This is a genomic window from Streptomyces sp. NPDC040432, from assembly GCF_055595445.1.
In genome coordinates this window covers 336,709-446,654 of sequence record NZ_JBVIVP010000006.1, presented here as the reverse complement: position 1 = coordinate 446,654, position 109,946 = coordinate 336,709, and the positions used below count along the sequence as shown (strand labels likewise).

The window sequence follows — 109,946 nt, the reverse complement described above, 5'->3', positions numbered from 1 at the left end:
CCGTGTTGTCGTCGAAGCGCCACAGCGCGGGCGGCGGCATCCCGGGCACCCGGGGGCTCGTGCCCGTCGCGGCGCCGGCCCCGGACGACGGCCCGGGCCGGCCGCCCTCCCCGGTGAGGGCGGACCAGGCGAGCGTGCCGGAGGCGCCGAGGGCCGCGCCGGCGATCAGGTGGGTCAGGAGTCGGCGGCGGGTGGGGGGCGGGAGCGGCGACGCGATGGGGGCGTGCCGGCTCTCGGCACCCTGCGGGTGCGGGTCGGTGCGCCGGTGCTGGTCCGGATCGTCCTCCGGGAGGCGGACCGGTTCGGCGTGCGGGCCGCCGACGGGTCCCGGTGGGCCGCCCCGTGGTGAGGCGTCGTCCGTGGAGGCCGTACCGGCCGCCCGGCGCCCGTCGTCCGGGTCCGGGGTGTCCGTGTACGGGGTGTCCGTCGGCGGGGCGTCGGCGTCCCGGGTCTCCGTGTCCAGGTCGGCGATCTCCTGCGCGCGCACGGCCAGGGCCGCCACGACCCGACCCGGCAACGGGGCCAGGGGCGACGGACCGTCCTGCCCCGCGGGCCGCCGCTGCCCGTCCGTCGAACGCCCGGCCGTCTCCAGTCCGTGGAGCGCCATCGCCCGGTGCAACTCGGCGGCCGTGGGCCGGTCGGTCGGGGCGGGGTCCAGTGCCGCTGCCACGGCCGGGCCCAGTTCGCCGGGCAGCGCGGGCAGTTCGGGCCGGTCGTGGACGGCCCGGTAGGCCAGGACGGGCGGCGGGCCGTCCCCGAAGGGCAGTGTCCCGGTGGCCGTGTGGATCAGCAGGACGGCGAGGGCGTACACGTCGGCGGCCGCTGAGGACGGCCGGCCGGCCGCCACCTCCGGGGCCATGAACGCGGCGGGAACCGTCGACACGCGGCTCCGCGGCTCGGCCGGCGCGGGCCCGGTGGCCCGGCGAGGCGCCCGACCGTCCCGGTCCCGTACACCGCGCGGCTCGGGCTGCGGAGCCGGCTCGGGCCCGGGTCCCCATTCGGACCCGGGCCCCGGTTCGGGCTCCGGTCCCGGTGGGTCGCCGGACCCGGTGAGCGTGCGGCAGGCGTGCAGGGCCATCAGCAGGGGGCGGCCCGTGGTGAGCCACACCCCCTCGGGCGCGACGGCGCCGTAGCCGATGTTCCTGGCGTGCAGGGCGGCCAGGGTCGCGGCGACCTCCGCGGCGATCCCCACCGACCGTTCCAGGGACAGGACCCCGGCCCCCGTACCGGGCCGTCCCGCCACGTCGGCCAGGGAGACGGCCGGGGTGTACGCGAGGGCCGCCCAGGAAGGGACGGTCCCCGTCCGCATGTCCAGCACGGCCGGCACTCCCGGCACGGGGGCACGGTGCAGCGTCCCGACGGCCGCGTACGCGGCCGGGGGCAGGAGGCAGACCACGGCGTGCCCGTGGTCCCCGTCGCGGCCCACGTACATGCCGTGCTCCGGCGGGGCCGACCTGGGGCCGGGCCAGCGGGCCAGCAGCCGGTACGGCCCGGTGTCCCTCGGGTCCTCGGGCAGCAACCCCACCTCCGGATGTCCGCGTCCCATCGCGTTTCCCCTCCCCTCGTGGCCCCGGGCCGGGACCGGTCACATGCCCGGCAGGGCGCGGACGGCGCTGCCGCGTTGCCAGACGACGCCGCCCCGTACGACCGCTCCCCGCCAGGGCGTCTCGGCGCGGACGCCCGCCGCGGGGGGCGGTGCGAAGGCGTACTGCTCCGCCGCCCGCCCGGCGTCCACCACGAGGATGCCGAGCCCGGGTTTGCGCAGCGGCACGAAGACGGCGGCTCCGGACACCAACGGCGCCTGGTCCTGGGCCAGTTCGTCGGCTGCCTGGACGGTCCAGGCGGGCGCCCCGGTGTTCACGTCGATGCTGCGGAGCTGGCGGCCGTCCGCAACGTACACGGTGTCGCCGACGAGGGCGGGCGGGCCGAAGCCGGCCGGGTCGTCGGCGGGAAGCGTCCACCGCTGTTCGCCGTCGGACCGGCCCAAGCAGTTCAGGGCCAGGTGGCCACCGCCGCCCACGACGACGACACGCGCGGAGATGGCCGTCCAGCGGCCGTCGCCGCCCGCGGGACGTCGCCACGCGAGGCGGCCGTCGGAGACCGACAGGGCCGCCATCCCGCCGGTCACGGACGCCAGGAGCAGCAGTCCCCGCCCGGTGGCCGCGACGACCGCAGGACCGGGTACCGGGGCGGGCACCCGCCAGCGTGCCCCCCGGTCCGCGGGCGCCAGCGCGGCGACCCGCCCGGCGTCGTCGAGGACATACGCCCGGTCCTCGTCGGCGGCGAGCAGCGCGCCCACCCCGCCGGGCACGCGGTGACGGACCGCGCCGGTGGCGGCGTCGAGGAAGAGGAGGGTGCCGTCCGGGGCCAGCGCGACCGGGCGGCGACCGCCGACGAGGGCCCGGGCGATCGGACCGCGGCCGCGGCGTTCACCGGACACCGGATCGTGCAGGGCCACCCCGCCGTCGCCGTCCGCGAACCACACGGCCCCGTCGGCGCCGACCGGCCCGAAGGCCGGTTCGGTCGCGGCGCCGTCGTACGTCCACAGCGGTTGCGGAACCGTGCCGGGCGGTCCGCTCCAGCGGGGTGCGGGCGGCCCTGCCGCGCCGCCGTCCTCCCCGCGGCGCAGCAGGGCCGTGGCGCCGCCGGCGGCGAGCAGCAGCACGGTCGCGCCGGCGCCGGCGAGGAGCCGGCGTCGGGCCGGCAGTCGGGGTCCGGCACCCAGTGCGGCGGCGGCCCGTCGGATCTCGGCGGCGTCGGCACGCACGGCGGGCGGGAGCCAGCGGGTGGCGCTGCGCAGCGCCATGTCCTGCGGGTCGAGTTCGCCGGTCACCTCCGCGGCGGTGGGCCGGTCGGCCGGGCGCTTCTCCAGGCAGCCCCGGACCATCGGGAGCAGGGCGGACGGCACTCCGGCGAGGTCGGGGGCCTCGTAGGCGATGCGGAAGTCCGCGCGGACCGGGTCGCCGTCGAAGAAGGCGTGCCGGCCGGTCAGCGCGAACACGAGCAGCGCGCCGAGGCAGAAGATGTCGCTCGGCGGTCCGAGGGGTCCCTTCACGACCTGTTCGGGGGACATGTAGCCGGGAGTTCCGGGACGCTGCCCGGTCGCGGTCAAGGTCGCGTCGCCGGTCACCCGGGCGATCCCGAAGTCGACCACGCGGGGCCGGTCGGCACCGAGTATGACGTTGGACGGCTTGAGGTCGCGGTGCACGACACCGGCGCCACCCAGGGCGGTCAGCGCCCTGGCGAGGGCGGCGGCCAGGACGCACACGGCGGGCTCCACCAGCGGGCCGTGCCGCAGCACGGCATCGGCGAGTGTGGCCCCGGGCACGAACTCGGCTGCCAGCCAAGGAATTTGACCGGACGCCGAGGAGCCGAGCACCGCCGCGACGAAGGGGCTGCGCACCGCCGCCGCGGCCGTGGCCTCGCGACCGAACCGTGCGCGCAGGTCGGCGTCCCGGAAGAGTTCGGGCCGGATGGTCTTGAGGGCGACGGGACGGCCGCGGCGCCGGGCCAGGTAGACCGTCCCCATGCCGCCGGACCCGAGCACACCCAGGATCCGGTGACCGCCGAGCTGCGCGGGCGCGCCTCCCGGCAGGGGGGCGATCACTGGTCTCATGCGCTTGATCGTAGGGGCGCCACCCCCAAAGGGCCCCGCAATCAGAAAAGTTGAGGGGTCGACCCCGCGCGGACCTCCGTGCCGCGTCCGGCGGGTCCGTCCAGGGTCCACGGCGAGACGGGTCGACACGGGTCGACACCCCTACGATGAGCCGGATGACCGACAATCCGCCTTCGGGCCCGGAACTCCACGACGTTCGCCGCGTTCGGCTGGCCGAGGGCGCGGCGCCCGCCCTGTCCCCCGCCCTCGAAGCGGCGCGGGACCGCGAGTGGGAGAGGGCCGTGCAGGCCAATCCGGCACTGTTCGACGGACCGGTGGTGGGATGTTCGGAACTCCGGCGGGTCGATCCCGACACCCTGTTCCTGCGCTGGGCCGCGGTGATGTACCGGCATCGGGTGTTGCGCCGGGTTCCCGGTGCGCGGCACTTGCCGTCGTTGTTCGTGAACGTGGTTCAACCCACCGACGAGGGAAGGGTTTTCGTGGCGCGGATGTCGGCCTCGACGGCCACCCCCGGGCGGTGGCAGTTGCCCGGCGGGGCCGTCGAGCCGCCGGAGGCCGGTGAGGTGCTGGACGAGGCCGCGCTGGGGGGTCAGGCGGCACGTGAGCTGGTCGAGGAGATCGGGGTCGAGGCGGAGCCGGCGGAACTGCGGCTGTGGGCGGTCACCCGCGGTGCGCACGGCAGCGTCGGGCTGACCCACCTCGCGCCACCCCGGCCGGAGGCGGAGTTGCGTGAGCGGTTCACCGCGCTGGTGGCGGCGGAGCGGGCGGAGGGCCGCGATCCGGAGCTCGACGGGATCGCGTTCGTGCGTTCCCCGGACGAGTTGGCGGGCCTGGCGGGACCACACGTGGACTACCTGGAGGGGGTCGTGCGGCGCTACACCGGGGCCCCGCCCCGGCCCGGGATCTGACAGGGGGACGTGGAGGGAGGTCACCGCGGGCCTAGGACCTGCCGTCGAACTCCCGTCTGCCTCGCGGTGTCCGGCACGCACTCCCGCCGCACCGGGCGAAAGCCCGAGTACGTCCAGTACGCGGGCTTCCGCCCGGCACGCCGGGAGCACGCACCGGACACCGCGAGGCCGCCCTCCGGGCGACGACGGGACTTCGACGACAGGCCCTAGCGGCGTTCGGACCTGCCGCACCGGGCGCGGGCCGGGCGGCAACGGCCGGGTCCGCGCCCTCCCGCCACCCTCACCCGCGTCCGCCGGGCACACCGCCCGGAGGGGGAGGCGGGTCCCGTCGCCACCGCCGCCCCACGCGGGCCGGGGCGGTCGGACTGCGTCCCCGACCCGTGACGCATACCCTCGGATGAAGGTCTGTCCGAGCCCTGGAGGTGGGTCATGTCCGAGGGGAACGAAGCGGTCGGGGCCGATCACGCGCTGAAGGCCCGCCACCGGGCCATGTGGGCCTGGGGCGACTATCCGTCCGTGGCTTCGCACGTCATCCCGGAGGTGGGTGCCGAGCTCGTCGGGGCGTGCGGGGTGCGGCAGGGTGACCGGGTCCTGGACGTCGCGGCCGGCGCGGGAAACGCCGCCATTCCCGCCGCCCTGGTGGGGGCGGACGTCGTGGCGAGCGACCTCACCCCCGAGCTGCTCGAAATCGGCCGGAACCTGGCCGGGGTACGCGGAGTCGATCTGGAGTGGCGCGAGGCGGACGCGGAGCACCTGCCCTTCGCCGACGCGGAGTTCGATGTCGTGATGTCCTCGTTCGGGGTCATGTTCGCCCCGCACCACCAGGTGGCCGCCGACGAGTTGGTGCGCGTCTGCCGCCCCGGGGGGACGGTGGGTCTGGCGAACTGGACGCCGCAGGGCTTCGTCGGCCGCATGTTCGCGACGATGAAACCGTACGCTCCGCCCCCACCGCCGGGAGCGCAGCCTCCGCCCCTCTGGGGCGAGGAGGAGCACGTGTACGAGCTCCTCGGCGACCGTGTCACCGACGTCGACGCCCGACGTCGGACCGTACGGATCGACGCCTTCCCGCAGCCGGGAGCCTTCCGCACGTTCTTCAAGGCCTGCTACGGGCCGACGATCGCGGTCTACCGTGCCCTCGGGGACGACGTGGACCGGGTGGCGGCGTTGGACCGCGCACTGGACGCGCTGGCCGAGGAGAACACCCGGGACGGGGTCATGGAGTGGGAGTACCTGCTCCTCACGGCCCACCGGACGGGTGAGCCCGCCTGACCGGACCACCGGACGGGCCCGACCGACCGGCCCGCTCCCGTTCGGGCCGGCGGTCGGCCCTGCCGGCCGCCGTGACCCGCCGGTGCCCCGCCCCGCCCGGCGCGCCCCCGTCATTGCGCCGACGTCGCCGCGGGGATGTCGACACGGGCGGCCCTGCGGGCCGGCCAGAGGGAAGCGAGGAGCGCGCCGGCGAGGGCGATGAGCACACCGAGGGCGAGGCGCCCCCACGGAATCACCAACGTGTAGCCGACGACGCTCTCCTGGAGGGTGCGCCCGAGGGCCCAGCCCAGGAAGACGCCCAGGGCGGTACCGAGGCCGGCGCCGAGTCCGCCGAGGAGCAGGGCCTCCAGTCGGATCATGCGGGTCACTCCGGAGCGATCCATTCCGAGGGCCCGCAGGGTCCCGATCTCCTTGCGGCGTTCCAGGACGGACATGGCGAGGGTGTTGGCGATGCCGAGCGCGGCGATCACCAGGGCCATGCCCAGCAGGGCGTAGAAGACGTTGAGCTGCTCCCCGATGGATCCGCTCTCCTGCTCCCGGATGCCGGACTCGTCCAGGACGGCGAGGGCCGGGTTGTCGCCGAGGGCGCGGGTGACGTTCCCGAGGGCGGTCGGGCCGGGACCCCCGTCCGTGGCCAGCAGGATCGCGGCGGTGCTCGGGTTGGGGTCGTAGCGGGCGACGAGGGCGTCGGGAGCGGTGATGCTGGGCAGCAGGTTGCTCTGCTCGTCGGCCCGGTAGACGGCGCCGATGGTGACGTCGCCCTGCCCGCCGTCCTCACGCCGCAGGGGAAGGGTCTGGCCGACGTGCCAGCCCGCCTTCTCGGCCTTGAAGTCGGCCACGGCGATCCGCCCCTGGGCGAGGGAGTCGAGGGAGCCCTCGATCACGTCGTAGCGGAGCAGCCGGCCGATGGTGGCGGGATCGACGCCGGTCAGTACGGACGGGACGCCCGCCAGTTGGTACGCGGTGGATTGGTTGAGCGGGCTGAACGCGGCACCGGGCAGCTTCTTCAGGGGTTCCGCGGTCCTCGGGGTCATCCGCATGCCGCCTTCGGCGGGCTTGATCAGGTAGTCGGCGGTGAAGTCGTGCGTGGTCGCCCGGTCGAGGTACTGGGCGGCGGAGGCCCCGAGGACGGAGAGCCCCGCGGCAAGGGTCAGCGCGATGGCGAGCGCCGCGGCGGTGGCGCCGGTACGGCGCGGGTCGCGGACGGTGTTGCGGGCGGCGAGGTCTCCGTGCACCGGGGACAGGCGGGTCAGCAGCGGCCGGAGCAGGGCGACGAACGGCCTGGACAGCAGCGGGATGAAGCCGATCGCCCCGCTCAGCGTGAGGGCCGCCCCCAGGCCGATGACCGTGCGGGCGTCCTCGCCCGCGCCGATCGCCCCGTACAGCGAGGCGGCGGCGCCGGTCAGGAGCAGGGCGCCGCTGATGCCGGTGCGCAGCGAACCGGTGCGGGCGGGCGCCGCGGGCTCGGCCGCGGCGAGCGCGGCGACGGGCGGGATGGCCATGGCCCGGCGGATCGGAAGCCATGCGGCGATCGTGGGGAGCGCGGTTCCGACGAGCAGCGACGTGATCACGGTGGCCGGGGTGAGCACCAGGGGGCCGGACGGCGTGTCGGAGGACGCGAACAGCGTCCGGAGCAGGGCTGCGACCCCGGTGCCGGCGGCGAGGCCGGCCGCGGAGGCGAGGGCACCGACGAGGACGGACTCGGCCAGCAGGATGCGTCGTACCTGTCGGCGGGAGGCTCCGACGGCCCGCATGAGGGCCAGTTCCCTGGTCCGCCGGGTGACGAGCATGGTGAAGGTGTTGGAGATGAGGAACGTGGCGACGAAGAGGGCGACCGCCGCGAATCCCAGCAGGATCTGGCTCATCGTGTCGCTGTCGTTGGTGGCGAGGTTCTCCTGGATCCGGGCGAGCTGGGCGCCGGTGGCGGCGCCGGTGTTCGGGGGGAGCACGGATTCGACGCGGGCCAGGAGCCGCACGGTGTCGGTGCCGGGCGCGGCCGTCACCTCGATGGTCGCGTAGTGGCCGGGCCGGAGGAAGAGCCGCTGCGCGGTGGCCTCGTGGAACAGGGTCAGGCTGCCGCCGGAGGGCAGTTTGGTCCCGTCGGTGCGGAAGATTCCGCTGAGGGTGTAGGAGGCGGCGCCCTGGTCGGTGCCGACGCGCACGCTGTCGCCGACCCGGTGGCCGCCCTTCCTGGCGGTGGCCTCGTCGAGGGCGATGGTGTGGTCACCCGTCGGGCCGGAGCCCCGGACGAACCGGTAGGCGGGGTCGGTGCCGTTCGCTCCCGGGGCGAAGTTGGCGCCCCGGTGGGCCGTGTCGTTCGCGATCGGGCGGCCGTCGCGGCCGGCGACGGCGGCGAACCCGTCGACCCGGCCGGCGGCGCGGGCGACGCCCGGGAGCTCGGCGAGGGTGGCGACGGTGCCGGCGTCGACGCCGGCCGGTCCCGCGCCGGCGGGGGAACCTTCGGGGGAACTCTCGGGGGATCCTTCGGGGAAGACACTGACGGCGAGGCGCTCGTAGCCGTCGGTCGCCCGGGCGGCGTTGGCCCGGCTCAGGCTGTCGCCGAAGACGAGGCTCCCGGAGACGAAGGTGACGCCGAGCATGACGGCGAAGGCGGTCATCAGCAGGCGGGCCTTGTGCGCGAACACGTTGCGCAGGGCGGTACGGAACATGGGGTGCGGATCCTGGGATGTGGGCTCGGCGGCTGCGAGCGGGTGGCTGTCGGGCGGGTGGCTCTCGGGCGGGATCCGGAGGACGGTGCGGCAGGCGACGGCGACCCGTCGGCGGCTGCCGTGCGGCGTCGATCGGCCGGTGCCGGACGGTGTCAGTTGGTGCGGGAGCGGGCGTCGAACGCCTTCATCCGGTCGAGCACCCGGTCCGCGGTCGGCTGCGTCATCTCGTCGACCAGCCGACCGTCGGAGAGGAACACCACGCGGTCCGCGTATCCGGCGGCGACCGGGTCGTGGGTGACCATGACGACGGTCTGGCCGAGCTCGCGCACCGAGTCGCGCAGGAAGCCGAGCACCTCGGCCCCGGAACGGGAGTCGAGGTTTCCGGTCGGCTCGTCACCGAAGACGATCGCGGGACGGGACACCAGGGCCCGGGCCACCGCGACCCGCTGCTGCTGCCCGCCCGACAGTTGTCCGGGCCGGTGCCCGAGCCGCTGCGAGAGGCCGACCATGGACACCACGCGGTCCAGCCACTGCCGGTCGGGGCGTCGCCCGGCGATGGTCAGGGGCAGGGTGATGTTCTCCAGCGCGGTCAGGGTCGGCAGCAGGTTGAACGCCTGGAAGATGAACCCGATCCGGTCGCGGCGCAGTTGGGTCAGCTGCCGGTCGTCGAGCGTGCCGAGTTCGGTCGTACCGATCCGGACGGATCCCGACGTGAACGAGTCGAGCCCGGCTGCGCAGTGCATCAGGGTGGACTTGCCGCAGCCGGAGGGCCCCATGATCGCGGTGAACGCACCTTCCTGGAAGGACACGCTGACGCGGTCCAGGGCGACGACGCGGGTGTCGCCGCTGCCGTGGACCTTCGTCAGGTCGGTGGTGCCGGCGGCCGCGGTGCCGGTCGCCGTCGCGTGCGGGAGGAACGGTGCGTGCGGAGGGAACGGTGTGTGCGGGGCCGAGGGGTCGACGGTCACGGGGACTCCACTTCGATGTTTCAGGTGCGGACGACGCGCGCGGCGCACGAGGGTGCGCGGGGTGCGGCACGTGCACTTCGAAGGGTGTCCGGGGAACGTATCGGGTGTCCGGGTCGTCGTGTATCGGCTGCCGCTCGGCCCCGTAGCGGTCGCGACGTCCCTCAGGCGGGAAGCCGAAGGGTGGCGACGGCTCCGCCCTCCGGTGCGTTGTCCAGTTCCAGGTCGGCACCGAGGACGCGGGCCTGTCCCAGGGCGATGGTCAGCCCCAGGCCGTGACCCGAGCCGCGCTCAGTGGCTCCCGTGTGGAAGCGGCGGGGGCCGTGGCGCAGCAGGTCGGCGGGAAAGCCGGGGCCGTGGTCGCGCACGACGACGGTCCGCCCCTCGACGGTGACGCGCACCGGGGTTCCTCCGTGCCGGTGCGCGTTGAGGACGAGGTTGCCGACGATGCGTTCGAGACGGCGCGGGTCGGTCTGCACCGCCGGTGCCGTCCCGGGGGCGGTGACGGTGACCTCCGTCTCCAGTCCGGTCCGTGCCACGGCTTCCGTGACGACGGCGCCGAGCGGAACCCGGACGCGGACCGGCTGCTCGGTTCCGCCGTCCAGCCGGGAGATCTCCAGCAGGTCCTCCACCAGGCCGCGCAGGTCGCGCACCCGTGCCCGGAGCAGGTCCTCGGTCTCACCGGCGGGCAACAGGTCGACGGTGGCGAGCAGCCCGCCGACGGGGGTGCGCAGTTCGTGGGCCACGTCCGCGGTGAAGCGGCGTTCGTCGCGCAGGCGTCGGCTGAGGCTGTCGGCCATCAGGTCGACGGTGGCGGCGATGTCGGACACCTCGTCGCGGCCCCCGGTGGGTCCGGTCCGGGCGTCCAGGTCCCCCGCGGAGATCCGGCCCGCTGTTTCGGAGACCTGGCGCAGTCGCCGGGCCAGCAGCCCCGCTCCGTAGACGGCCAGGGGGGTGGCGGCCGCGAGGGCCAGCAGCGAGGCCACCGCCATGGTCATGTCTAGGCGTCGCAGTTCGTGCAGGTCCGGGCCCATGTTGACGCGGTAGGCCAGCACCGCGCCGCCCGGGCCGCCGACCCGTTGGGCGGCCCAGACGCTCGGGCCGAGGTTCCCGTCGACGTGGTCGTCGTCGGCCGTGTGGCGGTCGCCGTCCGCCGGGTGCCGCAGGGACGCGGGCAGTTCGGGCGGGTCGAGTTCGGCGCCCTCCGTCAGGGCTCCGGTGCGCCGATGGACGTCCATGGCCGCGTACAGCGTGTTGAGGGCCTGTGCCTGGGCCCGCTGGTGGATGTCCTGCGCGGTCCACAGGTGGACCAGTACGGCCACGGCGGCCACGACCAGGCATGCCGTGGCTGCGGCGAGCGCGGCGATCTTCCAGCGCAGCGGAACACGGCGCCGGCCGGCGGGGACGGACGGGGGCACGGCGTCAGCGCCTGAGCTTGTAGCCGAAGCCGCGGACCGTCTCGATCCGGTCGCGGCCCAGTTTGCCGCGCAACCGTTGCACGCACAGGTCCACGACCCGGCTGTCGCCGTCCCAGCCGTACTCCCACACGTCGCGCAGCAGTGTGTGCCGTTCCAGCACGATCCCCGGGCGAGCCGCGAACTCCAGCAGCAGCTTCAGCTCGGTCGGGGTCAGCGCCACCGGGCTGCCGGCGACGCGCACCTCCAGCCCGCCGGTGTCGATGGTCAGGTCACCGAAGACCAGCAGCGCACCCGCGGCCGGTGGCGGTTCCTGCGCGGCCGACGGTCCGGGGGCGGGGATCGGGGCGTATGTCGCCCGCCGCAACAGCGAGCGGAGCCGTGCGACGAGCACGAAGGTGTCGACGGGTTTGACGACGTAGTCGTCCGCACCGGCCTCCAGACCCGCGACGACGTCGAGGCCGTCGCCCCGTGCGGACATCATCAGGACGGGCACCAGGCTGGTCTCGCGGACCCTGCGGCACAGGCCGATGCCGTCGAGGCCGGGCAGCATCACGTCGAGGACCAGCAGGTCGAACTCCTCGTCACGGAAGAGTTCCAGCCCGGTGAGCCCGTCGGCGGCGGTCCGCATCCGGTAGCCGTACCGCTCCAGGGCGACGGTGAAGGACCGGCGCATCAGGTCGTCGTCCTCCACCAGCAGCACGCGCACGGGTTGCGGGGAGGCCGGGGGGTGGGCGGGCGAGGACACGTGCGGACGGCTCCTGGTGGGACGGCGGGACGGACGGCGGATCCGGTGGGGGTGGGCACGGTGGTGGGTGGGGCCGGTGGGCGGTGATCTGTCAGGAACGATAGGTCAGACGTCCGTGGGGTGAGCGCGACCCCCGGGCTGACACGCCCCGCGCCGCCGGATCGATGCACGACCAAGCGCTCGCCGATACCGGACCGATGCACGACCGGGCGCCTCGCGGCCCTTCCGTCGACCCGTGCCGTCGGTTCACCGGCGAGTCACCGGTGAGGACCTGGGCATGGTCGCCGAACCCGACCGTCCGGACCGGCGTCCCGCCCACGTCCCGCCGCCGTTCCACACCCGCGGGTCCCGGTCGGAGGGGTGAACGCTCGTCCAGGTGTACCCGTGGGAGCGGGTGTGCGCGCCGACCTATAGTTGCCCGCGCCGCCCGCCGGGGCGCGGGCGGCGTTCACGGTTCGGTTCGGCGTCGAGGGAGGCCGCTCGTGGCCAGTGCGTTTCAGGAGCGCAAGCTCAGGGGGATGTTCGCCGCGTTCGATGCGGACGGTGACGGCTATCTGCGCGAGGAGGACTTCACCGCGCTGGTCGACCGCTGGAGCCGGCTGCCCGCGGTGGGGCCGGGAACGGACCTGCGCAGGCGGGTGGAGGCCCTGTTGATGGGCTGGTGGGCGGCGCTGCTGGACGCGGGGGACGCCAACGGGGACGGCGCGGTCGACATGGGCGAACTGCTGTCCCTCGTCGATCAGCTCCCCGCGATGGTGTCGGACGTCACCGCGACGGCCGACACCGTCTTCGACGCCGTGGACGCCAACGGCGACGGCCGCATCTCCCCGGAGGAGCACCGTGGTCTCGTCGAGACGTGGAACGGGCAGCCCACCGACCTCACGGGCGTCTTCGAGCTCCTCGACCCGAACGGCGACGGCCATCTCGGTCGGGAGGAGTTCGCGCGGCTCTGGGTCCAGTTCTGGACCAGCGACGACCCCTCGGAACCGGGCAACTGGCTCTGCGGCCGCTTCTCCGACTGAGGGAGTGGGCCCGGGCCGGGTTCAGCGGCCGAGCGGGTACGACGCTCGTTCCCGCCATCGTGATCCGTCGTACACCATGAGTTCGACCGCCGACACGTGTGACGTGAACGGGAGGGTGCCGGCGAGGTCGGCCTCGATCACGTCCAGGACGGCGTCCTCCTGGCCCTGGGCGACGGTCAGGTGTGGCACCGTCTCGGTGAACCGGCCGCCGTAGGGCGGGGCTTCCGGCCAGCGCTCGACGATCGACCGGGTGAGTCGGTGCAGGGGGGCGTCGGGTTCGGGCACGAGGTACAGCACGTCCGGAAAACGCCCACTGGTCGCGAACCGCAGGTCGAACGCGGGGTGGCGGCCCACGAGGTCGGCGAGGGCGGAGTCCACCCGTGCGTCCAGTCGGCTCGCTTCGAGGAACGGGAAGAGTACGGTGACATGCGCCGGTACCCCGGCCTCGGCCGATGGATCGAGCCGGTCGCGCCACCCCCGCAGGGTCGGCTCCGCCTCGGGGATCGGGATGATGAGTCCCGTCTGGCCCACCTCGAAGGCGGCGCCGCTGTCAGCTGCCATGGCACGGATGGTGTCACCCCCACGGCGCCCGGCGCAGGGTGTTGGCCCGGAGACGGCTCGCGAGCGACCCTCGACCGGGCTTCGAGCGGGTCCCGACCGGGTCGGGTACCGGCCCCGCCGGAACCGGACCGTACGTCGGGCCGTGGATCCGGGACCGCCCCGGAGCCGTGGGCTCCGGGGCGGTGACCACCTGTGACGTGAATCAGGCGGCGGTGATGTTCTCCGCCTGCGGGCCCTTCTGGCCCTGCGTGATCTCGAAGGTCACGGCCTGGCCTTCCTGGAGCTCGCGGTAGCCGGTGGAGTTGATGTTCGAGTAGTGCGCGAAGACGTCGGGACCGCCGCCGTCCTGCGCGATGAAGCCGAAGCCCTTTTCGGAGTTGAACCACTTCACGGTTCCGCTGGCCATGGTCATGCCTCTCAGTCGATGTCGGATCCGCACCGCGCGGACCCGGAGGTGATCGCCCTGGTCCGGCACTGCACAGCAAAACGCCCACGCCAGGGCGCGGGCAGGGACTGCGAACCACGACAGCTGAGCTGAAGCTACACGGCGGAACCGCCCATCACCAGAGAGCAACGAGCACGGAATTTCGGACGGGGATCATGGACGGCGCCCGCGGGCGGGTACTACGGCCGTTTTGTCGGCACCGACCGGATTGCGGGCCACCGGACGAGGGCGTGTCGCCGCATGGCGCCCGCCAAGCCGCCCACACCGGCGAGAGCGGGCCGTCGGGCCACCGTCCCGGCGACCACGCCCAGCCGGTGGACGAGCCGTTGGCGTGCCGTCGCAGTGCCCCATTTCCAGTCCCGGCGTGGTATCCGCGCCAGGTGGTCGGCGCCTTCGCGACGGGCCCGCTCGACGAGCGCGTCACCGCGCAGCAGCCACCCGACGCAGGCGTCGGCGATACCGTCGCGCAACTCGGCGGCCCCGATCTCCGAGCCGGTCGAGCGGCGCCGTTGCGCGAGGTAGGCACTCTCCGCGCGTTCCAGGAGCGCCGTCGGCGTCGCCGTGACGCACCAACAGGTGGGGAATCCGATGCGGAGGTAGGCGAGCTCCATCAAGCCACTGCCCAGTGATGCCTGTTCGAAGTCGACGAACCGGACTCCGGTGGGGGTGTGCAGGTCGTTGCCGGGGCAGGGATCGCCGTGCAGCAGGCCGTGGCCGGGAGCCCGACCGAGCCGGTCCACGAGTGCGTCGAGCTCCCCCCGCACGCCGGGGGCGACCGGGACACCGAGGGTCTCGGCCAGTGCGAGGAAGGAGTCGATGTCGGCGCTGTCGGGGCCGCGCCACCGGGGCAGCGCCCCCGCGTCCGCCGGGCCGGCGGTGGCGTGCAGGCGGGCCAGTGCCACCGCGTACGCGACGGCCCAGTCCTCGGACGGCGGCCGGTGCTCCAGGTGTTCGAGCACGAGGACGCGTGCGGCGGGATCGGTGGCCAGGAGCGCGGGCGCCACCGGCTCCTCCGCGCGGGCGGCGAGCCGCAGGGCGGTGACCTCGCGGGCATACCGGTCGTCGGCCTGCGGCCCGTCGACGAGTTGCTTCACCACCGCCGTCGCCCCGGCCAACTCGACGCGCCACACGCGCGAGCGGGGGCTGCTGCCCAGTCTGCGGGGGTTCCTCGGCGTGCCCAACTCGGCCCGCAATCCGTCCCCGAACACCCTTCGTGACCACATGAGTTCATTGTGAGCCCGGCCGGGCCGACATGTGCCACAACGTGTGCCGCGACGTCGCTTGCAGGGCTTCCACCGGAGCCTCCCCGCGCGCCGCCCCTCCTCTCGTCGACCACCCTGACGGGCTGCCCACCGCTGAAGCGGTTCGCGGCCGCTACCGGTGGGCCACTGCTCCTGCTCGCACTCCTGCCCGCGCTCTGCCCGCCCGACCCGCGTCCGACGCTGCGCCTGCGCCCGGCGGCCATGGTCGCCGGAGCGCCGGCCGCCACCGCGGTGCTGATCGTCGCCTCGGCACGATGGCAGCTGCCCTACCCGCTCGACGGACTGCGCTCGGCCGTACCTTTGGTGGCCGGGCTGCTGCTGGCCGGGCGGCCGGCGTTCGCCCGACTGCGCGCGGCGCCTGCTGTCCTCGTCGCGGGCCTGCCCCTCGTCGCGCCGGTCTCCTTCAGCGGTGCGCCGGCGGCCCTGACCCTGCTGCTCGCCCTGTCGGCAGCGGCCGCCGCCGGAGCGGTTCGCGCACGTCGGTGTGAGACCCCGGGAGCGGGGTGGTCGGGGCCGGGTCGCCGGGGCGGACGGCGACTCGCACATCACCGTGCCGGGCATTTCAGGCGATCTTTCGTCACTGTGGGCACGGCTGGCAGCACTCCCCCGACAGAAAGGTCCACGATGGCCACGACCGCCTACCCCGTCGCCCCCCTCGCCGGAACCGGCAACACCACCACCCCGTTCGACGTCGGCCTGCCCGTCCTGCGCCTCGTCCTCGGCGCGATCATGTTCGTCCACGGAACCCAGAAGCTGTTCCGGTGGTTCGACGGCCCCGGCGTCAAGGGCACGGGCATGTTCTTCAGCAAGGCCGGGTACCCGGCCGGCGAAACCATGGCCGCGATCGCGGGCCTCACCGAGACGCTGGGCGGGGTGGGCCTGATCCTCGGTCTCCTGACCCCCCTGTCGGCCGCCGCCGTCGTCGGCATCATGATCAATGCCATCACCACCAAGTGGGCGGGCGACGTGGTCGGCATGGAGGGGGTCGAGTTCGAGGCCCTGATCACCGCCGCCGCCGTCACGCTCGCCCTCACCGGGCCGGGCCGCTTCGCCGTGGACCGGTTCCTGCCGGTGCTCCGTCACCACCGGGTGTCCTACGGCATCCTCGCGCTCGCGCTGGCCGTCGTGCTGGCCGCCCTGGTGCTGCTCCTGCGGGACTGATCCAACAGCCCGCCGATCCGTCCGGAGCTGCGGGGACACAGCCGGCGCGGGCCTCGTCAGGACCGGTGCGGGCCATTGGAGTGAAGTGCCGTTTCCCGTGACCTTTCCGTGACGTTGAACCGGCCGACGCGCACCATTCCTGGCGCGTCATCCAAAGATCCTCTTGGGAGACATCATGCGTATGCGCTCTGCCCTCACCGCCTCCGTCCTGGCCGCGGGCATCCTGCTGGGTGGCGCCGGCGCTGCCCTGGCGAACGACGGCGTCGAGAGCGAGTACTTCTCCGGCGGTCACAAGAGCTTCGCGTCGACCTGTTCGTCGGCCGCCGCCGTGCCGGCCGCGTTCGGTCCGGCCTACACCTCGACCTGCGCGAGCGAGGGCGAGAAGGAGTGGGCCGAGTTCGGGCACTTCGGCACCAACTGAAGCCGCGCCGGCAGCGCAAGGCCGGCGGACACGGAGCAGTAGAACCGCAGCAGTCGTAGTGCGGGAGCAGTAGGGCAGGGGCGGTCGACACCACGTCGACCGCCCCTGTCGGCGTTCCGGAGGCACCGTGGTCGCCCGGAGCGGCCGGGTCAACGGGCGGGCCCCGTCCGCCCGCTCCTCCCCCGGTCGGTGTCCGGGCCCGCGGGGTCCGGTGGGGTGTCGAGGACGAGGTCCGCATGGCGGTGCGGGGAGTGGGCGGCCAGGTAGCGGTCCTCGGCCGGCATCCACTCGTCGACCCACAGCGAGCGGGCTTCCTCCCCGTCCCGTTCGAGTCCCCTGCTCAGTCGCAGTGCCCGGGGTGCGTCGCAGAACAGCCGGTAGGTGTAGACGTGGCGCAGGTCCGCGTGGAGGGCGTGGACGCCCTCCACGACGAGCGGGGTGCCGGGCGGGAGGGACGTCCACCCGGTGAGGCGGTCCCGGTCCCAGTCGTAGTGCTGGTAGCGCACGGCGGCTCCCGCGACGGCGGGGCGCAGCACCTGCTCGTGGAGCCGCCGCAGGTCGAAGTGGGCGGCGACGGCCAGGGGGTCGGCGCGGTGGCGTGCGGCCGAGGGCAGGTGGAAGTCGTCGATGTGGACGACGACGGCCGGGCCGAGCCGGTCCGCGAGCCGCGCGGCGAGGGTGCTCTTGCCGGAGGCGCCGGGGCCGTCGATGCCGAGCAGGACGGCTCGCCCCCGCCGGGCGGCGGCGGCGAGGACGGTCGCGGCCAGTGCCTCGATGTCGAGAGGTGCTTCGGTCATGGTGTGCGGTTCACCCGGATTTCGCAGAGGTGGGCGTGCGGGGTCGCGCGTCCCGCACCACGGGGCCGATGGAACCAACATGGTGCGCCACCGCGCCCGCGCGGAGCCATCCGCCGGCCGCACGTTCTCCGCACGGCCGCACGATGCATGGCGCTGCGGCTCCGGGCACCATCGGGCCGTCCGCCGCGAAGCGGGTGCCTCGCGCCCGGTTCCGGGGTCCCCGGCGTCATGGGCTACGGCCGGAGGAGACGCGTCTCGGAGGCGGGGAGCTTCGACCACCAGTGGTGGTAGCGGCGGTAGACGGCCGTGTCCCGGCCGGCGAGGAGGGCCGTCAGGGAGCGGGCCTCCTCGGCGAGTCCGTCCCAGTCGGCGGACGACAGGGGGTGGAAGGCCGTGGCCTCGACGTGGCCGTCCACGGGACGCCACACTCCGGCGACGTGGCCGTCCACCAACAGGGTCGGCAGGACATCGCCGTTGCGCCGGATCACCAGCGGCCGGTAGGCGGGGGGTATCACCCGGCCACGGTCCGCGTAGGCCAGCAGGGTGCTGTCCCACATGGCCATGAGGCGGGGTGGCGCAGGAATGTCGGCGGGTGGCCTGGAGGCGCCCGGGAGGTCGAACAGCGTCTCGCCGGTGGGCCCCGGGAGCGGCTCCACCAGGCCGTCGAGGGCCCGGATCGCCGCCTGTACGTGTGTCCGCCGCACCAGGGCGAACTGCGCCACGTCCGCGACCGACGCGGGCCCGAACCCGGCCAGGTAGCGCAGGATCAGGGCGCGCAGCGCTCCGGGATCCACCTCTCGGCTCGCCGGCACGGGCACGGGGTTGGGGCCGGTCGCGGGGTCCGAGGCGGCTCCGGCCGCGACGAACGACGGGCGGGTGCCGAAGGACCAGGTGGCTCCGGTCGGGGCGTGGTGCAGCGGCGCGTACCCCTTCAGCCCCCACCACGCCCCGTCCCGTCTCTCCGCGCCGAGCCGTTCCTCCGTCCAGGCCTGCATCTCCGCGGAGGTGCGCGGCCGGCGTGCGAACTCCATCAGTTCGGGGAGGAGTTCGTCCGCGTCGGCCGGGGTCAGGCCCGCCTCGGCGAAGCGGGAGCCGAGCCGGGACGCGTACAGGGTGGGTTGCATCGCCGCGCGGAACGTCGGGTAGTCCTCGGCGTGCACGGCGTGCAAGGTGATCCGCATCAGGGTCGCCTTGACCACCGACCGGTCGCTGAACGCGCCGTCGAGCTCGGCCGGTGTGAAGTCGGCGAGCCGGTTCCACAGGGCCAGGTACGGCGAGGCCGGTTCCTGCGCTTGGAGCGCGACCACTCGTCGCACCCCCTCGGCAACGGTCAACGGTTCGCGTCGGAGCAGTAGTTGGCGGCTCAAGGTCGCCCGGTTCAGTTCGCGCGCGGTGATGATCACACGGTGGATTCTGCCCCGGCCGCCCGGCCGACGGGTACGCCCCCGCCCCCCGCTTCACGCCGGACGGGTCGGGAAGCGGCCGACGACACCGGCCGGGCGTCGTGCTCCGTTGCATCCGCCGGACGCGTCGGGGCTCACGTTGGGGGTCCCGCCCGGCGTGTCCCCGCGCACGCGGCCGGGGCGACCGGGCCCGCTCCCTACCGTGGCCCCATGAACGCACGCACAGCGCTGCTGTCCACCGGGTACGGCATCCGGTGCGCCGGTCGGGGCGAGGCGGGCGCGGTCGCCACGCTGCTCGCCCGCGCCTTCGCCGACGACCCCGTCATGGAGTGGATGCTCCCCGGCCCGTCCGACCGGGAACCCCGGGTCGCCCGCTACTTCCGGCTGGCCCAACGGCAGCTCCGGCCTCGTACGGGCGCGGTCCGGGTGGCCGCGACCGGCGGCGGGCGGTTGCTGGGAGCCGCTCTGTGGTCGGCGCCGGGACACTGGAGCACCCACCCGGTCCGGGAACTCGCCGCCATGCCGTCGTACCTGCGCGTCTTCGGGCCGGGCGGGCTGCGGCGTGCCGCGGAGGTCCAGAACGCGGTGCACGAGGCCCACCCCGACGCCCCGCACTGGTACCTGCCGACGCTGGGCACCGACCCGGCCTGCCAGGGCGCGGGCATCGGTTCGGCCCTGGTCCGCCAGCAGCTCGCCGACTGCGACCGCCTGGGGCAGGCCGCCTATCTGGAGTCGAGCAAGGCGTCCAACGTTCCCTTCTACGAGGGGCTCGGATTCCGCGTCACGGGAGAGATCCGGCTGCCGGACGACGGTCCGACCCTGTGGTCCATGTGGCGCGACCCGGACCCGGGCGTCCGTCCCGCGACCGACGGCTGAGGCCACGCCCGCCCCGTCACCCGCCTCCTCGCCGGCGCGGCGGCCGGTCGGGCGTTCACCCGGTTGCGTCGCCGGGTCGACCGGGGCGCGGGCGCGGAGGGACGTTGGATGGGCGACAAGGAGAGTGTCGTGGAGAGGCTGGTGGTCGTGGTGAGGCGTGGTCTGGTGGCGGGTGCGGTGATCGTGATGGCGGTCTGCGGTGCGGCGGGATGCTCCGACGGGACGGGCTCGGCGTCGGATGCCGCGTCGAAGGCGGCGTCGGCCGTGCAATCGGCCGGGGCCAAGGTGTCCTCCGCGGCGTCCGCCGCCGCGGACGCCGCGTCGTCGGCTGCGGCCGTGGCCCAGGACAAGTTCGGCGAGATCAAGAACGGTGTGGACGCCAAGGACGAGGTGACGCTGGGCACCGTGACGACCGATGGCGAGGGGTACACGGTCGTCCCCGTCTCGGTGAAGAACACCGATGCCTCGAAGAAGTCGTTCGCGGTGCAGGTCGACTACAAGGACGAGAGCGGCAACCGGCTCGACACGGTCGTGCTGACCGTGTCGGACGTGGCGGGCAACGGCACGGGGCAGGGTGTCGCCCGCAGCACCCACAAGCTCGCGGGAACGGCGAAGGCCGAAACCGCCAGGGCGCTGCGCTACTGAACCCGTCGCGGCCCGCGCCGCCCGCGGCCTCCCGTCCCGCTCAGTCGATGACGGGCAGCTCGCCGGCGGCCGAGCCGCCCCGTCCCCGGGTGAGGCCCCGGCGCACGGCCCGCGCCAGGAGGCCGAGCAGGAATGCCTGGAAGAGGTACGAGGCCACGAGGGCGATCCAGATCGCCGCGTCTCCCTGCGCCCCGGGGCCGGCCGAGTTGACGGCTCCGATGAGGACGGCTCCGGTCGGCGCCGTCAGCAGGAGGGCGAGGAGGCCCGCCGCCTGGTTCCCGTCGTCGCCGGCGCCGACGAGCAGGAGGAGGAAGGCGAGCCCGAGGTAGGGGCCGGAGAGCCAGTTGCAGAAGGTCAGACGTATGAACGTGCGCGGGAAACGCATGGTTCTCCTCGGGAGTTCGCGGCGCGGGTGCCGATGACGCCGCCGTGCGTGGTGATCACCATCGTGGTCGGACGGCGCGCGCCACGCCTGAGTACCCGTACTCAACGCCCCTGGGGACGTCGGGTGCGCAGGGGCGTCGGGACGCCGGGGCCTCGGGCGCCCCAAGGGCTGTCCCGTGATCCCCGGTGGATCGGCGCACGGCGTCGGATGCGGTGCCTCGCAAGGCGGAGGAGCGTCCTCGTATCGGTCGTATTCGGGCGTTCCGACAACGCGGCGAGGGTGCAGTGGCCGGCGTCGTGCGCCCGCCGGGGATCACGGGACAGCCCTTAGGCTGGTGTGGCAGGCACATCCCCCGGGAGGTCGTCGTGGTGGACCGTCACCGTTTCCACCTGGACCAGGACGGACACTCGATCACCGTCGTCCGGGACCTCCGGCACCGTCACGCCGAGGTCCTCGTCGACGGGAAGACCGTGGTCGCGGGGCGGACGAGCCGCTCGGCGGCGACCGTTCTGCGGGGTGAGGTCCCGGGCTCCCGCCCGCAGGGGTTCCTGGTCCGTCTGGAACGCCCCGACATCCCTGGCGGCGAGCCCCTGTGCGTGTTGGAGAAGGACGGCATGCGCTACCTGATGCCGAGCGTGCCGCTCACGCCCGAGGAGGAGTGGCCGGCCGAGCGCAACCCCTCACCCCGGACTCCCGCCGAACTCATCGCCCGGTGGAGGGGCCGCCACTGACCGGGACGCCCCGGCCCGCAGGCGCTCCCCCTCCGGTCCGCACGCGGACGTCCGGCAGGATGATCGCGTGATCTTCACGTCCGCGCGCCCCGACCGCCCCGCCACCGACCCGACGCGGATCCGTGTGGCTGCCGCCCTGGCCGCTCTGGTCACCGTCGGCACGGGCCTCGGGCTCAGGTCCGTGGCCGGCGGGGACGTCGCGAAGTACGGCGGGGACGCGCTGTACACCGTCCTCCTGCTCGCGCTCGTCGTCATGGCCGCTCCGCGGGCGACGCCCCTGCGGGCGGCGGCGGTGGCGTTGGCCGCGAGCTGGGCGGTGGAGTTCCTGCAGCTCGGCCCGCTGCCCGCGGAGTTGTCCCGGCGCAGTGTCGTCGCCCGTCTCGTCCTCGGTTCCACCTTCAACGCGCCCGACCTGTTCTGGTACGCGATCGGCGCGGCGGCGGGTTGCCTCGTGCACACCGCGCTACGTCGGCGTCCCCGGTCCTGAGGTCCCGGAACCGGGTCCGCGGGGCCGCGGGGAAGCGCACTGTCGGTGGCATGGGTCACAGTGGGAAGAACGATCGGCGCTTGCGGCGTCGACGCTCCCGCGGGGAAATCAGGTGGTCCCATGAGGCACGCGATCCGGGCCGAAGGCCTGGCCAAACAGTTCGAGGAGACGCGCGCACTCACCGGCATCGACCTTCAGGTTCCGGCCGGCACGGTGTGCGGCCTGCTGGGTCCCAACGGCGCGGGCAAGACGACCGCGGTCCGCGTCTTCGCCACGCTCCTCCTGCCGGACTCGGGGCGCGCCGAGGTCGGCGGGTTCGACGTGGTGCGGGAGGCCGGCCGGGTCCGGTCCCTGATCGGGCTCACCGGCCAGTACGCCGCCGTGGACGAGAACCTGACCGGTACGGAGAACCTCCTCATGATCGGCCGGCTGCTCGGCATGCCGCGCGGGGACGCCCGGGCCCGGGCCGCCGAACTGCTCGACCGGTTCCACCTGACCGACGCCGCGGGACGGGCCGCCAAGACCTATTCGGGAGGGATGCGACGGCGCCTCGACCTCGCGGCCAGCCTTGTCGGCAGACCACAGGTCCTGTTCCTCGACGAGCCCACCACCGGGCTCGACCCGCACAGCCGCGGCGAGGTATGGGACATGTTGCGGATCCTGGTCGCCGAGGGCATGACGACCCTGTTGACCACCCAGTACCTGGACGAGGCCGACCGGCTCGCCGATCACATCGTGGTGATCGACAAGGGAACGGTGATCGCGGACGGCACCCCTGACGACCTCAAGTCGCAGGTCGGCGGTCAGGTGCTGGAACTACGTCCGGTCCGGGCGGCCGATCTGGGCGCGGCGCACGCGCTGATCAGCGAGCGGGCCGGGCCACAGACCAAGATCGAGGGCGACGGGATCACGGTGCCCGTCACGGACCCGGGGCTGATGCCGGCGGTCGTGCGCGGGCTGGATCGGGAGGGGATCGAGATCGGCGAGCTCACCCTTCGACGCTCCTCGCTCGACGAGGTGTTCATGGTCCTCACCGGCCATCGCGCGGTGCCCGGCGGTCCCCCGCCCGACCTCGCCCCCCGCGCCGGGGGCGGCGGCACGGACGAAGCCGACACGGACGACGCGGGTGCTCGGGGCTCCGGCGCGGACCCCGACGGGACGCCCATGCGTACGGGACGCCCGTCATGACCGGCGTGACGGTCGCCCGGGAGAGGGGCGGGGGCGGTCGGGTGCACCCGGCCGCCGCCGTGCGACAGACCGCCACCATGGCGTGGCGCAGCCTGGTCTCGGTGAAGCACAACCCCTTGGAACTCGTCGACTACAGCATCACGCCGATCATGTTCGTGTTCCTGTTCACCTACGTCTTCGGTGGTCAGATGGCGGGTTCACCGCGTGACTACCTCCAGTACGCGCTCGCGGGCATCATCGTCCAGAACACCCTCTTCATGAGCACCTACACGGCCATGTCCCTCAACACGGACCTGACGAAGGGCGTCTTCGACCGGCTGCGCAGTCTGCCCATCGCGCGGTCGGCGCCTCTTTTCGGGCGGATAGCGGCCGACCTGGTCAAGCAGTTGTGGGCCATGGTCCTGATGATCGTCCTGGGTATGGTGCTGGGCTTCCGGGTCACGGGGGGCCTCGCCGGGTTCCTCGCCGCGGCCCTGTTGCTGTTGGTGTTCGCCGCGGCCGTCTCGTGGACGGCGGTGCTCATCGGAATGGTGGCGGGCGACCCGGAGAAGGTCCAGGTCTACGCGTTCACCTTCATCTTCCCGATCACGTTCACCAGCAGCGCCTTCGCCCGCGTGGACACGATGCCCGGGTGGCTTCAGGCGTGGGTGGAGGTCAACCCGGTCACCCAACTGTCGGACGCCGTCCGCGGGCTGCTCCTCGGGACCCCGGCGGGTCGGCCCATCATGTGGTCGCTGGTGTGGGCCGTGGGCATCGCCGCGGTGTTCATGCCCCTTGCGATGCGCGCGTACCGCTCACAGCGCTGACCCGGCGCGGCCGTCCGCGACGCGGCCGTCCGCGGCTCGGACTCCCGGGGCCCGTCACCACTCGGGGTGGACGTCGTGGCTGTCGTGGCGGGTGCCGTGCGCGTCGATCCAGGGGCGGAACCGGCCGGGGCCGCCGTCCGCGGGTGCGTAGCGGACGGGCTCGCCGGACTCGTCGGCGACGATCACGGCGCCCGCCCGCTGTGCCGCGCGCAGGGAGTGCGTCCAGTGCGGTCCGTGCCTGCCGGTCACGTAGTCGGGAACCTTGCTCCGGGACATGTGCGCGACCCCCTGACCGCCGGCCGTTCCGAATCCGTTCGAAGGACGACTACCCGCCGATCAGCGGCCTGACTCACCCGCCTCCCCGATGGGGCCGGAGGCGGGCCCGGCCCCGCCCCGTCCCGGTTCCCGTTCCACCGGGAGCCACAGCTCGGCGTCGGCCTCGGAGGTCTCCGGGTGGAAGTGCGTGCGCAGGATCTCGGGGCCGGGGCGGCTCCGGTACGGGTTGGAGGGGAACCACTGGGTGAACACGTCCCGCCACAGGTACTGGATGGCCTCGGGCGCCGGTCCCGAGGTGGTGAACACGGCCCAGATCCCGGCCGGTACGGGCAGGGAGGTGGTTCCCTCCGGGGGCGGTGCCGTGGTGATCACGCCCTGGTAGTAGTCCAGTTCGGTGCCCTCCGCGCGGCTCGGATCGAGATCGTCGCAGACCGCCACGACGCCCTGCGGCTCCTGGTCGGAGAGGGCTGCGACCGGCCCCATGCGTTGCGGGTCGATGCCGCGGACGAACTCGATGATCGCCTGGTTCGGGCCAGTGTGCACCAGGGGCACCCGTGCCTTGAATCCGACGACGGTGAAGGCCGCCCTGTCCACTACGCGGTACCGCATGCTGTTGCTCCCTTCGACGGTGAGACGGAAGGTGAGCCGGGCCTGGGAGACCAGCGGGGTGCCGGTGCGGCGGGCCTCGCCCGGGCCGACGCCGTGCACGGTGCGGAACGCCCGCGCGAACGCCTCCCCGGAGCCGTATCCGTACCGGACCGCGATGTCCAGCAGTGGTTCGCGGCCGGCGAGCACCTCGGCGCCCGCGACGGTCAGGCGCCGCCGCCGGACGTACTCCGACAGCGGCATGCCCGCCAGGGCGGAGAACATCCGGCGCAGGTGGTACTCCGAGGTCGCCGCACCGCGCGCCAGCTCGGCGACGTCGACGGGTCGGTCGAGGTGGTCCTCGATGTGCTCCATGACCTGGTTGAGTCGGTCCAACACGCCCGGTCACCTTCCTTTCTTGCGATCACCACGCTAGGCAACGGGCCCCTGGCCGCACCCGACATCCTGTGCCCGATCATGTCGGGTGGGTGCTGTCCGGCCGCCCTCCGGGCGACGACGGGACTTTGACGACAGGCCCTGGCGACGGTCCGGACGGGCGAAGGCCTCCCGTGGTTCCGGGAGGCCGATCACCTCCATGCCGGTGTCGAGCCCGCCGAGGACGGCGGCCGGGCCGGACCGGACCACGACCAGGAGCCGAGGACGAGCCGGCTCCGGCCGGGGCCCATCGGCTCGACGAGCCCGTCCCGGACGTGTCGGGAGACCACGGACACGGGCAGGTCGAGAATCACCTCGCCACGACAGGGCCACTCCCCCGAGGCGCCCCCGCCCCGTGAGCGACCCGCGACGAAGGTCGTCGCGTTGGCGCCGGCAGCGAGTTCACGCGGCCTGCTCGTCGTCGAACAGCAGCGGCCGCAGTTCGGCGCCGGCGTCGAGCCGTCAACCGCCGTCGGGCCCCTTGAACGCGACCACGGGACAGCCGAGTTCGCGCAGCCGGTCGATGTCGCGGCGCACGGTGCGGGGGCCGATGTCGAGCCGTTGCGCCAGGAGCGCGCCCCGGCCGGTCCCGGCGCGCCCGGAGGAGGAAGAGCAGCGGGAGCAATCGCGCCGAGGACGGTCTGCATGCCGTCCACGCTGCCCCGGGAAGCGGTCGGTTCCAGCCCTCTCCTCCCGTGGGGATGCCTCGATCGCGCAGTACCGATGTAAATGCGGTGCGACGGTGCACACAGCCGGTGCATTATTGGTGCAGTAATGGTTCGAATGGAAGGCAAGGCCATGGACGCACTCCCCTCCCATCCCGACAGCGAGCGCTTTTCGGTGACGCTCTGCCCGCCGGCGGTCACCACCGTCGCGGAACTCACGGCCGAGAGCGGCGTCAGCAAGTCCGACGTCATCAACCGGGCCGTCCTGCTCCTCGGGTTCATCGAGCGCGAGCGGGCCAAGGGCAACGACTTGATGATCCGCGACACGGACGGCGCCCTGGAGCGCATCCACATCATCTGAGGGTGCCCGGCAGGGCGGCATCGAGGTGCGGCCGGATGGTGACCCGCACGGCCGCGGCACCCGTCGACCGCACCACCCGACCCTGCGCGGGGCCGCGCGGCGGCCGATTGGAGCAAGCCGGGCTGCGGATCGGCCGGGATCCTGGTCGCATCAGCGGAATGAAAGACCCCTTCGGCTGTGACGACCCCGCCCTGCTCGCCCCGTTCGGAAAGGGCGACCGCGCGGCGGCGCGCAGGGCCGTCGCCGCCCACGCCACCGACCGCGCCGACCTGCACACGCTCCTCGACATCCTGGGGCTCCTGCCCGAGCACGACCCGCCGCCGCGACAGCATCCCCCCACCTGAGCGGAGCCCTTTCCACGGGGGCTCCCCGGCCCCCGCCCGCCGACGGCGGGCCGCACCCGGTGCCGGGGTGCGACCCGGCACCGGGAAGTCGGTTGCCCCGCTCCACGGACGGGCCGCGGTGGTGGCGGAAGCCGGGTTCCGCACCAGGGCGGGATGAGGCGGAGGGCGGGGCCATGGCATCCGGAGCTCGGGCGGGTGGCTGTCGTTCGGCGGCGCCTCGAAGGCGTGCGGGCGAGCTCCCCCGGCGAGGGCCGCCCCCAGGGGTGTGCCGCGAGGTGGACGGGCGCTCGCCGACCGACATGCCCCAGGGGGTCGCACGTCGACGCCGGTGCTGCATACGGGTGAACCCGGGGCCACCCCCGTCACGGACGACCGGAAGGATTGTCCTACGGGTATGACGACTTCGCACACGCTGTCCCGACCGTCGACCCGCTCGACCGGCCACCGTCTCCTCCTCCCCGAGCCCGCAGAACGCCGCAGGCTCCGCGAGGCGTGGGAGCTGACGCCCCAACAGGTGGCCCTCGCATTCGGCGTGCGGCCGGCCACCGTCCGCTCCTGGGAGTCGGGACGCACCACACCGACGGGGAAGCGCCGCGAGGCCTACCGGCGCTTCCTCCAGGGACTCGCCCAACACGCCGACGGCCGGCCCCGCCCGGCCGCCCCACCCGCCCGGGGCTCATCCGGATGCGCCGGACCGGCCCACGGCATCGCTGCGACTCCCCGCCCGACGGCCGCCGAGTTCGGGGAAGCGGCGTCCACCGAACGGGTCGATTCGGAAGGGGGCCGGTCCCGGCGGACGGCCCCGCCCCTGTCCGGCGCGCGGGTGCCGACCCCGAGGAGAGCCGACGGGGCGACCGAGGACGGCGACCGAATGTTGCCGCGCGTGGGGGCGGCCGCGGTGACGCTCGCCGCCTGGGTGCTGGTACTCGCCCTCCTCGGCGCCTACCTGCCCGCCTGGGACGGCTGAACGGGGCCCGCTCTCCTCCTTCCCACGATGCCGGTGACGGTCACCCGCACCGGCATCGGACGGAACCCCTCCCGCCGTGCCGACACCCCGCAGGCACGCGGCTCAGGGGAAAACACCCTTCCCGGTTCGCGCACCGCGGACCGGGACACGGCCCCGCGGTCCGGAGACCGGCGAACTCAGGCGCGGGTCCCGACGGGCCTCGACGGTCAGGACTTGGTCGAGGTGAGGACGCCGATCTTGTCGAGGCGGTGTTCGGGATTGTTCTGGGCGTCGCGCCAGAAGTTGCCCGCCGCGTCGTCCTCGGGGGTGAGGCAGGTGGTGACGGTGATCATCGCCCGGAGGGGCACGGCACCGGGCGAGCCGGGGACCGCGGCGCGCTGTGCCGCCATGGAGGCCGGTTGCCGGAAGGAAGTGGTCCGGGTCGTGGTGATCGTGTACTGGTACGTGACCCCGTCAGCGGTGATGAACACCGAGGAGCCGGTGGGCAACGACGGCAGGTCCCGCAGCGGCCCGCCCGCGGCGACCCGGTGGCCGGTGACGATGTAGTTGCCGATCTCGCCGGGGCCGGCCCCGCCCTCTGGTCCGTGCGGGCTGGCGGCGAGGCCGCGGTCCTGGATCCGGGTGCCCGGGGCGTCGTCCGGGCTGCCCTGGTACGGGACGACGGGGAGGCCGGAGAGGCCGATCGCGGGGATGGACATCACGGCCGTCCCGGTGTCGCGGGACTCGGCCCTTTCGGCGGCGGCCACCGGACCCGCGGCGGGTGCGAGCAGTGCCGTGCAGGCGGCTCCGGCGACGAGGAGCAGTCTCGGTGACATGGCGGCCTCACCGGTCCCGGTGGGTCACGACGGCGGGGCCGCCGGGCCGACGCCCGGGTGCGGGTCCGTGGCGGCGGGGTGCGGGCATGGACGGCGTACGGGTCGGGGACGGTGCGCGGGTCATGGCAGGGCTCCGATCGCGGAGGGGCCGCCCCGGCCGTCGTCGCGGGTGCTGTGGGACCCGCGTCCCGTCCGGAGCGGGGAGGTCAGCGGTCTCCGAAGGGGCGCCTACCCGCGACCACCCGCGGAAACCACCACCCGGCACGGCCCGGCGGGTACGGGTTGGCCGGGCCGGTCCGGGGTGACCGGGTCTGCCGCTCCGACCGCTCGGCCGGGCAGGACGTCGGCGGCCGTGAGGCGGGAGCCGCCCAGCACAGCCGGTACACGTCCACGGGGCCCAGGAGGTTGCCCTTCGACGGGGAGATCGCGCTCACCGCATCTTCCGGGCCGGGCCCTCACCGCGTCCGGACGCCCGGGCGGACGGGGCGCGGGCCGCCTCCGCCCGATCCTGACCCGGCCGCGGCGTCGCGAAGGCGGACCTCGCGTACGGGGCCGGGCTCACCGGTCCGTGAGGCGCCGCCGGACGCCATCCGCGTACGGCGGGAGGTGTGGCGGCCACGGCCACGTCGTGAGCGCCGGGCGAACGGCCTTGCCCGGTGGTTGTCCGGCGGTCCGGGGGGCCTCAGCAGAGGCCCGGTTCTCCGCCGGCCGCTCCGCACTCGGCGGCCCCGCCGCGGGTGACCTCCGCCCACAGGGTCGTCTCCACCTTGCCGAGCAGGCGGGCCAGTTCGTCCCGTTCCGTCTCGTCGAGGCCGTCCAGGGTTTGGCGTTCCAGCTCACCCCATGCCCGGCGGACCTCGACGAGCAGACCGCAGCTGCTGTCCGTGGCCTCCACCAGCGAGGCGCGTCGGTCCGAGGGGTCGGGGCGGCGGCTCACATGACCGGCGTGTTCCAGGCGTTGGAGCATCTTGGTCACGGTGGAGGGGTCCAGGCCGACCGTCTTGATCAGCTCGGACTGGCGGACGGCCCCGTTGTCCCACAGGTGCATCATCAGGAACTCCTGCCCCGGGTGCAGGCCCAGGTCGCGCAGGGCCCGGCCCGCGGCGATCCGGTGCAGGCGCGCCACCCGGCTGATCGCGTGGCTCACCGGCCCCTCCAGCACTGCGCCGGGCACCGAACACTCGGGGGTGGCACGCGGTTCCTGGGCGGCTTCCGCGGTCATGGCGGCGCTCCTCCTCGGTCGGGACCGGCACGTCCGGTCCATGGCCCTGTGGTCTACGGACCGTCCGGCCCACCGCCCGCCGGCCTTCCGGCCCGGCTTCCGGCCTCCGGTCTTCGTCCTGAACCTTACCCGGCCCCGAAATTTTACCTTGGCCGGCCAAGTAATGGGGTACGCTGCTTCCACAGCCAATCATTGGCCGACCAATCATCTTGTGAGGCAGACATGACCAGCGCTTTCGACTCGGTACGCATCGCGGGCACCACCCTTCCCAACCGGATCGCCCTGGCGCCCATGACCCGCAGCCGGGCGGCGGACGGCGGGCTCGCGACCGACCTCGTCGCCGACTACTACACCCAGCGGGCCTCGGCCGGACTGCTCATCTCGGAGGGGATCCAGCCCTCCGTCGTCGGACAGGGCTACCCCTTCACCCCGGGCCTGCACACCGCGGAGCAGATCACCGCGTGGCGCCCCGCGACCGACGCCGTGCACGCGGCCGGCGGCCGGATCTTCGCCCAGCTGATGCACTCGGGGCGGATCGGCCACCCGTCCCTGCTGCCCGACGGCCTGGTGCCGGTCGCCCCCTCGGCGGTCGCACCCCGGGGCCAGGTCTTCACCGGTGACGGCCTCCAGGACTACGTCACGCCGCGCGAGCTGACCGGAGCCGAGGTGCGGGCGACGATCGCCGACTACGCCGCCGCCGCCCGCAACGCGGTGGAGGCCGGATTCGACGGCGTCGAGCTGCACGGGGCGAACGGCTACCTCATCCACCAGTTCCTGGCCCCGGGCACGAACCTGCGGACGGACGAGTGGGGCGGCACGACCGAGAACCGCATCCGCTTCGCCGTCGAGGTGGTCAAGGCCGTCGCAGCGGCGATCGGCGCCGAACGCACCGCGCTGCGGGTCTCGCCCGGGAACCCGTACAACGACATCTCCGAGCCCGACGCGCAGCCCGTCTACGAGGCCCTGGTGAAGGAGATCGACGGGCTGGGGTTGGCCTACCTGCACGTGATGGAGTACGGCCCCGACGCCCGCGAGGTCACCCTCGCGCTGCGCGAGCAGTTCGGCGGACCGCTCGTCCTCAACCCGGCGACCGAGGGACCCACCGACCACCGCGCCCTCGGTCTGATCGAGGACGGCACGGCGGACCTGCTGGCCTTCGGCGCCCTCTTCCTCGCCAACCCGGACCTGCCCGACCGCCTGCGCACCGAGGGTCCCTACAACACCCCGGACCCGGCCACCTTCTTCGGCGGCGACGCCCGCGGCTACACGGACTACCCGACCCGCTCGTAGCCCGCGCCCGCACCGGGGCCGCCCATCCCGCCACGGAGCCGGTGCGGCCCCGGGGATCGGGGGGCGGGCCGGGGTGCGACCCCGTCGCAGCCTGGGTGGCCGAGCCGCACCCCGTACGCCACCCCTACCCATCGGTCGCGTTCCGTAACGCCGTGGCCCACGATGGGCCCGCGGGGTTTCGCCCGGCCCCGGCCGGGCAGCCGCCCGTCAGACAGGCCCGTGGACCGGGGGGGCACCGGAGGAGGCAGCCATGGAGGAACAGGGCGGCGCCGGAGGCGTCCCACCGCACGACGGCCACCACGCCCCGCGCGCGACGCGCCGTGGGCGCCCCGAGGACGGGCACACGCCCGCCGCCGACACCGACGAGGCGAGCCGTCTCGACCGTCCGCGCCCCTCGCGGGACGCGGACGCCGGACGCGAACACCGGGCGGGCCCGACCGACGACAAGGACGACGGATCCGCGACGCAGGGGAAGTGAGGCGACCGCCATGGCCACGGAGGACATCTGGGGATACCACCGGGACGCGGGCCACGAGCAGGGCCTCGACCTGATCGGCTACAAGGTCGAGGCCACCGACGGCTCGATCGGGAAGATCGACAAGCACTCCGAGGACGTCGGGGCCTCGTACCTGGTCGTCGACACCGGGGGCTGGATCTTCGGCAAGCACGTACTGCTCCCGGCGGGCACGATCCGACGGATCGACACGGCCGAGGAGGTGGTGTACGTCGAGCGGACCAAGGAAGAGATCAAGGACGCACCGGAGTACGACCACGCGAAGCACGAGGGCGACCCCAACCGGTTCGAGCAGTACGCCCGCTACTACGGCCAGCCCCACATGTGACACCGGACCCAGCCGGGCGGCGGGCGCGCGAGCCGAGCTCGGCGGAGCAGAGCGCACGAACCGAGCACGGCGGAGCAGGGCGCGCGCACGGCGGACGCCTCACCAATCGCGGGTGGCGATCAGCTCCTCCATGTCCGCCCCATCGAACCCGTAGGCGTGCGCGACACGCCAAAAGTCCTCGGCGATCTCCTCCCGCGCCACCGTCTCGATGTCACTGCCGGCGGCTTCGAACTCCTCTTGCAGGAGGTTGAACTCCTCCGTGGCGGCGTGGGTGAGCGCGTAGAGGGCCGTCAGATCGGACGGCCGCTCGGCCTCGATCCGCTCGCACAGGCGCAGCAGGATCTCCTTGCCCCGGTCGACGACATGGTCCGGGTAGTAGGAGTCCGCGTAGAGCTGCCGCAGGAAGCCGTGCCGGGCCATCCGCTCGTTCGTGATCGTCATGACGCCACCGTCCGCTTGAGGAATCGACGCGCCGATCATGCGCGACGCCACTGACAGCCGGTTCCCGCGCGCGGGACACCCGTCGGCACGCGGCCTGCCGCTGGGCGCCGTTGCGGGGCTACCCTGCGGGAATGGAACGTGCTGAAGTCCTCAAGCGAGTGATCGGCATCCTGACCGAGGCCCAGGACATCCGTCGGGCGGTCGAGGACGGGGAGGAGGACGACGGCCCCGGGGCGACGGCCGGGGTCGCCACGCAGCTCCTGAACGAGATGCTCCCGTCGATCAAGGTGCCCGCCGACGCCTCCCCACAGGAGGTGGCCCGGGTGGTGGCGGTGGCCCTCGGCCCGGCCCTGCACACGATGGTCTCCGGGTTCAGCCTGGCCTTCACCAGCCTCGCCATCGCACACGACTCGGGCCGCACCGACGTCTCCTCGATCGAGGTGCTTCAAGAGCTCGCGCTCGAAGTCCAGGCCGGCACCTACGACCAGGGGCCTTGACCCGCTCCCCCGGTCCGCGTGCGAATGCCGTCGCAGGACGCCGGGTAGGCGCCGTCGGCAGGAAGTGGACGCATCGAGCCGAGGAGTTGCCATGCCGCGCGGTTCCAGCCCCAAGCGTGAGCGCCAGTACGAGCACATCAAGGAGAGCGCCGAGGAACGGGGCGAGAGTCCCGGGCGCGCCAAGGAGATCGCCGCCCGCACGGTCAACAAGGAACGGGCCCGGGCGGGCGAGTCGAAGACCGCGAGCCGGTCCTCGCTCCAGGACATGTCCTCCTCCCGACGCGGTGGGCTGCACTCCCACAGCGGGGCACAGGGACCCACCAAGGAGCAGCTCTACAACGAGGCCAGGCAGCGGAACATCAAGGGCCGCTCGTCCATGGACAAGGCCGAGCTGAAGCGTGCGCTCGGCAGATGAGGCCGGGCCCTGCGCGGGTCCGCGTGCCCGGGCGGAGCCGAATGTGGTGTTCCGTGCCGGCCCCCATCCCCCGAGGGCCGGCACGGAACGCGCCGAACCGTGCCGCCTGCGGACTCGACCACCCCCGTGAGCAAAGTTAGCTGGCAGCTATCGGCGAGGTCCACGGTGACGGACTCCGGGCAGATTGTCAACTGACCGCTAATCTGCAAAACTGACGGATAGCTGAGAGCAATGCCGAGGAGGTGGAGGGAAGGGAGATGCGCAGTGTCCGAAACTGACGAACGACCGGTACTGGCAGTGCGTCTGGACAACCTCTTCAAGACGGTGCGCCCCAAGGGCAAGCACTGGACCAACGCGGAGGTCGCCGACGAGCTGAAGCGGGTCAACCCCGACCTCAAGGCCGGCGGTGTGTACCTGTCCCAGCTCCGCACCGGCAAGCGCGCCAACCCCTCCCCCGACCTGCTGGCCGCCCTCGCCAAGTTCTTCGGGGTGTCCGTCGCCTACTTCTTCGACGACGACGTCGCCGAGTCGGTGCTCAGCGAGGTCGCCGCCATCGAGGCGCTGCGCCAGGCCGGAGTCCGCTCCGTGGCGATGCGCGCGGCCGGGATGAAGAAGGAGAACCTCCAGGCCATCACGGCCATCATGGACCAGTACCGGCAGATGCAGGGCCTGCCGCCCGTCACCGATCCCTCGGAGCCCGCGGACCCCGCGGCATCGGGGTGAGGGTCCCCGGAAAGGGCCGCACGGCCGACCAGGACCGCCGCAGCCGCATCAAGAAGCTCCGGAAGAACGGCGCGCGGCGCATAGCCGAGCTCGGCCTGCCCGACGGGGCCGACGTGACCGAGCTCTGTCGCTACCTCGGCGATGCCCGGGAGCGGCCGATCACGCTCATACCGATGAAGATGCCGGCGTCCCAACCGTGCGGAATGTGGGTCGCCGCGCGCGACGAGGACCTGATCTTCTACGACGCCAACACGACGGGCGCGCATCAGGAGCACATCGTCCTGCACGAGTTGGGTCACATCATCTGCCGCCACCGCGGCGCCGGCTGGCTGGACGAGGCGGGCTCCCGCTTCCTCTTCCCCAACCTCGATCCCGACCTCGTCCGCGACATGCTGCTACGCGCGACCTACGACGACGTCCAGGAGCAGGAGGCCGAGGTCATCGCCTACCTCCTCTCCCAGCGCGTGGGGCGCACCGTGGAGGAGCCCTCCCCGGTCGCGGGGGACGAGCGGTCGGGCAGGGCGGAAATGCTCAACCGGATCAAACGCACACTGTTCTGACCGCTCCGACCGCCCCATCCGTCGGGCCGCTCAGGCTCCTGCGACCGTTCCGGCGCGCCCGCCCACGGGAGGCCCCGATGGTCACGGCCGACGTGCGGCGCCGGCAAGCCTTTCCCGCCACCAACCGACCGTCGCCTCGACCTGCCGGTCGAAGGGTGTGGCCCGCACTGCGAACGACGCCTCGTAGGCGCTCGCGTCGACGACGAACGGGTGCGTGAACTGGTGGCGGATCTCCTTCAGTTCGCGTAGGAGCGGCGAGAAGAGCCCACCCACGGTCAGTACCGGCGCCGGGAGTCCGCGCACCGGGACGGGCCCGGTGCCCGCCTCCGCGGCCAGGCTGTCGACCATCTGCCGCACCGACAGGGCGGGTTCGGTGGGTACGTGCCAGGCCCGCCCCCAGGCCCGTTCCGTGCCGGCGACCTCGGCCAGGGCCCGGGCCACGTCGGGCAGGTACGTCCAGCTGTGCGGAACGTCCGGGTCGCCGAGCGTGGAGACGGGACGGCCGCGCAGCACCGCCGGCATGACGCGCGCGGCAAGGTGGCCGCCGTCGGTCACCCCGGGGCCGAAGAAGTCGCAGGCCCGTACCTCGACCGCCCTGATACGGCCCTGTTCGTGCAGGGTGCGGGCCTGCTCCCAGGCGGCGGCACGGACCCGCCCCTTGCGGCCGGTCGCCGAAAGCGGCAGGTCCTCGGTCATCGGGCCGTCCACCGGCCCGTATCCGTAGAGGTTGCCGAGCATGACGAGGACCGCGCCGGTCGCCTCCGCGGCCACGCACGCAGCGGCGGCCAGCGGTGGCAGGTCGCTCGCCCAACGGTCGTACGGCGGCGCGGCGCACTGGATGATCGCGTCCGCGCCCTCCGCCGCCCCGGTCAGCCCGACCGCGTCCGCCGCGTCCAGCGCGACGTGCTCGATCCCGGGCTCGGCCGCGCGGCCCGACCTGGTCACGACCCGCACCGCATGTCCCTGCTCCACCAGCAGGCGGGCGGTGGCCGCCCCGGCGGCCCCGAATCCCATCACCACGTAACAACTCACCGACATACCCTACGGGTTGCCCATGGACGGGACGGCCGGGAGGACGGACGGACCGACCAAGCGATCCTGCCGAGACCCGCACCCTCGTCCCGCTCACCCCTCCCCCGGCCCCGCCCCGCTCACCCCTGCCCGCCCTACCGGCGCGGCTCCGGGCCGCGGTCGGCCGTCAGCTCCCACAGGGGCGCAGTCCTCGGCGCGGGTGATCCGGCGCGCAGGTCGTCGAGCAACACGCGGCTCTCGGCGGGGGTGAGTCCGAGCTCCTCGGTGATCCTTCGGGTGGTGACGTAGCCGATGCCCCCGGCCAGTGTGTCGCGTTCCCAGGCCGCGAAGCGGGCCCGGAGCGTCGCGACGCTCCGCGGAGCGGTCCGCGTGGCGTGCCGTGTCGGCGCCGCTCCCGCGCCGTCGGACTCCGCGGCGCGCCGGCGTTCGCGTTCGATCTCCGAGAACCCGCATACCGCGCGGGAGGCCTCCTCGGCGGCGTCGAGGGTCGCGGAACCCTCCAGAGCGCGCGCGAGGGGGCTGAGTTCGAGTGTGCGTCGCAGGCAGAGGCGGTGGACCCCGCGGGAGGCCTCGTCCAGGACGACGGGAGCGGGCGCGTCACGGGTTCCGCAGACGCCGCGCACCCCGCGGGCAGCGGCGACGAGCATCGCGCTCGCCTCCGAAGGGTGCCCGTCGAACACCCCGAGCACGCCTTCGGTGTGCTCGGCGGTGAGCGCGAAGGCCGGTTCGCCGAGCCGGGGCACGAGCGCGGGCAGGGGCACCTCGTTGTCGAGGCCGGGCCCCGCGACGTACACGGTCGTGGGGATACCGGTGGCCGCGCAGGCGGCGACGGCGAGGGCGTCGCCGAGGGGGCTGCGCAGGGTGGGTTCGTCGCCGTGGGCCACGATGTCGCCGCCGACGTCGACGAGGTCGACGCGGTCCGCCCCGCACCAGCGGGCGGCGGCGGTGATCTGCCGGGCGAGGCCGACGGCACCCTCGTACGGGTCCAGCAGCCCGAGTCGGGGCCGCAGGGCGGCGGCGAGGAACGGCAGGAGGGAACCGGCCGGCGGGACGGGCCTGGTCGCGGGGGTGACCAGGGCGAGATGGGGCCCGGCGGGCTCCGTACCCGTGAAGTCCGCGGCGCGGCGCGGTCCGGGGACCGGGTCGACGACGAGGCGCTCCCAGGCATAGGTCAGGACGAGGGCGGGGGCGGTGGCCCCGTGGAGGGCGGCGTGGACCATCGCCGCCGTGATGGCGTCGCCGCCACCGCCCGCCGCGATGAGAAGTCGCTTGGTGGTCATGGCGGACACGAATATCCCGGAGAGCGGCGTACCGCCACCCGTCCGGACCGCTCACGGGATGACATTCCCGGAGGAAGGCGGCCTACTTCCGGAAAGAACATATGAACCTCCATACGGCGAAAGCCATCTCATGGGAATTCCACTACAGAGATCGACGCGGAGGGCGACCTAAAGTGACGCCCTGTCACGAACAGTGAGTCCACTCGATCTGAAAGCAGGTCAATTCCCGTGGTGCAGAAGACCGTTGCGCTTCCGATGCCGGCCCTGCGGGGTTCCCTCCCGCTCACCGAGCCCGGTACCCCGTACGAGCAGTACGTGTACGCCTACCCGCACCAGAAGGCGTACCGGCTGCTGGACGACGGCCCGTTGCTGAGCGAGCTGTGGAGCAAGGAAGGACTCGACACGCTGTCGCTGTACGCACACATACCCTTCTGCGAGATGCGGTGCGGCTTCTGCAACCTGTTCACCCGCACCGGGGCCCCCGAGGAGGTCACGGGCGCCTTCCTGGAGACCTTGGAACGGCAGGCCCGGGTGACGCGTGAGGCCCTGGAGGCCCAGGGGGCGCCGATCCGGTTCACACTGGCGGCGTTCGGCGGCGGGACGCCCACGTACCTCACCGCGGACGAGCTGACACGGCTCTGCGACATCAGCGAGAACATCATGGGCGCCGACCTGCGGGCCGCCTCCTGGTCGGTGGAGACCTCGCCGGCGACGGCGACCGCCGACCGGATCGCCGTCCTGTCCGAGCGGGGCGCGACCCGGTTGAGCATCGGCGTGCAGTCCTTCATCGACGAGGAGGCGCGCGCCGCCGTACGCCCGCAGAAGCGCGAGGAGGTCGAGAGCGCCCTCGCCCTGCTCAAGGAGGCCGGGTTCCCGATCCTCAACATCGACCTCATCTACGGCATCGACGGCCAGACCGAGCGCACCTTCAAGGTGTCGCTGGACGCCGCGCTCGCCTGGGAGCCGGAGGAGGTCTACCTCTACCCGCTGTACGTGAGGCCGCTGACCGGACTCAGCAGCCGGCACGCCAAGACCTTGCAGGACTGGAACGACCAGCGGCTGCGGCTCTACCGCTTCGGCCGCGACCACCTCCTGTCGGCGGGGTACGAGCAGACGTCGATGCGGGTCTTCCGGCGGCTCGGCACCGCGGCCGTGGAGGACACCGACGGCAGCAGCATCAGTGAGTACAACCAACAGGCCGGCATGGTCGGACTCGGCGTCGGGGCCCGTTCGTTCACCACCGACCTGCACTACACGACCGACTACGCGGTGGCCGTGCCCGAGGTGCGGCGCATCATCGACGACTACATCGCGACCCCCACCGAGCAGTTCCGGCGCGCGCAGTGGGCGTTCCGGATGGACGAGGGCGAACGGCGCCGCATGTACGTCCTCCAGCAACTGCTGGAGTCGACGGGTCTGCGCGCCGCCGGCTACGAGCAGCAGTTCGGCACCCGCTTCGAGGACGACTTCGCGCCGCAGCTCGGCGCCCTGTCGGAGAAGAGGTGGGTGCGGGAGACGGACGGGACGTTCGGGCTGACCCTGGAGGGGATGGCCTGGGCCGACGCGGTCGGACCCATGTTCTTCTCCTCCCGGGTGCGTGACAACATGACGTCCTATCAGGACCGTTAGGGAGCAGCGGAGCTGCCCGACGGCACCTCCCGGGCGTCCACCGGGTCCGCAGCGGCCCCGGCCCGCCGGTATTCCGGCAGGGCGGCGAGGACCAGCCCGGCCAGCAGCAGGACGCCACCGGCCGCGGCGAGCGGTCCGGGCCGCTCGCCGAGGAACACCACTCCGAGGACGGTGGCGACCAACGGCTCGGTCAGGCTCAACGTTCCCGTCGTGGCCGCGCCGAGGCGCCCCACGCCCCGGGTGAACAGCAGGTAGCCGAGGGCGGTCGTACCCAGGCCCAACCAGCCGATCAGTGCGACCGCCCGCGGGGCGGCCAGTCCCTCCGGGGCGACCAGCAGGTACGGGGAGACCAGCAGCCCCGCGCACAGCACGCTCACCGGCGCCGCGGCCCCGAGGTCGACGCCGCGGGAGCCCAGCTCCTTCGTCGCGGCGATGTACACGCCGAAGCTCGCGCCGGCCACCATGCCGCAGACCACGCCCACCGCGTCCGCGCGGGCCCCGCTGCCGGGCAGCAGCAACAGGCCGATCCCGGCCACGGCGCAGCCCGTCCCCCACAGCCACCGCCGGGTCGGACGCTCACCGGAGAGCAGGCGCGCGCACAGGCCGCCGACCACCGGCACGGTCCCGAAGGCCACGGCGGTCGCGAGAGCGGCGCCCGTACGTTCCACCGCCTGGAGGAAGCAGACCTGGAAGGCGGCCGTCACCAGCACGCTCAGCACCAGCCACCGGCCCGCTCCGGGCCGGCGCAGGGTCCGCAGTCCGGCGGGACGTACGGTCAGCAGGCTGAGCACCAATCCACCGAGCAGCATCCGGGCCGCTCCCAGGGACACCGGGTGGACACCCGTGTCGGCCCAGATCTGAGCCGGCCCCACGGTGCCCCAGAGCACCGCCGCCACCAGGACCGACATCATCGCGCCCGCCACTCCGCCACCACCGAGATCACGCATCGCACGAACGTATCGGGGTCGGACGGACCGGCCCCATTGGGGAATTCCACGAGATTCCGGACCCGTCCCCGGCCCCGTCGGTGGATTCGCACGACTCCGCCCGCCCCGGGGCCCCCGGCCGGGCCGCGCCGGGCGGGGCGGTCTGTCGGGGCGTGCCTCGCGCGGGCCACACTGGCCTTCCGGGGACCGCGGGGTCCCCCGAGTCCGCGGAGGTGACGGGGCGTTGGCAGGTGAATCCCGGCAGCAGTCCGATCCGGTCGTACGGCCCCCGGTGTGGGAGACGTACGGACCGGCCGACCTCAGTGCCGTGCCCGTGTTCTCCGGCGGGTTCATCAACTTCGGCTACTGGGAGGGCGTCGACCTCGAAGTGCCCTTGACGGAGGCCGACCGGATCCGCAGCGAGCAGGACCTCTACCGGCACGTCCTGGACGCCGCCGGCCCGCAGGACGGCCAGGTCATGGAGGTCGGCTGCGGCCTCGGCGTCGGCTGCGCGCTCGCCCTGGAGGAGTACCGGCCGGCCCGGATCACCGGGGTCGACATCCACCCCCAGCAGCTCCGCCGGGCCCGGGACGTCAACGCCCCGCTGCTGGAGGCCCGGCCGGACCGGCTGCGGTTCGCCCTGGGCGCCGCCGAGAGCCTGCCGTTCGGCGACGGGGAGTTCGACTGCCTCTACAGCGTCGAGGCCGCCCAGCACTTCCCGGACCTGTTCGCGTTCGCCGCGGAAGCGGCCCGGGTCCTGCGCCCCGGCGGCCGGATCGCGGTCGCGAGCTTCTTCACAGTCGACGGCACCGGTGCCCAGGCCGACCGGCTCGCCGGCCTGCTCGACTCGTACGCCAACGGCCTGGACATCGCCCGGCCCGTGTCCCAACTCGCCGACGCCCTGAACGGCTCCGGGCTCGTCGACGTCCGGACCCGCTCGATCGGGCCGCAGGTGTGGCCCGGATGGGACCGCTGGCTCTCGCGGCTCTGGGACCCGGGCACCTGGCCCAGGAACTTCCTGACCGCCTGGGAGGAACGGGTCCTGGACTACTACGTGGTCACCGCCACCCGGCCGTAGCGGCGGAGCGGGGCAACGAAAAGCCCCGGTCTCCGCGAGGAGACCGGGGCCGATCCGAGCGCTGGGCAGGCCTTGCACCTACATTTCCCCACGGGAAGTGGGGCGTCTTTCCTTGGACCACCAACGCAGATCCCGCCGGCGCCGATCTCGGCCGCGGGAACAAGATCACTGTACCCCGGGCGGCGGCTCCCGCACAACTGCCCGCCGACCACCCTCGGCCCCTCCCACCTGCACACCTGTCACGGGCGCAGCCGTCCGCGGACTTCCGCCGCGTGCCGGTCGGCCGGTGCGGGGTGATCCTGGGGGCATGGGTGGCGTCCGCAGGACACGACTGCCCGCCGCCTACGCGGCGGCGGCCCGGCGGTCGGTCCGGGTGACCCTGGCCGGCAGCGCCGGCTTCTACCTGCTCCTCTACGGGTTCGGCTCGGCCACCGGCGCGACGTACGCCCTGTTCGCGGCGGTCGCGCTGGCGGGACTGTCCCACATCCCCGGAACGGGCCGACAGCGCGCCGCGGTGCTGATGCCGGTCCTGCCCGTCTGCTGGGTGCTGATCACCATCGGCACCTACCTGTCCGTGCGGACCTGGAGCGCGGTGCTGGGCATGCTGGTCGTCGGATTCGCCCTGGCGTTCACCGCCGTGGGCGGCCCACGGCCGGCGGGCGCCGCACCGGGACTGCAGCTGATGTACATCCTGCCGTCGTTCCCGCCCTACGCTCCGGGCTCCCTCGACGAGCGCCTGATCGGCGCAACGGTGGGCATCGCCCTGCTGGTGCTCGCCGAGAAGTTCTTGTTCCCCGATCCGCCGACGGTGGCGTACCGGGAACTGGCCGCGCGGGCCGCCGACACCGTGCGCCGTTGCGCCGACGAATTGTCCGTGGCCCCGTACACCCTGGACGCCGGGTTGGCGCGGACGGCCGAGGAGGCGGGGACCGGGCTGCGTTCCTCACAGGTGCCGGAGGCCGAGCGGCCTGCCGGGCCGGGCGTACGCGACCGGGGCCTCGCCCACACCGGCCTGGCCACCCGCACCCTGCTGGGCCGACTGACGCTGCTGCCGCCGGTGGCCGGCCCGGAGCCGGGCCGGGCCGACCTGGAGGTGCTGCGGGCGGTGCGCGACGCCGCCGCGGAGACGACCGACCGGCTTCGGGGCCGGACGACCTCCGTGGCCGCGCACACGGAGCTGCTGCGCGCCCGTACGGCCCTGGCCGCGGGCCCGACGACCGATCCCTCCCCGGCGTTGCTGCGCCGTCACGCGGCGGTCCTGGAGGCCGCCGACGCCGCGCTGGCGATGTCGACGGCGGCCGGGATCGCGGTGGCGGGTCGGGCGGGCGCGGCGCAGGCGGCGCCGGGCCGGTTCTGGTACGCGCGGATGCACGCCCCGCAGCTGTGGTGGTTCCGGCTGTCGGGGCACGCCGCGCGACGGTCGGTGCTCTTCCAGAACGCGGTACGGCTCAGCATGGCGCTCGCGGCGGCCCGGTTGATCGCCGGGGAGGACACGCTGCCCCACGGATTCTGGGTGCTGCTGGCGACGCTGACGTTGACGCGTACGACGGTGGAGGAGACCCGCTCGACGGTACGGGTGGCCCTGATCGGGACGCTCGCGGGCGCCCTCGTGGCGGCCACGCTGCTGGCACTGGTGGGGACCGACATCGCGGTGTACGCGGCGGCGCTGCCCCCGCTGATGCTGGTCGCGTTCACGCTGGGGCCGGTCAAGGGCGTCGGTTGGGCGCAGGCCATGTTCACCATCGTGATCGCCCTGGTCTTCGCGCAACTGGCTCCCGCGACCTGGCAACTCGCCGAGTTCCGTTTGTTGGACGTGCTGACGGGCAGTGCCGTCGGCGCCGTGTTCGGCCTGTTGGCCTGGCCGCGGGGCGCGCAGGCCGAGCTGCGGCGATCGGCGGCGGTGTTGCTGCGGGGTGCGGCGGAGATCGTGGTGGCGACCACCGCGCAGATCTCCGCGGGCGGGGTGCGGGTGCCGGTGCTCAGCGCGCCGGGACACCGCTCGCTGCGCACCGCGCTGATCCTTGCGGAGTCCGCGTACGCGCAGTACCAGAGCGAGCCGAAGGGGCGGGCGTCGTCGGGCGGACAGGACTGGCAGGCGACCCTGATGGCCGGGCACCACACGCTGTGGGGGGCCGACAGGCTGCTCGTACCGCCCGAGCGGATCGTCGCCCCGCCCATGGGGCAGGAGCCGGCGACGGCGGTCACCGGCCTCGGGGACCGGGTCGCGGGACGGATGTTGCTGGTATCGGCCCGCCTCGACCCGGGCGGCGACACCCCGTACGCCCCGATCCCGCTGCGCGACCCGACCTTCACCGGGTTCACCGCGGAGCCCCCGGGCGCACCCCGCCTCTACTACGCGGCGGCTTCGTGGTTGGACTCCTTGATGACGGACCTGGAGCGGATCGCCGCGGGCGCGGACGGAGCGCGCCCGACCCAGGAGCCCGCCCCGAAGGCCCCGAACGGCCCGCACACGGCGTGAGGCCGCCCGGATCCCGCGCTCCCCGGCCCCTGTCCGGGTCCGGGTCCGGGTCCGGGTCCGGGTCCGGGTCCGTCAGACGGTGATGACGACCTTCCCGACGAGTGCGCGGGACTCGATCGCCTCGTGCGCCGCCGCCGCGCGCTCCAGGGGGAAGGTGGCGCCGATGACGGGCCGCAGCGTGCCCCCGGCCGCGGCGCGGAGGGCCCGTTCCACCAGATCGGTGTGTTCCGCCGCCTGCATCCGGACGTCCCCGATGCCGAACAGGCGCACCCCCCGGTCGGCGGCCGCGTCCGGGTCCACGGGGGCGAAGTCGCCCGTGGGCGCCCCGTGGGCGGAGAACCGGCCCCCGTCGGCGACCAGTTCGAAGGCGGTCAGGCCCATGTCGCCGCCCACCCCGTCGAGGACGACGTCGGCGCCCGCGCCGCCGAGCGCGGCACGGGCCGCCTCGACCCAGCCCGGACGGGCCGCGTCGATGACGACGTCGGCCCCCAACTCCTTCACGAGGGAGGTCTTCCGGTCCCCGCGCGCCACCCCGACGACCCGTGCGCCCGCCGCCTTCGCCAATTGGACGAGGACGGTACCCATCCCGCCCGACGCACCCACGATCAGCACCTGTTCGCCGGGCCGCAGGGCCGTGACGTCCAGCAGCTTGACCGCCGTCACCCCGTCGTGGACCAGGGCCGCCGCGTCGGTGAGGGACACCGACTCCGGCACGGCCACCAGCGCGTCGGCGGTCGCAACTGCCAACTCCGCGTACCCCCCGGTGTAACCGATCGACACCGCGACCCCGCGCCCGATCCACTCCGGATCCACGCCCTCACCGATCGCGCGCACGGTGCCGGTGATTCCGCCGCCGGGGACGTATGGGAGGGAGAGCGGGAAGTACTCCCGGCCCCAGCCGCGGCGCACCTGCGTCTCCACGAAGATCGTGTCCACGGCGGCCACGGCGACCAGCACCTGGCCCGGTCCCGCCACCGGCTCGGGCCGCTCCCCCGCGACCAGGACCTCCGGACCACCGAACTCCCTGACCTCTGTCACTCGCATGGCGCTTCCCCCTCGTCCCGGGCTCCGGACTTTCCGGCGCCGCCGTTGGAGCAACCATCCGACCTCAACCGGGCTTGAGGTCAAGTCCTCGTCGTGGGAGCCCGCTCGGCCGGGCCCGACCCGGGGGGACCGGCCGCTTCCCCCGCAGGTCAGCCGGTGATCGAGAAGAAGATCGAGCCGTCCTCGGCCCACCACCAGGCACCCTCGGCCCCGTCCCACTCCGAGGCCCAGCCGTCGAGGGCCTCGATGAGCTCCCCGAGGTCGTACCGGAGTTCCTCGTCGACCCGGTCCAGCACCGCGCGGTAGGCCGCGACCGCGGGGACCGCCTTCGCGAGCGGCCAGCAGCCGATCTCCGGTGAGCCCTCCGGAGGATGGGGGATGTGGAACCCGATCTCCGAGGGCGGGCCGCTGAAGACGTACTGGTAGGGCAGCAGGTCGGCCGGGACTCCCACCGAGCTGAGGGCTTCGTCCAGGGCGGAGAAGTAGGTGACGGGGCTCCGGTAACTCGCCAGGGTCGCGCTGTCGCTCGCGTTGTGGTCGATGACGATCTGGAGGGCCGCGTAGTAGGCGCAGCCGGCGTAATCGGCGGAGGAGTCGGCTCGGCCGGAGATCAACTCCTCCAGGGCGTCCGGGACCGACAGCCCCCAGTCCACGCCCTGGTGGTCGAGGTCGGCCTGACGCTCCTTCGCCCTGGCTCGCATGGTGTCCAGGCGTCGTGCTTCATCGGCGCTCAGGTCCAGGGCGGGCACGAACCGCACGATCCCGCCGCGGTTCGCCATGCTGTAGTTCACGATCTTGCTCATGGGTTCATCCTGCCAAGGAGCACCGACAGCCCGGCGTCCGGGACCGGTTCGCGGGTGCCGGAGCCGCCCGGCCGGCCCCGTACGGAGCACACGGCGGTCTCCCGCACCCCGGAGCGGGGTTCAAACCTCCTCCGTCCCGGTTTCCCCCGGGCGGCCGAGCCGAGTGGCCCTTGCGGCGGAACCGAGCTCTCATGGACGACGGGCGACCTCTCGCCCGCCCAGCGAGCGCGAAGGGCATCCTCATGTACGAAATGCGCGCGGACTCACCCGACGGCCGTGGCGAACTCCTGTGGCACGTCCTCTCCAAGGAGTCCCCTTCCGGAACCCTCTGCGGCCGGCACGCACCCCCCTCGGCAACCTCCCCGAGCACGGCCGGGGAGACGGCCGCCGAACGCTACTGCACGCCCTGCATGGAGGCCTTCCGTACGGCCGTACAGGGCCACCCCGACCGGTCCGTCTCGGCCGACATCACCTGAACGCGGGTCCGCACGACCCCGCCCCCGCCCCCCACCCGGTGCACTCGACGCGCCCGCCACCCGGACCACACCCCGGAGGCGGGCGCCCGGCCGTTCGACGCCGGCCCGGAACGGAACGGCCTCAGCGGGCGGTGGAAGCGGCCAGGGTGTCGACGGCGGTGCGCCAGGCCTCCGTGACGGCCCGGTGCGCGTGGGCGCTCGCCTCGGGCACCTGACCGGGCAGCCGCAGGGCCGCTCCGACGTGGACGTGGAGTCGTGGGCGGCGGACGGGCGCCGTGAGCGCACCGGCCAGCTGCTTGACGGCCCCTCCGGAACACAGCCGGCGCGCACCCGCCTGCCCCACCGGCACGAGGGGCACACCGGCGGCCAGGGCGAGGCGGGCCGCGCCGCTGCGGAAGGGACCCGGCGCGGCCTCACCCGGGTCCCGACGGGTCGGCAGGCGGCCCTCGCCGTAGAGCAGGACGGAGCGTCCGTCGGCCAGGACCCGGGCCGCCCGGTCGAGGGCCTCGGCGGCGCGGACCGTACCGCGGTGGACGGGGATGTGCCCGTCGCGGGTCAGGGCGGCACCGAGGACGGGGATCCGCCAGAGCCCGGCGGTGGCCATGATCACCGGATCGGTGCCGAGCCTGCGCAGGGCGGCCGCGACGACGACGGGGTCGCAGAGGGAGGTGTGGTTGGCGACGAGGACGCAGGCGCCGCGCGGCGGCAGTCCGTCGGGGTCCGCGGTCACGGAGAGCGTCCCGAAGGCGGGGAAGAGGGTGTCGGCGATGCGGGTGAGCACGGGACCTCGCTGGTGCGGTGGCGCGGACGGGACGGTCGCCGCCCATCATCGGGACGGGCCGGGCCGGTTGTCGTGAGTACGCCTACTCACGACGCGTGTGGGCACCACCCGGGCACCGTCCGGGCACCGTCCGCGCGGCGAAGCTCTGGAGTTCCTCAAGTCCGATGTAGCGATCGGCCGGGCCGGGGATACCGCTCATACAATCCGGATGGAACAAGTACGGGGGGTGGTCGTGGTGGAGATCTTGATGATCTTCGTGGTCGGATTCTTCGTGGTCCTCTTCGCGGTGACGCGCGGGGGCCGCCGGGGTGGAGGGACGTCGCGCAAGCGGCGTTCCCGCTCCTGGGGGGACGGCGGCGGGGGCGGCTGCGGCTCCTCCTGCGGCGGTGGTGGCGGCTGTGGAGGTGGGGGCGGAGGCGACTGAGTCGCCGCGCACGGGCTCCCACCGGCGAGCGCGGGTTCCCACCGGCGAGCACCACCGCCGGATCCCACGCTCGCCGGGCCCGCCGCCCCTCCGGCGTCCGGCCCGCGTTGGTTCGCCCGCCCCGTCGTGGGGGGAGGTTCAACCGCCCGGACGGGGTGGATCCGATTGGGTTCAGCAGTCCTGACGGGTCGGGTTCAGCAGTCCTGACCGGGTGGGTCCAGCAGTCCCGATGGGTCGGGTTCAGCAGTCCCCGGGCAGCCGGGCGTCCGGACGGGCGATGGCCGGTCGGGACGCGGCAGCGCCGACGGGGCCCCTCGCGGGCCGTCCGTCCGAGGCGGCCGACGGCCCGCGAGGGGCCCCGCGGTGGCGGACGGCCACCAGGTGGCGGGCGAGCGCGACCCCGGCGAGGGCCGCGACCAACCCGCACACCCCGCCCCAGCCGGCCAGGCCGTAGGCCTTCACGCCGAGCCAGGAGCCCGCGCTGCCGCCCAGGTAGGCGCAGGTCATGTACGCGGTGTTGAGCCGGGCGCGGGCGTCGGGGCGCAGCGCGAACACACGTGCCTGGTTGGCGATCATGCCGGACTGCATGGCGACGTCGAGCAGCAGGGTGCCGACGACCAGCGCGGCCAGGCCCGCCGCTCCGCCGCCCGAACCCGCCGCGAGGAGTCCGGCCGAGGCCAGGACCGCCAACAGACAGACGAGGTTGACCGCGTCGGCCCCCCTGCGGTCGACCTGCCGTCCGGCGTACGGCGTGCAGAGCACCGTCACCGCGTTGACCAGGGCCAGCAGTCCCACGGCCCGGACGTCGAGGCCGTGGGCGGGGCCGGTCAGCAGGAGCGCCACGCAGGTCCAGACGGCCGAGAACCCGGCGAATACGGTGGCCTGGTAGAGGCAGGAGCGGCGCAGTTCGGGTTCGGCGCGGAGCAGCCGGAGGGGTTCGGCCAGGAGCGCCGGGTAGGGGCGGCGCTCGGTCGGGGTGGTGGCCGGCAGGGTACGGGCGAGGACGGCGGCCAGGAGGAGCACCACGACGGCGGCGACCAGGTAGGGGGCCCGCCAGCCCAGCCTTTCGCCGAGCGTCCCGCTGAAGGTGCGGGCGAGCAGCATCCCGGCCAGTGAGCCGCTGAGCAGCGTGCCCAACACCGCCCCGCGGCGCTCCTCGCCCACCAGGCCGGCGGCCAACGGGGCGACGAGTTGGGCGGCCACGGTGGTCACGCCGACGAGCGCGCTCGCGGCGACGAGCGGCGGCAGGGCCGGCGCGCAGCCGGCGGCGAGGAGGCCCGCGCCGGTGAGGCCGAACAGGGTGACGAGGAGCGGCCGGTACGGAATCCGGTCGCCCAGCGGCACCAGGAGGAAGATCCCGACGGTGTAGCCGATCTGGGTGGCCGTCACGATCAGGGCGGCGGAATCGGGTGACGCCCCCAGTCCGGCGGCGACGAGGGGGCCGATCGCCTGGGGGAAGTACACGTTGCCCACGCCGACGGCACAGGTGAGGGAGAGCAGCAGGAGCGTCCGACGGTCCATGTCAGGCCGCCGCCCCGGGGTCGGCGGCACGGGGCCGTGCCGCGGTGGAGGGGCACCGCACGGGTGCTGTGGGTGTCATGCCGAAGAGTTCACGGCACCCGGGCACGACCGACAACGAATGTAGCCTGGAGCTTAATGATCACCTTTGAGCTCGGTGTGGAGGACCTCGCGGACACCCGTTTCGCGCTCTCCCCGCTGCACGAGACCGTGTTGAGCCTGCGGATCCTGCGGGAGCCGGGGCTGTCGGCGCTGCACCTGCCGTGGCGCAGGTCCGTCCTCGGCGGACCCGACGGTATCGGCGGTATCGGCGGTATCGGCGGCGGATCCGGCGGGTTGGACGCAACCGACGTCGAAACACTGATGTCGCTGATGCCCGTGCGGCGCACCCTGCCCGATTTCCTCACGCCGCGGCCCGCGCGCTTCGACGCCTCGTTCGAGGAGGAACTGGCCGTCGTGCGCCGTACCTCCCCGGCCGTGGTGCGTCGTGACCTGCTCGCCGCACACGCGCCGGATCCGCTGCCCGGAGCACTGCGCGACGCCCTCGCGACCGGGGACGCCCCCGTGGTACGGCTCCGCGACGCGCTCTGCGCACTCCTGCTCCGGTACTGGAAGGCCGCCGTCGAACCGGTGTGGCCGCGGATGCGGTTGGTCCTGGAGGCCGACATGACCTACCGGGCGCGGCAACTGGCCCTGGGCGGAGCCCGGTTGCTGTTCGCCGACATGCATCCGAACCTGCGCTGGCAGGACGGCGTCCTGCACGTGGACAAGATGATCAGCCGGCATCACGTCAAGGCCTCGGGCCGCGGACTGCTGCTCGTACCGTCCGTGTTCGCCCACAAGCCGGCCCCGCCGGTCGGTGAGGGCGAGGCGCCGACGCTGGCGTACCCCAGCCGTGGGGTGGCGACGCTGTGGGGAGCCGCGCCGGTCGTCACCGCGCCTGCTCTGGCCGCCCTGTTGGGCGCGCCCCGCGCACGGTTGCTCGGCCTCCTCGAAGAGCCGCTGCCGACCGTCGAGATCGCCCGGCGCCTCAAGGTCACCCCGAGCGCGGTGTCCCAGCACCTGCGCGTACTGCACGCGACCGGGCTCGTCACCCGGGCGCGCGACGGACGCCACGTCCTGTACCGCCGCAGCCCGCTCGGTGACCGGCTGACGGGGCACGCCGAGCGGGACGGCCGCCCGGCCCTGCGGGGGTGACTCCCCCGCAGGGCCGACGGCGGCGTGCGCGGCCGGGGCGGCCGTGCCACGCTGGTCTGATCCCGGGGGCCGGTCGGCCCGGCGGTGCGGCCGGAGTCCGTCGAGACGAACGGGGCGTGCCGTGGTGCGAGGAACACACTCCCGACCCCGGGGTACGGGTCCCCGGTCCCTGCGGTGGCGGGTGGGCGCCGGCGGCGCGGCCCTGCTGCTCGCCGCCCTGACCTCGGGCGCGGCTTCAGGACCGCCCCCACCGACCGCTACCTCACCGACCCCGACCTCACCGGCCCCGCCCCCTTCGCCGTCGGCGACCGGCGGCCAGGACCCGCTGGACCCGCGCATCACGGCGATCATGCGCAAGCCCGAGTACCGCAACGCCCAGTGGGGGCTCCTCCAGGTCGAGCCGGACAGCGGCCGGGTGGTCCGCAGCATGTTCCCGGATCAGGTCTTCATCCCGGGCTCCACGGCCAAGCTGTTCAGCGTGTCCGGACCGTGGAAGACACTCGGGGCCGAGCACCGTTTCGAGACGCCCGTCCACGCGGTGGGTGTGCGCGAGGGCTCCACTCTGGACGGGAACCTGGCCCTGGTCGCCCAGGGCGACCTGACCATGGGCGGCAGGACCCGTCCCGACGGCACGGTGGCGTTCACCGACCTCGACCACACCTACGCCGACGACGTGCCCGGCGCGACGCTCACCCCGGAGGACCCCCTCGCCGGGATCGACCGGCTGGCCCGGCAGGTGAGGGATTCGGGCATCACCCGGGTGGAGGGGGACGTCGTCGTCGACAGTCGGCTCTTCGCCCCCGATCCGACCCTCGACCCGACACCGACCCCGATGATCGTCAACGACAACCTGATCGACCTCCTGACCACTCCCGGGGACCGCCCGGACGCGCCCGCCCGGCTGGACTGGCGGCCGAAGGTCACCCCGTACCGGGTGACGTCGACGGTCAGGACGGTGGCGGCGGGCGAAACGGGTTCCATCGACGTGACGGCCTCCGAGAACGGCACCCGGATCCGGTTGTCGGGCACGATCGCCGTGGGCGCCGCTCCGGTGCTGCGGGTCTCGCCCGTCGCCGATCCGGCGGCGTTCGGGCGCAGCGCGCTGATCGAGGCGCTCGGCCGGGCGGGGGTGCGGGTCACCGCGGATCCGGCCGGACCCAACCCGGTGGCCGAGCTGCCCAGGACGTACGAGGGGAGCCCGCGGGTGGCCGTGTACACCTCGCCGCCGTACGCGGACTACGCCGAGCTCATCCTGAAGGTGAGCCACAACCTCGGCGCCAACCTCGGGATCTGCCTGATGGCCGTCGAGGCGGGAAGCCACTCCTGCATGGACGGCTTCCCGGTACTGGCCCGGTTCCTGGACGGGGCGGGCGTGGACCGCGAACAGGTGCAACTCCTCGACGGCCGGGGCGGCAACCCCGTGGACCGGGCGACGCCGCGCGCGGAGATCCAGATGTTGACGTACTGGATGGGTACGCCGGACGCGCGGCGGTTCCGGGAGGCGCTGCCCATCCTGGGTGTCGACGGGCTGCTCGCGACCAACTGCCGGGACTGCCCGGCACGCGGCAAGGTGTTCGCCAAGACCGGGGCGGCGGTCGGGTACGACGCCCTCAACGACCGGCTGGGCGTGGGTGCGATGACCATCGCCGGTTACCTCGACCGGGGCGACGGCCGCTTCGACGTGTTCTACGCGGGAGTCACCGGGGCGGCGACTCCGACGCCCGATCCGAGCGGGATCCTGAGCGTCGCCAACGACATCGCGATGGTCGCCGCCCACCTCCAGGAGGGGTGACGAGGCCCGCACGGCCGCGGAACCCTTCCCGGTTCGCCCCGACCGCCCGCTGCACCGCGCCGCGCTGCCCGGGCCCGGGCCGGCCCGCCGCGGCCGGGTCCCGGCGCTCGTCGGCGGGCCGTCACGCGGGGATCCGGTGATACTGGGAGCGCGGGTGCCGCCAGCGGTTCCCGCGAGTGCGGCGCCCCCGTCCACCACGCCCGCCGCACGGCCCGCGCGACCCGGGAGGCGGTGATCCGTCCGTGTCCACGCACTCCGACCGGACCGGTGACGGAACGACGGGCGGCCCCGGCGCACCCGGCCGCTACGGTACCGAGGTGTTTCCGCCGGGGCGGGCCGGCGAGGACGAACGCATCGACCTCGGCGCCCTCGCCTACGACGACGTCACCCTCGCCCGGCTCCGGCAGCTGGGGGCCGGACCCGGCTGGAACTGCCTCGAACTGGGCGCGGGCACGGGAACCGTGGCCAGGCGGCTGCTGCGGGAGGCCGGTGTCACGCACGTGCTCGCCGTCGACCGTGACGTCCGCTTCCTGGCCGCCCGCCCCGAACCCGGACTCGACCTCCTGGAAGCGGACGTCCTCGCCCCGGGGTTCGATCCCGGTCGGTTCCGACTGGTCCACGCCCGCTTCGTCCTCATGCACCTCGCCGAGCGGGAGCGCCTGATCGAGCGCCTCGGGCAACTGCTCGTCCCGGGCGGGGTCCTGGTCCTCGGGGACGCCGTCGACCTGACGGGCGCGGACGCTCCCGCGACCCCGTACACCCGGGCCATGCGGGCCATGTGGCAGGGCCTGCGCGAGACCATCGGCACCGACGTGTCCTGGACCCCGCGCTATCCGGAGTTGCTGCGCGCCGCCGGGCTGACCGGGGTGGCCGCGGAGGTCCACGTCCCGCCGCTGCTGCCCGGCAGCCCCATCAGCCGGTTCTGGGCGGACACCTGGAAACGGGCCGGGGCGGCGATGACCGCGACCGGGCTGGTGGACGACGCGGCGATCGAGGAGGCGGTCCGGTACCTGGACTCCCCCGACTGCGCGGACCTCTCCCCCGGGCTGATCACGGCCTGGGGCCACCGCCCGGGCTGACCGCGGGCCGACCGGTCAGGGGGTGCACCCGTCGACCGCGGACCCGCCGCCGGCTCGTGGGCCCGGGCTCGCCGCGGCGGGGAGGCGGGACAACGCCCGGGAGGTCAGGACGAGGTCCCGGCAACCTCCCGGATCGTCCTGGAGGGCCCGGGTGTGGGCGATGACGCAGCGCTGGGGATCGGCCCGCAGGGCCCGTACCGCGGCGGTGACCATGGTCGCGTCGGCGACCGCCGCCGCCTCCTCGGGGGCGGCTCCCCCGGCGAGGGCCGCGTCGAGGGCGCCGGCCCGCAGGGCGAGGTCGAAGTAGGGGTTCAGGGTGAGCAGTCCGTCGTGGATGCTCGATTCGCGCTGGAGGCGGCGCACTCCGAGGCAGGAGAACAGCGGCATCCTGACCCTGGTGGTGGCGGGCGTCAACCCCGCGAGCAGTCGGGCGAGCGGACCGAGCCGGCGGTACCCGGACCAGTCCCGCCAGGGCGCCGCGAGGCGCTGCACGAGGTGCGGCAGCACGAACCCGCAGATGACGAGGGAGGAGCCGGCCCGGAGCAGCGGCCGAGCCACCTGGGTGCTCAGGAAGTCCCAGTCCGTTCCCGCCCACCGTGCGCCCACCGCGACGAACGTGCACACGGCGTGGCCGACGGTGAGCCACTGGCCGGTCACCATGAGGGCCAGGCCCACGCGGAGTTCCCCTGTGACCTCGCGCAGCCAGCGCCGGCACAGGGAGTACATGACCAGTGCGGCGGCGGTGAGGGCCGTGAGGTGGAGCAGGGTCATCTCGCGGATGTACGGGGTGGTGGCGTAGTGGGTTTCGAGGTCCCGCAACCGCTCGTCGGGGGCGTCCCCCAGCAGGAAGAGGCCGAACTGGGCCAGGCCCAGCGCGCCGTAGAAGCAGAGGGCCCGGTGCGTCGCCCGCCGGATCGACGCGTGCGGCCCACCGCTCCAGTTGATGATCAGCACGATGCCGGCGCCGGAGGACGCCATCAGCATGGCGTGGACGAGGGGAGTCGCCAGGTTGGGGACGCCCGTGATCGCGTTGACCTCCGCGAGCATCGGTACCGCCCCGAGGAAGAGGGCTCCGCTGGTCGTCAGGAGGAACGCCACGACGGCCCGGAGCAGGGGGTCGTGCGGGTTGCGCAGCAGGCCGGGGAGCCTGCCCAGGGCCGCGAGGACTCCGATGACCGCGGGCAGTTGGAAGCCCAGGTCGGACACGTCAGCCCCGTTTGACGTGGTGGCCCAGGGCCGCCTCGATCCTGCCGGAGGTGGTGCCCCGATCGAGGCGGTGGGACAGGGGTTCGCGCAGCAGGTGCCGCACGGCGTGGGCCAGTTCGAGCCCGTACCGCTCCGCGGCCTGCTCCTCCTGCTCGTGCCTCCTCGCCGCCGTGCCGTCCTGTCCGAGGAGGGCGGGGCTCTGGCGGCCGGCGATGGCCAGGACGGACGAGACGATGCCTTGGAGCTCGGCGTCGTGGTGCAGCAGGCGGGCGGCCACGGCGCCCTCGGTGACGTGCTGGTGGCAGTGGCCCAGTTCGAGGTGTCGGAGTTCGTGTCCGGTGATGATGAGCTGGTGCTCGGGTACGGTCCGCTCCTCGACGACGATGAGGTCCTTCGACCCGAGGTCGAGGGCGAGTCCGCTCGCCGTTCCGGGTGGGAAGGACGTCGTCCGGAATTCGATCTCGCGGCCGCGACGGTCACCCATGGCCTCGCAGAGCGCCCGGCAGATCGCCTCGCCCTCCACGGGGGCTTCCAAGTGGCCGATCGCCTCGACCATGGCGCCGACCGACTGCCGCATCTCCCGCTGCTTGAACACCCGTTCCCCCTGTGACGCTGTTCCACGAACCTGTGACGCTCTCCGACCGGCACGGACAGCACACTCCGCGCGCCCCTCGACGTGGGGCGGGTTACGGCCATCCGTGCCGGTCTCCCCGGCTGTCGTGGAGGGGCCTTCGGCCACCGGTCCTCCGCCCGGCGGCGGTCGGCCGAAGGCACCCCGGCGTGATGGGACGTCGGGGCACGGCTCGTACCCTGCGGCTTCCCGAGAGTGCCACAGACGGGGCGGTAGATCCACGAGGGCCCGGCCGACCCGGCCGCACGATGGCAGAAAATCGCCTGTCCTTCCGGTGGCCGCGCCGGGCGGCCCTCAGGCGCGTCCGGCCGCCGCGTCGAGTTCGGCGTCGAGGGCGAGGGCGGCGGTGATGAGGGCGAGGTGGGTGAAGGCCTGCGGGAAGTTGCCGAGTTGTTCGCCCGTCGGGCCGATCTCCTCGGCGAAGAGACCGACGTGGTTGGCGTAGGTGAGCATCTTGTCGAAGGCGTAGCGTGCCTGTTCCAGGCGACCGGAGCGGGCGAGGGCGTACACGTACAGGAAACTGCACAGGGAGAAGGTGCCCTCGGTGCCGCGAAGGCCGTCGGGGGAGGCGGCCGGGTCGTAACGGTAGACGAGGCTGTCGGCGACGAGTTCGGCGTCCATGGCCTCCAGGGTGGCGAGCCAGCGGGGGTCCTCCGGGGCGATGAAGCCGACGAGGGGCATCAGCAGCAGGGACGCGTCCAGGACGGTCGTGTCGTAGTGCTGGACGAACGCACCGCGTTCCTCGCTCCAGCCGCGGGTCATGATCTGTTCCAGGATGGCGTCGCGCGCGGCGGTCCAGCGGGGCAGGTCGGCCGGGCGGGCGTTGACCATGGCCTGGCGGATGCCGCGGTCGAAGGCGACCCAGCACATGAGGCGGCTGTAGGTGAAGTGCTGCCGGCCGCCGCGGGTCTCCCAGATGCCCTCGTCGGCCCGGTCCCAGTTGTCGCACAGCCAGTCCAGCAGGCCCGCGAAGCGCGTCCAACCCTCGTAGCCGATCACATGCGTGGCGCTGTCGACCTGGGCGATGGCGTAGACCGCCTCGCCGTAGATGTCCAGTTGCAGTTGGGTGGCGGCGCCGTTGCCCACGCGCACCGGCGCCGAACCGCGCCAGCCCTCCAGGTGGCCGAGAACCTCCTCCGTGAGGTGGGGGTCACCGTCGACGCGGTACATGATCTGGAGCGGTTCTCCGTTGGGTGCCCCTCCGTCGTAGAGCCGCTGTCCGAGCCAGTTCCGGAACGCGTCCGCCTCCTCCGTGAAGCCGAGGTCGCGCATGGCCCGCACGGACAGGGAGGCGTCGCGGACCCAGGTGTAGCGGTAGTCCCAGTTGCGCTCGCCCCCCTCCTGTTCGGGCAGGCCCATGGTGGCGGCCGCGATGGGCGCTCCGGTGGGGGCGTAGGTGAGGAGTTTGAGGGTGATGGCGGAGCGGTTGACGATCTGCTGCCAGCGGCCTCGGTAGGTGCACCGGCCGATCCAGTCGTGCCAGAAGGCGTGCACGGCCGCGAACGACTCGGTCGTGGCCTCCACGGTCGGGGGCTCGGGGGCGCCGGCTCCGGCGGCACCGACCGTCAGGACGACGGCGGCGCGTTCACCCGCGGCCAGGGTGACGTACGCGCGCACGTCGCTCCCCTCGGCCTCCAACGGCACCGGGCCGACGGCCTGGAGGTACGCGGTGACGTCCGGACCCTGGAACCGGGCACCGGCGTCGTCCAGGGTCAGGGCGTGCGGGGCGCGGCCGTAGTCGAAGCGGGGGCGGCACTCCAGCGAGAAGCGCACGGCGCCGCGCACCACCCTCATGACGCGGACCACCTGGTGGTGGTCGGTGACGGTGCGGCCCCCGGTGACGGGCATGAAGTCGATGACCTCACCGACGCCGTCGGCGGTGAGGAACCGGGTGATGAGGACCGCGGTGTCGGCGAGGTAGAGCTGTCGGGTCGTGACGTCCGCGGCGTCGGCGGTGATCGCGAAGTAGCCGCCCCGGTCGTGGTCGAGGAGGCCCGCGAAGATGCTGGGCGAGTCGAAGCGCGGCGAGCAGAACCAGTCCAGCACGCCGTCGGAGGACACGAGCGCGCAGGTCTGGAGGTCTCCGATCAGACCGTGTTCGGCGATCGGCGGGTAGCGGCGCATCGGCAGTCTCCTCGGCTGTGGAAGCCGCCCGGCCCGGCAGGGGCGGGAGGTACCCCACCTCCACCCTGGTGCGTGCCCTCCGGCCGGTCCATCAGGGTGGGCCCTCCGGGTGAGGAACGGTGCCGGGATCGCGCGGGAAGGGCGCGGGGGCCGCACGCCTCTTTTCCGATGCGATCGCATCGGTTGACGGGATAGAGTTCCGATGCAATCGCATCGGAACGAGTACGGGAAGACGGGTACGGGTCATGGGTGACGCCCTGTGGAAGATGTCGGCCGGCAGGCAGGCGGCGGCCGTGCGGAGCGGCGAGGCCTCGGCCGCGGAGATCGTCGAGAGCCACCTGGAGCGCATCGCCGCCGTCAACCCCGTGGTGAACGCCGTCACCCGGCTCATCGCCGACGGGGCCCGCGCCGCCGCGGCGCGCACCGACCGCGCGCGGGCCGCCGGCGATGCCCTCGGGCCGCTCGCGGGGGTGCCCTTCACGGTCAAGGAGAGCACCCCGGTCAAGGGGATCCCCACCACCTTCGGCGTGCCCCGCTTCCGCGGTCTGGTGGCCGCCGCCGACGCCCCGCCCGTGGCCCGGCTGCGGGCCGCCGGGGCCATCCCGATCGGGCACTCCAACGTGCCCACCCTGATCCTGGCGGGGATGCACACCCGCAGCGAGCTGTTCGGCGACACCGTCAACCCGTGGGACCCCTCCGTGACCCCGGGCGGCAGCAGCGGGGGCGACGCCGTCGCCGTCGCCACGGGCATGGCCGCCCTCGGCCTCGGCAACGACTCCGGCGGCTCGATCCGCGTTCCGGCGCAGTTCTGCGGTGTGGCCGGGTTGAAGCCGACCGGCGGACGGTTCCCGGCCGACCATCGCGTACTGGGCACCGACGACCCGGGACCGGCCTCGCAGATGCTGGTCACCGACGGCCCGCTGGCCCGGAGGGTCGCCGACCTGAGGCTGGCGTTCGACGTGCTGGCCGGCACCGATCCGCGCGACCCCCGGGCCGTACCGGTACCGCTCCGCGGCCCGTCCCTGCCGGGCCCGGTGACGGTGGCCGTGGTGACGGATCCGGGCGGGCTCGGCGTGCACCCGGCGGTCCGGTCCGCCGTGGAGACCGCCGCCGACGCGCTCCGGGACGCCGGGTACGCGGTGCGGGAGGTCGCGGACGTTCCGCGACTGGAGGAGACCCTCGACGCCTACGGCCGGATCACCATGACGGAGTTCGCCCCGTCCTGGCCGGCGGTGCGCACGCTGCTCGGTGAGGGCGGCGACCGGTACATCGCGAGGGCGATGGAGCGGACCCCGCCGGCGAGCGCCGAGGAACTCGTGCGCCTCATGGGCACCTGGATGAACATCCGGCGCTCCTGGGCGGAGTTCCTCGACGCCCACCCCTTGGTGCTGGGGCCCTCCTTCACCGAGCCGCCCGTCGAGCCGGGCCTGGAGTCCCGCGACGCGGCGGGCCGGGACCGGGTCGCGGCGGGCATGCGGCTGTGCACCGCGACCAGCTTCGTGGGGGTCCCCGCCGTGGCCGTACCGACCGGTGTGACGGACGGGCTGCCGTGCGGCGTGCAGATCGTGGGCCGGGCCTTCCGGGAGGACCTGTGCCTGGAGGCCGCGCAGGCCGTCGAGGACCGCCTCGGTGTCCTCGCGCCGATCGACCCGCGCGGCGTCGGCCGGAGCCGCCGGAGCACCGGCAGGGCCCCGTCCGGTGGCGGTCACGCGTAGGAGATGGAGACCTTCTCGAAGCCGAGCGAGCGCAGCAGGCCCTCCAGGATCGTCGTGGTGTTCCGTTCGGCCCTCTGGGTGAGGCCGCCGGCGCGGGCCGCCTCGTCGATCCGCTGGACCGCGACCTTCTGGACGGCCTGTTCGCCGGACGGGTTGTCCGAGAAGAGGTCGCCGAGCCGGTCCAGCAGGCCCCGCTGCTTGGACACCGCGTACGAGCGGTTCGGGTCCAGCGCCGGCGTCCCGAGGGCGGCGTGGGGCAGTTTCAGCGTCACGGCCGTGCGGTCCGCGTCGACGGCGACGGCCCCTTCGTCGAGTCCGCCCAGTTCCACGAAGGCGGAGACGGAGCCGGCGCCGACGTACAGGGTGCGGGTCCCCCGGACGGCGTCCGGGAGGAAGGGGGCGTCGCGCTCCAGGTCGACCACGACCTGGTAGTCGCCCGCCGCGCCCTCCAACCGGCTCATGTCGCGCAGGGAGGTGAGAACGGCCGGCCCGGTCCGGTCATGGGTCCTGGTGCCGAAGAGGTCGCCGAGGCCGGGCAGTTGGAGGAGCCTGCCGGCGACCAGGAGCAGGACGGCGACGGCCGTCAGGGCTACGGCTGCCTGTACCGCCCGGCGGCGGCGTCCACGCCGCGCGTCCGGTCCGGCGGACGGCGCGGGGTCGTTCGCTTTGGTCTCCATGCGGACCGGGTGCCCCATCAATTCATGGTCATCCGTGCCATGTTGACGCCGCTCGCCACGGGCACGCGTGGACGCCCCGCCGCGGGGTACACGGCTCGCCAGCAACCGTTCGGTTTCCGAGGGAGTGACCATGCACGAGCCGAAGAACGCCGCCGAGCCCCGCCGCAGAATCCGCCGGCGCAGGCAGCCTTCCGTACCCCCGGAGCCGCGGCAGCCGCCCACCCACCCGGCGCTGCGGGTGCTCGCGATGCTGGGCGCCTTCGTGGGGACGGTCCTCTTCAGCATCGCCCTGGCCCGCGTCACCCTGGAGCCTTCGGCGGCCTCCGCCGCCCTCGTGCACAGCAACGTCCACCCGGGCGCGTCGATCGAGGCCTACCTGGAGGGGGCGTCCGTCAAGGACGCCGCCAAGCAACTCGGCGGCAACATCCTGCTGGGCGTGCCGTTCGGCGTGCTGCTGCCCGTCCTCCTGCCGCAGGCCCGCGGGCTGCTGCGGGTGGCGGTCACCACCGCCGTGGTGATGACGCTCGTCGAGCTGATCCAGGGGGCGCTCGTCACGGGGCGGGCCTTCGACGTGGACGACGTCATCCTCAACACCTCGGGAGCCCTGCTGGGCTACCTCTTCCTCGGCCGCCGCATGGGCCGCGCCGTACACCCGCGCCGCCACCACTGGTGGCACCGCACGCCGCGCCCGATCGCGGAGCAGCAGCCGACCCCGGACCAGCCGGCACCGGCCGTCGACGTCGACACCAGGAAGCTCCCCCGTACGGAGGCCCGCTCGGCGTCGGACGACACCCGCACCGGCGCGCGGAGTCTGGTCGACCGATGGATCAAGCGGGATCCGCGCGCGCGAACCGCACGTCCGTGAGCCCTTCCGACCGCTCCCACCGGGCGGCGGCCGACCCCGCGGTCGGCCGCCGCGGCGCGTTGCGCACCCGTGGCGGCCGGCCGCGCCGTCAGGCCCGGTGAACCGGCCGCCCGCCACGTCCGGGAGGGCGCGAGGCGGCCGGGCCGCTCCGATCCGACGCCTCGTGGCGCAGGCTGCCCCTACCGGCATCCGGTGCCAGGACGCGCCCCGGTGCCGTTCGAGGCATGCGGTTACGATGGGCCGGTGACCACCCACCCCGGCCTCTCCATGGCCCAGCGCAAGCGCCGGCTCGTCTCCGACGAGCTGGCCGAAGCGGCCCTCCGGCTGCTCGCGCTGAAGGGGTTCGACGTGGTCACCATCGACGAGATCGCGACCACGGCCGGTGTCTCGAAGCGGACTTTCTTCCGCTACTTCGCGTCCAAGGAGGACGTGGTCGTCCAGTTCCTGGCCGACATGGGAGCCGGCGTTTCCGCGGAACTCGCGGCCCGCCCGCCCCACGAGCAACCCTCGGTGGCCCTGCTGCACGCGGTCTCGGTCCCGTTGGGCGCCTGCCGCGACCACCCCGACCGGGCACTGCCGGTGGTACGGCTCATCCTGCGCACCCCGGCACTGCTCGCCCGCTTCCTGGAACGGCAGGCCGAGTGGCGCGACGACCTGGCCGCGGAGCTGGCCCGCCGCCTGGGCCTCGACGTCGAGACGGACCTGTACCCGCGGCTGGCCGCCGGCATGGCGCTGACCGCCTTCGACACGGCGCTGCGCCGCTGGAGCTCGGGCGAGGGACGGGCCGGGGGCCGGGCCGCCGGCAACGGCGGCGAGGACCCGGCCGCAGTGGCCGCGCGGGCCTTCGCGATGATGGCCCCGGCACTGGACGTCCGGACGAACTGAACCGTGCCGACGGGCACCGCGCCCGCCGTCACACCCGCGCGCCCCGGCGCGCGACCTTGGAGGAGTCGGAAATGAAGCAACACGCAGACGGCACGGACGGCACCAGCCGCACCGCACTGGTCGAGGACCTGATGGGCCGTTTCCCCCACGTGCCCCGGGAAGCCGTGATCAAGGAAGACCTGTTGCGCGGCGGCATGGCCTTCGACGAGTCCGCGCTGAGCGGCACCGCCGACGGGGGCAGCGGTGACGTCAAGCCGAAGTCGTACTTCATCTTCTCCTTCGACCACCGCACCCTGCCGGAGCTAGGTGCCGCCGCGCTCAACCGGCCGCCCGAGGAGGTCGTCCTCACCGGCGGGCCCTACGACCTGCGCCGCACCGTCGTCTCCGTCCGGGTGAACCCGGACTCCCCCTACGTGGTGCGCGGCGGTGACGACGGCACGCTCGGCCTGTACCTGGACGGCGCGCGGATCGCGGACGTCGGCCTGCCCCCGATGCCGGAGTACTACCGGCACAAGCTGTCGAACGGCAAGTCGGTGATGGAGGTCGCGCCGACCATCCAGTGGGGCTACCTCATCTACCTGACCGTGTTCCGGGTGTGCCAGTACTTCGGTGCCAAGGAGGAGTGCCAGTTCTGCGACATCAACCACAACTGGCGCCAGCACAAGGCGGCCGGGCGCCCCTACACCGGTGTGAAGCCCGTCGAGGAGGTGCTGGAGGCCCTGGAGATCATCGACCGGTACGACACGGCCGGCGCCTCCAAGGCGTACACGCTCACCGGTGGCTCGATCACCTCCAAGGTCGCCGGCCGTGACGAGGCCGATTTCTACGGCCACTACGCGAAGGCCATCGAGGAGCGCTTCCCCGGCCGCTGGACCGGCAAGGTCGTCGCCCAGGCCCTGCCCCGCGACGACGTGCAGCGCTTCCACGACTACGGCATCCGCATCTACCACCCCAACTTCGAGGTGTGGGACAAGCGACTGTTCGAACTGCACTGCCCGGGCAAGGAGCGCTACGTCGGCCGCGACGAGTGGCACCGCCGGATCCTGGAGTCCACGGAGGTGTTCGGGCCGCGCAACGTGATCCCCAACTTCGTCGCGGGCATCGAGATGGCCGAGCCGTTCGGCTTCACCAAGGTCAGCGAGGCGATCGAGTCGACCCGCGAGGGGCTGCGGTACTTCATGTCGCACGGGGTCGTGCCCCGCTTCACCACCTGGTGCCCGGAGCCGACGACGCCGCTCGGCAAGGCCAACCCGCTGGGCGCACCGCTCGAATACCACATCCGGCTGTTGGAGACCTACCGGGCGACGCTGGAGGAGTTCGGCCTGAGCTCCCCTCCCGGCTACGGTCCGGCCGGTCCCGGTCGTGCGGTGTTCTCCGTCAGCTCGTTCATGGACAGCCTGGAGGGGCTGGAGGGCGACCAGGCCTGACCGGCCGATCCGGCCCCGTCGCCAACCGCGCGACGGGGCCGGATCCGGGTCCGCGGCCGGACCCCGCCCGCTACGGCTTCATCTCGTAGGCACCGGACAGCGCCTCGACCCGTGCCCAGACGCGGGCCGACCGGTCGGTGTCGACGACGGGACGGCGGACCGCGTCGAGCGCCCAGGCCTGCTGCTCCGGGGTGGCGGAGTCCTTCCCGTGCAGTTCGACGGCGTGCGCCGAGAAGTCCCGCACGAGCACCGCGAACAGCTCGTCGAGCACGTCCTCGTCCAGGCCCGTCAGGCGGGCCTGCTCCAGGATCAGCTGGCCGTGGACGACGAGGGCGAAGAGCTGGCCGACGGCCAGGAGGAGGTCGAGGTCCCGGCTCTGCGCCTCGTCGGGCGCGGCGGTCGTGACGAACGCGCACAGCGCGTCGGCCTGCTCGCGGAAACGGCCGACGTTCGGCAGGGCCGCGTACGCGTCGAAGGCGGGGCGCCAGTCGTGGAAGCGTACGGAGCCGAGGCCGCGGGCCGGGCCCTGGCGGAAGAGGAACTCGTCGTCGGCCGCGTCGAGGCGGGTCGGGACGGGCGCGTACTCGACCGGATCCAGCAGGTGGTTGCGCATGAACTTCAGGATCAGGGCGAGGTTGACGTGGACCGTGCCCTCCAGCTTCGGCAGGCCTCGGATCTCGACGGCGGCCTGCGCGAAGTAGGTGTCCTTCTCGAAGCCCTTCGCCGCGATGACGTCCCACATCAGGTCGATGACCTTCTCGCCCTCCGTGGTCACCTTCATCTTCGTCATCGGGTTGAAGAGGAGGTAGCGGCGGTCCTCGGGGCCGGCGGAGCGGAAGTAGTCGACGGCCCGGTCGCTGAACAGCTTCATGCCGACGAGGCGGACGTAGGCGTCGGCCAGCTCCCTGCGCACGTGCGGGAAGGCGGTAACGGGGCGGCCGTAGAGAACGCGGTTCTGCGCGTGGGTGACGGCCTCGTACATCGCGTGCTCGCAGATGCCGATCGAAGCCGTGCAGAGGTTGAACTTGCCGACGTTGACGGTGTTCAGGGCCGCGTCGAAGGCGGCGCGGCCGGTGTGCAGGACGTCGGCGGCGGTGACCGGGTAGTCCTCCAGGCGGAACTCGCTGACGTACTTCGAGGAGTCGACGACGTTCTTCACGAGCCGGTACGCCGGGTGGCGGCTGTCGGCGGCGAAGAACACGTAGCCGTCGGGGCCCTCCACGTCGGTGCGGCGGCCGAACACGGAGACGAGACCGGCGGCGTTGCCGTTGCCGATGTAGTACTTGGACCCGGTGGCCCGGAAGCCTCCGTCGCCCTCAGGCGTCAGCAGCATGTCCGTGGAGTAGATGTCGGCGCCGTGGGTCTTCTCCGACAGGCCGAAGGCGAACACCTCGCCCTCGGAGAGGAGTTCGGCGGCACGCGCGTGGGCGGCGACGTTCTCGCTCTGCCAGACCGGGCCGAGACCGAGGATGGTCACCTGCCACGCGTACCAGTAGTCCAGGCCGTAGAAGCCGAAGATCTCGTTGAGGGCGGCGATGCGCGCGGTGTCCCAGCGTTTGTCGGACACCTGCGGGCCCGCGGCGGAAGCCGGCGTCAGGAAGGTCGCGAAAAGGCCCTCCTTCGCGGAGAAGGCGAGGAAGTCGCCCAGCCAGGCACGGGTGCGGTAGTCCTCGATCAGCCGGCGCTTGCCGCGGTCCTCGAACCAGTCGACGGTGGCGCGCAGCAGTCGACGGGTCTCGGGGTCGAAGTGCGCGGGGTCGTAGGTGCGCGGGTTGAACAGCAGCGGGTCGGTCATCGGTGTGCGCCTTTCGGGTCGGTGATGGTGTCGGGGCCGGGCCACCGGCCGCTCCCGCCCGGCCCCGGGGCCGGGCGGATTCAGCGCTCGGCGAGCCGGTGGAGCGTGGCCAGTACGTCCTCCAGCCAGGCCAGCTGCATCCGCTCGTAGGCGATGCCGCCGCGGAGCACCACGTGCTGGAGCTCGCGGCCCGCGTCGGATCCGGCGGGGGCGTCCGGGCCGGTGAAGTCGCGCCGTTCACCGGCGAGGTAGTGCGTGAGCCGGTCGGCGTGCGCGAGGTGGTGCCGTTCGACCTCGCGGATCAGCGCGGCGGGGTCGTCGTCGAAGGCCGCCCCGCGGATCTTCACGGCGAGTTCGTGCCGGACGCTGTCGGGCTGGATCGGTTCGCACAGCCAGGCGGAGAGGGCGGCCCGGCCGGCCTCGGCGACGGAGTGCTCCTTCTTGTCCGGACGGCCCTGTTGGGGCACCTCGCGGACGTCGATCCAGCCGTCGGCCTCCATGCGCTTGAGCACGCGGTAGATCTGCTGGTGCGTCGCGGTCCAGAAGTAGCCGATGGACCGGTCGAAGCGGCGGGCCAGCTCGTAACCGGAGCCCGGCTGCTCCAGCAGGGAGACGAGGATCGCGTGCTCAAGGGCCATGCCCCGAATCCTTCTATGCAACTCGTTGCACATACAAGCGCCGGAGCCCGGGTGAGACACGGCTCACGACGACGAGGCCCCCGCCGATGGGTCGGCGGGGGCCTCGAAGGGGGAGTTCGGGGGGAATCCGGGCGGTGGGCGCATGACGCCGGGCGGTGGGCGTTCGACGCCGGGAGCCGGTGCTCAGTAGGACCGGTGCTCAGTAGGAGTTGCGGGACACCTTGAGGATCTTGCACTCGATCTTGTCGCCCGCCTTGGCGGACTGGGCGATCTCGTAGCCGAGCGCGCCGGCCTTGTCGTCGGTGAACTTCTGGCCGGGTGCCAGGTTCTGGCCGAGCGAGGTCAGGTCGGCCTTCTTCTGGCCGTTGACGAGGATCTCGCCCTCGACCAGGTAGGTGAACCGGCGGTCACCGCTGTTGACGTAGTCGACGGCGACGACGAGTTCCTTCAGGTCGAAGTCGCCCTTCTCCACCTTGCAGGCGGTGACCTTCACGTCCTGGGTGATGTCCGGGTCCTTGCCGGGCTTCGAGCTGTCGCCGGACTTCGCGTCGGGGGCGACCGAGGCGCTGTCGTAGTTCTTCTCCAGTTCCTTGCCCACCTCGTTCGCCGCCTCGCCGACGAGTACGGCGCAGCCGCCGAGGAGGAGAAGTCCCAGCGCGGTGGGGATGCCGCAGCCGAGGGCGATCTTCTTGCCGGTGCTCATGCCCGGCTTCGGCGGGGGCGGGAACTGCTGACCGTAGGGCTGCTGCCCGTACGGCTGCTGCCCGTGAGGCTGCTGGGGTGCGCCGTAACCGGGCTGCGGGGGCGTGGACATGGGTGGACTCCTGGGGACGTGACGACGAGCGGCGCTCAGCTTAGACAAAATGCCAATGCGTGCCATCCCGTACTCAGAGAGTGAGACGGGGCCCCGGCGGCGGCGACGACCCATCACCCGAACGGACGCGTCCGGGTGTCAGGGCCACGGCGCTCCTTGGAGGCTGGACCTGCGTCCCCTTCGGGCGCGCAGCCCCATGAAGGAGCCTCTCGTGGCACAGCAATCGCCTTCCACCTCCCCCACCGGCGCCCACCGGGACCGGGACGTGTTCGACAGTCGGAGCGCGTGGGCAGCGAGCGGAACCATGTTCGCCGGCGTCCTCCTCCTGATCGAGGGTGTCCTCGGCGTGATCAAGGGCATCACCGGTATCGCCCGCAACGACGTCTACACACAGGTGGGTGACTACGTCTTCAAGTTCGACGTGGCCGCCTGGGGTTGGATCCACCTGGTCCTCGGCATCGTCCTCGGCGTCGTCGGCGCGGGACTCCTCAAGGGCGCGCTGTGGGCCAGGGCGACGGGCGTGGTGCTCGCGGCCGTCAGCATCGTCCTCAACTTCATGTGGCTGCCCTACACGCCGATCTGGGCCGTCATCTCCATCGCCATCAGCGGCTTCATCATCTGGGCCCTGTGCAACGACGGCGGTCGCGCCCGGTCCGCCGGCGCCTGACCCCTCCGGGCTCCTTACGGGGAGCCCGGGACGACCAGGCCCGTCTCGTACGCCACGACCACGGCCTGGGCTCGACTGTCCAGGTCGAGTTTGGTCATGGTCCGGTTGAGGTGCGTCTTGACGGTTGCCTCGCCGATGTGGAGCCGCCCGGCGATCTCGGTGTTGGACAGCCCCTTGGCGGCCAGGCACAGCACCTCGCGCTCGCGGGCCGTGAGGACGTCCAGGTCGGCCGGGGTGTCCGGCACCGCGTCGGCGCGGTTCACGTAGGACTCGATCAGGCGGCGGGTGACGCTGGGGGCGAAGAGCATGTCGCCCCGGGCCACGGCGGAGACCGCCTCGATCAGCCGTTCCGGCCCCGTGTCCTTGAGGAGGAAGCCGGAGGCGCCGGCCCGCAGGGCGGCGTACACGTACTCGTCGAGGTCGAAGGTGGTCAGGACCAGCACCCGGGGAAGGGGGTCCACGGCCCGGGCGAGGATGCGTTCGGTCGCGGCGGTGCCGTCCAGGCCGGGCATGCGGATGTCCATCAGGATGACGTCCGGTCGGGTGCGGGCGGCGGCCTCGACCGCGCCCTCGCCGTCCTCGGCCTCGCCGACCACCTCGATGCCGGGCGCCGCCTGGAGCAGGGCCACGAGGCCCGCGCGGATCAGGATCTGGTCGTCGACGACGAGGGTCCGGATCATGCCGGTGGCCGGTTCCGTGGCCCGGGGAAGGGCCCCGCCGGGACCGGGAGGGTGAGGCGCACGCGAAATCCCCCCTCGGTTCGTGGACCGGCTTCGACCGTTCCGCCGTAGAGCTTGGCCCGTTCGCGCATGCCGATCAAGCCGTGCCCGGGCCCGGGCGCAACGTTGGCCGGATCCGGACGGTCTTCGGGACCGCCCGCGCCGTCGTCGGTGATCGTCACCAGCAGTTCGTGGGGCCGGTGGGAGACGAGGACGACGACGGCCGCGTGCCGCGCGTGCTTGATCACATTGGTCAGTGCCTCCTGCACCACCCGGTACGCGCACAGTTCCACGCCGGGCGGCAGCGGCCCGGGCGCCCCGTCGATCCGCAGGTCGACGGCGACGCCCGCGGCCCGCACCCGCTCCGCCACCTCCCGCAGACCGGCCAGCCCGGGGATCGGGGCGTACGGGGCGCGGCTCTCCTCGCCGTCCTCGACGTCCGCGGCGGAACGCAACAGGGTCAGGATGCGGCGCAGTTCGCGCAGGGCCTCCTGGCTGGTCTCGGATATCGTTCCCAGGGCCGCGCGGGCCTTCTCCGGCGCGGACGGGAAGACGTAACCGGCCATTCCCGCCTGGACGTTGATCACGGCCATGTGGTGCGCGACGACGTCGTGCAGCTCACGGGCGATGCGCCGCTGCTCCTCGGAGACCGCCTGGCGCTCTCGCCACTCCTGTTCCCGGCGCAAGCGGGCGGTGAGCGCCGCCAGTTGGCGGTTGCGCTCGTCGAGGACGCGGGCGCCGTTGCCGAACATCCACACCACGGCCGGCACGCCCAGGGCCTGTACCACCGTGATGGTGAGGCCGATTTCGGGAGCGGCCAGCCCGCTGCAGAACACGACGGCCGCGCACAGTGCGGCGCCGCCCGCGGCCGTGCGGGGCGGTCGCCGGGCGGCGACCCCGTACAGGGCGGCGGCGGGGGCCCAGAAGTTCAGGGAGGGTTGGTAGCCGGCCGCGAGGTAGCAGGCGTAGCCGAGGCAGGAGGCGACCAGCGCGAACACCGGCGCGGACCTGCGGGCGGCCAGCGGCAGCGCGACCCAGGCGGTCAACACGTAGGCGGTGGTGTCGAAGGGCGGCCATCCCGCCGGGTGGTACTGCCGCCCGGCGAGGGCCGCGGCGGCGGTCACGCCCAGGGCCAACGCGGCGTCGGCCAACCGCGGGTCGACGGAGCGGAGCCGGTCCGCCGGCCGGAGCCTGAAGCGCATCGGCGCACTTTACGCGGCGGTGTCGGACGCGGTCGTCATACCAGGGGTGGACCACGCGGGCGCGCGGTACTGACGCAGGGGTTTACCGCGGGAGTCAACTTCGGGGTTGACGCCCGGAAGCGGCATCCGGGAGACCGTACAGGGGTCCGAACGCACGCCGCCCGGCGTGCGGATCATCACCCGGTCGATCACAGGGGGATCACATGCGGATCAAGCAGAGGGTGGGCGTCGTGACGGCGGGCGTCGCCATGGTGGCGGGCCTCGGGCTCACGGGGACGGCGGCCCAGGCGGCGCCCGGTTCGGCGACGGGCGGGGCCTCGGCGATGGCCTGCTCGACGTCGAACGCGGTCACGAAGAGGACGGGCAGCGTCGACTCCATCCGGATCGAGCTGCGCTACAGCACCTCCAGCCGCTGCGCCTGGGGCCGGATCCACAACGCCGATCCGGGCGACAAGGTGTGGGTGGACCGCTCCTCGAACGGAGGCGGCACCTGGACCGGCCCCATGGGCATGACCACGGTCAACTCCGGTACCGACACGCATACCCCCGCCTACGACGACGCGGGCTGGGTGATGCGGGCCTGCGCCTGGAACGACACCACCGGCACCACGCGCTGTACGGGCTGGTACTGACGCTCCGGCCGCGCGGTCGCCCGTTCACGGGGGGCGAGCGACCGCGCGGCCGGTACCGGGAGCGGCGCGGCGGCGCCGCGTCGCGGACGTCCGTGCGCGGAGACCACCGGAAGGGACGAGTCCGGCGTACCGTCGAGCGACCGGCCGGGCCCCGACGGCGGGGCCGGTCCTCCTCGACGTCCTGACTCGGAGCCCGCCGATGCGCCTCTACGCACAGACCCCAGCCCGCCGGAGCCGCCAAGTGGTCGCGGACGTCATCGCCGTGGCCCTGGTGGCCGCCGCGGTGTGGTTCGCCCTGGCCGTCCACGACGCCATCATGAAGCTGGCCGAGCCGGGCCGGAGGGTCGAGAGCTCGGGTACCGGCCTCGCCACCGAACTCGGCAAGGCCGGCGACGCCGCCTCGAACGTGCCGCTCGTCGGCGGGCTGCTGCGCAAGCCGCTCCGGTCCGCGGCAGACGCCGGTGCCGGGCTCGCCGACGCCGGACAGTCGATGCAGGACGCCGTCGGCCAGGTGGCCACCCTGACCACCGCCGCCCTGATCGTCGTGCCCGTGGCCGTCGTCCTGTTGCTGTGGCTCCCCGCCCGCCTGCGCTGGATCCTGCGCGGCAACGCCGTGCAACGGCTCTTCGACGCGCCCGGGGGCGCCGACCTGCTCGCCCTGCGCGCCCTGACCGGTCCGCCCCGCGCCCTCACCGCGCTCCGCGCTCCCGAGGGCGGTCTCGCCGACGCCTGGCGGCGCGGTGACCAACAGGTCATCGGAGAGTTGGCCGAGGTGGCACTGAGGCGGGCCGGACTGCGGCCCTGAGGAGGGGGAGTCAGGCGGCGCGGAGGCGCCGGTGTTCGAGGGCGGCGGCGAGGACGTAGGCGCCGCCTCCCCCGACGGCGAGCACCCAGTAGAGGCCGGGGGTCGCGAGCGGGAGCGCCGCGGTGGAGATCAGCGCGAGCCAGAGGCCGAGGCCGTAGTGCAACACGTTGCGGCGCACGGCGCCTTCGGCCAGGTAGAGCAGACCGACGACGAGCCCGGAGCCGGCGGGCCACAGGAGGGATTGCAGCTGCGGTTCGTCGACGAGCGACGTGAGGCCGGTGATGGCGAGGAACAGGACGGTGAAGGCGGCGATCCAGGCCGCCCCGAGCAGCCTGCCGGAGAGGACGTCCGCGGCGGGAGCCCCCTGTTGGGCCCGCGCGGCGGCGCTCGTGGCCAGGACGATACCGGCCACGAGCCCGCTCCCGAGGAGCGTCAACGGCAGCCAGCCGGGCAGCTCCAGCAGGGGTGCGGAGCCCTCGGAGAGCGCGGCGGCCCCGTGCCCGAGCACGTAGGCGAGTCCGAAGCCGAGGTAGGCGGCACGGTTGTCGACCTCGCGCGGAGCCCGCGCGGGCTCGGCCTCGCTCCGGGCGGCGGGCCGGTCGCCCGGCGGGGACGGGGTACGGACATGGGCGACGGGCGGCGGGGCGGTTGCGGGACCGGACATGGTGGGACCTCCATCGGGAACGGCGGGGTGGTGGGGCGCCGCACGTGACGGCCGGCGCCGGACCCGTGGTCCGGCGCCGTCGTACGGGCGGGCCTGCCGGGGACGCGGTCCACGCCGCGCCCCCGGGGCGGTGCGTCAGGCGCCCGCCCGGTCGAGGTCGGCGTCGGGGATCCAGGAGCCGTGGATACCGGCCGTGACGCGGCGCGGCAGGTGGACGGTGGCGACCCGGTCGAGGCCGGAGGCGTCCAGCACCAGCAACTGGGAGGCGTCCTGCTTGAGGTCGGACACCACGGTGAGAAGGTAGCCGTCGTCCTCACAGGTCGCACCGGCGGCGGGGACGAAGACGGCCTCGCTGGGCAGCCTGGCGTCGCCGATCCGGTGGATGCGGCGGGCTCCCGTGGTGCGGTCGTACTTGACGACCCCGTAGCCGCCGTAGCCCTCGTGGTCGGGGAACGACACGGCGTACTGGTAGCGGTGCTCGGCGCCCAGGTAGTTCTCGTTGAGCGTCGGGAACTCCACCGCGAGGTCGTCGATGATCTGCTCGTCGACGCTGCCGGCCTTCAGGTCGATCACCCAGCGGCGCGTGTAGGAACGGGTGTTGGGCTCGGTGCCGCGACCGGGCGCGCCGACCCACCAGTTCCAGGAGAGCCGGAAGCCCTCGCGGTCGACGGTGGGGCCTTCCAGGACGATGTTGCCCTGGCCGTCCTCGTAGGCGTTGCCGACGTGCAGCATGTTGCCGGGTTCGATGGAGAACCAGCGGATGTGGCGGGCACCGTCCTCGCCGCGGGGCATGACGCCGATGCGGGCGGGCTGGTCGTCGCTCCAGCCGTAGGGGATGCCGGAGTGTTCCGCGGGGTCGAACGTGACGTTGCCCTCGACGAAGACGACGTGATGGCGGGTGATCGCGAAGTCGTGCTTGAGGGAGGCGGTCGCTCCCGGTATCTCCGCGGTCCGGATGATCTCGCCCTTGGCGTCGGCGACGTGGTGGGTGAGGAAGGGCGGGAACGGTGAGGAACCGAAGAAGTGGAGCTCGCCGGTGCGCGGGTCCTCCTTGGGGTGGGCGGTCATCGCGGTGCGCAGGGTGCCGTTGAAGTCGTAGGCGCCGACGGTGTCGAGGTCGGGGGTCAGCTCGAACGGGAGGTTGGCCTCGCAGAGGGCGAGAAGGCGTCCGGCGTGTTCGATGACGTGGGTGCCGGCGGTGCTGGCGGTGAGGTCGGGGCCCGTGGCGGTCATGTAGGGGGCGCCGTCGAGGGCGGGGGTGTGGACCCACCGGTTGCGGTACCACTCGGCGCGACCGTCGCGCAGGCGGATCCCGTGGACCATGCCACTGCCCTTGAACCAGTGGCTGGGGGTCACGCCGGGCTTGGGGTTGTGGCTGTTGCGGATCAACCGGCCGGTCAGCTCAGGGGGCAGGGTGCCTTCGACGGTGAGTCCGGTGGCGGACACCTCGTCGGCGACGGGGGTGTAGTGGCCGGTCAGGTAGGGCGGGGTGGTCATGTGGGGTCCTCGTGTCTCATGGGCGCCGATGGCGGCGGTGGCTGTGGTGGTGTGGTTGTGGTGTCGTGGTGGTGTGGTTGTGGTCGTCGCCGGGGTGGTCGTCGTCGCCGTGCGCGCGGCCGTGCTCATGGGCATGACCGCGGCCGGGGCGGTGGCCGGGGGCCGGGCTGGGGCCGTCCGGGGATCAGGCGGGCTGCTCGGCCCGGGCCTTGAGACAGTCGAGCCAGTCCTGCAAGGAGGTCCTCAGGGCGGTCGCGAGTTCGTCGACCGCGGCGTCGACGGGCTCGCCGCTCCAGGACTCCTCGGTGCGGACGACGACCCCGGCCCCGGACGGCTCGAACGTCCATACGTGGATGCCGACGATGCCCTGGACGGTGCCGCCCCAGACGATCCGTCGTCCCGGTACGAGTTCGTGGATCGTGGAGGTGATGTCCAGCCCGTGGGTGAGCCAGGCGAAGCCGGTTCCGACGGCCAACGGGCCGTCGAGTCGGGCCCGGTCGATGCCGGTGTTCCAGAGGGGCCAGTTGTCGACGTCGGTGTGCAGGTCCCAGACGGTGGCGGGAGCGGCGTCGATCGACGTCGAGAGGCTGACGACGACGGGGGCGGTGGTGTCGACGGTGGTGTGCATGCTTGTCCTTGTCCTTGTCGGTGCTCGGTACGGATCGGGTGCTACGGATCGGGTCGTAGGGCTTCGGGTTGCGCGGTTCGGTCGTGCGGTTCGGTCGTGCGGTCGCGGGTCGTGCAGTTCGGCCCCCCGCCCGGTCAGGCGGTTTCGGATCGGGCCGCGGCCTTCCGGTCTCCGGCCCGCCCCTCCGGGGAGGGCGGCTCGGCCGGCGCCCCGGACGTGGGCACGAACGCCGGGACGGAGCCTCCGGGGCGACGAGCGGGGCGGGTGAGCGGGAGGGCGAGGAGGGCGGTGGCGGCCAGGATCGCGGCGGAGACCGCGAAGGCCGCCCGGTAGCCGGAGGTGAGGGCCTCCAACGGGGACTCGTGGGCGCCGGCGTGGGCGGTGACGGATCCCGCCAGGGTGGCGAGAGCGGCCAGTCCGATCACACCGCCGATCTGACGGGTGGTGTTCACCAGCCCACCGGCCAGGCCCGCGTCCTGCCGGGGCACGCCGTCCACGGCGAGCGCGGTGAGCTGGACGAAGCCGATGCTCAGGCCGAGTCCGACCAGGACGCTCGGACCGAGGACGTCGAGGAGGTAACTCCCGTCCGCACTCATCCGGGACAGCCACCACAGGCCCGCCGCCTCGACGATCAGTCCACCGGTCAGGGTCGCCGTGGCACCGATCCGGCCGGAGAGCCGTGGCGCAAGGACCGCCCCGAGCATGTTGGCCGCCGCGAGCGGGAGTTGTCCCGCCCCGGTGGCCAGCGGGCTCATGCCGAGGACCTGTTGCTGGTACAGCGGCAGGAAGAAGAACAGGGCGATCCATACGGATCCCAGGAGCGCCATCAACGCGTTGCCGGCGGCTATGCGGCCGGTGGTGAACATCCGGGGCGGGATCAGTGCGTCCGGCCGGCGGCGCTCGACGATGACGAAGGCCACGAGCAGCACGACGGCGCCCAGCAGGGCCGCCAGTACCCCCGGGTCCGTCCAGCCCGAGGCCCGCGCGCCGGTCAGTCCCCAGACGAGACAGGTCAGGGCGAGCGTGACGGTCGCCGTCCCCAACAGGTCGAACCGTCCGGCCGCACGCTCCGCCGACCGGGGCACGAGCGCCACCACGGCGACGAGGACCAGCAGCGTGCCGAGCGCCACGGCGTGGAAGACCCAGGGCCAGCCCCACGCCTGGGTGAGCACCCCGCCCAACAGGACTCCACTCGCTCCCCCGGCGCCGGACACCGCGCCCCACACTCCCAGCGCCCTGCCCCTCCCGGGGCCGGGCGGGAACAGGTCCATCGTCAGGGCCAGCGCGGCCGGGGCGATGGCGGCGGCGCCTGCGCCCTGCACGACTCTGGCGACGATGAGCAGGCCGGGAGAGTCGGCGAGCCCGGCCGCGAGCGAGGCTCCGGCGAACACCGCGAGGCCGGCGATCAGCAGCCGGCGGCGACCGAGCAGGTCCCCCGCCCGGCCCCCGGCCAGGAGCAGCGCGCCGAACGCCAGGCTGTAGGCGTTGACCACCCATGTGGTGCCGCCGTCCGAAAGCCCCACCCCCGACCGGATCTGCGGCAGCGCCACGTTCACGATCGAGGTCGCCAGCATCACGGTGAACTGCGCGGCGGCCAGCGCCGCGAGCGCGGCTCCCCGACGGGGTGGGGCGGCGGGCTCGCCGTTCGTGCGTCCAAGGTTCATGACGCACAGCCTCGTGTCGGGCGGTGTCCACTTTCCATGCCCGCCGCCGACGACGACTGTCCAGTGCTGTCCGCACCTGTCCACGGAGCACCTGGTCACGCACGCGGATCACTTCGCCCCCGCGACGTCGGGGGGCGGGATGCCCGCCCGGCGCCCGTCCGACGATCCGGCGGCGGTCCCGGACGCGGCGGCCCCGCCCGGGACCGGGGTGTCCGGCCGGTCCGCGATCGGACCGCGGCGGGCGTCCTCCGATCGGCTGCGGGCGGTGACCACCGGAACCTTCGACCGCCGGGGCCTCGACCGCCGGGATCAGGCCGGGTCGGTCGGGTGGTCGTCCCAGGCCATCGAGCTCATCCTCCAGCCGGCGGGCGTCCGGACGAACTGGGTCGTCTTGTGCCCCGCGCCCTCGAACCGCCGGCCTTCGAGGAGGCCGGACTTGCGGTACTCGCTGAACCGGTGCGCGACCGACCCGAAGATCTCCGTGCGCTCGGCGACCTCCCATTCGTGGAACTCCGTGAGGGTGCCGTCGGTCAGGATCCGCTCCCGGGGGGCGATGAACCCGTCGAGGTCGTGGACGACGGGGTCGCCCCCCACGTTCTTGATGATCATCCCCTGTGGGATGAACACCTCCCTGACCGCCTCCAACCTCGGCCGTCGGCCCCCGACGTTGGTGAACGCACCGAGGAACGTCCGCATCAGCAGGTCGAGTTCACGCTTCACGTCGGACACCGGCCCATCCTCGCGCACCGCTCCGCACCGGGCAACGATCCCACCACGGTGGTAGCTCCACGCGTTTGATCCATTACTTTCAGTGAGAAACGGAGGATGGATTCCACTCGCCGTGGGCAGAACTGGTGCATGGACACGGACACACCCGGATGGCTGCGGCGCCTCACGCGCCGTCTCGCTCCCAAGGGGGGCGGCGGCGCAGCGGCGGTCATCGCGCCGCGTCGCGCCCCCGCCTTCACCGCCGACTTCGCCTCCCCCACCCAATGGATCGCCGGACGCTCGTGGGCGTATCCCGGCGGCGGCCCGGTCAACCCGCGCGACAACAAACTCGATCACCTGACGGCCGACCCCACCTACAGCCGCGCCGGCGTCTTCCGGGCGACCCTGCGCCCCGACGGGAACTGGGACAGCGGTCTGCTCACCACCGAGGGCAGCGACGAGGGCTTCATGGTGCGCACGGGCGACGTGTTGGAAGCCCGCGTGAAACTGCCCGTCGAGCGCGGGGCGTGGCCCGCGATCTGGACCTGGCGCGACGGCGGCCAGGAAATCGACGTCTTCGAGTACCACCCCGACAACCCCGATCTGCTGGAGCTGTCCAACCACGTCCGGGAGGGCCACCGCTACCACCGTGACCCGTCCGTGCGGCCCGGCGGCTGGGTGGACCTGAAGGTCGAGTTCGGCCGCAACTCGGTGATCTGGTGGGTCAACGGCGCCCGCGTCTTCAGCGACGGCAGGGGGGTGGGGCGCACCTGGCGCGCGTACCTGATCGTCAACCTGTCGGTGTGCGCCGGCAGGTACCACCCGGCCCCGGACCCCTCGGCCACCGAGATGTCGTACGAGGTCTCCACGCTGAAGGTGTACCGGCGCTAACCGGTCTCCCCCACCAGTCGGGCCACGCCGTCCACGAACCGCTCGACGCCGCCCGGGGACACCGTCAGGAAGAGGTTGGGCTCGATGAGTTCCAGCTCCATCACCACCGGCGTCCCGTCGGCGCCCCGCACGAGGTCGACCCGGGCGTAGACGCCCATCGGGCCGACCACCTTCGCCGCGGCGGCGAGAGCCGCCGCGGCGAGGTCCCGTTCGGCCCCGTCGGGTACGTGTGCGGTCAGGTCGGGGTGCGGGGCGCGCTCGTTGTCGATGCGGCCCGTGTCGGTCAGCACCGGCCCCTTGCGCAGGGCGTGGCTGAACCGACCTCCCAGGAACACCAGGGCCCGTTCGCCGTCGGCGATCCGGTCCATGTACGGCTGAACCATCGCCGTCTCGCCGGCCGCCTGGAGAAGGCGTACATGCGCCTCGGCGGCGGCGCGCTGGGTCGGGGTGTAGCGGGCACTGTTGCGGGAGCCCGCGGACACCGAGGGTTTGACGACGATGTCCCCGTGCTCCGGCAGTGCGATGTCCTCGCCGGGGGCGACGAAGCGGGTCGGGACGGTCGGCACCGAGAGGGCTGCCAGTTCCGCGAGGTACCTCTTGTCGCTGTTCCACCGCACCACTCGGGCGGAACTGTGCAGCGCGGTCACCGCGTCGACCCGATCCGCCCAGGCCAGGAACTCGGGCAACCGGCCCGTGTACTCCCAGGTGGATCGGATGACCACGACGTCCTGGGCGGCCCAGTCGAAGCCCGCGTCGTCCCACCGCGCGGCCGTCGCGTCGATGCCCCGCGCGCGCAGGGCGGCGACCAGAACCGGAAGTTCGCCGTCGTGCGCGATGCCCGAGGCGTCGGTGGCGAGAGCCACCCTCGGCACGTCCCGAGCGGCACCCTCGGCGAACGGGCGGGCCGGTGCGGCGGCTGCGTCGTCGTGCGCGGTTGCCGCGTCGGCGTGTGCGGTTCGGGCGTCGTCGTGCGCGGTATGGGCCTGGTCCTGCACGGTTTCGGCGTTGCTGTCCACGGTGTCGGCCGTCCCGTTCCTTCGTCGTCCGAGGGGATCCTGTCCATGATCGCATCCACGGGCGCGCAGGGCTCAACCGATGTCGAGGACCAGGTCGGCCCGGTCGCGCCCGCGGGCGACGAGCCGGGCGTTGGCCTCGTCCGAGCGGAGGACCCAGGCCCTGGCCCGGGCGGGATCCTTGCCGTGGCGCACGTGGCGGTCGATCAGGCGGGCCACGCGCAGGACGTCATCGGGCGCCAGGTACCACACCTCGTCGAGGAGGGGCCGGACCCGCGCCCAGTCCCCCGCGTCGTGCAACAGGTAGTTTCCCTCCGTGATGACCAGCGGCACGGTCGGGTCGACGGGGATGCTCCCGGCGACGGGTTCCTCGATCGTGCGGTCGAAAGCCGGGGCGTAGACCGTGCCGCCGTCCTCCTCGCGCAGGCGGCGCAGCAGCGCGGCGTATCCGGCGGCGTCGAAGGTGTCCGGCGCCCCCTTGCGATCGGCCCGCCCCAGCCGGGCCAGTTCCGCACCGGCGAGGTGGAAGCCGTCCATCGGCACGACCACCGCGCGGGAGAACCCGAGGTCGGCGGCCAACCGCTCCGCCAAGGTCGACTTGCCGGCGCCCGGGGGCCCGGCGATGCCGAGGATCCGCCGACCGCCCCGGGCGGCCAGCGCCCGGGCCCGTTCCGTCAGCTCGGTCCGATCCGTCGGTTCGCGCGACTCCGTCGTGTCCACACGCCGTATCCTGCCGGACCCGGTCCGGCAGGCGGACCGGAACGGGTGACTCGCGTCGTGGGTTCACCGCGGAACGAGGTCGTTCGGGTGGTCGGTGCGTTCAGTCGACGTCCAGGTGGTAGGCGCCGGCCCGCGCGTCGGCGAAGAGGGTGAACTGCACCAGCGGTACCCCCTCCGCGCCGTCGGTGTCCATCTCCACCGGCTCGGCGTCCACCAGGACGTACTCGCCGTATCCTTCGAAGTCTCCCGGCCCGTCCGCGACCCCGATGTGGATCGGGGTGTCGTCGGGCAGGTTCGCGAGGGCGTCACGCAGGCGCACTGCGGTCCATACCTGCGGGGTGTGGTCGAACGTCTCAGCCATGCGCCGAGGTTAGAACCACCGCGACCCGAGTCGCCGGTACGCCGCGCCGTGGCATGCGGCCCGGTCACCACCCGGCGCACACCCCGCCGTAAACCGGTTGCGGTGACCCCGTGACCTCCACCCTGCCGGATCGTTTCTCTTCATGTCGCGCCAGGTGTATGCCCCGCAAACCCCCCGCGGCGTGCGCGACTGACGAAGGCCATGGGAGCACCATCTCTCCCATGGCCTTCGTCCGTGTTCCGGTCGGTGCGGAAGGAGCGTTTCAGCGCCGCTCGTTGCCGGGATGTCGCTTTCCTGCACCCCGATCGGTGCGGATCTCGCCGGGAGCCAACTACAGCAGCCCGGAGGTGAGTACCATCCGGCAGCAACACACCAGGTCTCACAGGAGAGCGAGCCGACATGGCAGACGAGCTGGACACCACGCCCATCCACAGCCTGTACGCGGAGCGGTTCGCCGCGGATCTGGAGACCAACCGCAAGGAGCAGGAGGACCTTTCCTCGCGGATCACGGAGCTCGACGCCCGACTGAAGCAACTGAAGGCGGACGAGGACTGGCTCTGCGGCGTCCAGGGCGCGGTCCCTCCGGCGGGGGTCCTCGTGGGCGGTTCTCCCGGCGCACTCGCGCCGGCACCGCTCCCCGCCGCCGAGGAGGCACCGTCCCCGTCGTCCCGGGCCGTTCCCAAGCCCCGGCAGGCGAAGAAGGCGTCGGGCACCGCACCCCGCGCACGTAAGGCGGCCACGGCCAAGAAGTCCCCCGGCGGCGCCACCGCGACCAGGACCCGCACCGCTACGGCGACCAGGGCGAAGACAACGGAGGCGAAGGCCGCACCGGTTGCGGCGGCACCTACGAAGGCGACCGCCGACGCGACGGCCGCCACGAAGGCCACCCAGGCCAAGGCCGCACCGGAGGCGCCCGCGAAGGCCGCCCCGACCAAGGCCGAGAAGGCCGTCAAGGCCGTGAAGACGGCCGCCGGCGCCAAGACGGAGAAGGCCACCCCCGTCAAGGCGGAGAAGGCCACCCCCGTCAAGGCCGAGAAGGCCACCCCGGCCGAGAAGAAGGCATCCGTCCCGACACCCGCCAAGGTCGCCGAGCCGCCCCTGCGCGAGCTCGTCCTGGCCCTGCTGACCGGCGCGGCCGAGCCCCGCATGGTCAGTGAGGTGTCCACCGAGCTGACGGCCGCGCACCCGAGCCGGTCCACGTCCACCCAGGTGGTGCGCAACACCCTGGAGGGCCTCGCCAAGAAGGGGCTCATCGAGAAGGACAACAAGCAGGGTTCGGTGATGTACACCGCTCCCCGGCCCGCGGTGGACGGTCCGGCGCCGCAGGCGCCGACCGAGGAGAAGCCCGCGGCCGCGACCCCGGTGGTGGCGTCCGAGGCCTGATCGCCCGCCGATCGACCCACCGCACGACCCGCACCACACCCCACCGCCCGCACCGTGCCCGCCGCTCCGACGGCCGCACGGGCGGGCGGTCGGTCGTTCGGGGGCCGGCGGTGTGCCCGGCGGTATGCCCGGGGTTTCCCTCAGCGGTCGGACCCGCGCGTGTCGTCGGCACGGGCCGGGGCCGGCCGGGCCGCGGGACGGCCGGGGTCGTCGTCCGCGTCCGGGCCGTCGAGGCCTTGCAGACCCTGCAGCCCGGGGAAACGGTACGGATCGAGCGCCCACTTCGGCGTTCGGGACGAGAGTGCGTACGTCGGTGCGGTGGTCATCGAACCTCCCGAGGGTCGTCACTGAACGTCATGACTCATCACTCTCCGCGCGCGGTTGCGCAAGGGGTGCGCTTCCACCCGAACGCCCCCAATGACATCTCGTCACATCGCGATCCGGCCGCCGTTCGGAGGGGCCTGACGGGCCGTCGAAGGGGCACAGGGGTGAAGACGTTTCCATCATGACAGGTCAGACGGCATTTTCGTAGGACGAACGGCACAGCCGATTGCCCTTGTTTGGGCACCTGTGCGGCTTTCAGAATCACCGTCATGGATCACACGGTGCAGATCAATCACGACGCAGTCCTCCGGGCCCGGGTGGCCCTCCTCGGATCGGGGACCCTGCCGGTACGCCAACGGGTCGCCGCCTATCGCGTGCTCGTCCGGGTGAGCCCGCTCGCCTACCTGCCCGCACTGGTGGGGGCGTTGTACGAGTACAGCAGTCAGGAGTTCTGGGACCGTCCCGCGATATCCCTCGCCCTCCGCACGGAGGCCTTGGTCGCCGCACGCCGGATGTGCGCTCTGGAAGGGGGATGGGAGGAGCTCCTCGCCGAGGCGCTGGCCGGGTACCGCGAGCAGCTGGCCCTGATGGGTCGGGACGGAGAACTCGAAGCCGTGGACGCCGAGATGCGCGCGCTCGGCTTCGGCCTTCAGGAAGCGCTGACGAGATTGAGGCGTCCGCGGGGCACCGCGTAGGAAGCGCGGGTGGTCCCGGCGCCGCTCGCCGGGACCACCCGCGTCGACCGGAACCTCGACCGGACCGTCCGCCACCGCTCGCGCCCGAACGCACGGGGTGCCGGTTTGACTGGGTGGGCGTCCGTTCTGAAGAGTCACCGCATGAACGAGAACCTCCTGTCCCTCCCCGTCGCCGAACAGCTCTCCCCGTCCGTCAGCCTGCGCCGGATCGGCGAGCTCCCCCTGGTCGTCGTCGACCATCCCGGGGTGCGCGCCGCCGTGACCCTCCAGGGTGCGCAGGTCGTCGGCTGGCAGCCCACGGGGGCGGAGCCGGGCCTGTGGCTCAGCGAGAGGACGGAGTGGACCGCAGGGCGGGCCGTCCGGGGCGGGGTTCCGCTCTGCTGGCCGTGGTTCGGACCGGCCGGCAGCCCCTCGCACGGGTTCGCGCGGATCACCACGTGGGAACTCGACGCACATGAGGAGTCCGCCGAGGGCGTGCGGCTGACCCTCACCCTCCGGGACACCGAGGAGACCCGCGTCCTGTGGCCGCACCCGTTCACACTCGTCGCCCGCATCGCGCTCGGCGAGACCTGTGACATCGAGTTGGAGGCGCACGGCGACTACGAGACCACCGCCGCCCTGCACACCTACCTCCGGATCGGGGACATCGACGCGGTGGGCCTCACCCGGTTGGGCGGGCGGTACACCGACAACCTCCTCGGTACCCAGGACACGGCGGAGGAGGAACTGCGGCCCGTCGGCCGCGTCGAGCGGGTCTACACCGAGCCGGTCGACCGCTCCCTGGTCCACGACGAGGGGCTCGCCCGCACGATCGTGGTGCACCACCGGCACCAGAGCGACGTCGTGGTCTGGAACCCGGGCCCCGAGCTCTCGCACACCATGGCGGACCTCACCGACGACGGCTACCGCCGGTTCGTGTGCGTGGAGACGGCCCGACTGGCCCGCCCCCTGGTCAGCACCCCCGGGAACCCGGCCCGGCTGGCGGTCACCCTGCGGGCCCTCCGGGGTCAGGCCGGGTCGGCGGGGTCCGGGCGTCCGGTGTGACGTGCGAGGGCCGTGCGCCGTTGTTCGGGGCATGGACGAATTGCTGGACGTGCTGCTCGACGGTGTGACCGAGCCGCGCCTGAAACTGATCAGCGGGGACGAGGCCCGGGCCCTGATGGTGCTCCTCTGCGCACTGGAGGACGACGGGCAGACCGAGGAGGTCCGCAGAGCGGCGGGAGAGATGCGCTCCCGCCTGGTGTCCCGGCTGGCCTGAGGCCGGACGGACGACGGAGGGGCCGGTCCCCGCGGGGACCGGCCCCTCCGTCGTTCCTGCTGTCCGCTCCGCCCACCCGGGACCGGCGGGCGGACGCTACGGGTTGAGGCGCGTGTTCACCAGGTACCGGGCCTGCTCGGAAAGCTCCTTCCGCCGTGCGCCCTCCTCCAACAGCCTCAGTTCCCCCTGAAGCGCCAGTTCGGTACGCAGCACCGTGCTCCGGGGCACCGGAACGCGTTGCCCGGGCTTCTCGGTGAACGGTTGCAGTTCGGCAGCCAGCGCCTGGGCATCGTCCGAGGTACCGCGGCGCAGCGAGAGGAACACCCGGGAAAGCCAGTCGGCCGGGATCTTCACCATGAAATCGTCCATGGGGAGACAACGGCTCACGATCCCGGCCCGTCACGGCATTCCACCCTTTCCGGATGGGCCGGTCAGCCGAACCTCTCACCTGACCGGTCCAGCGCATCGGCCGCGCCACCACCGACGACGGTGTGCGGAACGGTCCGATGAGCGGCGCGTGGGGCGGGGACCCGGTACCGGGCACGTCGTCACGCACCCGTCCCTCGCACACCCGCGACGGCTCACGGCCGCCGCGGGGAAGGAAGTCATGAACCTGAACCATCAGAACGCGACGGCGCGGCGGCCCCGCGTGCGCTCCCGGGTCCTGCTCGCCTCGCTGGCCGCGGTGGCGGCGCTCACCGGCCAGCTCGTCGCGTACGCCCCGGCGGCCTCGGCCGACGGCCCCGGTCCGTCGGGCCAGAACACGGCGCCGTCCGCACCGGGCAGGCAGGACCCGCCCTCCGGCAAGGAGAAGGACCAGGGCAAGGACAAGAAGTCGACCAAGGTCCTGCACGGACTGCGGCAGTTCACCTCCGACAACACCTTCACCCCGCCCGCCGGCGTCACCTCGGTGTTCGTGCAGGCGTGGGGTGCCGGGGGTGGCGGCGGCGGGGGCGGCGGTGGCGGCACCACGCCGCGCAACGCCAACCCCGGTGGGACCGGTGGCGGCGGTGGCGGCGGCGGCTTCACCTGGTGCGTCGTCCAGGTCAAGCCGCTGGCCGACTACGGAGTGGACGTCGGCGAGGGCGGCGTCCTCGGTGCGGGCGGCCCCGGCGGAACCATGGGCGGCCCCGGCACCGCCGGTACGGCCGGCGGCACCGGCTCGGCCTCGATGCTGACCCGCTCCTCCGACAACACGGTCCTGCTCAACGCGACGGGCGGCGGCGGGGGCGGCGGCGGCGGCGGCGGCGCGGCCGTCGCAGGCGCCCCCGGCACGCCGGGCGCGGGCGGCAGCGGCTCGTGCTCCACGGGCGGCGTGAACCGGCTCGGTGAACCCGGCAACGCCGACGGGACCGGTGGCGGGACCGGTGGCGGCATCGTCGAACTCCCTCCGGGTGCCGCGGTGGGCGGCAACGGTGGACCCGGCGGGGCGGTCGCGCCCCTCGGAGTCGCCGGTACGCCGGGCCAACCCGGCGGCGACGGCTACGTGGTCATCTACTGGTAGCTCCCGACCCGTTCGGACGGCACCGTCCGCGCGTACCCGCTCCCCGGCAGCTCTTCCCGGCCGGGGAGCGGGCGCGCCCACGACTGGCATGCGGATGCTCGACGGGGCGGCACGGCAGGGGTGGGAACAGAACCTGAGCACGTGCGCGGGCGGCGGACACCAAGGTCCCCCGCAGGCAGGGGCAGCCCGCCCGGGTCTCGTCCCGGACCCTTGATGCGCAGGCTCCAGCTGTGGCCGACCCTCCTCGGCGCCGCCGCGTGGCTCGCGCTGACCTTCACCTGGGGTTCATCACCTTCGAGGTGCCGAAGGCTTCGCGCGTCAGCAAGATCCAGTCTTCGATGAACAGCGGCTTCTCGCCGAACACCGGTCGGTGGAGGGTGCCCTGAACCCGGCCGTCGCACGGTCGGGCGGGCGTCCCGCCGGCCGGCCGCACTCACTTCGGAGCCCGCCGGAGGCGGTTTCGTTCCGCCGCCGGGAGGACGCACCCCTACACTTGTGCCGCCCGGCCGAAGGCGCCGGCTTCAGGGGAGCGAAGTCCGAAGTGAGCAGCATCAGCAGCGACGCGCCGATCTACGACCAGCTCATACGGGAGCGGGGCGATGTACCGGGCCAGGTCCGGCGGGAGGCCGAGGAGATCCACCGGGCCCTCGCCCAGGTGATGGCACGGCGTCCTCCGGCGGGCATGCCGACCTGGCGGACGTCCTAGGTCAGGTCCCCGGGCGTCGGCCCCGGGCGGGCGTTCAGGACGTCCGGACCCGTGGCCACGGCGAGGCCGGCGACCGGTTCGGCTCCGGGCAGCCGTAGGAAGAACCGTCCCGGGACGATGAGCTTGCCGCGGCGGCTGCCGCTGCCGACGAGTACGTACGGGAGTTCGGCGACGGCCGGATCCACCAGGAGCGGCCAGTCGGCGGGCAGGCCCAGTGGGGTGATCCCGCCGTATTCCATGCCGGTCCGCTCCACGGCGGTCGCCATGGGGGCGAAGGACACCTTGCGGGCCCCCAGGTGCCGGCGGACGGCGCCGTTGACGTCGACGCGACTGCCGGAGAGCACCAGGCAGGCGGCCAGGGTCGTGCCGCCTCCCCGTTTGGCCGCGACGACGACGCAGTTCGCCGACGTGTCCAGCAGTTCCTGCCCGTAGTGGGCGACGAAGGCCGCGGTGTCGGCGATCGCCGGGTCGGTGTCGACGTAGACGATCTCTTCGACGGGCAGGTCCCCGGCGCGGCCGCGAACGGCTTCGGCGACGGGGGACGTCAGCTCGTCGAGGCAGTCGGGGGCGGGACGGGCCTGGTCGAAGGGGCCGATCGGAGCGCGCATGCCCGTACGTTAACAGCGGGCCGGTGGGCGTCCTGATCCCGATCCGCTCCCGAACCCGACCTCGGTGGACTCACGGCAGGGGCATGCGTACGTCCGGCCGACTCGCCCCCTGACGCGGTGCCCCTTTCCCTGTCACGGGGCGGGGACGCCCGAGGGGCGGCCGGTGGTCGGTGCCGGACGTCAAGGCCGCGCGGGGCCCGGTCACCCCCGCCCGAGCCTCCCCCGAACGGGCCTCCCCCGGCAGGGGCGTTCAGAGGGGTGTGGAGGAGGTCAGCAGGTCGGTGATCAGGATGCTGGTCCTGCGGCCGGAGTGCTGCTTGATCAGGCCCTCCTTCGCCGCGCCGCGAACGGCCGCCGTGGTGGTGCCGGAATCGGCGGGGGTCAGGGTCACCGTGACCACGACCGGGTTCATTCCCGCGTACCCGCCGCCGACGAGCGCCCGGACCACGGACCCTGCGGGGTCGCCCGGGCCGGGGGTCTCCAGGAGACGGCCCACGCGCGCCAGAGTCTCGGCGACGTGCCTCACCGCGCGGTCCAGGGGCAGCTCCAGGGTCAGGGACGTTTCGTGGACGTCCTTGCGCAGGTACCGTGCCGCGAGCCTGGCCCCGAACCGCCCGCCGGATCCGCCGCCGACGGCTCCGGCAGCGCCCAGCGCGTCCGCGAGTATCCGGTCCTCGTCGTTCACCATCGCGTCAGGGTACCGGTCGGCGCGGGGCTGTCGGCGATCGGTGCGCCACGGGCCATTGGACGATCCAGGTCGCGTCCTCGGGGTCGGCGTCCTCCCGGTCGGCGAGGCTGCGATCGAGGAGTTCGGTGCGCCGCTCGTCCAGCGCGGCGAGCTCGGGGTGCGGCGGCGACGAAGGGCAGTACGCGCGGAACCTGTCGGTCCGGTCGGGCCGCGGCCGAATCGCGCTCCAGGCACCGGGCAGCGCCACCAGCAGGATCACGGTGGCGGCGGCGAGCAGGCGTGCCGCCCATTCGGCCGGGCTGCGCGGAACGGAATCCAGCACCGCGGCCGTCAGGAAACCGCCGGCGAACAGCGCGAAGATCACGTACAGGGCGGCCGAACACGATGCCGGCCGCTCCCCTTCATGCCGCGGCACCCCGGGGGGAAGCGTTTCCTCGTACCTCCGGTGGAAGGCGGAGCCCACCGGAGGTTGCTGGGTCTCCCGCAGGACGTGGCCGAGGGTGGCGGGGGCCCCGTGCCGCCGGACGACCTCCAGCAGGTCCTCCGCGACGGGGTGGCCGGGGGGCCGGTCGAGGTCGCAGGCCTGGAGGGTCAGTCGCACCACCGCGTCGTCGTCGATCAGGATCAGCTCCCCGTTCAGGAGCGCGGCTCCCGCGGCTCTTCCGGAGGATCCGGGATCGGCCTTCATCCCGACCCAGTACGGATCGAGGTCGGCGGCGGCGAACCGGGCGTACGCCCTGCGGTTGGCCGACCGGCGCCCCACCCACAGCAGCCCGAGCGCCGCGCAGGGGATCAGGAGGACGAGCAAGGAGATCTTGACGAGGGCGAGTTGGTGCACCGCAGGAGGCTGGGCCGCGGCCGGCGCCGGCGTCGAACCATTTGCCCGGGCATCGACGACACGGCCCCGGGGACCGGGCGTGAGAGGCGGGTGTGAGCCGAACGAGGGCTCCTCGGCCGGGTGGCCGACCGGGTTGGGGCGACGGAGGGTCCCGCCGCTGCAAGCTGGGAGCCACCCACGAAAGGACCTGTCCCATGGCGAACGTGCGGCGCATCGTCGACACCGAGACGCGTGAGATCGAAGTCTTCGAACTGGTCATGGACGAGGCGGGGCCGGCGGAGATGCGCGCCGACCCCGAGGGGTACGTGCGGAAGGTGCTCGCCGACCACATCGACCACATCAACGGGGTGTCCTTCGACGTGCACGTGCTCGCGGAGTTGCGGAAGGCCACCGCCGTCTCCGGCGGCCCTTACGTGGTGCACCACACCGTCAGCGGGAAGTGGGAGTCCTGGGTGGAGGTCACGAACCCCAAGTAGGCCGGGCCCCGCAGGACTCGGCGCGGTCCGTCCTCCCGGGGCCGCCGTTCCACCTCGCCGGTGATCTTTCGTAAGCTCGTGATCGGCCCGTCCGCCGACCGAGCCTTCCGGCATGTGGTCCGGCGGCCCCGGGACCTCCCACGGATATCGACCGAGTCGAGGAACAACAACGTGCACCTGCCCATGAATCGACGTCTCGCCGCCGGCGCCGCCCTGCTCGCCGTCGTGGCCGGCGTCGCCCCGGCCACCGCCGCCCAGGCCGCCCCGGCCCAGGTCCCGGCCACCGCCGCCGAGGCCGCGCGGATCTCCAAGTCCGGGCTCCCCGCGCCCGATCTGGAAGGCCTGCTCCAGGCGCTGCAGAACACGACCGCCCAGGGCGCGCCGGGTGCGCTGGCCCGCATCGGTGGGGTCGACGGCGTGCAGAGCAAGACGGTCGGCGTGCGCGACACGACCACGGGCGCGGCCATGGACACCCGGGCCCGGTTCCGGATCGGCAGCGTCACCAAGACCTTCTCCAGCGTCGTGCTGCTCCAGCTGGTCGACGAGAAGAAGATCGACCTGGACACGTCGGTCAACCACTACCTGCCGGGGCTGCTGCCGGACGACCGGATCACGGTGCGTCACCTGCTGACGCACCGCAGCGGGCTGGCGGACTACACGAACGCCATGTTCGAGCAGACCGTTCCCGGCTTCGAGGCCGTCCGGAACAAGCAGTTCAGCTACCAGGACCTGGTGACGCTCTCGCTCAGCGAGCCGCGCACCACCGAGCCGGGCGTGTCGTACAAGTACTCGAACGCCAACTTCGTGGTCGTCGGCATGCTGATCGAGAAGGCCACGGGGCGTCCGGTCGCGAAGGAGTACGAGCGCCGGATCATCAAGCCGCTGAAGCTCAAGGACACCTCGTACGTGCACCCGCGCACGGAGATCAAGGGTCTGCACACCCGCGGTTACCTCACCCCGGACGAGGCCGGTCTGCCGCTGGTGGACTCGACCGAGCAGACCGCCTCCTGGGCGCAGTCGGCCGGCGCGATGATCTCGAACCCCGCCGACCTCGGCACCTTCATGTCCGCGCTGATGGCCGGCAAGCTCCTGTCGCCGGGGTCGCTGGACGCGATGCTCACCGTGACTCCCACCGACACGACCAACACCCGTTTCTACGGGCTGGGTCTGCGGCGCTACGACCTCTCCTGCGGCACCTCCGTGTACGGACACACCGGTACCGTGCAGGGCTTCTACACGTACGCCTTCGCCACGCGTGACGGCAAGCGCAGCCTCGCCGCGATGGCCAACACCTCCAACCGCGGCGTCGCGAACACGGCGCTCGGCGGAACGCTCGAAGCGGCGTTCTGCGGCAAGAAGCCGGTGAAGGCCACCGCACGCGGCTTCTCCTCCGCGCAGAACGACGCGTCCGGGCCGTCCCGCTCGGCCGTGACGTCCGCGCCGGCCGAGGTGGACCTGCCGGAGCGCAACGCCCGCTGATCCTGGGGGTCGCCGTGACCGTGCCCGACACGGTCACGGCGGCCCCGCCCGCCTCGGGAACGCCGGGCGAGGTCGGCCGAGGCCCGCCAGGTCAGGCCGTGTCGGTCTCCTGCGCGGAGGCGGCGCAGGCCTCGTGGCCCCAGCGCTTGCCGTGCTTGGCGATCATCTCCCCCGCCGCGTAGGTCCGTCCGCACGGGCAGGTGCCCGGGAACTTGGCCTTGAGGGGTCGCGACGTGCCGTTCTTCGTCCTGGCCCCGGCGGAGGGCGAGGTCGCCTTCGCGGTCCGGTTGCGGGCCGGGGCGCCGCCGGCCGGGGCCGGCACGGGAAAGTCCGTCGCACCCAGGGCGGTGCCGGAGGCCTGCTGGTTGACGGCCGCGTCACTGGCGGCCTGGTCGGCGATCGCGTTCAGGTGGTCGCCGTCCTCGCGGTGGGCGGGAACGTAGAGGAACGTCACGTCGCGTTCGGTCAGCAGCAGGTCGATCTCCTCGACCAGTTCGCGGTTGGCCACGGCCTTGCCCCCGGAGGTCTTCCACCCGTTGCGCTTCCAGCCGGGCAGCCACTGGGTCACGGCCTTCATCGCGTACTGGGAGTCCATGCGGATCTGCACCGGTGTTCCCGGCACGAGCGCCTCCAGCAGCTTCTGGAGTGCGGTCAGTTCACCGACGTTGTTGGTGGCGCGCCCCAGCGCGCCGGATTCCCAGCGCTCGGGGCGCCCTTCGGCGTCCGCGATGACCCAGGCCCATCCGGCAGGTCCCGGGTTTCCCTTGGACGCCCCGTCACAGGCGGCAATGATGCGTTCAGACATCCCCCGATCATGCCTCACCCCCGCACCCGAAGGGGCCCGGACCCCACGGGTCGGCGGCCGACGGCGCCCTCCGCACGAGGAGCCGCCGGTCGCCGGCCGATCAGTAGGTGTAGCTCAGGCCCGACTTGTAGGGCGTGAGGGTCCGCTGGCTGACGACACCCCGGTAGGTGTACCAGCCCCACTTCTTGCACATCACCTGGTAGCTGAGGGTGTTGTGCGCGCCGGACCCCACGCGTACGCGCGGATAGATGACGTTGTCCCCCCAGTCGCCTCCGGCCGGCCCGCTCGAATAGGCGTCGACTCCCCAGTAGACGCCGACGACGGATCCGCCGCCGGGGCAGTTCCAGCTGCCGAAGTTGACCCAGACGTTCCCTCCCGTCCACGCACTGGCCGGAGCGGCGGTGAGACCGACGACCCCCATGGCCATCAGCGAACCGACCAGGACCGAGCGGCTCTTCCTGAGCAGCGATCCACGCATGAGACCTCCCCTGTGCGGCCGGGCGCATCCGCGTCCGGCCGTGCGCAGCAGATTCCCATACGGATCACAGGATTGTCTGAATTTCCTGGCAATCAAGTGAAAGTAGAACTCATAACCGGTATCAGCCCGTTCGTTCGAATGCCTCCGGTGGAGCCGGGGCGTGGTGGGCGAGCGCGGTGTGCGGGTCGGGGGCCGTCGGATCGGACCGGGCGTGGTCGGTGTGCACCGTGGCCGCCGTCAGTCGCGGGATGGCGTGGATCAAGGCGTGCTCCGCCGCGTGCGCGAGGGCGTGGGCCCGGACCACGGTGAGCCACGGATCGACGACGATGTCGGCCTCCGCGCGCAGGGTGTGTCCGATCCAGCGCAGTCGGACGCGGCCGGTGCCGAGGACCCCGTCCACCTGTCCCAGCGCGTGTTCGGCGGCGTCCACCAGCGCCGGGTCGACCGCGTCCATCAGCCGTCGGCAGACCTCGCGGGCCGCCGCGGCCAGGACGTACAGGATGGCGAGGGTGATCAGGAGGCCGACGACCGGGTCGGCCGCGGGCACTCCGAGAGCCGTGCCCGCGGCGCCGAGGAGCACGGCAAGGGAGCCGAACCCGTCGGTGCGGGCGTGCAGTCCGTCGGCGATCAGCGCGGCCGAGCCGATGCGCCGGCCCGTGCGGATGCGGTAGCGGGCCACCCACTCGTTGCCCACGAACCCGACCAGGGCGGCTGCGGAAACCGCCGACAGGTGGGTGATCCCGCGCGGGTTCACCAACCGGTCGACGGCCACGTAGGCCGCGAGGGCCGCGGAGGCGGCGATGGTGGCCACGATGACGATCCCCGCGAGGTCCTCCGCGCGGCCGTAACCGTACGTGTAGCGGCGGTTGGCGGCCCGCCTTCCGAGGACGAAGGCGACGGCCAGGGGGACGGAGGTCAGGGCGTCGGCGGCATTGTGGACGGTGTCGCCGAGCAGGGCCACCGACCCCGAGAGGGCGACGACCAGGGCCTGGATCAGGGTCGTCGCCCCCAGGACGGCCAGTGAGATCCAGAGCGTGCGCATCCCGTCGCGGGACGCCGCCATGGCCGCGTCGACCTTGTCTGCGGCCTCGTGGCGGTGGGGCCTGAGCAGGTGGCCGATCCGGTGCCGGAGCCGTCGCACGGGGTGCGCTCCGTCGGAAGCCCGGCCCGGTTCGGGCGCGTGATCGTGACCGTGGTGGGGGTGGTCGGCCTTCGGCGTGTGCTGATGCGCCTCCATGGAGCCCACCGTGGCATACGAAACGCATTGCGGCTACGACCGTCATACCCGCTCCGACCAGGTGCGCTTCACGTGCAACTGCGTACGGCCACCGGCAACGGAACGGCCTCGTTCGACCGACCCCCGGGCGCGCCCCGGAGCGGGTTCCGCGGGGTGTGGGACCCGGTCGGCGTTCCGGCCGGGTCCTACAGGTCGATCCAGTACCTCCGCTTGGGCCCGATGAGCGTCTCCCGGACGTCTTCCAGTACGCCGCCGGCCCGCTCGATGGTCCTGATCGAGGCGGTGTTGTCGGGGTCGCAGGTGAGCAGGACCCGGTCCATTCCGAGCACCCGCGCCTCGTGCAGCACCGCGGTCAGCGCGCGCCCGGCCACTCCGCGGCCGCGCGCCGAGGGGCGCACGCTGTAGCCGATGTGTCCGCCCGCGTCGAGGAGGAAGGCGTTCAGGTAGTGCCGCAGGTCGATGGCGCCCAGGTAGGTGTCGTCCTCGACGATCCACCAGTGGGTGGCGTGTACGCGGCCCTGCTCGATCGGCAGCGTGCGATCCGCGTAGCCGCGCAACCGCTCGACCCACGCCGCGAATCCCTCGGGGGTCTCGACGTCGTCGTCGGAGCCGAGACCGGCTCCGTCCATGTGCGCGTCGTCGCCCCATTCGGCGCGTGCGGCGAGCCAGGAGGAGTGCAGCCCGGCGGTGGGTGCGATCAGTTCGGGCATTCCCGCACGATAACAGCCGGTCATCCGGCCTGGTCGCGGCAGCCCTCGGGCCCGGGTGGCCCTCGGGCCCGGGCGGGCCGAGGACGTCAGCGTGCGCGCCGGGGGCCGCCGCGTTGTGGCCGCCGACGGGCGGGCGAGGCTTCGGGGGCGGCCTGCGGCGAGGAGAAGCCGCCGGGAACCGCCGTACGGGACTGCTGGGCGACGGCGGGGGCGGCGACCGGGGCTCCTGCGGCGGCGGGGCGTTGGGCGCGGCCGAGGACCGAGAGGTTGCCGATCAGGGGGGCGCAGGACTGGCACACCTCCGCGAGGGTCCACACCTGTCCCACGGCCGGATTGTGGACGAGGACGAGCAGCGGCGTACCCGCGCAGGAGGCCCTGCTGCCCTCGTGGTAGGCGCATTCGGCGGCTCCGCAGGCGCACGCGGCGTTGGGGCGTACGGTCGCGAGGCGGGCGTGGGCGCGGGCGTGTTCGGCGGCGAAGCGTCGCATGGCGCCGGTGTCCTTCGACCGGGGCGGCATCCGGCAGGCCTCGACACTGCAGGTGACGGAGACGCTGTGGTCGCCGTGACCGATCAACCGGACGGTCCAGGTCCGACCGGGTACGCGGGATCCGGGAATCATCGTCAAGGGTGGGCCGTCCGTTCACATATGCGGTGGTGTGCCGGGTTTTTGACGTCTTCACGACCGTGGACGGCCGGCTCCGCGCCGAGCGGCCTCGCTCCGGAACGCAGCGCGGAGGGAGGCGGGTCGCGAGGTGAACGTCACATCGAGGCGAAGACGGGCGGGGAGAGGGGGGCACTTCGGCCGAACACGGCCTCAATGTCTTTGTCGCACGCGGCCGGGCGCACTGTCAACGGGACGTCACCGCGTACGTCACCACACCCTTCGACCGGCCGGTGGTTCCCCGGTGAAGCGGAGTGAGCCGTTCGGTGGTCCTGAGCTCGGCTCGTAGCGCTTATCGTCTGCTTACCTCACCAGGACCCTTCGCGCAGGAGCACCACCATGGCCCACCTCATACGTCGCCCCTCCCGAGCGGCGGCCCTCGCCACCGCCGCCCTGCTGGCCGTGCCCGCCCTCGCGGCCTGCGGCGGGGAGGCGAAGGACAAGGCCGACCCGAAGCCGTCCGCCTCGGCCACGGCGAGCCCGGAGGCCAAGCCCGCCGTCATCCCCGCGACCCTGACCGGGCAGAAGCCCGACTGGCAGAAGTGTCCGGCGCCGTCCGCCGCGCAGGGCGGCGGCAAGGCCCCCGGCAGCGGCTGGGAGTGCGCCACGATGAAGGCGCCCCTCGACTACGCCAAGCCGGACGGCGAAACCCTGGACATCGCGCTGATCCGCAAGAAGGCCACGGACGCCGGCAAGCGCGTCGGCTCACTGGTCTACAACTTCGGTGGTCCCGGCGGTTCGGGCGTCGAGACGCTCCCCGGTGCCGCCGACGAGTACAAGAAGCTCAACGCGGCCTACGACCTGGTGAGCTTCGATCCGCGCGGGGTGGGCAACAGCGCCGGGATCACCTGCCTGGACGACAAGACGCTGGATCAGGCCGTCGAGAACGCGGACCCGATGGTGGACGTGCGCACGTTCACCGAGGCCTGCAAGAAGAACTCCGCGAAGGTCCTCCCCCACGTCGGCACGGTCAACGCGGCCCGCGACATGGACCTGCTGCGTCAGGTGCTCGGCGACCGGAAGCTGAACTACTTCGGCATCTCCTACGGCACCCAGTTGGGCGGCGTCTACGCCCACCTGTTCCCGGGCAACGTCGGCCGCACCGTGCTGGACGCCGTCGTCGACCCCACGGCCGACGAGGTGCAGGGGGCCCTCGGCCAGGCCAAGGGCTTCCAGCTGGCACTGGACCACGCGATGAAGTGGTGCCGGGACACGTACACGGCCAACTGTCCGACCGGGCCGAGCGACGCCGAGGGCAACAAGCGGATCGCCGCCATGCTGGAGAAGCTGGGGACCAGGCCCGCCCCGACCGAGGGAGGTCGCAAGCTGACCTCGGAACTGGCGCTCACCGGCATCGTCGCCACCCTCTACGACAAGGAGGGCTGGGAGTACCTCGTCCAGGGCCTCGGCGAGGTGATGAAACTCGGTACGGGCAACATGCTGCTGGCCATCGCCGACGGCTACAACGGGCGTGGTGAGGACGGCCGCTACAGCAACCTGCACGCCGCGAACATGGCGATCAACTGCGCCGACACCAGCCGCCGTCACACGGTCGAGGAGACCAAGGCGCAGGAGGCCACGTTCCGCGCGGCGTCCCCGGTCTTCGGGCAGGACATGGCGGAGGGCCTGCTCGGCTGTTCCGAGTGGCCGGTGCGCGGTACGACGGACAAGCCGGTGGTCGACGCGGCGGGCGCCGCGCCGATCCTGGTCATCGGCAACGCCGGTGACCCGGCGACCCCGGTCGAGGGCGCGAAGCGGATGGCCGACGCGCTCGGCAAGGGGGTCGGCGTGAACGTGACGGTGCAGGGCGAGGGCCACGGCACGTACGGCACCAACACCTGCGCCACCAGGACCATCGACACCTTCCTGCTGGACGGCACCGTCCCCGCGGACGGCACCGTCTGCAAGTAGCCGCCCCGGCCCGCGGGACGCGTCGCGCACCACCTGTGCGCTCGGCACGTCCCGCAGGCCCCGCGGGCCCCGCTATTCGGCGTCCGCCTGTTCCTTGGCCCGCTTCGTGAGCACCGCGGCGGCGGCGAGGGCGCTGCCCGCGAAGGCGAGGGCCAGGGTCCAGGGCCGGTCGAAGGTGTGGCCGGTGGCGTGGTCGACGGAGTACCGGCCCGCCCCCGCGAGGCCGACGGCCGCCGCCGTGAACCCCAGGAAGGCGGGGTACTCGTAGCCGCCCTCCTGGGCGAAGAACCCGGCGGGCGCGTGCACGGCCACAGCGCCGGCCATGGCTCCCGCGGCTGCCGCTCCAGCCGCCGGAGTGGCCAGGCCCAACACCAGCAGGGCGCCGCCCCCGGCCTCGCCGAGCGCGGCGGCGACGGCGCTGCGCCGTCCGGGCGTGAAGCCCATGCGTTCCATTGCGGCCGCCGTGCCGTCCAGTCCGGCGCCGCCGAACCAACCGAACAGCTTCTGCGTCCCGTGTGCCATCAGCACCGCGCCGGTGCCCGTGCGCAGCGCCAGCAGGGCCAGGTCTCGTCGGTTGATGCAGCTCATGGATGAACCTCCGGGTCGGTGCCGTTCACGAAGCCGTACCCGACATGCGTATCCCCCGGCGCGCCGGCTCCCCCGCGATCCGGCCGTGGATCCGCCATACGGTCGTGGCCGGGCGGTACGGGTCCGGATGGCGCACCGCGCACGGACGCGCGGCCGTGTCGCCGGCCCGCCGCACCGGGGCCCTGCCATCGTGACCGGGCGCCCGTCCCCGATCCGGAGGTACCTCCATGTCCCCACGGTCGAACTCCGCCGGCAACCGGGTCCGCCCCGCGCGGCGGCTCCTCGCGACCGCCCTGATGTGCGCGGCCGCCGCCGGCGTCCTCGTACCGCCGGCGTACGCGGGCACCGACCGCGATCCGGGCGGACGGGGGTCGGCGGCCCTGCGGAAGGAGCTCCAGGAGCTGGTGGCCACGCCCGGCGGGCCGCCCGGGGTCATCGCCGTCCTCAAGGACGGCGACCGTACCGAGGTGTACCGGGCGGGGGTGGCCGACCTGGGGACGGGGCGCAGGCCCGAGCCGTCCGACCACATGCGGATCGCCAGCGTCGCCAAGGCCTTCAGCGGGGCGGTGGCCCTCCGGCTCGTCGACCGGGGCCGGTTGCGTCTCGACGACACGATCGGCAAGGTACTGCCCCGACAGCCCGAGGCCTGGCACGAAGTGACGCTCCGCCAACTCCTCAACCACACGAGCGGTCTGCCCGACTACTCGGCCTCCGACGAGTTCCGCGAGATCGTCACCGCGGACCCCCGGCACCGGTTCGACTCGCGCCGACTCCTGGGCTTCGTCGCCGGGGAGGACGTCGTGTTTCCTCCCGGGAGCCGCTACCAGTACTCCAACTCGGACAACATCGCCGTCGCCCTCATGGCCGAGGCGGTCACCGGACGCCGGTACGAGGACCTGCTGCGGGACCTGGTGTACGAGCCGCTCGGCCTGAGGCGGACGAGCCTGCCCGGCGGCTACCGACTGCCCGTCCCGTTCCTGCACGGCTACGTCGTCGAGCCGCCCGAGGAACCGCAGGACGTCAGCGAGGCCATCGGCGCTTCCGGTGCCTGGGCTTCGGGCGGCATCGTCTCGACCCCGCAGGACCTGACGGAATTCATCAGGGCGTACGCGGGCGGCGGGCTGGTCTCGGACCGGACCAGGCGCCGACAGTTCACGTTCCTGAACGGCGGGCTCTCCCAGCCCCCCGGCCCCGGACGCACCGACGCGGGCCTGGCGATCTACCGGTACACGACCCGCTGCGGGGCGGTGTACGGCCACACCGGGAACACCCCGGGCTACACCCAGCTCGCGGCGGCCACGGCGGACGGGCGTCGCTCCCTGACCTTCACGGTCACCACGCAGGCCTCGCTCACCTACAAGCCCGAACTGATCCAACGGATCCGCGAGGTCCAGGAGGACTTCGTCTGCTCCCTGCTGCGGCACCGCTGACCCGGGGAAACCCGACGCGCACCGGAACGGGGGCGCGAACGGCCCGCCGGGTGCCATGGGCGGCCTGGGGCCGGTGGAACGCGCGCGGGCACTCCGACGGGCCGGCCCTCACGCCGGCGAAACGATCCGGTCGAGCGTTCGGCGCCCTGCCCGGGCCCGTGGCCCACGGGCTCGGGTTGATGCTCCGGCCCATCGGCGTAGCGTGAAATGAGGCCCGCTCCAGTGGCAGGCGGCAGCGGTGTCCTCCGGGGGCGGTCCCACTGTGCCGTCGCGCTGCCACCGAGGCGGTTCCCCCGCGCACACCGCGCGGCGGCAGGCCACGAGGAGCAGGAGCCATGGGCAAGCTCACGATCGACCACCTCCGCGAACGGGTCCGCGGTGAGGTCGTCACACCGCAGGACGGGGCCTACGACGAGGCGCGCAAGGTCCACAACGCCATGATCGACAGAAGGCCGGTCGTCGTCGTGCGCTGCGTCAACGCCGGCGACGTCATGGCCACCGTCGGCTTCGCCCGCGAGAACGGCCTCGACCTGGCGGTCCGGGGCGGCGCGCACAGCGTGCCCGGCTTCGGCACCTGCGACGAGGGCGTGGTCGCCGACCTGTCCGGGATGCGCGGGGTGCGGGTCGACCCCGTACGCGGCACGGCCCGGGCCGAGGGCGGTGCGACCTGGGGCGATTTCAACGCGGCGACCCACGCATTCGGCCTGGCCACGACCGGCGGGATCATCTCCACCACGGGCGTCGGCGGGCTGACCCTGGGCGGTGGCATCGGTTACCTCGCGCGCGGGCTCGGCCTGAGCTGCGACAACCTGGTGTCGGCGGACGTGGTGACCGCGGACGGCGAGCTCCTCGTCGTCGACGAGGAGCAGCATCCGGACCTGTTCTGGGCGCTGCGCGGCGGCGGCGGGAACTTCGGGGCGGTGACGTCCTTCGAGTTCGGGCTCGCACCCGTCCGGGACGTCTACGGGGGGCCGATGCTCTTCGAGCTGAAGGACGCCGGTGCCGTCCTGCGGGCGTTCCGCGAGCTGATCGCGGACGCGCCGGAGCAGTTGGGGGCGTTCCCCGCCTTCCAGATCGCCCCGCCGTTGCCGTTCATCCCGCAGGACCGGCACGGCGAGCCGTTCATCCTGGTCGTGGCGTGCTGGGCGGGGCCGGTCGACGAGGGCGAGGCCGCCCTGCGCCCCTTCCACGAGATCGCCCCGGTGGTCGCCGAGCACGTCGGCCCGATGCCGTACCCGGCTTTGAACTCCGCGTTCGACGCCCTGGTGCCGCCCGGGCTCCAGCACTACTGGAAGGCGAACTTCGTCACCGAGTTGACCGACGAGGCGATCGAGGCCCACCTCCGGTTCGGTCCGCGCGTGCCGGTGGTGAACTCGACCGTGCACATCTACCCCATCAACGGTGCCTGTCACCGGGTGGCGCCCGATGCCACCGCCTTCGCCTACCGGGACGCGTCCTTCGCGACGGTCATCGCGGGGATGTGGCCCGACCCGGCCGACAACGAGGCCAACACGGCCTGGGTGCGCGACTACTACGCGGCCACCGCTCCGCATTCGCAGGAGGGGGGTTACGTCAACTTCATGGCCGATGACGACCAGGACCGGATCCGGGTCAACTACAAGGGAAACTACGAGCGGTTGGTCGAGGTGAAGCGACGCTACGACCCCGGGAACCTCTTCCACCTCAACCAGAACATCGCCCCGTGAGGGTGGTGCCTCCGCGGCTCAGTTCATGACGCGCGGCAGGCGCAGGCTGAGCAGGGTGGTCAGGGCGATCAGGCCCAGTTGGACGAGGAGGGTGACGAGGAGGGCGTCGCGCATCCCCAGGGAGGTGGTCAGTGCGAGGAAGAGGCTGCCCAGGGTGGCGACGCCCAGCGCCAGGGCCGACTGTTGGGTGGTGACCATGACGCCGCCGCCCACCCCGGCCCGGTCGGCCGGTACGTCGGACAGCACCATGCGGATCAGTACGGGCAGTTGGAGGCCCTGGCCCAGGCCGGCGACGGCGACGCCGGGTGCGAGCGCGGCGAGCCCGACCCCGGGCCAACCCTGTCGGAGTTCGACGAGCAGCAGGCCGATGCCGAGGGCTTGGAGGACACCGCCCGCGGTGACGACGCGGCTGCCGAAGCGTCCGATGAGGCGCGGTCCGGCGAGGGAGGCCGCGAAGAAGGTCAGGGCCATCGGTACGAGCGCGAGCCCGGCTCGTACGGGTCCCATCGCCAGGCCCTGTTGCAGGGCCACCGCCATCACGAACATGAACCCGCTGAAGCCGATGGAGAACGGCACGACCATCACCAGGCCCCGGCGCAACGAGTCCAGCCGCAGCAGGCTCGGCGGGACGAGCGGGGTGCGGCCGAGCCGGTCGGCGCGGCGCTCGGTGAGGTAGAAGGCCGTGGCCGCGAAGGGGCAGGCCGCGAGGGAGAGCACGGTCCACAGCGGCCAACCGGCGGCCCGCCCCTCGGTCAGCGGCAGGAGCAGGGACACCAGGGACACGGCGAGCAGCAGGGTGCCGGGGACGTCGAGGGAGACGGGGCGGGGCGAGCGGGTCTCCGGGACGGTACGGACGGCGAGGAGCAGGCCGAGAACCACGAAGGGGATGTTGACCAGGAAGACGGCCCGCCAGCCCGTTCCGGCCGGGTCGGCGGCGACGAGAACACCACCGAGGATCTGTCCGGCGACCATCGACAGTCCGGCGGTGGCCCCGTACAGGCTCATCGCCCGGGCCCGGCGCGGACCCCGGGTGGTGGCCTGGATGGTGGCGAGGACCTGCGGCAGCATCAGTGCGGCGGCGGCTCCCTGCGCCACCCGCGCGCCGACGAGCGTCCAGGCGGTGGGCGCGAGTCCGCAGGCCAGGGAGGTGATCCCGAAGGAGGCCATGCCGATCAGGAAGAGCCGGCGCCGGCCGGCGGTGTCCCCGAGACGGCCGCCCAGGACCAGCAGCACCGCGTAGGCGACGCCGTAGCCGCCGACGACCAGTTCCAGGAGTGCCGGTCCGGCGGCCAGGTCGGCGTCGATGGCGGGCAGCGCCACGTTGACGATGAAGAAGTCGATCAGCGGGAGGGCCGCACCCAGGAGCACGGTGAACAGACCCGACGGGCGCAGCGACGAAGGTGCCGACGGGTCGGGTGCGGGGGCGGCACCGGAGGTGGGCGGTGCGGTCGGGGGTGCGGAGGGCGTGCGTACGGTGGTTTCGTTCACGGGGACGACGATGCTCCGGCTCTCAGCCTGGTACCAGAGTCTCCTCATCCTGGTATCGGCAGTACCTGGCAACCGGTTGCGGGATGCGGCAGTGTGGGCCCATGACCATGGTGGCTCCCCCGTCCGATGTGCGCCGGCGCGAGCTGGCGGAGTTCCTGCGCAGCCGTCGGGAGCGGATCACTCCCGATCAGGTGGGCCTCGTGCGCGGCCGCCGGCGGCGCACCCCCGGGTTGCGGCGCGAGGAGGTCGCCCAGCTCTCGTCGGTGGGTGTCACCTGGTACACGTGGCTGGAGCAGGCCCGTGAGATCCAGGTCTCCGCCCAGGTGCTGGACGCCCTCGCGCGCGCCCTGCTGCTGGACCGGAGCGAGCGGGCGCATCTGTTCGCGCTGGCCGGCAGCGTCGATCCGGCCCCGAACACTCCCTGTCCGAGCGTGACGCCGGAGCTGCGGGTGATGCTCGACCAGCTGGGGCCGATCCCGGCCTGCGTGCAGAACAGCCGTTACGACATCCTCGCGTACAACTCGACGTACGGGCGGCTGCTGTGCGATCTGGACCGGATGCCGCCGGAGGACCGGAACTGCCTGTGGTTGGCGTTCACGAATCCCGACTGGCGGGCCTGCACCGTGGACATGCCCGAGGCGCGACGGCTGATGGCGGCCAGGTTCCGCGCGTCGATGGCCGAGCACCTGGCCGAGCCCGCCTGGAAGGCGCTGCTGGCCCGGTTGGAAGGGGCGTCGGCGGAGTTCCGCGAGGTGTGGGCGCGCCACGAGGTGGTCGCTCAGGGCGGAAAGACGAAGTACATCCGCAACCCGCTGGTGGGACTGCTGCACCTGCGGCACACCGATCTGTGGCTGGGGCCCGCGGCGGGCCCCCGCCTGGTGGCCTACGTCCCGCTGGACGAGGAGACCCGCAACCGCCTCGAACGCCTCCGGGCCCTGTCCCCGGCGGGGGCCGGCCTCCCGCGGGGGTGAACGGCGCGCGGACACCCGCGAGGGGCGTGCCCGCTTCCGGCGCTCACCCAGGAGCCGAGGATTGCCGGACCGGGGCCGGTACGGGCCCCGCGACGGGGACGACGACGTCCACGGGTGCTTCGCGCCGGCGACGCCGGCAGCGGGCCGGGCAGGCGGTATGCGCCCCCGGTCTCACCCGAGGCCGGCCAGTACCTGTAGCGGCAGGGCCTCGAAGAAGGTGACCGCTTCCTCCCGCCAGCGGGGGCGCCAGCCCGCCGCCTCGGCCGCGGCCCGTACGGCGTGCCGCTCGACGCCCGCGCGCAGACGCTCCTCGGCGCCGCAGCGACGCCCGATGTCGCGCACCTCCTGGACGGTGCCGGCCGAACACCCCGGGTCCCCGAGCGCCGCCTCGACCACGGCCAGGTCCCGGCCGCGGGCGGCGGCGAGGACGGCGGTGACCGCGTAGCTGCGGCGGCCCTCGCGCAGGTCGTTCCCCGGGGGCTTGCCCAGGGCGCGGGCGTCCCCGAAGAGGTCCAGGTGGTCGTCGCGCATCTGTCCGCAGATCCCGACCAGGCGCGCGTAGCGGCGCAGCTCCGTGTCGAAGGCCCCGGGGTCCGCGCCGGCGGCCAGCAGGCCCAGTTGGAGCGGGGCGAGGATCGAGTAGCGGGCCGACTTGTACTCGGCGACCTCGTGCAGGGTCTCCTCGTCGGGGAGTGCGGTGAAGTCCCTTTCCAGGTCGGCGATCTGGCCGAGGAGGGTGGCCGTGGCCGCCCGGGTCTGGACTTCCAGCATGGCGTAGCGCAGCGGGAGGGGCACGGCGGAGTCGAGCAGGACCTGCTGGGAGAGGAACGCGGCGAGGTCTCCGGCGAGGACGGCCAGGCCGAGGGCCACCTGCGGGTGTTCGGGGAAACGGGCGCGGTAGGCGTGGTGGGTGGAGGGGCCGGAGCGTCGGGTGGGGCTGTTGTCGATGATGTCGTCGTGGATCAGGCCGTGGGTCTGGAGGAGTTCGATGCTCAGTGCGGCGTCGTCCAGCCCGGGGACGGGCTCGGTGGTGACCAGCCGGGCCGCTTCGTGGATCAGGGCGACCCGCAGACGCTTCCCGCCGCGCAGGGACAGGTCCCGCAGCAGGGTCAGGCATTCGGGGGCGAAGGCGCTGCGCGGGGGCACGTCGAGGGTGCGTTCGAGTCCGGCGAAGTAGTCCGCGAAGAGCCGCCCGAAGTGCCGTTCGTACCCGGCCAGCCGGCTGCGCATCCGCTCCTGGTCGGACGCGGCGCCGGGGTCCGACGGGGTGGGCCCGAACGCCCCGTCCGACGGGGTGGGCCGGTCCGTGGTGCCGGTCATGTGCGGGCTCCCCTGGGCTGGTTCCGTGCGGCCCGGGACGGGTCCGACGGAATGATCATACGTTCGCGTGAACGTCCGAACGGGGGCAATGGCTACCCGTCCGGCGGTGAGGTCGTTGCCGGGTGATCGCCTGCTCGTTGGGCGGTCGGCGCCGCGGCCCGCGGCGCCCCCGTCCTCGTCAGAAGGAGCTCCCCATGCGCGCTCGCGCCCTCGCTTCGCCCGGCCCCAGCCGTCGGATGGTCCTGGCCGGTGCGCTCGGGCTCGGGGCGGCGGCCGGGTGGTCCGCGGCCGGATCCGCCCACGCGGCGGCCGGCGGTCCCACGATCTTCGGCTGTGACGCGTGGGGCGCCCGGCAGCCGTCCGAGTCCGTGGTCGTGCTGGCCGCGCCGCCGAGGCAGATCGTGGTGCACCACACCGCGACCAGGAACGTGGACGACTACTCGCAGCAGCGGGCGTTCGCCCTGGCGCGGGCGATCCAGAACTACCACATGGACATCCAGGGCTGGATCGACACCGGCCAGCACTTCACCATCAGCCGCGGCGCCTTCGTCACCGAGGGCCGCCACCGCAGTCTCGCCGAACTGGATTCGGGCCGGAGGCAGGTGCGTTCGGCGCATTGCGTGGGCCGCAACGACGTGTCCGTCGGCATCGAGAACGAGGGCACCTACACCAGCGAGGAGCCCCCCGCCCAGCAGTTCGAGGCCCTCGTCACGCTGTGCACGCACATCTGCGACCGGTACGGGATCGCCCCGACGGAGATCCACGGGCACCGGGACTTCAACGACACCGCCTGCCCCGGCGACCGGCTGTACGCGCTCCTCCCCCGCCTGCGCAAGGACGTGGCCGTACGGCTGGGTGTCCGCCTGGGCGACCCGGAGCGCCCCGGGTTCCCCGACTTCCCCGTGTACGAGGACCGCGACGCGTGGGCCGGGCCGGCGGAGTACCTGCCCCCGGGTGCGCTGGACCGGGAGCTCGCCCGCTGGACCGGGCGGGCCGCCACGGGCCGGGGCGCGGGCGGCGCCGGGCGCACTCCGCGCTGAGGCCCGTGGTGAAAGTCCGGTCGTCGCCCGGACGTCGCGAGGCGGACGGGAGTTCGACGACAGGGCCCCGGGGTTGTCGTCACGCTCCCGTCGCCGCCCGAGACGGCGGGGAGTGCGACGGCAGGCACTAGGCTGCGGCTCGCGCGACCCCGTACGAACGAAGGTGAACATGATCGAGCCGGTGCAGGACAATCCGTACCCCGACACCCACGTCCTCGGCGAGGGCCCCGCCCCGCACCCGCAGTTGGGCCCGGTGCTCGCGCTGCTGGGGCGTTGGCACGGCCGGGGCGAAGGCGAGTACCCGACTCTCGACGCGGACTTCCGCTACGAGCAGGAGATCACCTTCAGCCACGACGGACGCCCCTTCCTGCGCTACGAGGCGCGCGCCTGGCTGATCGACGGATCCGGTGCCCCGGTCCGGCCCGCCGGGCGTGAGGCCGGGTGGTGGCGGGTGTTGCCCGACGCGTCCCTGGAGGTCGTGCTGGCGCATCCCACGGGGATCGTCGAAACGTACGTCGGGCAGGTGAAGGGGTCCGAGATCGAGATCCGGACGGACGAGGTGACGTTGACCCCGAAGGCCAAGGAGGTCACCGCCACCCGGCGGCACTACACCCTCGGCGACGGGGAGCTGACGGTGGTCCACGACATGGCGGCCGTGGGGCAGCCGCTCCAGCACCACCTGACGACACGTCTGCGCCGCCGCCCGTCCTGACGACTGCCGGCGCCCCGCGGCCGGCCACACCGTACGTCCCGGGCACACCGTGCGGTGCGGGCCCGGGGGCTCCGGGCGCGGGGCCGGGCGCCGGGGCGCGGCCGGTGGTTGACTGGTCGGCATGCCATTCGACGCCTACGGCGTGCTGTCAGGGACCCTGCACCGCCACTTCCGCGACCGGCCCGACGACCGGGGCGCCTGGTTCCACGTCAATCTGGAGGTCGACGCCCCGGACGGGCGGTACCGGTGCGCCGTCGACGTGGACAGCAAGCAGTCCGCCACCGGTGTCCGGTGGAAGACGCTCGTCCTGGCGCCGTCGGTCCTCGATCCGGTGCCCTCCCTGGCTCCGGGGTACCACGAGCTGTCCATGAGTTCGGGTTCGGGTGCCCTGGACCACCTGAGGCATCCGGCTCTCGCCGATCGTCGGAGCTGTCTCGTCCCGAGCCGGCCTCCGGGGTGGCTCCGGTCCCTGGTGGAGCGGTGGAGCCCGCCGAGGCCGTGGGTCACGGGCTCCAACCTGGACGCGGCCCGGACGTTGGAACCCATGCTGGTGCCGGGGAGGCCGATCCTGGTCTTCGGGGAGCCCTTCACCCACCACGGCCCCGGCATGCACAACATCCATCAGAACCAGGGCGATCCGTTCGGCAGCCAGTGGTGGGACGACAACGGGACCTGGCAGGACGGCGCGACCCTCACCCGGCGGCCGGACGGCTGGTACGACGTCTTCCTGAACAAGTTCTCCACCCAGACGGACCCGACGGACGACGACGGGCACCCGGTGACGCCCCACGCGTGACCGCGGAACCGTCCCGGGAGCCCCCGGCTCCCGGCGGGGCCCGCACCGGTCAGACGGCCACCGCGGTGGTCACGACGAGGGGCGGCGCGACGCGTTCGGCCTCCCACGGGCGGCTGCGGACGAGATCGGGGTCCGCCACGGTCAACGCCTCGTCCACGGTGGGTCGGTGCTGGGCGACGTTCCCGAACCCGGCACGTTCCAGCAGGCCCGGTAGGACATCGACGGGCCAGGCGTGGTTGCGGGTCTCCTCCCAGGAACCGTCGGTGCGCAGCAACCGCACGGTCAGCGGGTCGCCGGGCCCGTACTCCTCCCCCGGTTCGCCGATGCGCAACGAGGCGTACTCGATGCCGCTGCGCGCGGGGTCGGTGCCCAGCAGGACGAAGAGGCCGCCGGGGCGAAGGAGGCGGCGGATCTCCGTGAGGACGTCCAGCACCGCCTCCCGGGTGGGCAGCGAGGCCAGCACGTGGTTGCACATGACGGCGTCGGCGCAGCCGTTCGCCAGCGCGGTGACCCGTCCGTCCTCGACCAGGTGGAACTCCGCGACCGCCCGGGCCCCGGTACGGGCCAGTGCCAGTATCTGCGGCGAGATGTCGACGCCGATGACGTAGGCGCCGAGCCTGCGGGCGGCGCGGTCGGCGACCTTGCCCGGGCCGCAGCCGTAGTCCACGAGGACGGATCCGGTTCCGATCCGGCGGGACAGCGTCCCGAAGACGAACGGGTAGCCGAGGAGTCGGTTCGTGCCCGCGTCCATCGCCGCGTAGGCGTGCGCGCCCTCGCTCCCGGACCAGGCCGCGCCGCCCGTTCCGCCGGCCGGGCCGGGTTCCTCCGCGCTCTCGCTCACAGCCCCACTATCGGCCCGGGGCTGCCTCGCGGGGGTGTTACGACACGGCGGTACTCGCTACGGCAGCGGTACCCCGCGGGCGGTGGTCCACAGTTCGTACCACTCCTCGTGGGTGAGGTCGGGCTCGCGCAGGGCCGCGTCGCGGCAGGCGCGGATCCGCTCCGGGCGGGCGCTGCCGACGACGGGTGCGATGCCGGCGGGGTGGCGCATCAGCCACCACAGCAGGACGGTCTCCGGCGTGGTCTCCTTGCGTCGGGCGAGGTCGGTGAGGAGCTCGGCGGTGGCCCGTTCGGCCGGTGTCTCCTGGCGGCCGGTGAAGCGGCCCTGCGCCAGCGCGCCCCAGGCCTGGAGGCGGATGCCGTGGTCCTGGCAGTGCTCCAGCGTGCCGAAGGGGAAGCCGTTGGCGGTGGCCCCGCCGGTGTTGAGCAGGACCCCGGCCTCGACCCAGTCGCGGCTGTGCAGGCTCATCTCCAGCTGGTTGGCCACGAGGGGTACGTCGAGCCGGGCCTGGAGCCTCGCGATCTGCGCGGCGCCCATGTTGGACACCCCGAAGGCGCGTACGAGGCCCTGCCGGTGCAGGGCGGTCAGCGCCCTGGCGGTTTCCTCGGGGTCGGCGAGGGGGTCGGGGCGGTGCAGCAGCAGGACGTCGATGACGTCGGTCCGCAGCCGGGTGAGGCTCTCCTCCACCCGTCGGGTGATGCTGTCGCCGCGCAGGTCGTACCGGCCCGGGCCGTCCTCGTCCGCGAGGCGGATGCCGCACTTGGTCTGCAGGGTGATCCGTTCGCGCAGTCCCGGTGTCCGGGCGAGGACCTCCCCGAACACGGCCTCGGCCTTGCCGTGCCGGTAGATGTCGGCGTGGTCGAAGACGGTGATGCCGCTGTCGAGCGCCGCGGATACGGCCGCCTCGGCGGCGTCGATGTCGGACGGCCCGTAGGGCTCCGGGTCCCAGCTCCCGCCCAACCCCATGCACCCGTACAGCACCCGGTATCCGCTCGTTCGTACGTTCGCATCGATCGTCACGCGCCCACCCTATGACGTGCGGCGGCCCGGCCGGGCCGTGACGTCGGGGGCGGGGGATCGTTGAACGACCGGTCAAGCGAAGTGACCGTACGAGGCCCCGGGGCCGAGAAGCCCCGGGGCCTCGTGCTGTCGGTGGCCCCGGGGAGCCTGCCGGCCCCGGCCCCCGGTGTGGTCCCGCGTACGCGGTGGACTCCCCCGCCCCGGTGGGTGTGCGTCCCGGGGAGGGTTCCGGGCTCCTCAGGGGGTGCGGTGGACGCGGGCCAGGACGAGGACCGTGTCGTCGGTGGGCGGGTCGGGCAGGAGGCCGGCCAGGACGCGGTCGGCGATCGCCTCCAGCGGTTCCGCCGGACCGGACGGGCGGGCGAGTTCGGCGCGCAGCGCGTCGAGCCCGGCGTCGATGTCGCGCCCGCGGGCCTCGATGAGCCCGTCGGTGTACAGGGCGAGGACCGCGTGCTCGGGCAGTTCGATCTCCGTCGTGCGGAAGGGGAACCCGCCGACGCCGAGCGGTACGCCGAGCACCTCCGCGACGGTCCGTACCGTGCCGTCGGGGTGGCGGACCAGGAGCGGCGGGTGACCGGCGCTGGCGATCCGGGCCCGTCCGCTCGTCGCGTCGTAGACGAGGTAGAGGCAGGTGGCCAGCTCGATGCCGGCTTCTCGCGCGAGCGCGTCGAGCTCGCCGAGCATGGCGGCCGGTTCGGCGTTGTGCCGGGCCAGGGCCTTGGTGGTGATCCGGAGCCGGCCCATGGCGGCGGCTGCCGGGACCCCGTGGCCCATCACGTCGCCGACCACGAGGGCGACCCGGTGGTCGGGCAGTTCGATCACGTCGTACCAGTCGCCGCCCACCTCCGTGATCCGGCCGCCGGGGACGTAGCGGTGCGCCACCTCCGCGTAGGGGCTGTCCGCCTGCGCGGTGGGCAGGAGGGCTCGCTGGAGGGTGAGCGAGATGTCCTGGACCCTGCTGTAGAGGCGGGCGTTGTCCAGGCAGATCGCGGCTCGGGACGCCAGCTCCCCGGCCAGCGCGAGATCGTCCTCGGTGAACGCCGGCCGGTGCGCCGAGCGGCCGAACAGGGCGATCCCCTGGACGGTGCCGCGGGCGATGAGCGGGGCGACCAGGATGCAGGCGACGCCGCTCTCGGCGATGAGGCGGGCGCGTTCCTCGATGACCACGGTGCGGGCCAGGAACGCCTCGTCGACGGCGGAGGACACGGGTCGTCCGGTGCTCAGCATGTCGTGGATGGCGGAGCCGGGCGGGTAGCGCACCCGGTCCACCCCGCCGACGAGTTCGTCGGCGGGCGGCGGGAGGACCGTCCCGAAGGCGATGCGACGGGTGAGCAGGGGGCGGGCCGGGTCGAAGAGCTCCGACTCGTCCATCCATTCCACGATCTCGACCACGGCGCCGTCACAGAATTCGGGCATCGCGACCTCGACCAGTTCCCCGGCGGTGCGGACGACGTCCAGGGTCGTGCCGATGCGGGTGGAGGCGCGGTCCAGCAGGGCGAGTCGGCGGCGACCGGCGGCGGCCTCCAGGATGGCCCGTTCCCGGTCGGTGACGTCCATGATCAGGCCGCCGAGGCCGGGCGGGGTGCCGACGGCCCGGGTCAGGGGGAAGAAGCTGACCGAGCGGACCTGGTCCTGGTCCGGTCGGCCCAGGGGGCGCAGGCCCGTCAGCGCGCCGATGACGGGCACGCCGTCGTCGGCCACTCCTCGGAGCATGCGTCGGAACTCGGTGGGGTCGGACACCAGCATGACCTCGTCGATGCCCCGCCCGAGGTGTTCCGCGACGGACAGGCCGTTCATGTCGGCGAGGGCCTGGTTGAGGTGGACGTGGCGCAGGTCCTCGTCCAGCATGACCAGGCCGATGGGGCAGGTCATGAAGAGGGCGTCGAGGAAGGCCAGGTTCGTCTTGACCCGGTCGAGCTCATCGCTGCGACTGGCCAGGCCCAGGACCTCCGAGCGGCCGGCGGCACCGGTCACGGGGAAGACCCGGAAGCCGCACGCGAAGTCCGTCCCGTCGTGGTGGCGGGCCGTGAGCCGCCCCCGCCAGTAGCCCAGGGTCCTGGCTCGTTCGGTCAGGCGGGCGGCTTCCTCGGGGCCCTCGGCGAGGAGCAGGCCGGCGGGGCGGGACAGGACCGCCTCGGCCTCGTGGCCGAAGAGGTCGCGGGCTCCCGGCCCCCAGTGGCAGACACGGCCGTCCTCGTCGATGCCGAAGACGGCGACGGACACGTGTTCGAGCAGGGTTCCGGGTTCGGACGGGAAGGGGCTCTGCGCCTGCTCGCCCCCCGGCCGTACCGATGGCACGAGACGTCCCCTTCCACCTGCCGATTCCTCCCCTCACTATGCGGACGGCAGCCGATTACGGCGAGGCGGGACCCCCGAATGCCTGCACGGATGTTCGATGGAGGGTGGGGTGGTTCAGGGTGCGGCGCGCCGGTCCGGCTGCCGCCGCGGCCGTCGCGCGGGTACCGGACGGCGGCGGGACCGGGCTCGGGGCCGGCCACGCGGTCGGCCGGGCACCGGCCGCTGTGGCCGTTCACCACCCTCAGCCGGCGCGCGCCGGTGACGACCCACTCCGGGGCCCGACCGGCGGCCGGCTCGGAACGGGGGCGGGCCGGGCGGCGGCGTGGTCAGCCGCCAGGGCGCCGCGTACAGGTCACCGGGGACCCCGCCGGCGGCACGAGCGCGCCCCGACCGCCCACCAGGACCGCCGGGGCGGATGCACCGGCGCCACCGCGGTGCCCGCCCCCACACCCAGGGACGGATCATCGCCCATCGGCGTGTCGGGCCCGCCGATGAACCTCCACCTCAAGGGTCATGACGGGGCGTCACGGATGGCGCCCCCCTGCCCCGTGGGCTCGACCGCCGGGGTGACGACGAGGGAGAGCGGCGCTCGGGACGGACGGGCCGGCAGGTCCAGCGGGCGTCGCCCCGGGGTGAGGGAGCCGAGGATCCGGGGACCCCGGGCGCCCGTGCAGGCGGGCGCGTTGCCGGGCAGCCCGTGGAGGGCCAGGAAGCCGAGGACGGCGAAGGCGTACGCCTCCTTCGCCCCGGCGGGCAGGCCGAGCAGACCGGAGTCCAACAGGGCTGTACGTGAAGGTAGTTCCTCTCTCAGGGCGGACATCAGGGTCGGGTTGCGGGTGCCGCCGCCGGAGGCGAATACCTCGGTGACGCCGAGCGGACGGAGGGCATCCGCGACGGTCCGCGCCGTGAGGCGGGTGAGGGTGGCTACGACGTCCTGCGGGGCGAGGTCGCCGAAGCCGGCCAGGGCCGTGTCCAGGTATCCCGGGTGGAACAGTTCCTTGCCCGTCGTGCGGGGTGCGGGCAGCGCGTAGTACGGCTCCGCCAGCAGTCGGCGCAGGAGCGGCTCGTGGACCCGTCCGGCGGCGGCCAGCGCCCCTCCCTCGTCGTATCCCGGCCCACCCGGTCGGAGTTGCCGTACGGCGGCGTCCATCAGGGCGTTGCCCGGTCCGGTGTCGAAGGCCAGCGGCGGTCCGGCGGCGGGGACGGCGGTGACGTTGGCGATCCCACCGATGTTCAGGGCTGCGGGCGCACCGGGCCGACCGCGCAACAGCATCAGGTCGATGAGGCTGACCAACGGGGCGCCCTGCCCGCCCGCCGCGACGTCGCCGGGGCGGAAGTCGGCGACGACGGGGCAGCCGGTGGCCTCGGCGATCCAGGCGGGACGGCCGAGTTGGAGCGTGCCGTGGACGGCGCCGCCCGACGCCCAGTGGTAGACGGTCTGTCCATGGGAGGCGATCAATTCCGCCGCGCCCGAACACAGTTCGCGGTCGGCCCGGACTGCGAGCCGCGCGAAGGCCTGTCCGATCCGCGTGTCGAGGACACACACGTCGGCGAGGGTGGTGGGCGCGGGTGGTAGGGCCGCCGTGAGCGCGGTCCGCAGGGTGTCCTCGTACGGGGCGCTGATCATGCCGAGCGGCGCCAGGCGCAGTGTCCCGTCGCCGTCGGCGAGGGTGAGGTCCGCGGCCGCGGCGTCGATCGCGTCGTGGGAGGTGCCCGACATCAGGCCGACGACCCTCATCGCAGGGGTCGCAGGTGGTCGTCGCGGCGCAGGCTCGCCAGGGCGAGTGCGCTGAGGGCGCAGGCCCCGGCGGCGTAGTACGCGGGGGCGTCGGTGTCGCCCGTCGCCGCTGTCAGGGCCGTGATGAGGAGGCCCGCGCAGCCGGAGAAGACCGCGTTGGCGAGGGCGTAGGCGAGTCCGAGCCCGGTGCAGCGCACGGACGCGGGGAACATCTCCGCGAGCATGGCCGGCCCGGGTCCGGCGAGCAGGCCCACCGCGGCACCCGCTCCGAGGAGGGCGCCCGCCTTGGCCGGCGCGGAGGTGCCCGGGTCCTGGAGGAGGTGCAGGAGCGGCAGGGCGAACACCGTGACGCACAGGGCGCCGCACAGCATGACGGGGCGTCGGCCGACGCGGTCGCTGAGGATGCCGGCGGGCAGGATCGTGGCGGCGAAACCGAGGTTGGCGACGGTGGTGGCGATCAGGGCCTCCTGGAAGGACGCGCCGAGGGTGGACTGGAGGTAGGAGGGGAGCACGACGAGGAAGGTGTACCCGGCCGCCGACCACCCCATGATGCGGCCGATGCCGAGCACGACGGCGCGGGCCGTGCCGGGCACGGTGGCCGGGGCGGGCACGGTCGGGGCGGGCACGGATGGGGCGGGCACCGATGAGGCGGTCGCGGATGAGGCGGTCGCGGGCACCGTCGGGGCCGGTTCCGGCGACGACCGGTCCGGGGGGCCTGCCGGGACGGGGGGTTCGGGGCCGCGTGGTGGCCCCGGGGGCTCCGCCAGGCCGGTGCGCAGCCACAGCGCCACCGCGCCGAGCGGCAGTGCCAGCAGGAACGGGACCCGCCAACCCCAGTCGTACAGGGCCTCCGGGGAGAGCGCGGTGGCGGCGGAGGCGGCCGTACCCGCACCCGCGAGCAGGCCGAGGGCGACGGTGAAGGACTGCCACGCGCCGTACCGGCCGCGCCGCCCGAGCGGTGCGGACTCGGTCATCAGCGCGACCGCGCCGCCGAACTCCCCTCCTGCGGAGAGGCCTTGCAGGGCGCGCAGCAGGGTGAGCAGCCAGGGCGCGAGCTCGCCGACCGTCGCCCGGGTGGGCAGCAGGCCGATCAGGGTGGTGGCGGCGGTCATGAGGCAGACGACGAGGATCAGGGTGGTGCGGCGCCCGACGCGGTCCCCGAGCCGGCCGAACAGCAGGGCTCCGACGGGCCGGAAGAAGAAGGCCACCGCGAAGGACGCGTAGGTGGCGAGGAGCGGTCCGGCTCCGGCCGGGCCCGTCGCGGTGTCCGGGGTGAAGAACCGGGCGGCGATGACGGTGGCGAAGCAGCCGTAGACGCCGAACTCGTACCACTCGACGAAGTTGCCCGCCGCGCCCGCGAGCAGGGCGCGGCGCGGCCGGTCGACGGCCGGTGGGGCGGGGCTGCGCAGGGGGAAGGGGGTCACCGGTGGTGGGTGCCCGTTGGGCGGCGCGGGGATGCCTCGGGGCCGTGTGGTTCAGCACATCGGCCCCGGGCGGGAGGGCGGGCGGCGGGGGCGCGGCCCGTCAGGTCG

112 protein-coding genes and 1 pseudogene (2 of these 113 only partly in view) are annotated in these 109,946 nt (G+C 73.4%); 52 read left to right on the top strand and 61 right to left on the bottom strand.

Annotated features, from left to right (window positions below):
- On the bottom strand, positions 1-1,546 hold the 5' portion of the coding sequence (locus ACZ58N_RS17315) for an outer membrane protein assembly factor BamB family protein (protein WP_471160085.1). It extends 1,022 nt beyond the left edge of the window; 1,546 of the gene's 2,568 nt are visible here — the first part of the coding sequence; its start codon is at positions 1,544-1,546; its stop codon lies off the left edge, out of view.
- Between the two features lie 39 nt (positions 1,547-1,585).
- Positions 1,586-3,616, bottom strand: coding sequence for a protein kinase domain-containing protein (locus ACZ58N_RS17310; RefSeq protein ID WP_471160082.1), 2,031 nt, complete (start codon positions 3,614-3,616; stop codon positions 1,586-1,588).
- A 155-nt stretch (positions 3,617-3,771) separates the two neighbouring features.
- On the opposite strand from ACZ58N_RS17310, the gene ACZ58N_RS17305 reads away from it, so the two are divergent.
- The gene (locus tag ACZ58N_RS17305) at positions 3,772-4,524 is read left to right on the top strand and encodes an NUDIX domain-containing protein (RefSeq protein ID WP_471160079.1); all 753 of its coding nucleotides are present in this window, start codon (positions 3,772-3,774) and stop codon (positions 4,522-4,524) included.
- Between the two features lie 429 nt (positions 4,525-4,953).
- Positions 4,954-5,793: a class I SAM-dependent methyltransferase gene (locus ACZ58N_RS17300; RefSeq protein WP_471160077.1), complete on the top strand. Its 840-nt coding sequence runs from the start codon at positions 4,954-4,956 to the stop codon at positions 5,791-5,793.
- Between the two features lie 110 nt (positions 5,794-5,903).
- Here ACZ58N_RS17300 and ACZ58N_RS17295 read toward each other — a convergent pair whose 3' ends face one another.
- The 4 genes from ACZ58N_RS17295 to cseB all read right to left on the bottom strand — a co-directional run bounded on the left by ACZ58N_RS17295 (position 5,904) and on the right by cseB (position 11,590).
- Positions 5,904-8,462: an FtsX-like permease family protein gene (locus ACZ58N_RS17295; RefSeq protein ID WP_471160075.1), complete on the bottom strand. Its 2,559-nt coding sequence runs from the start codon at positions 8,460-8,462 to the stop codon at positions 5,904-5,906.
- A gap of 152 nt (positions 8,463-8,614) precedes the next feature.
- On the bottom strand, positions 8,615-9,328 hold the full coding sequence (locus tag ACZ58N_RS17290) for an ABC transporter ATP-binding protein (protein ID WP_471160151.1): 714 nt from the start codon (positions 9,326-9,328) through the stop codon (positions 8,615-8,617).
- Between the two features lie 263 nt (positions 9,329-9,591).
- The gene (locus ACZ58N_RS17285) at positions 9,592-10,845 is read right to left on the bottom strand and encodes a sensor histidine kinase (RefSeq protein ID WP_471160072.1); all 1,254 of its coding nucleotides are present in this window, start codon (positions 10,843-10,845) and stop codon (positions 9,592-9,594) included.
- 4 nt (positions 10,846-10,849) lie between these two features.
- Positions 10,850-11,590, bottom strand: coding sequence for a two-component system response regulator CseB (cseB, locus tag ACZ58N_RS17280; protein WP_471160069.1), 741 nt, complete (start codon positions 11,588-11,590; stop codon positions 10,850-10,852).
- Positions 11,591-12,072: 482 nt separating this feature from the next.
- Between cseB and ACZ58N_RS17275 the strand changes: the two genes are divergently transcribed.
- Entirely contained in the window at positions 12,073-12,612 is a 540-nt protein-coding gene (locus ACZ58N_RS17275) for an EF-hand domain-containing protein (RefSeq protein ID WP_471160066.1), read from the top strand.
- A gap of 21 nt (positions 12,613-12,633) precedes the next feature.
- On the opposite strand, the gene ACZ58N_RS17270 is transcribed toward ACZ58N_RS17275, so the two are convergent.
- From ACZ58N_RS17270 to ACZ58N_RS17260, 3 genes are all read right to left on the bottom strand, one after another.
- Positions 12,634-13,173, bottom strand: a complete 540-nt coding sequence (locus tag ACZ58N_RS17270) for a 2'-5' RNA ligase family protein (RefSeq protein WP_471160063.1) — start codon at positions 13,171-13,173, stop codon at positions 12,634-12,636.
- A gap of 202 nt (positions 13,174-13,375) precedes the next feature.
- Positions 13,376-13,579 (bottom strand): cold-shock protein, encoded by a 204-nt coding sequence (locus tag ACZ58N_RS17265; protein WP_281208001.1) that lies wholly within the window; start codon positions 13,577-13,579, stop codon positions 13,376-13,378.
- 218 nt (positions 13,580-13,797) lie between these two features.
- The gene (locus tag ACZ58N_RS17260; protein WP_471160060.1) at positions 13,798-14,841 is read right to left on the bottom strand and encodes an aminoglycoside phosphotransferase family protein; all 1,044 of its coding nucleotides are present in this window, start codon (positions 14,839-14,841) and stop codon (positions 13,798-13,800) included.
- A 663-nt stretch (positions 14,842-15,504) separates the two neighbouring features.
- On the opposite strand from ACZ58N_RS17260, the gene ACZ58N_RS17255 reads away from it, so the two are divergent.
- On the top strand, positions 15,505-16,041 hold the full coding sequence (locus ACZ58N_RS17255) for a DoxX family protein (RefSeq protein WP_471160057.1): 537 nt from the start codon (positions 15,505-15,507) through the stop codon (positions 16,039-16,041).
- Between the two features lie 175 nt (positions 16,042-16,216).
- Positions 16,217-16,462, top strand: a complete 246-nt coding sequence (locus tag ACZ58N_RS17250) for a hypothetical protein (RefSeq protein WP_471160054.1) — start codon at positions 16,217-16,219, stop codon at positions 16,460-16,462.
- Positions 16,463-16,611: 149 nt separating this feature from the next.
- Here the strand turns inward: ACZ58N_RS17250 and ACZ58N_RS17245 are convergent, their stop codons facing one another.
- A complete protein-coding gene (locus ACZ58N_RS17245) occupies positions 16,612-17,259 on the bottom strand; it encodes a uridine kinase family protein (protein WP_471160051.1) in 648 nt (215 codons plus the stop codon).
- Positions 17,260-17,492: 233 nt separating this feature from the next.
- Complete coding sequence (locus ACZ58N_RS17240; RefSeq protein ID WP_471160048.1) at positions 17,493-18,662, bottom strand: winged helix DNA-binding domain-containing protein; 1,170 nt, start codon at positions 18,660-18,662, stop codon at positions 17,493-17,495.
- A gap of 210 nt (positions 18,663-18,872) precedes the next feature.
- Here ACZ58N_RS17240 and ACZ58N_RS17235 point away from each other — a divergent pair, with 210 nt between their 5' ends.
- Both ACZ58N_RS17235 and ACZ58N_RS17230 read left to right on the top strand, forming a co-directional pair.
- A complete protein-coding gene (locus ACZ58N_RS17235) occupies positions 18,873-19,538 on the top strand; it encodes a GNAT family N-acetyltransferase (RefSeq protein WP_471160046.1) in 666 nt (221 codons plus the stop codon).
- 129 nt (positions 19,539-19,667) lie between these two features.
- A complete protein-coding gene (locus ACZ58N_RS17230) occupies positions 19,668-20,183 on the top strand; it encodes a hypothetical protein (RefSeq protein ID WP_471160043.1) in 516 nt (171 codons plus the stop codon).
- Between the two features lie 40 nt (positions 20,184-20,223).
- On the opposite strand, the gene ACZ58N_RS17225 is transcribed toward ACZ58N_RS17230, so the two are convergent.
- The gene (locus ACZ58N_RS17225) at positions 20,224-20,568 is read right to left on the bottom strand and encodes an SCO4225 family membrane protein (protein WP_471160040.1); all 345 of its coding nucleotides are present in this window, start codon (positions 20,566-20,568) and stop codon (positions 20,224-20,226) included.
- Positions 20,569-20,933: 365 nt separating this feature from the next.
- Between ACZ58N_RS17225 and ACZ58N_RS17220 the strand changes: the two genes are divergently transcribed.
- The 4 genes from ACZ58N_RS17220 (at position 20,934) to ACZ58N_RS17205 (ending at position 23,780) form a co-directional block, all read left to right on the top strand.
- A complete protein-coding gene (locus ACZ58N_RS17220) occupies positions 20,934-21,299 on the top strand; it encodes a hypothetical protein (RefSeq protein WP_471160037.1) in 366 nt (121 codons plus the stop codon).
- A gap of 67 nt (positions 21,300-21,366) precedes the next feature.
- Positions 21,367-21,786 (top strand): ribosomal maturation YjgA family protein, encoded by a 420-nt coding sequence (locus ACZ58N_RS17215; protein WP_471160034.1) that lies wholly within the window; start codon positions 21,367-21,369, stop codon positions 21,784-21,786.
- A gap of 120 nt (positions 21,787-21,906) precedes the next feature.
- The gene (locus ACZ58N_RS17210) at positions 21,907-22,974 is read left to right on the top strand and encodes an ATP-binding cassette domain-containing protein (RefSeq protein ID WP_471160032.1); all 1,068 of its coding nucleotides are present in this window, start codon (positions 21,907-21,909) and stop codon (positions 22,972-22,974) included.
- Complete coding sequence (locus ACZ58N_RS17205; RefSeq protein WP_471160030.1) at positions 22,971-23,780, top strand: ABC transporter permease; 810 nt, start codon at positions 22,971-22,973, stop codon at positions 23,778-23,780. The genes ACZ58N_RS17210 and ACZ58N_RS17205 overlap by 4 nt, the downstream gene beginning before the upstream one ends.
- Positions 23,781-23,834: 54 nt before the next feature.
- Here ACZ58N_RS17205 and ACZ58N_RS17200 read toward each other — a convergent pair whose 3' ends face one another.
- From ACZ58N_RS17200 to ACZ58N_RS17190, 3 genes and pseudogenes are all read right to left on the bottom strand, one after another.
- Positions 23,835-24,056: a hypothetical protein gene (locus ACZ58N_RS17200; protein WP_471160027.1), complete on the bottom strand. Its 222-nt coding sequence runs from the start codon at positions 24,054-24,056 to the stop codon at positions 23,835-23,837.
- A 60-nt stretch (positions 24,057-24,116) separates the two neighbouring features.
- Complete coding sequence (locus ACZ58N_RS17195) at positions 24,117-25,040, bottom strand: AraC family transcriptional regulator (RefSeq protein ID WP_471160024.1); 924 nt, start codon at positions 25,038-25,040, stop codon at positions 24,117-24,119.
- A gap of 33 nt (positions 25,041-25,073) precedes the next feature.
- Positions 25,074-25,701: pseudogene (locus ACZ58N_RS17190) on the bottom strand (helix-turn-helix transcriptional regulator).
- A gap of 173 nt (positions 25,702-25,874) precedes the next feature.
- On the opposite strand from ACZ58N_RS17190, the gene ACZ58N_RS17185 reads away from it, so the two are divergent.
- The 3 genes from ACZ58N_RS17185 (at position 25,875) to ACZ58N_RS17175 (ending at position 27,413) form a co-directional block, all read left to right on the top strand.
- Positions 25,875-26,102, top strand: coding sequence for a hypothetical protein (locus tag ACZ58N_RS17185; protein ID WP_471160021.1), 228 nt, complete (start codon positions 25,875-25,877; stop codon positions 26,100-26,102).
- A gap of 158 nt (positions 26,103-26,260) precedes the next feature.
- The gene (locus ACZ58N_RS17180) at positions 26,261-26,446 is read left to right on the top strand and encodes a hypothetical protein (RefSeq protein WP_471160019.1); all 186 of its coding nucleotides are present in this window, start codon (positions 26,261-26,263) and stop codon (positions 26,444-26,446) included.
- Positions 26,447-26,840: 394 nt separating this feature from the next.
- The gene (locus tag ACZ58N_RS17175; protein WP_471160016.1) at positions 26,841-27,413 is read left to right on the top strand and encodes a helix-turn-helix domain-containing protein; all 573 of its coding nucleotides are present in this window, start codon (positions 26,841-26,843) and stop codon (positions 27,411-27,413) included.
- 206 nt (positions 27,414-27,619) lie between these two features.
- On the opposite strand, the gene ACZ58N_RS17170 is transcribed toward ACZ58N_RS17175, so the two are convergent.
- A complete protein-coding gene (locus ACZ58N_RS17170) occupies positions 27,620-28,228 on the bottom strand; it encodes a sortase domain-containing protein (protein ID WP_471160013.1) in 609 nt (202 codons plus the stop codon).
- A gap of 682 nt (positions 28,229-28,910) precedes the next feature.
- Positions 28,911-29,450: a MarR family winged helix-turn-helix transcriptional regulator gene (locus ACZ58N_RS17165; protein ID WP_471160010.1), complete on the bottom strand. Its 540-nt coding sequence runs from the start codon at positions 29,448-29,450 to the stop codon at positions 28,911-28,913.
- A gap of 222 nt (positions 29,451-29,672) precedes the next feature.
- Here ACZ58N_RS17165 and ACZ58N_RS17160 point away from each other — a divergent pair, with 222 nt between their 5' ends.
- From ACZ58N_RS17160 to ACZ58N_RS17150, 3 genes are all read left to right on the top strand, one after another.
- On the top strand, positions 29,673-30,740 hold the full coding sequence (locus tag ACZ58N_RS17160) for an alkene reductase (protein ID WP_471160007.1): 1,068 nt from the start codon (positions 29,673-29,675) through the stop codon (positions 30,738-30,740).
- Positions 30,741-30,990: 250 nt separating this feature from the next.
- Complete coding sequence (locus ACZ58N_RS17155; protein ID WP_471160004.1) at positions 30,991-31,218, top strand: hypothetical protein; 228 nt, start codon at positions 30,991-30,993, stop codon at positions 31,216-31,218.
- Between the two features lie 10 nt (positions 31,219-31,228).
- Complete coding sequence (locus ACZ58N_RS17150; protein WP_471160001.1) at positions 31,229-31,582, top strand: PRC-barrel domain-containing protein; 354 nt, start codon at positions 31,229-31,231, stop codon at positions 31,580-31,582.
- A 99-nt stretch (positions 31,583-31,681) separates the two neighbouring features.
- On the opposite strand, the gene ACZ58N_RS17145 is transcribed toward ACZ58N_RS17150, so the two are convergent.
- Positions 31,682-32,023, bottom strand: coding sequence for a DUF5713 family protein (locus ACZ58N_RS17145; RefSeq protein WP_471159998.1), 342 nt, complete (start codon positions 32,021-32,023; stop codon positions 31,682-31,684).
- A gap of 131 nt (positions 32,024-32,154) precedes the next feature.
- Here ACZ58N_RS17145 and ACZ58N_RS17140 point away from each other — a divergent pair, with 131 nt between their 5' ends.
- The 4 genes from ACZ58N_RS17140 (at position 32,155) to ACZ58N_RS17125 (ending at position 34,218) form a co-directional block, all read left to right on the top strand.
- Positions 32,155-32,520, top strand: coding sequence for a hypothetical protein (locus tag ACZ58N_RS17140; protein WP_471159996.1), 366 nt, complete (start codon positions 32,155-32,157; stop codon positions 32,518-32,520).
- Positions 32,521-32,611: 91 nt separating this feature from the next.
- Positions 32,612-32,935: a plasmid stabilization protein gene (locus ACZ58N_RS17135; RefSeq protein ID WP_471159993.1), complete on the top strand. Its 324-nt coding sequence runs from the start codon at positions 32,612-32,614 to the stop codon at positions 32,933-32,935.
- A gap of 264 nt (positions 32,936-33,199) precedes the next feature.
- On the top strand, positions 33,200-33,658 hold the full coding sequence (locus tag ACZ58N_RS17130) for a helix-turn-helix domain-containing protein (protein ID WP_471159990.1): 459 nt from the start codon (positions 33,200-33,202) through the stop codon (positions 33,656-33,658).
- Positions 33,655-34,218 carry a toxin gene (locus tag ACZ58N_RS17125; RefSeq protein WP_471159987.1) on the top strand — a complete coding sequence of 188 codons (564 nt, stop codon included), beginning with the start codon at positions 33,655-33,657 and terminating at the stop codon, positions 34,216-34,218. Before ACZ58N_RS17130 ends, ACZ58N_RS17125 begins: the two co-directional genes overlap by 4 nt.
- 81 nt (positions 34,219-34,299) lie before the next feature.
- Here the strand turns inward: ACZ58N_RS17125 and ACZ58N_RS17120 are convergent, their stop codons facing one another.
- A complete protein-coding gene (locus ACZ58N_RS17120) occupies positions 34,300-35,250 on the bottom strand; it encodes an NAD-dependent epimerase/dehydratase family protein (protein ID WP_471159985.1) in 951 nt (316 codons plus the stop codon).
- A 134-nt stretch (positions 35,251-35,384) separates the two neighbouring features.
- Positions 35,385-36,530 (bottom strand): DUF1152 domain-containing protein, encoded by a 1,146-nt coding sequence (locus ACZ58N_RS17115; RefSeq protein ID WP_471159982.1) that lies wholly within the window; start codon positions 36,528-36,530, stop codon positions 35,385-35,387.
- Between the two features lie 255 nt (positions 36,531-36,785).
- Between ACZ58N_RS17115 and ACZ58N_RS17110 the strand changes: the two genes are divergently transcribed.
- A complete protein-coding gene (locus ACZ58N_RS17110) occupies positions 36,786-38,159 on the top strand; it encodes an STM4012 family radical SAM protein (protein WP_471160147.1) in 1,374 nt (457 codons plus the stop codon).
- Here the strand turns inward: ACZ58N_RS17110 and ACZ58N_RS17105 are convergent.
- Positions 38,156-39,106, bottom strand: a complete 951-nt coding sequence (locus tag ACZ58N_RS17105) for a DMT family transporter (protein WP_471159979.1) — start codon at positions 39,104-39,106, stop codon at positions 38,156-38,158. The two genes, ACZ58N_RS17110 and ACZ58N_RS17105, sit on opposite strands and share 4 nt — an antisense overlap.
- A gap of 223 nt (positions 39,107-39,329) precedes the next feature.
- Between ACZ58N_RS17105 and ACZ58N_RS17100 the strand changes: the two genes are divergently transcribed.
- Both ACZ58N_RS17100 and ACZ58N_RS17095 read left to right on the top strand, forming a co-directional pair.
- Entirely contained in the window at positions 39,330-40,163 is an 834-nt protein-coding gene (locus tag ACZ58N_RS17100; RefSeq protein ID WP_471159976.1) for a class I SAM-dependent methyltransferase, read from the top strand.
- Between the two features lie 307 nt (positions 40,164-40,470).
- Positions 40,471-42,642, top strand: coding sequence for an FUSC family protein (locus ACZ58N_RS17095; RefSeq protein WP_471159974.1), 2,172 nt, complete (start codon positions 40,471-40,473; stop codon positions 42,640-42,642).
- Positions 42,643-42,714: 72 nt separating this feature from the next.
- Here ACZ58N_RS17095 and ACZ58N_RS17090 read toward each other — a convergent pair whose 3' ends face one another.
- Entirely contained in the window at positions 42,715-43,686 is a 972-nt protein-coding gene (locus tag ACZ58N_RS17090) for a zinc-binding dehydrogenase (RefSeq protein WP_471159971.1), read from the bottom strand.
- Positions 43,687-43,835: 149 nt separating this feature from the next.
- A complete protein-coding gene (locus tag ACZ58N_RS17085; RefSeq protein ID WP_471159966.1) occupies positions 43,836-44,489 on the bottom strand; it encodes a DUF7691 family protein in 654 nt (217 codons plus the stop codon).
- Positions 44,490-44,731: 242 nt separating this feature from the next.
- Here ACZ58N_RS17085 and ACZ58N_RS17080 point away from each other — a divergent pair, with 242 nt between their 5' ends.
- Positions 44,732-44,965: a hypothetical protein gene (locus tag ACZ58N_RS17080; RefSeq protein ID WP_471159963.1), complete on the top strand. Its 234-nt coding sequence runs from the start codon at positions 44,732-44,734 to the stop codon at positions 44,963-44,965.
- A gap of 121 nt (positions 44,966-45,086) precedes the next feature.
- Here ACZ58N_RS17080 and ACZ58N_RS17075 read toward each other — a convergent pair whose 3' ends face one another.
- Entirely contained in the window at positions 45,087-45,746 is a 660-nt protein-coding gene (locus ACZ58N_RS17075) for a lysophospholipid acyltransferase family protein (RefSeq protein ID WP_471159961.1), read from the bottom strand.
- Between the two features lie 208 nt (positions 45,747-45,954).
- Here ACZ58N_RS17075 and ACZ58N_RS17070 point away from each other — a divergent pair, with 208 nt between their 5' ends.
- Complete coding sequence (locus ACZ58N_RS17070; protein WP_471159958.1) at positions 45,955-46,170, top strand: hypothetical protein; 216 nt, start codon at positions 45,955-45,957, stop codon at positions 46,168-46,170.
- A gap of 240 nt (positions 46,171-46,410) precedes the next feature.
- Here the strand turns inward: ACZ58N_RS17070 and ACZ58N_RS17065 are convergent, their stop codons facing one another.
- Entirely contained in the window at positions 46,411-47,691 is a 1,281-nt protein-coding gene (locus ACZ58N_RS17065; RefSeq protein ID WP_471159955.1) for an MFS transporter, read from the bottom strand.
- A gap of 135 nt (positions 47,692-47,826) precedes the next feature.
- Here ACZ58N_RS17065 and ACZ58N_RS17060 point away from each other — a divergent pair, with 135 nt between their 5' ends.
- The 3 genes from ACZ58N_RS17060 (at position 47,827) to ACZ58N_RS17050 (ending at position 51,756) form a co-directional block, all read left to right on the top strand.
- Complete coding sequence (locus ACZ58N_RS17060) at positions 47,827-48,885, top strand: ArsR/SmtB family transcription factor (protein ID WP_471159952.1); 1,059 nt, start codon at positions 47,827-47,829, stop codon at positions 48,883-48,885.
- Positions 48,886-49,234: 349 nt separating this feature from the next.
- Positions 49,235-50,677 carry a D-alanyl-D-alanine carboxypeptidase/D-alanyl-D-alanine-endopeptidase gene (locus ACZ58N_RS17055; protein ID WP_471159948.1) on the top strand — a complete coding sequence of 481 codons (1,443 nt, stop codon included), beginning with the start codon at positions 49,235-49,237 and terminating at the stop codon, positions 50,675-50,677.
- Positions 50,678-50,919: 242 nt separating this feature from the next.
- Entirely contained in the window at positions 50,920-51,756 is an 837-nt protein-coding gene (locus ACZ58N_RS17050; RefSeq protein WP_471159945.1) for a class I SAM-dependent methyltransferase, read from the top strand.
- A gap of 15 nt (positions 51,757-51,771) precedes the next feature.
- On the opposite strand, the gene ACZ58N_RS17045 is transcribed toward ACZ58N_RS17050, so the two are convergent.
- The 3 genes from ACZ58N_RS17045 to ACZ58N_RS17035 form a co-directional block, all read right to left on the bottom strand.
- Entirely contained in the window at positions 51,772-52,962 is a 1,191-nt protein-coding gene (locus ACZ58N_RS17045; RefSeq protein WP_471159941.1) for a DUF6545 domain-containing protein, read from the bottom strand.
- A gap of 1 nt (position 52,963) precedes the next feature.
- Positions 52,964-53,557, bottom strand: a complete 594-nt coding sequence (locus ACZ58N_RS17040; protein WP_471159938.1) for a toxin-antitoxin system, toxin component — start codon at positions 53,555-53,557, stop codon at positions 52,964-52,966.
- Between the two features lie 330 nt (positions 53,558-53,887).
- Positions 53,888-55,717 (bottom strand): glycoside hydrolase family 15 protein, encoded by a 1,830-nt coding sequence (locus ACZ58N_RS17035; RefSeq protein WP_471159935.1) that lies wholly within the window; start codon positions 55,715-55,717, stop codon positions 53,888-53,890.
- Positions 55,718-55,962: 245 nt separating this feature from the next.
- Between ACZ58N_RS17035 and ACZ58N_RS17030 the strand changes: the two genes are divergently transcribed.
- Complete coding sequence (locus tag ACZ58N_RS17030; RefSeq protein WP_471159933.1) at positions 55,963-57,432, top strand: amidase; 1,470 nt, start codon at positions 55,963-55,965, stop codon at positions 57,430-57,432.
- On the opposite strand, the gene ACZ58N_RS17025 is transcribed toward ACZ58N_RS17030, so the two are convergent.
- Positions 57,423-58,109: a DUF4230 domain-containing protein gene (locus ACZ58N_RS17025; protein WP_471159930.1), complete on the bottom strand. Its 687-nt coding sequence runs from the start codon at positions 58,107-58,109 to the stop codon at positions 57,423-57,425. The genes ACZ58N_RS17030 and ACZ58N_RS17025 overlap by 10 nt on opposite strands.
- 130 nt (positions 58,110-58,239) lie before the next feature.
- Here ACZ58N_RS17025 and ACZ58N_RS17020 point away from each other — a divergent pair, with 130 nt between their 5' ends.
- The 3 genes from ACZ58N_RS17020 (at position 58,240) to ACZ58N_RS17010 (ending at position 61,286) form a co-directional block, all read left to right on the top strand.
- A complete protein-coding gene (locus ACZ58N_RS17020; protein ID WP_471159928.1) occupies positions 58,240-58,974 on the top strand; it encodes a VanZ family protein in 735 nt (244 codons plus the stop codon).
- A gap of 267 nt (positions 58,975-59,241) precedes the next feature.
- Complete coding sequence (locus tag ACZ58N_RS17015; protein ID WP_471160144.1) at positions 59,242-59,859, top strand: TetR family transcriptional regulator; 618 nt, start codon at positions 59,242-59,244, stop codon at positions 59,857-59,859.
- A 71-nt stretch (positions 59,860-59,930) separates the two neighbouring features.
- A complete protein-coding gene (locus ACZ58N_RS17010) occupies positions 59,931-61,286 on the top strand; it encodes a radical SAM protein (protein ID WP_471159926.1) in 1,356 nt (451 codons plus the stop codon).
- A gap of 70 nt (positions 61,287-61,356) precedes the next feature.
- On the opposite strand, the gene ACZ58N_RS17005 is transcribed toward ACZ58N_RS17010, so the two are convergent.
- From ACZ58N_RS17005 to ACZ58N_RS16995, 3 genes are all read right to left on the bottom strand, one after another.
- The gene (locus ACZ58N_RS17005; protein ID WP_471159923.1) at positions 61,357-63,081 is read right to left on the bottom strand and encodes an acyl-CoA dehydrogenase family protein; all 1,725 of its coding nucleotides are present in this window, start codon (positions 63,079-63,081) and stop codon (positions 61,357-61,359) included.
- Positions 63,082-63,161: 80 nt separating this feature from the next.
- On the bottom strand, positions 63,162-63,719 hold the full coding sequence (locus ACZ58N_RS17000) for a PadR family transcriptional regulator (protein ID WP_389700625.1): 558 nt from the start codon (positions 63,717-63,719) through the stop codon (positions 63,162-63,164).
- Between the two features lie 199 nt (positions 63,720-63,918).
- Positions 63,919-64,533, bottom strand: coding sequence for a hypothetical protein (locus ACZ58N_RS16995; RefSeq protein ID WP_471159919.1), 615 nt, complete (start codon positions 64,531-64,533; stop codon positions 63,919-63,921).
- Between the two features lie 211 nt (positions 64,534-64,744).
- Between ACZ58N_RS16995 and ACZ58N_RS16990 the strand changes: the two genes are divergently transcribed.
- The gene (locus tag ACZ58N_RS16990; RefSeq protein WP_471159916.1) at positions 64,745-65,200 is read left to right on the top strand and encodes a DUF7144 family membrane protein; all 456 of its coding nucleotides are present in this window, start codon (positions 64,745-64,747) and stop codon (positions 65,198-65,200) included.
- Positions 65,201-65,214: 14 nt separating this feature from the next.
- Here the strand turns inward: ACZ58N_RS16990 and ACZ58N_RS16985 are convergent, their stop codons facing one another.
- Positions 65,215-65,880, bottom strand: a complete 666-nt coding sequence (locus ACZ58N_RS16985) for a response regulator (RefSeq protein ID WP_471159914.1) — start codon at positions 65,878-65,880, stop codon at positions 65,215-65,217.
- Positions 65,877-67,121: a sensor histidine kinase gene (locus ACZ58N_RS16980; protein ID WP_471159911.1), complete on the bottom strand. Its 1,245-nt coding sequence runs from the start codon at positions 67,119-67,121 to the stop codon at positions 65,877-65,879. Before ACZ58N_RS16980 ends, ACZ58N_RS16985 begins: the two co-directional genes overlap by 4 nt.
- A gap of 203 nt (positions 67,122-67,324) precedes the next feature.
- Here ACZ58N_RS16980 and ACZ58N_RS16975 point away from each other — a divergent pair, with 203 nt between their 5' ends.
- Complete coding sequence (locus ACZ58N_RS16975; protein WP_471159908.1) at positions 67,325-67,753, top strand: DUF2690 domain-containing protein; 429 nt, start codon at positions 67,325-67,327, stop codon at positions 67,751-67,753.
- 199 nt (positions 67,754-67,952) lie between these two features.
- Positions 67,953-68,558, top strand: a complete 606-nt coding sequence (locus ACZ58N_RS16970; RefSeq protein WP_471159906.1) for a hypothetical protein — start codon at positions 67,953-67,955, stop codon at positions 68,556-68,558.
- Between the two features lie 10 nt (positions 68,559-68,568).
- On the opposite strand, the gene ACZ58N_RS16965 is transcribed toward ACZ58N_RS16970, so the two are convergent.
- From ACZ58N_RS16965 to ACZ58N_RS16945, 5 genes are all read right to left on the bottom strand, one after another.
- Entirely contained in the window at positions 68,569-69,222 is a 654-nt protein-coding gene (locus tag ACZ58N_RS16965; RefSeq protein WP_471159903.1) for an ABC transporter permease, read from the bottom strand.
- Positions 69,223-69,357: 135 nt separating this feature from the next.
- A complete protein-coding gene (locus ACZ58N_RS16960) occupies positions 69,358-70,719 on the bottom strand; it encodes a carotenoid oxygenase family protein (RefSeq protein WP_471159900.1) in 1,362 nt (453 codons plus the stop codon).
- Between the two features lie 184 nt (positions 70,720-70,903).
- A complete protein-coding gene (locus ACZ58N_RS16955) occupies positions 70,904-71,347 on the bottom strand; it encodes an SRPBCC family protein (protein ID WP_471159897.1) in 444 nt (147 codons plus the stop codon).
- 134 nt (positions 71,348-71,481) lie between these two features.
- Entirely contained in the window at positions 71,482-73,011 is a 1,530-nt protein-coding gene (locus ACZ58N_RS16950) for an MFS transporter (protein WP_471159895.1), read from the bottom strand.
- A gap of 309 nt (positions 73,012-73,320) precedes the next feature.
- Positions 73,321-73,740, bottom strand: coding sequence for a DUF4440 domain-containing protein (locus ACZ58N_RS16945; RefSeq protein ID WP_471159892.1), 420 nt, complete (start codon positions 73,738-73,740; stop codon positions 73,321-73,323).
- 129 nt (positions 73,741-73,869) lie between these two features.
- Here ACZ58N_RS16945 and ACZ58N_RS16940 point away from each other — a divergent pair, with 129 nt between their 5' ends.
- Complete coding sequence (locus ACZ58N_RS16940; protein ID WP_471159889.1) at positions 73,870-74,610, top strand: LamG domain-containing protein; 741 nt, start codon at positions 73,870-73,872, stop codon at positions 74,608-74,610.
- Here ACZ58N_RS16940 and ACZ58N_RS16935 read toward each other — a convergent pair.
- The 3 genes from ACZ58N_RS16935 to ACZ58N_RS16925 form a co-directional block, all read right to left on the bottom strand.
- Positions 74,607-75,626: an ATP-grasp domain-containing protein gene (locus ACZ58N_RS16935; protein WP_471159887.1), complete on the bottom strand. Its 1,020-nt coding sequence runs from the start codon at positions 75,624-75,626 to the stop codon at positions 74,607-74,609. The two genes, ACZ58N_RS16940 and ACZ58N_RS16935, sit on opposite strands and share 4 nt — an antisense overlap.
- 72 nt (positions 75,627-75,698) lie before the next feature.
- The gene (locus tag ACZ58N_RS16930) at positions 75,699-76,343 is read right to left on the bottom strand and encodes a nucleoside/nucleotide kinase family protein (protein WP_471159884.1); all 645 of its coding nucleotides are present in this window, start codon (positions 76,341-76,343) and stop codon (positions 75,699-75,701) included.
- A 100-nt stretch (positions 76,344-76,443) separates the two neighbouring features.
- Positions 76,444-76,704 carry a DUF6225 family protein gene (locus ACZ58N_RS16925; RefSeq protein ID WP_471159881.1) on the bottom strand — a complete coding sequence of 87 codons (261 nt, stop codon included), beginning with the start codon at positions 76,702-76,704 and terminating at the stop codon, positions 76,444-76,446.
- A gap of 399 nt (positions 76,705-77,103) precedes the next feature.
- Here ACZ58N_RS16925 and ACZ58N_RS16920 point away from each other — a divergent pair, with 399 nt between their 5' ends.
- Positions 77,104-78,087 carry a hypothetical protein gene (locus ACZ58N_RS16920; RefSeq protein ID WP_471159878.1) on the top strand — a complete coding sequence of 328 codons (984 nt, stop codon included), beginning with the start codon at positions 77,104-77,106 and terminating at the stop codon, positions 78,085-78,087.
- Between the two features lie 140 nt (positions 78,088-78,227).
- Here ACZ58N_RS16920 and ACZ58N_RS16915 read toward each other — a convergent pair whose 3' ends face one another.
- On the bottom strand, positions 78,228-78,413 hold the full coding sequence (locus tag ACZ58N_RS16915; protein WP_471159875.1) for a hypothetical protein: 186 nt from the start codon (positions 78,411-78,413) through the stop codon (positions 78,228-78,230).
- A 267-nt stretch (positions 78,414-78,680) separates the two neighbouring features.
- Between ACZ58N_RS16915 and ACZ58N_RS16910 the strand changes: the two genes are divergently transcribed.
- From ACZ58N_RS16910 to ACZ58N_RS16900, 3 genes are all read left to right on the top strand, one after another.
- Positions 78,681-79,106, top strand: coding sequence for a hypothetical protein (locus ACZ58N_RS16910; RefSeq protein ID WP_471159872.1), 426 nt, complete (start codon positions 78,681-78,683; stop codon positions 79,104-79,106).
- Between the two features lie 141 nt (positions 79,107-79,247).
- Entirely contained in the window at positions 79,248-80,150 is a 903-nt protein-coding gene (locus tag ACZ58N_RS16905) for a D-hexose-6-phosphate mutarotase (protein ID WP_471159869.1), read from the top strand.
- 31 nt (positions 80,151-80,181) lie between these two features.
- Entirely contained in the window at positions 80,182-80,364 is a 183-nt protein-coding gene (locus ACZ58N_RS16900; RefSeq protein WP_471159867.1) for a hypothetical protein, read from the top strand.
- A 96-nt stretch (positions 80,365-80,460) separates the two neighbouring features.
- Here ACZ58N_RS16900 and ACZ58N_RS16895 read toward each other — a convergent pair whose 3' ends face one another.
- Entirely contained in the window at positions 80,461-80,721 is a 261-nt protein-coding gene (locus tag ACZ58N_RS16895) for a hypothetical protein (protein WP_471159864.1), read from the bottom strand.
- A gap of 250 nt (positions 80,722-80,971) precedes the next feature.
- On the opposite strand from ACZ58N_RS16895, the gene ACZ58N_RS16890 reads away from it, so the two are divergent.
- Complete coding sequence (locus tag ACZ58N_RS16890; protein ID WP_471159861.1) at positions 80,972-81,868, top strand: hypothetical protein; 897 nt, start codon at positions 80,972-80,974, stop codon at positions 81,866-81,868.
- Between the two features lie 541 nt (positions 81,869-82,409).
- Positions 82,410-82,574 carry a hypothetical protein gene (locus ACZ58N_RS16885; protein WP_389707347.1) on the top strand — a complete coding sequence of 55 codons (165 nt, stop codon included), beginning with the start codon at positions 82,410-82,412 and terminating at the stop codon, positions 82,572-82,574.
- On the opposite strand, the gene ACZ58N_RS16880 is transcribed toward ACZ58N_RS16885, so the two are convergent.
- The 3 genes from ACZ58N_RS16880 to ACZ58N_RS16870 all read right to left on the bottom strand — a co-directional run bounded on the left by ACZ58N_RS16880 (position 82,571) and on the right by ACZ58N_RS16870 (position 84,708).
- A complete protein-coding gene (locus ACZ58N_RS16880; RefSeq protein ID WP_471159857.1) occupies positions 82,571-83,182 on the bottom strand; it encodes a YbaK/EbsC family protein in 612 nt (203 codons plus the stop codon). The genes ACZ58N_RS16885 and ACZ58N_RS16880 overlap by 4 nt on opposite strands.
- 250 nt (positions 83,183-83,432) lie before the next feature.
- A complete protein-coding gene (locus tag ACZ58N_RS16875) occupies positions 83,433-83,870 on the bottom strand; it encodes a hypothetical protein (protein WP_471159855.1) in 438 nt (145 codons plus the stop codon).
- Between the two features lie 4 nt (positions 83,871-83,874).
- Entirely contained in the window at positions 83,875-84,708 is an 834-nt protein-coding gene (locus tag ACZ58N_RS16870; protein ID WP_471159853.1) for a hypothetical protein, read from the bottom strand.
- 194 nt (positions 84,709-84,902) lie between these two features.
- Here ACZ58N_RS16870 and ACZ58N_RS16865 point away from each other — a divergent pair, with 194 nt between their 5' ends.
- Both ACZ58N_RS16865 and ACZ58N_RS16860 read left to right on the top strand, forming a co-directional pair.
- Entirely contained in the window at positions 84,903-85,184 is a 282-nt protein-coding gene (locus ACZ58N_RS16865; protein ID WP_471159850.1) for a hypothetical protein, read from the top strand.
- Between the two features lie 183 nt (positions 85,185-85,367).
- Positions 85,368-86,663, top strand: a complete 1,296-nt coding sequence (locus ACZ58N_RS16860; RefSeq protein WP_471160141.1) for a serine hydrolase domain-containing protein — start codon at positions 85,368-85,370, stop codon at positions 86,661-86,663.
- Between the two features lie 91 nt (positions 86,664-86,754).
- On the opposite strand, the gene ACZ58N_RS16855 is transcribed toward ACZ58N_RS16860, so the two are convergent.
- The 5 genes from ACZ58N_RS16855 to ACZ58N_RS16835 all read right to left on the bottom strand — a co-directional run bounded on the left by ACZ58N_RS16855 (position 86,755) and on the right by ACZ58N_RS16835 (position 90,513).
- Positions 86,755-87,468, bottom strand: a complete 714-nt coding sequence (locus ACZ58N_RS16855; protein ID WP_471159847.1) for a ribonuclease H family protein — start codon at positions 87,466-87,468, stop codon at positions 86,755-86,757.
- Positions 87,469-87,568: 100 nt separating this feature from the next.
- On the bottom strand, positions 87,569-87,946 hold the full coding sequence (locus ACZ58N_RS16850; RefSeq protein WP_471159845.1) for a hypothetical protein: 378 nt from the start codon (positions 87,944-87,946) through the stop codon (positions 87,569-87,571).
- A gap of 121 nt (positions 87,947-88,067) precedes the next feature.
- Positions 88,068-89,183: a cation diffusion facilitator family transporter gene (locus ACZ58N_RS16845; RefSeq protein WP_471159843.1), complete on the bottom strand. Its 1,116-nt coding sequence runs from the start codon at positions 89,181-89,183 to the stop codon at positions 88,068-88,070.
- A 185-nt stretch (positions 89,184-89,368) separates the two neighbouring features.
- Positions 89,369-89,893, bottom strand: a complete 525-nt coding sequence (locus tag ACZ58N_RS16840; protein ID WP_471159841.1) for a GNAT family N-acetyltransferase — start codon at positions 89,891-89,893, stop codon at positions 89,369-89,371.
- An 86-nt stretch (positions 89,894-89,979) separates the two neighbouring features.
- Complete coding sequence (locus tag ACZ58N_RS16835) at positions 89,980-90,513, bottom strand: hypothetical protein (protein ID WP_281206863.1); 534 nt, start codon at positions 90,511-90,513, stop codon at positions 89,980-89,982.
- Positions 90,514-90,894: 381 nt separating this feature from the next.
- On the opposite strand from ACZ58N_RS16835, the gene ACZ58N_RS16830 reads away from it, so the two are divergent.
- Positions 90,895-92,466 carry an alpha/beta hydrolase gene (locus tag ACZ58N_RS16830; RefSeq protein WP_471159839.1) on the top strand — a complete coding sequence of 524 codons (1,572 nt, stop codon included), beginning with the start codon at positions 90,895-90,897 and terminating at the stop codon, positions 92,464-92,466.
- Positions 92,467-92,538: 72 nt separating this feature from the next.
- Here ACZ58N_RS16830 and ACZ58N_RS16825 read toward each other — a convergent pair whose 3' ends face one another.
- A complete protein-coding gene (locus ACZ58N_RS16825; RefSeq protein ID WP_471159837.1) occupies positions 92,539-93,054 on the bottom strand; it encodes a DoxX family membrane protein in 516 nt (171 codons plus the stop codon).
- 227 nt (positions 93,055-93,281) lie between these two features.
- Between ACZ58N_RS16825 and ACZ58N_RS16820 the strand changes: the two genes are divergently transcribed.
- Together ACZ58N_RS16820 and ACZ58N_RS16815 are read left to right on the top strand one after the other, a co-directional pair.
- Positions 93,282-94,484: a serine hydrolase domain-containing protein gene (locus tag ACZ58N_RS16820; protein ID WP_471159835.1), complete on the top strand. Its 1,203-nt coding sequence runs from the start codon at positions 93,282-93,284 to the stop codon at positions 94,482-94,484.
- Positions 94,485-94,819: 335 nt separating this feature from the next.
- Positions 94,820-96,190, top strand: coding sequence for an FAD-binding oxidoreductase (locus tag ACZ58N_RS16815; RefSeq protein WP_471159832.1), 1,371 nt, complete (start codon positions 94,820-94,822; stop codon positions 96,188-96,190).
- Positions 96,191-96,208: 18 nt separating this feature from the next.
- On the opposite strand, the gene ACZ58N_RS16810 is transcribed toward ACZ58N_RS16815, so the two are convergent.
- Complete coding sequence (locus ACZ58N_RS16810) at positions 96,209-97,726, bottom strand: MFS transporter (RefSeq protein ID WP_471159829.1); 1,518 nt, start codon at positions 97,724-97,726, stop codon at positions 96,209-96,211.
- Between the two features lie 53 nt (positions 97,727-97,779).
- On the opposite strand from ACZ58N_RS16810, the gene ACZ58N_RS16805 reads away from it, so the two are divergent.
- The gene (locus tag ACZ58N_RS16805; protein WP_471159826.1) at positions 97,780-98,649 is read left to right on the top strand and encodes an MmyB family transcriptional regulator; all 870 of its coding nucleotides are present in this window, start codon (positions 97,780-97,782) and stop codon (positions 98,647-98,649) included.
- 171 nt (positions 98,650-98,820) lie between these two features.
- Here ACZ58N_RS16805 and ACZ58N_RS16800 read toward each other — a convergent pair whose 3' ends face one another.
- Entirely contained in the window at positions 98,821-99,879 is a 1,059-nt protein-coding gene (locus tag ACZ58N_RS16800; protein WP_471160138.1) for a polyprenyl synthetase family protein, read from the bottom strand.
- A 284-nt stretch (positions 99,880-100,163) separates the two neighbouring features.
- Between ACZ58N_RS16800 and ACZ58N_RS16795 the strand changes: the two genes are divergently transcribed.
- From ACZ58N_RS16795 to ACZ58N_RS16785, 3 genes are all read left to right on the top strand, one after another.
- Entirely contained in the window at positions 100,164-101,009 is an 846-nt protein-coding gene (locus ACZ58N_RS16795; protein WP_471159822.1) for a peptidoglycan recognition protein family protein, read from the top strand.
- A gap of 169 nt (positions 101,010-101,178) precedes the next feature.
- Positions 101,179-101,721 (top strand): heme-binding beta-barrel domain-containing protein, encoded by a 543-nt coding sequence (locus ACZ58N_RS16790; RefSeq protein WP_471159817.1) that lies wholly within the window; start codon positions 101,179-101,181, stop codon positions 101,719-101,721.
- Between the two features lie 121 nt (positions 101,722-101,842).
- Positions 101,843-102,517: a DUF2278 family protein gene (locus ACZ58N_RS16785; protein WP_471159815.1), complete on the top strand. Its 675-nt coding sequence runs from the start codon at positions 101,843-101,845 to the stop codon at positions 102,515-102,517.
- A 49-nt stretch (positions 102,518-102,566) separates the two neighbouring features.
- Here ACZ58N_RS16785 and ACZ58N_RS16780 read toward each other — a convergent pair whose 3' ends face one another.
- The 6 genes from ACZ58N_RS16780 to ACZ58N_RS16755 form a co-directional block, all read right to left on the bottom strand.
- Positions 102,567-103,358 carry a class I SAM-dependent methyltransferase gene (locus ACZ58N_RS16780; protein WP_471159812.1) on the bottom strand — a complete coding sequence of 264 codons (792 nt, stop codon included), beginning with the start codon at positions 103,356-103,358 and terminating at the stop codon, positions 102,567-102,569.
- Between the two features lie 57 nt (positions 103,359-103,415).
- The gene (locus tag ACZ58N_RS16775) at positions 103,416-104,378 is read right to left on the bottom strand and encodes an aldo/keto reductase (protein WP_471159809.1); all 963 of its coding nucleotides are present in this window, start codon (positions 104,376-104,378) and stop codon (positions 103,416-103,418) included.
- Positions 104,379-104,615: 237 nt separating this feature from the next.
- A complete protein-coding gene (locus tag ACZ58N_RS16770) occupies positions 104,616-106,676 on the bottom strand; it encodes a SpoIIE family protein phosphatase (protein ID WP_471159805.1) in 2,061 nt (686 codons plus the stop codon).
- Positions 106,677-107,187: 511 nt separating this feature from the next.
- On the bottom strand, positions 107,188-108,414 hold the full coding sequence (locus ACZ58N_RS16765; RefSeq protein WP_471159803.1) for an anhydro-N-acetylmuramic acid kinase: 1,227 nt from the start codon (positions 108,412-108,414) through the stop codon (positions 107,188-107,190).
- Positions 108,411-109,838: an MFS transporter gene (locus ACZ58N_RS16760; protein ID WP_471159801.1), complete on the bottom strand. Its 1,428-nt coding sequence runs from the start codon at positions 109,836-109,838 to the stop codon at positions 108,411-108,413. Before ACZ58N_RS16760 ends, ACZ58N_RS16765 begins: the two co-directional genes overlap by 4 nt.
- Positions 109,839-109,938: 100 nt before the next feature.
- On the bottom strand, positions 109,939-109,946 hold the 3' portion of the coding sequence (locus ACZ58N_RS16755) for a L,D-transpeptidase (protein WP_471160135.1). Its footprint extends 1,441 nt past the window's final position; the window shows 8 of its 1,449 coding nt (coding positions 1,442-1,449); its start codon lies beyond the right edge, outside the window — the gene reads right to left on this strand; it ends in the stop codon at positions 109,939-109,941.

Coding starts and splice junctions, on each gene's coding strand:
- ACZ58N_RS17310 (WP_471160082.1), bottom strand. CDS start 3,616: ATGAGACCAGTGATCGCCCCCCTGCCGGGAGGCGCGCCCGCGCAGCTC.
- ACZ58N_RS17305 (WP_471160079.1), top strand. CDS start 3,772: ATGACCGACAATCCGCCTTCGGGCCCGGAACTCCACGACGTTCGCCGC.
- ACZ58N_RS17300 (WP_471160077.1), top strand. CDS start 4,954: ATGTCCGAGGGGAACGAAGCGGTCGGGGCCGATCACGCGCTGAAGGCC.
- ACZ58N_RS17295 (WP_471160075.1), bottom strand. CDS start 8,462: ATGTTCCGTACCGCCCTGCGCAACGTGTTCGCGCACAAGGCCCGCCTG.
- ACZ58N_RS17270 (WP_471160063.1), bottom strand. CDS start 13,173: ATGGCAGCTGACAGCGGCGCCGCCTTCGAGGTGGGCCAGACGGGACTC.
- ACZ58N_RS17265 (WP_281208001.1), bottom strand. CDS start 13,579: ATGGCCAGCGGAACCGTGAAGTGGTTCAACTCCGAAAAGGGCTTCGGC.
- ACZ58N_RS17260 (WP_471160060.1), bottom strand. CDS start 14,841: ATGTGGTCACGAAGGGTGTTCGGGGACGGATTGCGGGCCGAGTTGGGC.
- ACZ58N_RS17255 (WP_471160057.1), top strand. CDS start 15,505: ATGGCCACGACCGCCTACCCCGTCGCCCCCCTCGCCGGAACCGGCAAC.
- ACZ58N_RS17250 (WP_471160054.1), top strand. CDS start 16,217: ATGCGTATGCGCTCTGCCCTCACCGCCTCCGTCCTGGCCGCGGGCATC.
- ACZ58N_RS17245 (WP_471160051.1), bottom strand. CDS start 17,259: ATGACCGAAGCACCTCTCGACATCGAGGCACTGGCCGCGACCGTCCTC.
- ACZ58N_RS17235 (WP_471160046.1), top strand. CDS start 18,873: ATGAACGCACGCACAGCGCTGCTGTCCACCGGGTACGGCATCCGGTGC.
- ACZ58N_RS17225 (WP_471160040.1), bottom strand. CDS start 20,568: ATGCGTTTCCCGCGCACGTTCATACGTCTGACCTTCTGCAACTGGCTC.
- ACZ58N_RS17210 (WP_471160032.1), top strand. CDS start 21,907: ATGAGGCACGCGATCCGGGCCGAAGGCCTGGCCAAACAGTTCGAGGAG.
- ACZ58N_RS17205 (WP_471160030.1), top strand. CDS start 22,971: ATGACCGGCGTGACGGTCGCCCGGGAGAGGGGCGGGGGCGGTCGGGTG.
- ACZ58N_RS17200 (WP_471160027.1), bottom strand. CDS start 24,056: ATGTCCCGGAGCAAGGTTCCCGACTACGTGACCGGCAGGCACGGACCG.
- ACZ58N_RS17185 (WP_471160021.1), top strand. CDS start 25,875: ATGGACGCACTCCCCTCCCATCCCGACAGCGAGCGCTTTTCGGTGACG.
- ACZ58N_RS17180 (WP_471160019.1), top strand. CDS start 26,261: ATGAAAGACCCCTTCGGCTGTGACGACCCCGCCCTGCTCGCCCCGTTC.
- ACZ58N_RS17175 (WP_471160016.1), top strand. CDS start 26,841: ATGACGACTTCGCACACGCTGTCCCGACCGTCGACCCGCTCGACCGGC.
- ACZ58N_RS17170 (WP_471160013.1), bottom strand. CDS start 28,228: ATGTCACCGAGACTGCTCCTCGTCGCCGGAGCCGCCTGCACGGCACTG.
- ACZ58N_RS17165 (WP_471160010.1), bottom strand. CDS start 29,450: ATGACCGCGGAAGCCGCCCAGGAACCGCGTGCCACCCCCGAGTGTTCG.
- ACZ58N_RS17160 (WP_471160007.1), top strand. CDS start 29,673: ATGACCAGCGCTTTCGACTCGGTACGCATCGCGGGCACCACCCTTCCC.
- ACZ58N_RS17155 (WP_471160004.1), top strand. CDS start 30,991: ATGGAGGAACAGGGCGGCGCCGGAGGCGTCCCACCGCACGACGGCCAC.
- ACZ58N_RS17150 (WP_471160001.1), top strand. CDS start 31,229: ATGGCCACGGAGGACATCTGGGGATACCACCGGGACGCGGGCCACGAG.
- ACZ58N_RS17145 (WP_471159998.1), bottom strand. CDS start 32,023: ATGACGATCACGAACGAGCGGATGGCCCGGCACGGCTTCCTGCGGCAG.
- ACZ58N_RS17140 (WP_471159996.1), top strand. CDS start 32,155: ATGGAACGTGCTGAAGTCCTCAAGCGAGTGATCGGCATCCTGACCGAG.
- ACZ58N_RS17135 (WP_471159993.1), top strand. CDS start 32,612: ATGCCGCGCGGTTCCAGCCCCAAGCGTGAGCGCCAGTACGAGCACATC.
- ACZ58N_RS17115 (WP_471159982.1), bottom strand. CDS start 36,530: ATGACCACCAAGCGACTTCTCATCGCGGCGGGCGGTGGCGGCGACGCC.
- ACZ58N_RS17110 (WP_471160147.1), top strand. CDS start 36,786: ATGCCGGCCCTGCGGGGTTCCCTCCCGCTCACCGAGCCCGGTACCCCG.
- ACZ58N_RS17105 (WP_471159979.1), bottom strand. CDS start 39,106: ATGCGTGATCTCGGTGGTGGCGGAGTGGCGGGCGCGATGATGTCGGTC.
- ACZ58N_RS17095 (WP_471159974.1), top strand. CDS start 40,471: ATGGGTGGCGTCCGCAGGACACGACTGCCCGCCGCCTACGCGGCGGCG.
- ACZ58N_RS17090 (WP_471159971.1), bottom strand. CDS start 43,686: ATGCGAGTGACAGAGGTCAGGGAGTTCGGTGGTCCGGAGGTCCTGGTC.
- ACZ58N_RS17085 (WP_471159966.1), bottom strand. CDS start 44,489: ATGAGCAAGATCGTGAACTACAGCATGGCGAACCGCGGCGGGATCGTG.
- ACZ58N_RS17080 (WP_471159963.1), top strand. CDS start 44,732: ATGTACGAAATGCGCGCGGACTCACCCGACGGCCGTGGCGAACTCCTG.
- ACZ58N_RS17070 (WP_471159958.1), top strand. CDS start 45,955: ATGGAACAAGTACGGGGGGTGGTCGTGGTGGAGATCTTGATGATCTTC.
- ACZ58N_RS17065 (WP_471159955.1), bottom strand. CDS start 47,691: ATGGACCGTCGGACGCTCCTGCTGCTCTCCCTCACCTGTGCCGTCGGC.
- ACZ58N_RS17060 (WP_471159952.1), top strand. CDS start 47,827: ATGATCACCTTTGAGCTCGGTGTGGAGGACCTCGCGGACACCCGTTTC.
- ACZ58N_RS17055 (WP_471159948.1), top strand. CDS start 49,235: ATGCGCAAGCCCGAGTACCGCAACGCCCAGTGGGGGCTCCTCCAGGTC.
- ACZ58N_RS17035 (WP_471159935.1), bottom strand. CDS start 55,717: ATGCGCCGCTACCCGCCGATCGCCGAACACGGTCTGATCGGAGACCTC.
- ACZ58N_RS17030 (WP_471159933.1), top strand. CDS start 55,963: ATGGGTGACGCCCTGTGGAAGATGTCGGCCGGCAGGCAGGCGGCGGCC.
- ACZ58N_RS17025 (WP_471159930.1), bottom strand. CDS start 58,109: ATGGAGACCAAAGCGAACGACCCCGCGCCGTCCGCCGGACCGGACGCG.
- ACZ58N_RS17020 (WP_471159928.1), top strand. CDS start 58,240: ATGCACGAGCCGAAGAACGCCGCCGAGCCCCGCCGCAGAATCCGCCGG.
- ACZ58N_RS17015 (WP_471160144.1), top strand. CDS start 59,242: ATGGCCCAGCGCAAGCGCCGGCTCGTCTCCGACGAGCTGGCCGAAGCG.
- ACZ58N_RS17010 (WP_471159926.1), top strand. CDS start 59,931: ATGAAGCAACACGCAGACGGCACGGACGGCACCAGCCGCACCGCACTG.
- ACZ58N_RS17005 (WP_471159923.1), bottom strand. CDS start 63,081: ATGACCGACCCGCTGCTGTTCAACCCGCGCACCTACGACCCCGCGCAC.
- ACZ58N_RS17000 (WP_389700625.1), bottom strand. CDS start 63,719: ATGGCCCTTGAGCACGCGATCCTCGTCTCCCTGCTGGAGCAGCCGGGC.
- ACZ58N_RS16995 (WP_471159919.1), bottom strand. CDS start 64,533: ATGTCCACGCCCCCGCAGCCCGGTTACGGCGCACCCCAGCAGCCTCAC.
- ACZ58N_RS16985 (WP_471159914.1), bottom strand. CDS start 65,880: ATGATCCGGACCCTCGTCGTCGACGACCAGATCCTGATCCGCGCGGGC.
- ACZ58N_RS16980 (WP_471159911.1), bottom strand. CDS start 67,121: ATGCGCTTCAGGCTCCGGCCGGCGGACCGGCTCCGCTCCGTCGACCCG.
- ACZ58N_RS16975 (WP_471159908.1), top strand. CDS start 67,325: ATGCGGATCAAGCAGAGGGTGGGCGTCGTGACGGCGGGCGTCGCCATG.
- ACZ58N_RS16970 (WP_471159906.1), top strand. CDS start 67,953: ATGCGCCTCTACGCACAGACCCCAGCCCGCCGGAGCCGCCAAGTGGTC.
- ACZ58N_RS16965 (WP_471159903.1), bottom strand. CDS start 69,222: ATGTCCGGTCCCGCAACCGCCCCGCCGCCCGTCGCCCATGTCCGTACC.
- ACZ58N_RS16960 (WP_471159900.1), bottom strand. CDS start 70,719: ATGACCACCCCGCCCTACCTGACCGGCCACTACACCCCCGTCGCCGAC.
- ACZ58N_RS16955 (WP_471159897.1), bottom strand. CDS start 71,347: ATGCACACCACCGTCGACACCACCGCCCCCGTCGTCGTCAGCCTCTCG.
- ACZ58N_RS16950 (WP_471159895.1), bottom strand. CDS start 73,011: ATGAACCTTGGACGCACGAACGGCGAGCCCGCCGCCCCACCCCGTCGG.
- ACZ58N_RS16940 (WP_471159889.1), top strand. CDS start 73,870: ATGGACACGGACACACCCGGATGGCTGCGGCGCCTCACGCGCCGTCTC.
- ACZ58N_RS16925 (WP_471159881.1), bottom strand. CDS start 76,704: ATGGCTGAGACGTTCGACCACACCCCGCAGGTATGGACCGCAGTGCGC.
- ACZ58N_RS16920 (WP_471159878.1), top strand. CDS start 77,104: ATGGCAGACGAGCTGGACACCACGCCCATCCACAGCCTGTACGCGGAG.
- ACZ58N_RS16915 (WP_471159875.1), bottom strand. CDS start 78,413: ATGACCACCGCACCGACGTACGCACTCTCGTCCCGAACGCCGAAGTGG.
- ACZ58N_RS16910 (WP_471159872.1), top strand. CDS start 78,681: ATGGATCACACGGTGCAGATCAATCACGACGCAGTCCTCCGGGCCCGG.
- ACZ58N_RS16905 (WP_471159869.1), top strand. CDS start 79,248: ATGAACGAGAACCTCCTGTCCCTCCCCGTCGCCGAACAGCTCTCCCCG.
- ACZ58N_RS16900 (WP_471159867.1), top strand. CDS start 80,182: ATGGACGAATTGCTGGACGTGCTGCTCGACGGTGTGACCGAGCCGCGC.
- ACZ58N_RS16895 (WP_471159864.1), bottom strand. CDS start 80,721: ATGGTGAAGATCCCGGCCGACTGGCTTTCCCGGGTGTTCCTCTCGCTG.
- ACZ58N_RS16890 (WP_471159861.1), top strand. CDS start 80,972: ATGAACCTGAACCATCAGAACGCGACGGCGCGGCGGCCCCGCGTGCGC.
- ACZ58N_RS16880 (WP_471159857.1), bottom strand. CDS start 83,182: ATGCGCGCTCCGATCGGCCCCTTCGACCAGGCCCGTCCCGCCCCCGAC.
- ACZ58N_RS16875 (WP_471159855.1), bottom strand. CDS start 83,870: ATGGTGAACGACGAGGACCGGATACTCGCGGACGCGCTGGGCGCTGCC.
- ACZ58N_RS16865 (WP_471159850.1), top strand. CDS start 84,903: ATGGCGAACGTGCGGCGCATCGTCGACACCGAGACGCGTGAGATCGAA.
- ACZ58N_RS16860 (WP_471160141.1), top strand. CDS start 85,368: ATGAATCGACGTCTCGCCGCCGGCGCCGCCCTGCTCGCCGTCGTGGCC.
- ACZ58N_RS16855 (WP_471159847.1), bottom strand. CDS start 87,468: ATGTCTGAACGCATCATTGCCGCCTGTGACGGGGCGTCCAAGGGAAAC.
- ACZ58N_RS16850 (WP_471159845.1), bottom strand. CDS start 87,946: ATGCGTGGATCGCTGCTCAGGAAGAGCCGCTCGGTCCTGGTCGGTTCG.
- ACZ58N_RS16845 (WP_471159843.1), bottom strand. CDS start 89,183: ATGGAGGCGCATCAGCACACGCCGAAGGCCGACCACCCCCACCACGGT.
- ACZ58N_RS16840 (WP_471159841.1), bottom strand. CDS start 89,893: ATGCCCGAACTGATCGCACCCACCGCCGGGCTGCACTCCTCCTGGCTC.
- ACZ58N_RS16835 (WP_281206863.1), bottom strand. CDS start 90,513: ATGATTCCCGGATCCCGCGTACCCGGTCGGACCTGGACCGTCCGGTTG.
- ACZ58N_RS16830 (WP_471159839.1), top strand. CDS start 90,895: ATGGCCCACCTCATACGTCGCCCCTCCCGAGCGGCGGCCCTCGCCACC.
- ACZ58N_RS16825 (WP_471159837.1), bottom strand. CDS start 93,054: ATGAGCTGCATCAACCGACGAGACCTGGCCCTGCTGGCGCTGCGCACG.
- ACZ58N_RS16820 (WP_471159835.1), top strand. CDS start 93,282: ATGTCCCCACGGTCGAACTCCGCCGGCAACCGGGTCCGCCCCGCGCGG.
- ACZ58N_RS16815 (WP_471159832.1), top strand. CDS start 94,820: ATGGGCAAGCTCACGATCGACCACCTCCGCGAACGGGTCCGCGGTGAG.
- ACZ58N_RS16810 (WP_471159829.1), bottom strand. CDS start 97,726: ATGAGGAGACTCTGGTACCAGGCTGAGAGCCGGAGCATCGTCGTCCCC.
- ACZ58N_RS16805 (WP_471159826.1), top strand. CDS start 97,780: ATGACCATGGTGGCTCCCCCGTCCGATGTGCGCCGGCGCGAGCTGGCG.
- ACZ58N_RS16800 (WP_471160138.1), bottom strand. CDS start 99,879: ATGCGCAGCCGGCTGGCCGGGTACGAACGGCACTTCGGGCGGCTCTTC.
- ACZ58N_RS16795 (WP_471159822.1), top strand. CDS start 100,164: ATGCGCGCTCGCGCCCTCGCTTCGCCCGGCCCCAGCCGTCGGATGGTC.
- ACZ58N_RS16790 (WP_471159817.1), top strand. CDS start 101,179: ATGATCGAGCCGGTGCAGGACAATCCGTACCCCGACACCCACGTCCTC.
- ACZ58N_RS16785 (WP_471159815.1), top strand. CDS start 101,843: ATGCCATTCGACGCCTACGGCGTGCTGTCAGGGACCCTGCACCGCCAC.
- ACZ58N_RS16765 (WP_471159803.1), bottom strand. CDS start 108,414: ATGAGGGTCGTCGGCCTGATGTCGGGCACCTCCCACGACGCGATCGAC.